This window comes from Microbacterium sp. ZW3a (genome assembly GCF_057167165.1).
In genome coordinates this window covers 1-111,998 of the sequence record NZ_CM169903.1, presented here as the reverse complement: position 1 = coordinate 111,998, position 111,998 = coordinate 1, and the positions used below count along the sequence as shown (strand labels likewise).

Genomic DNA, 111,998 nt, shown 5'->3' with positions numbered 1-111,998 from the left:
ATGGCGAGGAAGATCTCCTCGAGGGTGGGCTGCTTCTCGACGTACTCGATCGTCGCGGGCGGGAACAGGGCGCGAAGCTCGGCGAGGGTGCCCTCGGCGATGATCCGCCCGCCGTGCAGGATCGCGATGCGGTCGGCGAGGTGCTCGGCCTCATCGAGGTACTGCGTGGTCAGCAGCACGGTCGTGCCCGAGGCGGCCAGCGACCGCACGGCATCCCACACCTCGATGCGCGCCTGCGGGTCGAGCCCGGTGGTCGGCTCGTCGAGGAAGACCACCGCCGGATCGCCCACGAGGCTCATCGCGATGTCGAGGCGTCGGCGCATGCCACCCGAATAGGTGGATGCCGCCCGGCGGCCGGCATCCACGAGGGAAAAACGCGCGAGCAGGTCGTCGGCCACCCCGCCCGGGTCGGGCACGTGACGGAGCCGGGCGATGAGGACGAGGTTCTCGCGCCCCGTCAGCACCTCGTCGACGGCGGCGAACTGCCCCGTGAGGCTGATGGACGCGCGCACCCGCGCCCCCTGGGAGGCGACGTCGGCGCCGTTCACGACCGCCGTGCCACCGTCGGCGCGCAGGAGGGTCGACAGGATGCGGATGACAGTGGTCTTCCCGGCACCGTTGGAGCCGAGCAGAGCAACGATGGTGCCGCGCTCGACGTCGAGGTCGACGCCGGTGAGCACGGGGACGTCGCCGTAGGACTTCGTGAGGCCCCGCACGCGGATCGCGGGGCCGGTATCGATGATGGACATGCACTTTCCTCTCGTGGGATGCCGGCCGGAGGGCGCACGAGACCATCGCCTCCGGCCAGCCGGGTCCGGAGGGCGTGTGCGAGTGGGGGTCAGCGCTGGGTGCGGGCCGCCTCGTCGATCGCGCGGGCGAGACGGGCGCGTTCGCGGCCGATCCAGCTGCCGTCGCCGTAGTTGGCCATGAACTCCTCGGCGAACGCCGACGGGTCCTCGCCGGTCAGATCCCGCAACGGCGTGCCGGCCGCCGCGGCCTGCTCGAGCAGGTCGGCGAGGTCGGTCACCATGCGAATGAGGGCGTCAGGGTCGCTCGTCGGCCCGAGGTTGAGCACGTACCGCTCGAGGGCTCGACCCGCCTGCCGGTAGGGCGCGGGGAGGGCGTCGAGGCGACGGCGATACTCGCGCCACTGCTTCTTGGCGCTCAGGTCGCCGATGATCTTCTCGTACCAGGCCATGTCAGTTCCCTTCGTCGCGGAGGTGCTCGAGCCGGTCGGCGAGCAGACTCCAGGTGGTCCAGAATTCGGCGAGCTGCGCCCGCCCGGTGTCGTTGAGCGTGAAGACCTTGCGCGGCGGCCCCTTCTCGGATGCCACCTTCTCGACGTCGACGAGACCCCGCTGCTCGATGCGCACGAGGATCGCGTAGATCGTCCCCTCGGCGAGGTCGGCGAACCCGCGATCGCGCAGGTCGGCGGTGATCTCGTACCCGTAGGCGGGCCGGTGTGCCAGCACCGCGAGAACGACGCCCTCCAGCACACCCTTGAGCATCTCGGTGTCGTGCCTGCCCATGCGCTACTCCTCAACGTTGACTACCGCTACAAAGTAACACTGAGTACTGGTACTTAGCAAGAGCGAATACCGACCGCGTAAGCGAGGCGTATGCGTCCGTCGGTGGGCCGTAGGGAAACCGTAAGGACGGCGGGATGCCCCCGCGCACGGGAGTTGCATCGACACACGTGCCGCCCCGCGGTTCCCGCGCACCGCGCGGTCCTCCTGACCCTGGAGTCATCGTGCTCGATGTCGTCGCCCTCGCCGCGATCCTGGCGCTCTTTGCGCTGGTCGCCCTCGTCGCCCGGGGGGTCGAGAAGCTGGGCCCGCAGCCCGGCGCTCCCGCCCCGCACCCCAGGTCGCCGACTCCGGCTACCTGAGGCTGTACATGTCGCAACTGCGCAAGAAGCTCGAGGCCGAGCCCTCCGCGCCCGCGCATCTGCTCACCGAGCAGGGCATGGGGTACCGGCTGGTGCTGTAGGCCCGCGCGGGGGTGGGCCGGCGGGGTGCGGCCGGCAGCGGCGGGGTCGGTGGGCGGCCGACCCGCGGCCGGGGCCGGGTCGCGGCCGGGTCGCGGCCGGGGCCGGGGTCGCCGGCGGGGTCGCGACCGGAGCCGAACTCCTGAGATAACGCGCCTTCGTGGTTCTCCGCGCCGCCGTGAAGCGCCGAAGGCACAGAAACTCAGGAGTTTGGGCTGGCCCTCCGCCGCCCGGGGCGGCCTCGGCGTGAGACCCGCGGCCGGGGCGGGCGGGTCGGCGGCGCAGCGCCGCCGCCGCGCCCAGCCGCGCGCCACGCCGTAGCCTGGAGGGGTGACACTCCCCTTCGACGTGGCCGCGGTGCGGGCCGAGTTCCCGATCCTCGGCACCGAGGTCGACGGCCGCCCCCTCGTCTACCTCGATTCCGCCGCAACGAGCCAGAAGCCGCGCGCGGTACTCGATGCCGAGCGCGACTTCCTCGAGCACGCGAACGCGGCGGTGCACCGCGGCGCGCACTTCCTCGCGGCCGAGGCGACCGAGCTGTTCGAAGACGCCCGCGCCACGGTCGCCGGGTTCGTCGGTGGCGAGCCGGAGCAACTCGTCTGGACGAGCGGCGCCACGGCCGGCCTCAATCTCGTCGCCGGCTCGCTCGGCTACGCGGGGCGTCTCCGCGAGGGCGACGAGATCGTCGTGACCGAGGCCGAGCACCACGCCAACCTCCTCCCGTGGCAGGAGCTGGCGGCCCGGACCGGCGCCCGCCTCCGGCACATCCCCGTCCACGACGACGGCACGCTCGACATGGACACCGCCGCGACCCTCGTCGGCGAGCGCACGCGGGTCCTCGCCTTTCCTCACGTCTCGAATGTGCTCGGCATCGTGAACCCCGTCGCCGAGCTCGTCGCTCTGGCCCGCAGCGTCGGCGCGCTGACGGTGCTCGACGCCTGCCAATCGGCGCCGCACCTGCGCCTCGACCTCCCCTCCCTCGGCGTAGATCTCGCAGCGTTCTCGGGGCACAAGATCTTCGGCCCCTACGGCGTCGGAGGACTCTGGGGCCGCAACGAAGTGCTCGGCGCCCTCCCGCCATTCACCACCGGCGGCTCCATGATCACGACGGTCACGCTCGACACGGCCGAGTACCTCCCGCCGCCGCAGCGCTTCGAGGCCGGCACGCAGCCGGTGTCACAGGCCGTGGCCCTCGCCGCGGCGGTGCGCTGGCTCGGTGACCTCGACCTCGACGCCGCGCACGCGCACGAGGCCGCCCTCGAGCGGCGCATGCGCGAGGGGCTGCGTTCGATCGATGGCATCCGTCTACTCGGAGACACGGATGCCGCCGACCGCGTCGCCCTGCAGGCCTTCGAGGTTGCGGGGGTCCATGCGCACGACGTGGGGCAGTTCCTCGATTCCCGCGGGGTCGCCGCGCGGGTCGGGCACCACTGCGCTCAGCCGCTGCACCGCCGCTTCGGCATGACCGCGTCGGTGCGCGCGAGTGCCGCGATCCACACCACGGAGGCCGAGATCGACACCTTCCTCAACGCCGTCTCGGGCGTGCGGGCGTTCTTCGGAGTCAGCGCGTGAGCGGGCTCGAGTCGCTCTACCAGGAGCTCATCCTCGACCATTCCAAGAACCGCCGCGGTTTCGGACTGGCCGACCCCGGCGCGCACAGCGCCACGGTGCACCAGCGCAACCCGATCTGCGGCGATGAGGTCACCCTGCGCGTTGACGTCGACGGCGACCGGGTGGCATCCGTCAGCTGGGAGGGCGCGGGCTGCTCGATCTCGCAGGCCTCGGCCTCGATGCTCGTCGCGCTGCTGCGCGAAGACGGCGGAGACGACGGGATGCCGAAGGCCGACGCCGAAGCCCTGATCGCGAAGTTCCGCGAGGCCCTGCGCTCGCGCGGACAGATCCCCCTCGACGAGGAGACGTTCGCCGACGCCGCCGCGCTGTCCGGCGTCTCGAAGTACACCGCGCGCGTGAAGTGCGCGATGCTCGCGTGGGTCGCGCTCGAAGAGGGGCTGCGCCAGGCCTGACACCGACCCGGTGCGCCGCTAGTCTGCGGTCAGACGCAGGAGAGGACGGATGCCATGGCCACCACGGGAGCGGGATTCAGCGACGAAGAGCGCGCGGCGATGAAGCAGCGCGCCGAAGAGCTGAAGGCCATGAAGGGGCTCAAGGGCCTGGCGAAGCTCGTGAAAGAGAATGAGGCGTGCCTCGAGGCCATCGAGAAGCTCGAGGGCACCGACCGGGCCATCGCCGAGCGCGTGCACGTGATCGTGCTCGAAGAGGCTCCGCACCTGAGTCCCAAGACCTTCTACGGCTTCCCGGCCTACGCGAAGGACGGCAAGGTCGTGGTGTTCTTCCAGCCCGCGTCGAAGTTCGCGACCCGCTACGGCACGGTGAGCTTCGACGAGACCGCGCAGCTCGACAACGGCCCGATGTGGCCGGTGTCGTACGCGGTGCTCGAGGTGACGCCCGAGGTCGAGCAGAAACTGCGCGCGCTCGTGCGCCGGGCCGCGCCGGCGGCCTGACGGCCCCCCGGCCCGTCGCCTGTTCGCCCGGAAGGTGCAGAGCGTACGCGCCGCGCCGGCCGTCCGCACCCATCTTGACGCCCCTCCATCGGCGGGTTTGGGTGAAGGCATCCGTCGTGTCGTGTCGCCGCAGGGCCGCGCGCTGCGTCGGATGGGTCAGCTGACCCTGCCTGCAGGAAACGAGCGGCCGGCGATCGGCCGGAGAGGACGAAGATGTCTGGGAACAAGGCAGTCGCGTACATGGAACCCGGGGTCGTCGAGGTCATCGACACCCCCTACCCCGAGTTCGAGCTCAAGGACGGGCCGGGCGTCAACCCGGCGAACGTCGGCAGGAAGGTGCCGCACGGCGCGATCCTGCGGACGGTCTCGACGAACATCTGCGGATCCGACCAGCACATGGTCCGCGGGCGCACCACGGCCCCGGCCGGACTCGTTCTCGGCCACGAGATCACCGGCGAGGTCATCGAGGTCGGCCCCGACGTCGAGTTCGTGAAGGTCGGCGACATCGTCTCGGTGCCGTTCAACATCGCGTGCGGCCGCTGCCGCAACTGCAAGGAGGGCAAGACCGGCATCTGCCTGAACGTCAACCCCGAACGCCCGGGCAGCGCCTACGGGTACGTCGACATGGGCGGCTGGGTCGGGGGTCAAGCCGAGTACGTCCTCGTGCCGTACGCGGACTGGAACCTGCTGGTCTTCCCGGATCGCGAGCAGGCGCTGGAGAAGATCCTCGACCTGACGATGCTGTCCGACATCTTCCCCACCGGCTTCCACGGCGCGTACACGGCCGGGGTCCGCCCGGGCTCGACGGTATACATCGCCGGCGCCGGCCCGGTCGGTATCGCCGCGGCCGTCGGCGCACAGTTGCTGGGCGCCGCCGCCGTGCTCGTCGGCGACCTCAACGCGGAGCGTCTCGAACAGGTCCGCTCCCTCGGATTCGAGAGCGTCGACGTCTCGAAGGGCGACCCGGGCGAGCAGATCGAGCAGATCCTCGGGGTTCCCGAAGTGGATGCCGCGGTCGACGCGGTCGGCTTCGAGGCACGCGGCCACGGTGCCGATGCCGGACACGAAGCACCCGCGACGGTGCTCAACTCGCTGTTCCAGGTGACCGCGGCCGGCGGCGCGGTCGGCATCCCGGGTCTGTACGTGACGGGCGACCCGGGCGGAGTCGACGAGGCCGCGAAGGTCGGATCGCTGTCGCTGCGACTGGGTCTGGGCTGGGCCAAGTCGCTGTCGTTCACCACGGGCCAGTGCCCGGTGATGAAGTACAACCGGCAGTTGATGCAGGCGATCCTGCACGACAAGGTGCAGATCGCGAAGGCCGTCAACGCGACGCCGATCGGGCTCGACGAGGCTCCGCAGGGCTACGCCGACTTCGACAAGGGCGCCCCGCGCAAGTACGTGCTGAACCCGAACGGCTACATCCACACGTGAGCCGCGACCGGGGGCGGCGGGCCGGATCGTTCGGCCCGCCGCCCTCGGCGTTCAGCCCAGGAGCACCCGCTCCATGCGGCGGAAGCTCTCCTCCATGCCGTCGGCCATGCCGGTGGCGAGCACGGCGTCGCGGGTGGCGGCATCCGGATATTCGATCAGGACTGTGACCAGCGTCGCGCCGTCTTCCTCGTAGAGGGAAAGGTCGTTGGTGGTGGTCGGCAGGTCGGTGTCGGTCATGTGCTCGGTCTGCACCATGCGGCGTGTCGCGTCGATGAGCAGGGTTTCGCCGTCGAAGCCGAAGCCCTCCCCCTCGGTGCCGGGCTCGGGCTCCCACGCGATGCGGTAGGCGCCGCCGACCGAGAGATCCACCTCGCACACCGACATGCGCCACCCGTCGGGTCCGAGCATCCACTGGCGCATGAGCTCGGGCTCGCTGTGCGCGCGCCACACAAGATCGCGCGGACCGTCGATGAGCCGCGTGATCCGCACGTGCTGATCGCTCAGGATCTCCACGCGCGTGCCCTGGCCCTGCGCGTACTCGCGGAGGTCGTGCAGCACGGTGTCGAGCTGGTTCATCGCGAGGGTCGAGCCCTCGACGACACCCATTGCCACGACCTGCTCGAGCGCCTCGGCCGAGGCGAAGCGCGACACGCTCGTGAGACGCGAGCCCTCGGGCGTCGCCTCGAACGTCAGCGCCATGCGCATCGCCGGCATCGTCTCGAGCGGTTCGCCGTCGTCGTCGGCGAACGAATCGATGACCTCGTATCCGCGCGGCGGATCGATCGAGAGGAATTCCCAGGTGCCGTTCGCGCTCTCGCCGGTCGGCGACGTCATGCGGTACGTCGCGCGACCGCCGGGGGCGAAGTCGAACTGGTCGAAGGTCGACGGCCACCCGGGAGGGCCCCACACCCGCTCGAGCTGGCGCGGATCGGTGAACACCGACCACAGCCGCTCGGGGCCGACCGGGAAGTCGGCGACGAGGGTCATGGTGAGCGACTCGGTGTCGGTCTCGACGGATGTGACGGGCATGAGGGACTCCTTCGTCTTTCAGTTCTCGGTCGTGGTCGAAGGGTGGATGCCGGATGCCGAGGCATCGGGGTCTTCGGCGAGGAGCGCGTCGAGGCGGTCGATGCGTCCGCGCCAGAGGTCTTCGTACGAGCGCAGGAGGTCTTGCACCCGCGCGAGGGCGGCGGGGTCTGCGCGCACGAGCCGCTCGCGCCCCTCGGCGCGCTTCCGCACAAGACCCGCTTGGACAAGCACCCCGACGTGCTTGGAGACCGCGGCGAACGACATCGCGTAGCCCGCGGCGAGCGCCGACACCGATTGCTCGGCGACGAGCGTGCGCCGCACAATGTCGCGGCGCGTCGCATCGGCGAGCGCGTGGAAGACGCGGTCGATGTCGGCGTCGGTGGGGGCGGGTTGTTCAACCATTTGGTTGGACGTTAGCAGTGACCGCGGGCGCGGGCAATGCCTTTCCCATCGGGTGCTCGACGGGTTTCCACAGCCCCTCTGCGACGACCGCGATGCGCTACTCTGTAACGAGATCGGTGACACCCGAGTCGCGGTAACGAGATCGGCGACACCCTTTGGAAGTACGGTACGAAGACAACAAGCTCGAGAAGCTCTGCACGGACGAGCGCGAGATGCGGCGGAAGCGCGCGGACATCGCCGACAAGCTCCGACTCCGCCTCAAGGCACTCGAGGCGGCGGAGACCGTCGACGAACTCCCCGAAAGCGACCCTCTGGGGCGTTGGCATCCACTCAGCGCGAACCGAACTGGCCAATGGGCGGGCAAGCTCAGCCCGAACTACCGGCTGCTCGTCAGACCCGAAGGTTCTGACGACGGAACGTCAGCCGGGATCGTCACCGTGATCGAGATCTCCAACCACTACGGACACTGAGAGAGGAAAGGCGATGACCGCGACGAACTACGCCGTCGCTCCAGGCGAGTACCTCGAGGAGTGGATCGAAGAGCAGGGCCTGTCGCAGCAGCGCGTCGCAGAATTGCTCGGCAGCAGCCGGAAGCAGGTCAACGAGATCGTGAATGGCCGCGCGCCCATCACGAGCGACACCGCCATGCGTCTCGAACGCGTGGTAGGAATCCCGGCGGGTACCTGGCTCAAGTATGAGGCGCTCTACAGGGCGGATCGGGCTCGTATCGCTGACGAGGAGAACCTCGCGACCCACGCGGATGAGATTGAGCCACCCGCGGTGGCCTACCTTCGAAGCCTCGGTGCGACCGATGCAACGAAGCGCTCCCCCGGCAAGTTGGTTTCAGACTTCCTTGCCTTTCACAGGTGCGGAACCTGGGAGGCCTACGAGCACCTGCATGAGACTGCTTCACGAGGCGACTATGCCCTCGCCGCGCTGAAGGACTCTGGCGCGACAGTCCCCCGCACGTTGCTCACCATCTGGCTGCGCTCAGCGGAATTGAGCGAGCGCTTCGAACGTGGTCGAAGCTTCGAGTACGACCCGGAGCGTCTCCGGACGGCACTTCCCGGTCTCCGCGTCCGGGCAGCGACGCCAGATTCGACCATGCTTCGCGACATCGCCAACATGCTCGCCGATGTCGGCGTGGTGTTCATGGTCGTCGAGCCCCCCAAGAAGTTCCCGCTGCTGGGCATGACGAGGTGGATCGACAAGCGAGTTCCGGTCATTCAGCAAACCGGGCGCTGGGGCAAGGACGGGTTCGTCATCTGGACTCTCTTTCACGAGTTGGGCCACGTTCTCAACGATCCCCGCGGCGAGATGCACGTGGAATACCGCACCGAGAAGAAGCGCAACAGCGCTGCAGAAACCGCAGCCAACGCGTTCGCAATGGAACTCCTCTTCGGGCCAGACGGCTTGGCACCTTTCCGCGGACTCTCGCGAGATCGTGAGATCGCGCAAAAGGCGCAGGAGGTCGGAGTGGCACCCGGGGTTGCCGTGCTCCAAATGCACCGCCGGCGTCTCCTCGACCACAGCTACGGGAACAAGCTCTGCGTCGACCTGGCGGGTACGTTCATCGAGTAAGTCGACCCCTCGCGGTAGCGGTACTCAATTGCTCGGCTGTGACCACCGATTGTTGTTGCACCCCGTCCGAAATCCATTCACCCGCATCCACATCCCTCCCGCGGGCATAGGCTCGAAGAACAAGGACGGACCGTCCGAGAAGATCTCCCGGCACCGTGCCCGCCCGGGAAGAAGCCCACAATGGCTCAGTACGACGTCTCGAACCGCTCGGCGATCGTCACCGGAGGTGGCAGCGGAATCGGCCGCTCGACCGCCCTTCTCCTGGCTCAGAACGGCGCCGCCGTGGTCGTGAACGACCTCAACGCCGACAACGCGAACGCGGTCGTCGACGAGATCCGCGCCGCCGGCGGCACCGCCGAGGCCTCCGTCGGCGACGCCACCGACAGCGACTGGATCGCCTCGTCGATCGAGCTCGCCAACACCCTCGCCCCGCTGCGCATCGGCGTCAACAACGCCGGCATCGGTGGCGCGGCCGCTCCGACCGCGGAGTACGACGATGAGGCCTGGGACAAGGTCATCGCGATCAACCTGAACGCCGTGTTCCGCAACATGAAGGTGCAGATCCCCTCGATCCTCGCCAACGGCGGCGGCTCCGTCGTGAACATCGCGTCGATCCTCGGCAGCGTCGGTTTCGCCACGTCGCCCGCGTACGTCGCCGCCAAGCACGCCGTCGTCGGCATGACCAAGACGGCCGCGCTGGAGTACTCGGCGCACGGCGTTCGCGTGAACTCCGTGGGCCCCGGCTTCATCGACACCCCGCTGCTCAGCGCGCTCGACGACGACACCACGGCGTTCCTCGTGGGCAAGCACCCCATCGGACGCCTGGGGCAGCCCGAGGAGGTCGCGCACCTCATCGCGTTCCTTGCCAGCGACGCCGCGAGCTTCGTCACCGGCAGCTACCACCTCGTCGACGGCGGCTACACCGCCGCCTGACCCGGCATGCCGCGCGCGGCCTCGAGTTCCGACCGGCCGCGCGCGGCGCCGTCGGGGCGCCACCGACAACGGTGGCCCCGCCTGTCAGCACGCGCATCCTCCCCGCCCCGGCCCAGAACCTGTCAGGATCGACTCATGCCCGCCGACGACGACCTCCCCGACTCGCTCGAGCCGGGGATGCGCGTGCCGCCGCGGCCCGGACCCCCTGCTCCCCCCACGCCGAAGGGCGACCTGAGGGTGGCATCCGTCATCGCCCTGGTGACGGGCAGCATCGTCGTCGCCTGGCACATCTTCCTGGTGTCGGTCAGCGCGGTCGCCGACCTCGAACAACTGGGGTGGTTCCAGCTCGGCATCTGGGCGCTCGCGCTGGTGTCGTTCGTCACCGGCATCCTCAGCCTCAATGCCCGCATGGCACGTGAGCTCGCCGCGGCCGGCTTCATCGCGGGCGTCGCCGCGTTCCTGCTCTCGATCACGATCGGCCTGTTCGGCGCGTCGGACTTCGTGGGCTGAACCGCGGGCGCCACGCGGCCCACGGGCCACGGCATCCGCTCACCCGGTCCAGGGCGGCCCGACGTACCGGGCCGCCGGACGAATGATCTTCGGGTCGCGCGCCTGCTCGAGCACGTGCGCCGTCCACCCCACGGTGCGCGCGAGCGCGAACGTGGGCGTGAACATCTCGCGCGGAATACCGCACTCCTCCATCACCACGGCGGCGTAGAACTCGACGTTGGCGCGCAGCGGACGGTCGGGCTTGTGCGCGGCGAGCAGGCGCTCGGCCACCCCCTGGAACGCCAGCGCCTGCTCCACGCGCGGCCCACCGAACCCCTCGGCGACCTCTCGGAGCAGTTCCGACCGTGGGTCTGCGGTGCGGTAGACGGCGTGCCCGAACCCCATGAGTCGGCGGCCCGCGGCAAGCTCCGCGCGAATCCACGCCTCGGGGTCGTCACCCGCGCGCTCCATGCTCTCGAGCGCTCGCGCGGGAGCACCCCCGTGCAGCGGACCCGACAGCGCACCGGCGGCTCCCCCGAGACACGCGGCCATGTCGGCACCGGTCGACGCGATCACGCGCGCGGTGAACGTCGAGGCGTTGAAGCCGTGGTCCATCGCCGCGACGAGGTACGCCGTCAGCGCGCGCACGTGCGCCGCATCGGGCTCGGCACCCGTGACCGCGGCCAGATAGTCGGCGACCACGCCCCGCCCCGTCGAGGCTTCCGCGCGACCGCGGCGAACCCCGGCGAGCACACGTGGCGTCACCGCGGCGAACGCGATCGCCTCGCCCCGGCGCGCATCCTCGTCGAGGTCGTACAGCGGACGGGATCGGCGGGCGGATGCCACCAGCGGCCACGCCGCGCGCAGCCCGACGAGCGGGTCGTCGGTGTGTGCCGCGACGGCATCGACGATCGGGGCGACGACGGGATCGGCCGCGGCGGCGGCGATCTTCCCGGCGAAGTCCGCCCGCTGAGCGTCGTCGGGCAGGTCGCCGACGACGAGCAGATGCCACACGTCTTCGAAGGTGTGCTCGCGCGCGAGTTCGACGGCCGAGCGGCCGCGGTAGTGGTAGACGCCGGCGACGCCGTCCACGTCGCCGAGGGCGGTTTCGGCGGCCACGACCCCGTTGAGTCCCCGGGGCACATCGATCAGCTGGCTCATGCGCCCCAGTGTGCGAACATGACTCTCACACCGTCAACGTTGATCGGATCAATATGGACGCGCTCCCCCGCCTCACTGCGGCCCAGGCCGCCGCGCGCCTGGGCGTCAAGCCGGCGACCCTGTACGCGTACGTCTCGCGCGGGATGCTCCACCGTGCGCGCAACGCGCACGGGTCGACGTTCGACGCGCTCGAGATCGAGGCCTTCGCCGTGTCGCGCCGTCGCGCGGCAGCCCGCCCGCCCGCGCATCCGACCACGGGGATGCCCCTCATGGTGGTGCGCACCGACATCGCCGACATCGAAGACGGCGAGCTCCTCTACCGCGGGCGCCGCGCGCGCGATCTGATCGACCGCCCGTTCGCCGAGGTCGTCGCGTGGCTGTGGGACGCGCCGCAGCAGAAGGCTCCGGATGCCGCGATCTCGGCGGCATCCACTCTGGTCGACGCTCTCGGCCCGGGCGCCGGAGCGCTCGATCGGATCCGTGCGGCCGTGGTCGGGTTCGGCGCCGCCGACCCGCTGCGCCACGACGCGGGTTCCGCCACGCTCCACCGCATCGGCTGGACCCTGCTGACCGGGATCCCCCGCGCCCTCGGCGGCCCCGACGATGACGACCTCGCGCGATCACTCGCCGGGGCGTGGGGTGCCCCGGATCCGGCGACCGTCCGCGCCGTCAACGCTGCCCTCGTGCTCCTCATCGACCACGATCTCGCTGTTTCGACCTTCGCGGCCCGGGTCGCCGCGTCGGCCCGCGCCGACGGGTACGCCGCGGTATCCGCCGCCCTCGGCGCCGCGGATTCACCGCTGCATATCGGTGCGGCGACGCGCACGGCCCGCCTACTGGCTCGCGTCTCCGAGGGCGCCGAGCCGGAGCGCGCCCTCGCCGAGGCCGTGCACGACGGGCGCGGGCTTCCGGGGTTCGGGCACCCGCTGTACGACGGCACCGACGATCGCGCCGACGCGCTGCTCCCCCTGATCGCGGATCTTCCGCACGGCGACCGGGCCCGGGATGCCACGACCGCCCTCATCGATCTCGTCGCCGCCCGCTCGGGGCTCCGGCCGAACGTCGATCTCGCCCTCGCCGCGATCACGGTGGCGGCGGGATTCCCCGCCGACGCGGCGAGCGCGATCTTCGTGCACGGGCGCCTCGCCGGCTGGATTTCCCACATCGCCGCCGAGTACGGCGAGCCGGCGATGCGCCTGCGCCCGCGCGGGGAGTACGTCGGGCCCTGACCTCAGCCCCGGCTCGTCTCCCACCCGCGGGCCATCTCCACGACCGCGGCCACCGCGGCCTCGGTGTCGGCGGGGGTCCCGCCCGCGCGGCCGGCGACCAGCCCCGCGACGAAAGCGCTGAGCGGGGCGGCGGGGCGGGCGACGCCGTTCGCGACGTCGCGGGCGAGGTCGAGGATCAGCGCGATGGGGATGTCGCTCTCGGCCAGGCCGAACCGCTCGGCGAGCGTGGCGCTCCAGTCGTTGAGCGCCTCCGGGGGCAGGGTGCGGGATTCGGTCACGGTTCCTCCTCGGGCTCGCGCGCGGCCGATCCCCCGGCCGCGGTCAGATCGTCCCACGTGTCGATGTCGCCCGACACCCCCGCCGGCGCCTCGACCACCGTGATCCGCAGCCCGCCGAGGAGCGTCCGCATCGCGGCATCCCGCCCCTGATCGGGCAGAACGGATGCCGCCTCGCGCAACGCCGCAACACGGTACCGGCCCGTGAGCCACTGGGGTCTGCCGCCCTCGCCCAGGCACACGCCGTCGGAGTCGGGGGCGATCGGGGGGAGCGCGGCGACCGCTCCGGCCGGGGAAACGAGGTCGCACGCGAGCAGCAGCACCTCGTCGGCGCGGACGGCGGCGAGCGCGGCGACCACTGCCGCGACCGGTCCGCCGAAGGGCGGATCCTCGCGCACCCACTCCACGTCGAGCGCGGGGTCGAGCACGGGCGCGGCGACGACGATCCGCTCCGCCCCGCCGGCCCGCGCGGCGGCGATCGCGGCCGCGAGCAGTGTCGTCCCGCCGAGGCGGAACAGCGGCTTCGCGGCCCCGTCCACCCGGGAGCCGCGGCCACCGGCGAGGAGGATCGCCTCGACGCTCACAGCAGCAGCACCTCGACGGTGTCGCCCGCCTCCAGGTCGCGCTCGCCCGGCGGGATCACGGCGTAGGCCGTGGCATCCCCCAGCCCCCGCGTCGATCCGCGCGTGCCCGGGACGGGCGGCACCGCGCGCCACCGGGCCGGGTCGGTGCGGTCGAGGCGCACGGGCACGTACTGCGCGCGGTCGAGGCGCACGCGCCAGCCCTGGGCGAGCGCCACGCGCACGGTGGGGCGGCCGAGGTCGGCATCGCCCTCGAGCGCGCGCAGCGCCGGCCGCACGAAGACCTCGAACGAGACCGCCGCGCTCACGGGGTTGCCGGGGAGGCCGAACACGAGCGTGCCCGCCGGCGTCCGTCCGAAGCCCTGCGGCCGCGCCGGCTGCATGCGCACCTGCGTAAACGTCAGCAGGTCGCCGAGGGTGTTCTTCACCACCTCGTACGCTCCCGCGCTCACCCCGCCCGAGAACACCACGACGTCGGCGCCGAGCCGCTCGGCCTCGGCGATCGCGCGGCGCGGGCCGTCGCCGTCGTCACCGACGCTCGTGCGCAGCACCACCTTGGCACCGGCCTCTTCGGCGAGGCCCGCGAGCAGCAGGCTGTTGGACTCCGGAATCTGCCCGCGCCGCAGCGGCTTGCCCGGCGCGACCAGCTCCGACCCCGTCGACACCACGGCCACCCGCGGCGCCCGCGCCACCCGCACCGACGGCACCCCGGATGCCGCGATCGCGGCGATCCGCGCGGCCGTGAGCCGCAGCCCCGCGGCGACGACCGTCTGCCCGGCCCGCGTGTCCGACCCGCGACGGCGCACGTGCGCGCCGGGGCCGCGCGGGGCGCGGAGCACCTCGGTCGACGACAGCGACCCGGCGAGCCCGTCGCGGGTGTCTTCGAAGGGCACGATCGCCGTGGCATCCGTCGGCACGGGGGCGCCCGTCATGATCCGCGCGGCCTCGCCCGGGCCGAGGGGCGGATTCGCGTCAATCCCGGCCGGGAGGTCGGCGACCACGCGCAGGTCGGCGGGCGCCGTGGCGACATCGGCGAACCGCACTGCGAAGCCGTCCATCGCCGAGTTGTCGAAGCCCGGCACGTCGACCGCGGCGATCACCGGATGCCGCAGCACCCGGCCCCGAGCACGATCGAGGGGGCGCTCCTCGGCGTCGAGGGGCGCCACGACCGAAAGGATCGCGGCCAGGTGCGCCGAGACCTCGATCACGGCGCTCCGACCGTGGGCATGTCGAGGCGCATGCTGTCAGCGTAGGCGCGGGCCGTGGCATCCGGTGTGTTGTCGCGGGGCGGGGGCGCCGGTTGCTCCCGCGGGTGCGGCGGCGCTCGCGCGGTGCGGGTGCCCGCGCGCGGGTGGGGCCGCGCGCGTGACGACCGGAGGACCTGGCCCGCACGGAGGACCCGCACGCGCCACCCGTCCTCCCCCGACCCCACACCCTCCCGCCGACCCCGGCACACCTTGCCCCCAGCCGACCGACCCGGACCCCATGGGCCGGCGCCGCGCGGGTGACGACCGGAGGGCCTGGGCCGCACGGAGGACCCACACCCGCCACCCATCCTCCCCCGACCCCACACCCTCCCGCCGACCCCGGCGCCGGCCCCTCCCGCGACCCCGGCCCCTCCGCAGCCCCTCCGCAGCCCCTCCCGCAGCGCCCCCCCGACCCCAGCCCCCCGCCCCCGAGTACCGTGGCCCGCATGACCGACCTGACCTACGCCGAGATCGGCGCAACGGCGGGTCCGCTCCCCGCCGGGTACCACCACGTCCGCGCCGAGCGGGTGATCGGGCACGGTCGCGCCGTGTTCGCGCAGGCCGCCGACGCGCTGCTGTCCGGCGACGTGCAGCGCCGTGCCGGAGCGCGGGTGCACCTCTCCGAGACACCGCTGCGCGCGGGAACCCGGTTCGATATGCGGCTGGGGCCGTTCGGCATCCCGTGTCTGGTGGTGTGGGCGGCGCGCGACGACGATCACGCCGGTTTCGCGTACGGCTCGCTGCCCGGGCACCCCGAGTGCGGCGAGGAGCGCTTCGCGCTGACCCTGGACCCGTCGGGCGAGGTGACCTTCGCGATCACCGCGTTCTCGCGGCCGGGCCGCTGGTTCACGCGCCTCGCGGGCCCCGTGAACCGGCTCGTGCAGAGACGCATGACCCAGCGCTACCTCGACACCCTGCTGCCGGGCCGCGTGCGCTGACCCGGGCGTACGCTCGACGCATGTCCCCCACTTCGCGCCGGCGGTTCTGACGTGGGCCGCCTCACGACCTCTCGCCGGGTCACCCGCATCACCCTCGACGGCGTGAACCGGGTGCGACCGGATGCCATCGCCGTCGAGGAGCCGCTCGAGATCCGCGTCGCCGGCTCGCCGCTCGCCGTGACGATGCGCACCCCGGGACACGACGTCGAGCTCGCGGCCGGATTCCTGGTGTCGGAGGGCGTGATCCACCGCGGCGACCAGTTCGCGCGGGCCATCCACTGCGGCGGCCCCGGCACGGGCGGCGCCGACGGCAACACCTACAACGTCCTCGATCTCACGCTGGCGCCCGGGGTGGCGCTCCCCTCCCCCGACATCACGCGCAACTTTTACACGACGAGCTCGTGCGGTTTGTGCGGAACGGCCTCCATCGAGGCGGTGGAGAAGGTGTCGTCGTACGACGTGGCGACGGATGGCATCCAGATTTCCGCCGCGGATCTCGCGGCGCTCCCCGATCGCCTCCGCGAGGGGCAGAAGGTGTTCGACAAGACCGGGGGTCTGCACGGCGCCGCCCTGGTCGACGTGGCCACCGGCGAGCTGCTCGTCGTGCGCGAAGACGTCGGTCGACACAACGCCGTCGACAAGGTCGTGGGCTGGGCCGTGCTCAACGACCGCCTGCCGCTGCGCGGAACCGTGCTGCAGGTCTCGGGCCGCGTGAGCTTCGAGCTGGTGCAGAAGGCGGTGATGGCCGGCATCCCGATCCTCTCGGCCGTCTCGGCCCCGTCGTCGCTCGCGGTCGAGCTCGCCGAGCGGGCCGGACTCACCGTGGCCGGGTTCGTCCGAGGCGGCAGCATGAACCTCTACACACGTGCCGACCGCGTCGCCGCGCCGTCCACAACCCCCTCCCTCGAGGAGGCGTCGGGCGTACGCTGACCCGAGGGCGCTCGGAGTATGGATGCCATCGACTCGGCGCCGAGATCATCGGAGGGTGAGCATGGGTGACGCGTTCGGGCTGATGAAAGACGCACCGCGCCAGGGGGGCCTCGGTCCCGCCGTCTCGGGCGACTGGTCGAGCACCGGCGCGTACGCGCACCCCGCCGCGGGGTGGGGCGCCGCGCTCACGGTCGGCAAGGTGCTGCTCGAGCAGCGTCAGCCCATCGCCGGCACCAAGGCGATGTTCACGATGAACCACCCGAAGAGCGGCTTCGACTGCCCCGGGTGCGCGTGGCCCGACGACAAGGGCGTCACCCTCGACATCTGCGAGAACGGCATCAAGCACGTCACGTGGGAGATGACGCACAAGCGCGTGGGCAAGGAGTTCTTCGCCGAACACTCCGTCGCAGAGCTCGCGGAGTGGACCGACTTCGCCCTCGAGGATGCCGGACGCCTGGTGGGCCCGATGGCGTACGACGCCGCGACCGACCACTACGTGCCGATCTCGTGGAACGACGCGTTCCGCCTCATCGGGGAGCACCTCCAGGGCTTGGACAGCCCCGATCAGGCGGCGTTCTACACCTCCGGGCGCCTGAGCAACGAGGCCTCGTTCCTGTACCAGCTGTTTGCGCGCGAGCTCGGCACGAACAACCTCCCCGACTGTTCGAACATGTGCCACGAGGGCTCGGGCCGGGGCCTCACGGCATCCCTCGCCACTCCCAAGGGAACCGCCGACCTCGAGGACTGGCAGAACTGCGACGCGCTGTTCGTCCTGGGGGTCAACGCGGCCTCGAACGCCCCCCGCATGCTCACGAGCCTCGCCGAGGCCGTCGAGCGCGGAGCCCAGGTCGTGCACGTGAACCCGCTCCGCGAGGTCGCGGCCACCCGCACGATCGTGCCGCACGAGATCCTCGATATGGCGACCTTCACCGACCACCCCACGAGCACCATGAACCTGCAGGTGCGGCCCGGGGGCGACCTCGCTCTCGTGCGCGGCATGGCCAAGGTCGTGTTCGAGGCCGCCGAGACCGACCCCTCGGTGCTCGACCGCGCGTTCGTCGACGGCTACACGCACGGGTTCGACGAGTACCGCGCGCTCGTCGAGGCCACCGCGTGGGACGACCTCGTCACCCAGTCGGGCCTCGCCGAGACCGAGATCCGCGCCGCCGCCGACGTCTACCTCGCCGCCGACCGCACCGTGATCAGCTGGTGCCTCGGGGTCAGCCAGCACGAGCACGGCGTCGACACCGTGCGCGAGATCGTCAACCTCCTGCTCCTGCGCGGCAACGTCGGGCGCCTGGGCACCGGCCCCTCGCCCGTGCGCGGCCACAGCAACGTGCAGGGCAACCGCACGTGCGGCATCAACCACAAGCCGACGGAACAGTGGCTGGCGAAGCTCGACGAGGTGTGCGGCATCCATTCGCCCCGCGATCCCGGACTCGACACCGTGCACACGGTCGCGGCCCTGCACCGCGGCGACCTGAAGGTCTTCGTCGGCATGGGCGGCAACTTCGTGCGGGCCGCTCCCGACACCGCGCTCACCGCCGAGGGCATGAGCCGCTGCGAGCTGACCGTGCACGTCAGCACGAAGCTCAACCGCAGCCACCTCACCCACGGCAAAGCGGCGCTGATCCTCCCCTGCCTCGGACGCACCGAGCGCGACGAGCAAGAGGCGGGCCCGCAGTCGATCTCGACCGAGGATGCCATGAGCTCCGTCATGCTCTCGCTCGGGTCGCGCAAGCCCGCGTCGCCGCACCTGCTCAGCGAGCCCGCGATCATCGCGCGCATGGCCCGTGCGACGATGCCGGATTCGAAGACGCCGTGGGAGTGGTACGTCGCCGACTACGACCGCATCCGCGACACCATGTCCAAGGTGCTGCCCGGCTTCGAGGGCTTCAACGAGCTCGTGCGCCAGCACTGGGGCTTCCGCATCCCGCAGCCCGCCCGCGAGCGCGACTTCCGCACGCCCTCGGGCAAGGCCGAGTTCTCGCTCGCCGAGCTCCCCGACGTCATTCCCGCCGACTCCGACGTGCTGGTGCTCCAGACCATGCGCTCGCACGACCAGTGGAACACCACGATCTACTCGGCCGACGACCGGTACCGGGGAGTGCGGAACATCCGCGAGCTCATCTTCCTGAACCGCAAAGACATGAAGGACCGCGGCATCGCCGAGGGCGACCTCGTCGACATCGTGGCGACGTCCCGCGACGGTTCGGTGCGCAGCGTCACGGCGTTCCGCGCGTTGGAGTACGACACCCCGCGCGGCAGCGCCGCCGGCTACTTCCCCGAGCTGAACGTGCTCCTCGGCCCAGACGACTACAGCCGCCAGAGCGACCAGCCGCTGATGAAGAGCCTGCGCGTGCGGGTGGCGAAGACCGCCTAGCGGCCGCAGCACAACCTCAGCGATTCGCACAACGTCAGCCCGATGCGACCCGGCGCGGCTGAGGTTGTGCACATCACTGAGGTTGCGGCCCCGGGGCCAGGCCACGCGGCAGACCGGGATCACGCGCCCAACTAGACTGATCCCGTTCCGGCCCCCGCGATTCTTGGAGCTCAGCCGCGTGACCCACTCACCCGAATCCGCCGCACCCGCCCACCGCACGGCCCTGGCCGACACGGTCGAGAACGCGATCGCGACCCCCGAGAAAGACCAGCCGTACGGCGCCCTCGGCCTCAAAGACGACGAGTACGCCCAGATCCGCGAGATCCTCGGCCGCCGCCCCACGAGCGGCGAGCTGGCGATGTACTCGGTCATGTGGAGCGAGCACTGCTCCTACAAGTCGAGCAAGATCTACCTCCGTCAGTTCGGCCAGAAGGTCAGCGACGAGATGAAGACCCGCCTCATGGTCGGCATGGGCCAGAACGCCGGCGTCGTCGACGTGGGCGACGGCTGGGCGGTCACCTTCAAGGTCGAGTCGCACAACCACCCCAGCTACATCGAGCCGTTCCAGGGCGCCGCGACCGGTGTCGGCGGCATCGTGCGCGACATCATCTCGATGGGCGCGCGCCCCGTCGCTGTTATGGACCAGCTCCGCTTCGGCGCCATCGACCACCCCGACACCCCGCGCGTCGTGCACGGCGTGACCAGCGGCATCTCGTTCTACGGCAACTGCCTGGGCCTGCCGAACATCGGCGGCGAGACGGTGTTCGACGCCGTCTACCAGGGCAACCCGCTCGTCAACGCCCTCGCGGTCGGCGTCCTCCGCCACGAAGACCTCAAGCTCGCCAACGCCTCGGGCGCCGGCAACAAGGTCGTGCTGTTCGGTGCCCGCACGGGCGGCGACGGCATCGGCGGCGCCAGCATCCTGGCATCCGACACCTTCGCCGACGGCGGACCCACCAAGCGCCCCGCGGTGCAGGTGGGCGACCCGTTCGCCGAGAAGGTGCTCATCGAGTGCTGCCTCGAGCTCTACCGCGACGACCTCGTCGAGGCCATTCAAGACCTCGGGGCCGCGGGCATCTCGTGCGCCACGAGCGAGCTGGCGGCCAACGGCAACAGCGGCATGAAGGTCGAGCTGTCGAAGGTGCTGCTGCGCGACCCGTCGCTCACGCCCGAAGAGATCCTCATGTCGGAGTCGCAGGAGCGCATGATGGCGATCGTCGCGCCCGAGAAGCTCGACGCGTTCCTCGCCGTCGTCGGCAAGTGGGACGTCGAGACGAGCGTGCTCGGCGAGGTCACCGGCGACGGCCGCCTCGTCATCGACTGGTACGGCGAGCGCATCGTCGACGTCGACCCCTCGACCGTCGCCGTCGACGGCCCCGTGTACGAGCGTCCCGTCGCCTACCCGACCTGGATCGACGCGCTGCAGGCCGACTCGGCCGCGACCCTCGACCGGGCGACGGATGCCGAGACCCTCCGCGCGCAGTTCACGACCCTCGTCGCGAGCCCTAACCTCGCCGACACCTCGTGGATCACGAACCAGTACGACTACTACGTGCTCGGCAACACGGCCCTGAGCTTCCCCGACGACGCCGGCATGATCCGTGTCGACGAAGAGACCGGCCTCGGCTTCGCGATCGCCACCGACTGCAACGGCCGCTACTGCCAGCTCGACCCGTACACCGGCGCGAAGCTCGCCCTCGCCGAGGCGTACCGCAACGTCGCCGTCACCGGCGCCGTCCCCACGGCGGTCACCGACTGCCTGAACTTCGGCAGCCCCGAGAACCCCGAGGTCATGTGGCAGTTCAGCCAGGCCGTCGAGGGTCTGAGCGATGGATGCCTCGAACTCGGCATCCCGGTCACGGGCGGCAACGTCTCGTTCTACAACCAGACCGGTGACCAGCCGATCCACCCGACCCCGGTCGTGGGCGTGCTGGGCATCATCGACGACGTCGCGACGCGCATTCCGAGCGGGTGGCAGGATGCCGGTGAGAACCTGTACCTGCTGGGCGTCACCGCCGACGAGCTCGACGGCTCGCAGTGGGCGGGGACCATCCACGGCCACCTCGGCGGCCTCCCGCCGAAGGTCGACCTCGCGCAGGAGTGCAAGCTCGCCGAGCTCCTGCAGGCCGCGGGATCCCAGTCCCTCGTCTCGAGCGCGCACGACCTGTCGTCGGGCGGTCTGGCGCAGGCCCTTGCCGAGGGCGTCATGCGCTTCGGCGTCGGCGCCCGGGTCTGGATCACCGAGCTCATGGAGCGTGACGGCGTGGATGCCACCGCCGCCCTGTTCAGCGAGTCCACCGGTCGCGTGCTCGTGAGCGTGCCGCGCGAGGAAGACGTGAAGTTCCGGGGCCTCTGCGACGGTCGCGGCTACCCGGTGCTGCGCATCGGCGTGACCGACGTCGAGCCGGGTGTCGAGGCGACGCTCGAGATCCAGGACGTCTTCACCGTGCCGGTGTCCGAGCTGCGCCGCCTGTCGACCGAGACGCTCCCGGCCGTCTTCGGACCCACCGTCGCGGAGCCCGTGGCCTGACGCCGGGCCCGGGCCTTCGGGCCCGTCCGGCGCCGCACGAACCGACCCGAGAGGACACGCGCGATGAGCGACGACGACGACATGACCGCGTTCAACGACACGCGCCAGCGCCGCGTGAAGATCACGGCCTGGGTCGTGATCGCCGCGCTCGTCCTCACCGGCGGCGGCGCGACGGTGCTCACGCTGATCTTCGGCTGAGACCGTCCCGCCGGCGCGGCCGGACGCGCCTCAGAGCAGCGCCGCGAAGCGCTCCGTCCGCTCGACGGGACCGATGACGATGAGCAGGTCGCCCTCGGACACGACGGACGAGCCCCCGGCGGGGCGCCACTCGCCGTCGGCTCCCTTGATCTTCACGACGGTCACGCCGTGGCGACGGCGCACGGCCGCCTGCTCGAGCGTCATCCCGACCATCTCCTGCGGAGCGACCGTCTTCGCCACCACGAGGTCTTTGTCGAACTCGACGTAGTCGAGCATGGAGCCGCGGACGAGGTGGGCGACCCGTCGCCCCATGTCGGCCTCCGGGAAGATGACGTGCTCGATCCCGAGCTGCTCGAGGATGAGCCCGTGCTGGTCGCTGATCGCCTTCGCCCAGATCGACCGCGCGCCCATGCGCTTCAGCAGCGACGTCGTCAGGATGCTGGCCTGGATGTCGGAGCCGATGCCGACGACGACGCGATCGAAATCGGTGACGCCGAGCTGTTCGAGAGCGACCTGCTTCGTGGAGTCCGCGCGCACGACGTGGGTGAGCACGCCGTTGAGCGACTGCACGATGTCTTCGTCGGTGTCGATGCCGAGCACCTCGGTGCCCGAGCGTGCGAGCTCGGTCGCCAGGGCGCCGCCGAAGCGTCCCAGTCCGATGACGGCGACCGCCGAGGCGTCCCGGCTGCGACGCCGGGTGAACAGGTGAGTCGGATTAGCCAATGATCGGACGCTCCTTCGGCAGTTCGTACATGCGCTTCTCTCTCGATAGTGCCAAGGCGGCACCGAGCAGGACAGGGCCGAGTCGGCCGATGAACATCAGGACGATGAGGATGAGCTGCGCGGCGGGGGGAAGACTCGCGGTGATGCCGGTCGAGAGCCCCACGGTCGAGAAGGCCGAGATGACCTCGAACAGCACGCGATCGACGCTGAAGGGGCTCATCAGCATGATCGCGAGCGTCGCGCTCACGACCAGCGCGACCGCCAGCAGCGCGACCGTCAGCGCCTCGCGGTGCGTCGAGCGGGGCAGACGCTTGCCGAACATGTTGACCGCGGTGTCGCCGCGCAACTCGGCCACGATGATGAAGAACAGCACGGCGAACGTCGTGATCTTCACGCCACCCGCGGTTCCGGCCGGACCACCACCGATGAACATCAGGATGTCGGTGAGGAACCAGCTCTCCTCGTGCATCTGCGCGATGTCGATCGTGTTGAAGCCGGCGGTACGCGGCATCACCGACATCGTGAACCCGGCGAGCATCTTCCCCCCGGGATCCAGGGGTCCGAGGGTTGCGGGGTTCGACCATTCCAGGGCGGTGAGCGCGACAGCCCCCGCGACCAGGAGCACACACGTGCCGATCACGACCGTGATCGTGTTCAGCGTCCACCGCCGCGGGAACATGATCTTCCGGCGCAGCTCCATGATCACCGGAAAGCCGAGGCCTCCGAAGATGACCGCCGCGCAGATCGGCAGGCAGATCCAGGGGTCGGCGACGAAGGACATGAGGTTGTTGCTGAAGAGCGCGAACCCGGCGTTGTTGAACGACGAGACCGCGTGAAAGAGCCCGAGCCACAGCGCCCGGCCGAACGTCTCGTCGTACCCCAGCCAGAAGCGCGCGGTGAGGAGCACGGCCACGATCGCCTCGCTGCACACCGTGATGACGGCGACGCCGGTCAGCACCCGGCGCACGTCGCCCACGGCGACCGTGTGCGTCTCGCTCACCGCGGTGAGTCGGGTGCGCAGGCCCAGACGTCGTGCCACGAGCAGACCGAGCAGCGTGGCGAAAGACATCACGCCGAAACCGCCCGTCTGGATCAGCAGCAGGATGACGACCTGCCCGAACGGCGACCAGAAGACGGGGGTGTCCACGACGATGTGGCCCGTGACGCTCAGCGCGCTCGTGGCGGTGAACAGTGCCTCGAGCGGCGTCGCCGCGCGCTCCTGCGCCGCCATCGGGAGACACAGCAGCACCGTGCCCACGAAGAGCACGGAGCCGAAGGCCAGCGCGATGGCCTGACCCGGGGTGAAACGGAGACCACGACGCGCGTGGTCGCCCCCGCGAACCGAGGAATGCCGGTGTTTCACTGGGCAACGATCTCACACGCGCGGCGCGATGGTGACAGCGGCGCCGGGCCGGACACCCTGCGCCGCGTCGGTGGCCGGACGTAGCATGGGGGTGTGGAACCGCTGGTGGTGTTGCTCACCGAGTGGTGGTGGATCGGGCCCGCTGCGGCCGGTGCCGGCACACTCGGGTGGATCGGCGTGCGCCGCTCCCGTCATCGCGCACTGCCCGCCGGCGCGACGACCAGCGATCGCGCGGCGCGCGCCTGGGCGTCACGGCCGCTCAGCAAGAACGCCGCGCGCCGACTCGAACTCGACGCCGCGCTCCTCGACCTCCAGAGCGCACGGCACACCGTTACGCGCGGCCGCGCCGAGGTCAAGGTCGCCGATGCCGAGGTGGTGCGCGCCCAGGCCGAGCGGGCGGCATCCCGGGCCTCGTCCGACACGGTCGCGGCCGCCCGCGCGCGCCTGACCGCGGCCCAACGCGATCTCCGCGCCGCCGCGGCCGAGGTGCGCGCCCGTCGCGCCGGAGTGAAGGCCGCGAAGGCGATGCTCCCCGCGATCCGCGCGGGGAGTGCTCCGCTGCCGGTGGCGCGCCTGTTCGCCGAGCACGACGCCGTGCTGGTGCGGTGGATGGCGTACGAGACCGACCCCGCCCTCGCGATCGACTTCCCCGTAATGAGCGACCCGCGGTCGCCGCTCCTCGCCGAGTTCCTGCGCGCGCAGGAGCGCGCCCAGTGGCTGCGTCCGGCCGCGGTGGATTCGCGTCTCGAGCCCGCCGACTTCCTCGCTTACCGCGACGCCGTGCGGCACCTGACCCACGCGTTCGACCGTGCCGAACGCGCCGCGCGCCGCGGCGGACAGGAGACGCCCGACGTCAGCGACACCGATGCCTGGAGCCGGGTGGCATCCGATCTCGCCGAAACCGCGCAGCGGGCCCTGGCCCGGTCGATGGAGTCGATGGGGCGCGCGGCCGCGCGGTCGTGGAGCGAGCGCACCGCCAAGCGGGCGCGCAAGAACGACCCCGACGCGTAGCCTGGCTCTGTGAACGAGGTCCTGCAGTTCGCCGAGAGCTATTGGTGGCTCGTCTTCCCCCTGTTCGGCATGACGATGGGCGCCATCGGCACCATCAGCAAGCAGCGCGAACTCTCGGCCCGCCGCCGGCACCGCGAGCAGCTCGAGCTCATGCGCGCGCAGAACGGCGGGATCACGGCATCCTCTCCCGCCCCGGTCGCCGCGCCCGAAGCGACGCCCGCGATCGACGGCCTCGCGCGCGTGCAGGAGCGGCACGACGACGTCACCCACCGCTGGCTCGACTACGAACTCGACGTGTCGAAGCTCATCTCGTACCCCGCGATGAGCGACGGACGCCAGCCGCTCACCGCCGCATTCCTGCGCGCGAAGAAGGTCGCCGACAATCTGCGCCCGGGCTCGGGCGAGAAAGTCGCACCCGACCAGCTCGCCGAGTACCGCAACGCCGTCACCGACTACGAGGTCGCGTTCGAGCTCGCCGAACGCGACGCGCGTCGAGTGAAGGCCGCGGCGTTCACTCCCGAGGAGCGCAAACGCCTCGACACCGCGCAACAGCTGCTCGGCGTCGCCGTCGACCAGGCGGCCACGCCGAACGAGCGGCAGGTCGCCTACCGTCGCGTGCGGCAAGAGCTCGACGGACTCATCTGGCTCAGCGACGAAGCCGTCGACGAGCTCGAGAAGAAGGTGGCGCTGGAGCTGCCGCGATCGGCCTCCGGAACCCCACCCGAGCCCGCGGCCTGAGCAGAGAATCTCCCCGTGACCCTCGCACGCCACGCCCCCACCCTCTCCGGCCGCGCCGTCATCGAACAGCGGTGGAACCGCGCCGTGTTCGTGCACTGGCGCGTCGATCCCGCCGACGTCGCGCCCCTCCTTCCGCCCGGCACGCGTCCCGATGTGCACGACGGCTCGGCGTGGGTGGGGCTCGTCCCGTTCGTGCTGAGCGACTTCCGCTTCCTGCCGCTGCCGCCCGTGCCGTTCGTCGGAACCTTCACCGAGATCAACGTCCGCACGTACGCCGTCGACGCGGAGGGGCGCCGCGGCGTGGTCTTCCGCACGCTCGAGGCCGAGCACCTCGCCCCGGTCCTGGCCGCCCGCGCGCTCTTCGGCCTCCCCTACCGCTGGGCCCGCGCGGGGGTGCGCACGGAGGGGTCTCGCATCGAGTTCCGATCGCGACGCCACGGTGGCCGGCATCCGGGAACCCGTCTGCGCGCCCGCCTCGGCGACGAGCCGGTCGACACCGAGCTCTCGCGGTTCCTCACCGCCCGCTGGGGCTTCCACGAGCGCCACCTCGGGCGCACGATCTGGGCCGCGAACACGCACGAGCCCTGGCCGCTCGTGACGGCCGAGCTGGAGGTGCTCGACGACGAGCTCGTCGCCGACGCCGGATTCCCGCAGCTCACCGGGCGCACGCCCGACTCGGTGCTGGCCATGCCCGCCGGGCACCCGGGCTTCCTCACGCGCTTCACTCCCGCGCGGGGAATCGCGAAGGCCCCCTCCGCCTGACCGATCGTCAGGGGGAAGGGGCCTCGCGGTGAGCGTCAGCGCTGCGTCGAGAACGCCTCGGGGTTCTCCTCGAGCCATGCGGTCACGGCCTCGGCCTCACGGCCCTCGCCGTACTCGTTGACCACGAGGTCTTCGAGCGAGCCGTACTGCGCGTCGTCGAGCTGGATCCCGGCGATGAGCTCAGCGGCATCCGGGTACTGCTCGGCGAAGCCGCTGGTCCCCAGGAAGTGCAGAGCCTCGGGCTCGCCCATCAGGCCCTGGGGGTCTTCGAGGTCCTTGACGTCGTAGGCGTCGTTGGCCCAGAAGGGACGCCACAGCGTCACGACGATGTCGTCCTGCGCCGCGATGGCGTTGTCGAGCTCGGTGAGCATCGCCGCGGTCGAGGAGGTGACGAGTTCGTACTCGCCGTCGAGACCGTAGCCGGGGAGCATGCTCTCCTGCGTCTGCTTGGTCAGACCCGCGCCCGGCTCGATGCCGTAGATGCGGCCGTCGAAGCGGGCGGCGTTGTCCTTCAGCTGCTCGATCGAGTCGATGTCGACGTAGCTGGGCACCGCGATCGTGAGCTTGGCGTTGTCGTAGTACGCGCCGAGGTCCTCGATCGAGTCGCCGAACTCCTCCATGTACGAGGCGTGGGTGAGCTCAGGCCAGGCCGAGGGGTAGACGTCGACGTCGCCCTGCGCGAGACCGGTGTAGAGCGGGCCGGCCTCGGTGAGGGTCTGCATCTCGACCGTGTAGCCGAGCTTCTCGAGCTGGTTCTCGAGCAGGTAGGCGGTGCTGAGGCCGTCGGTCCACGAGGGCAGGAAGCCGAGCGTGATCGTGCCCTTGTCGCCCGATCCGGCGTCGCCGCCCTCGGCCTGGTTGCCGCTGGCGCATCCGGCGAGCGCGAGTGCGCTGACGGCGCCGAGCGCGAGGGTGGTGGTGAGGTGTCGCTTGTTCATGTGAATGCTCTCTTTCCAGTTCCGTATGTCGTTTCTGTGACGCGTGAGGGGTCAGTTTCTGTCGCTTCGAGCGCTCTGAAGCGACACATTTTGACCCCTCACGCGCGCGGAGGACGGGCTATGCGCCCGTCGAGATCGGGGCACGTCGCGGGGATGCCGCCGCGGGTTCGGCCTCGGTGGTGGCACCCGGGATCGCCGTGGCCGTGGCCGACCGCTCCGCCCGGCGCCGAGCGAGCATCCCCCGCAGCGACGAGGGGTGCTCGGCGGGGCTGCCCAGGGCCGCGGTGAGGCGGTCGAGGTAGACGGCGAGGATGACGACACTGAGTCCGGCCTCGACGCCCTTGGGCAGGTTGACGGTCGAGATGGCCTCCACGACCTCCTTGCCCAGCCCATCGGCGCCCACGATGCCGGCGACGACCGCCATCGACAGCGCGAGCATGATGACCTGGTTGATGCCCGCCATGATCGTGGGCATCGCGAGGGGCAACTGGATGCCACGGAGGATCTGCCCCGGCGTCGCGCCGAACGCGTGGCCGGCCTCGACCGTCTCGGAGTCGACGCCACGGATGCCGAGCTCGGTCAGACGCACGCCGGGCGGCAGCGCGAAGATGACCGTCGAGACGACACCGGGCACGACACCGATGCTGAAGAACGTGATCGCCGGGATCAGGTAGACGAAGGCAGGCATCGTCTGCATGAAGTCGAGGACAGGCTTGAGGATCGCGCGCACGGTGGCGTTGCGCGCCGACCAGATGCCCAGCGGAACGGAGATCGCCACCGCGACGACCGCCGCCACGAGCACGAGCGCGAGGGTCTGCATGGCGCTGACCCACTGCCCCATGCCGAGGATCAGGGTGAACCCGACCACGGTGCCGATCGCGAGCTTCCACGAGCGCAGCACCCACGCCAGGAGCGCCGCGAGGACGATCACCACGACGATCGGGGCGCTCAGCAGCACGTCGCTGAGGCCGTCGACGAGGAAACGGACGGTCACGGCGATGATGTCGAGCAGGCCCGAGAGATTGTCGCGGATCCAGTCCACGCCGGAGTCGACCCACGAGCCGATCGGAATGCGGAAACCATCCATCAGCGCACCTCCTCGGTTCCGGATGCCACGGCTTCGCCGGCGAGCACCGCATCGATCTCCGCGGACGGCACGGGCTGCGGGAGCACGGTGATCTCCTCGGTGGCGGTGGAGCCGGGGCCGAGCGCGGCGAGCAGGGTCACGCGCGGAATGACGCCGCTCAGGCGCCCGTCCGCGTCGACCACGGCCAACGGGAGAGGGGACTCGAGAGCGGGAACGAACAGGTTCATGAGCACCTCGTCCTCGCGGACGCTGTGCGGGACGGGCTTGAGCTTGTTCAGCAGGGAGGTCTCGCCCGCGCGCACGAGCTTCACGGCGTCGCGGTCGGTGACCATCCCGAGGAGTCGACGGTCGCGGTCAGTGACGTAGACGGCCGACATGTAGGCATCGCGCATCTGTCGCAGAGCCGTGCGCGGTCCCGCCGCGGCATCCACCCGGGGGCGGGGGCGCTCCATGACGTTGGACGCGGTGAGCACGCGAGCGCGGTCCACGTCCTGCACGAATTGCTCGACGTAGTCGTTGGCGGGGTCGGTGAGGATGTCTTCGGGCGTGCCGATCTGAACGATCCGGCCGTCGCGCATGACCGCGATGCGATCACCGAGGAGCATCGCCTCGTTGAGGTCGTGGGTGATGAAGACGATCGTCTTCTTCAGCGTCCGCTGCAGCTCGAGCAGCTGCTCCTGCATCTCGCGACGGATGAGCGGGTCGAGCGCGCTGAACGCCTCGTCCATGAGCAGGATGTCGGTGTCGGCGGCGAGCGCGCGGGCGATGCCGACGCGTTGCTGCATTCCGCCCGAGAGCGCGGAGGGGAGCTTGTCGCCCCAGCCGTCGAGCCCGACGAGCGTGAGGATCTCCTCGGCCTTGGCCAGGCGCTCGGTCTTGCCGACGCCGCGGATCTCGAGGGGGTACGCCACGTTGGCGGCCACCGTGCGGTGCGGCAGAAGGGCGAAGTGCTGGAACACCATGGCGATGCGCTCGCGTCGGAGGGCACGCAGACGCGCGGTTCCCACTCCGGTGAGCGCGTCGCCCTGTACCTCGACGGTGCCGGCGGTGGCGTCGTGCAGGCCGTTGAGCATGCGGATGATGGTGGACTTACCGGAGCCGGAAAGGCCCATGATGACGAAGATCTCGCCGGGTTCGACGTCGAAGCTCGCGTCGATGACGGCCGCGGTCCCGGCGTCGCCGAGCTCGTCGCGTCGGGCTCCGGCGCGGAGCTTTTCGACCGCGGTCTGAGGGGCGCGGCCGAAGACCTTGAAGAGGTTCCTCGCCGCGATGGCATGCGGGTGGGTCACTGTGTGCACCTGGGCGGCCTCGGGTGGCCGCATCGGTCACGCCCGGGTGGCAGCCGTCCTGCGCCCGTCGGGGGCGAGCGCGTCGGCGCAGGATTCGGTTCCGGCGCCCGGGCCGCCGACCGTACGCTCGTCGCGTCAGCTCCCCCGAGCCGACACCGACGACCGCGGACTGGTCGGGTGGGCGGCCCAAAACGGGCCTCCACCAACCTTTCACGGTGATGGATCGGCTGGCAAATCACGTCGCCGCTTGCGATTCACGGCGGACCGTGGCACGCGCGCGCACATGGCGAACACCGTCCCGAGTCGACCTCGCGCGCGTGCGCCGATGTCAGCCCGGGCGTGTCGGGTCAGTCGGCCAGTGGCTGCGCCGCGGCCGACCGGTGGTGGCGAATCACCTCGGCGACGACGAAGTTGAACCACTTCTCGGCGAACTCCGGATCGAGGTCGGCCTCGGCGGCCAGACGCTTCAACCGGGCGATCTGCTGCTCTTCGCGAGAGGGGTCGGATGCCGGCATCCCGTGCTGCGCTTTGAGGACGCCCACCTGCTTCGTGCAGCGGAAACGCTCGGCGAGCAGGAAGATCAGGGCAGCGTCGATGTTGTCGATACTGCCTCGCAGGCCCTGCAGGATCGTCGTGGGGTCAGCGTCGGTCATTGGTCCTCCCGGGTCCTGACCCTATCGCGCGCCCACACGTGCGCGAGGGCACGCCCTACAGTGTGACCATGAGCCGTTCCACGCGCCCCGACCCCGCCGCCGAAGGCGCCAACGCCGGCGAGGTCACCTCGCGCGACCGACCCGTGTGGTCGGCGATCGCCCGCCCCTATGCGGCCGGGTTCTTCCTCACCCTCGGCGGCCTCACGGCGCTCCTGCTGGGCCTGGCGCTGTCGAACCTGTCGACAGTGCTCATCTACATCGCGATCGCGCTGTTCGTCGCCCTAGCGCTCGATCCGCTGGTGCGGATTCTCGTGCGCCGCGGGGTGTCGCGCGCGTGGGCGATCCTCATCGTCTTCGGTGGGCTGGCCGTCATCCTCGTGGCTGCCCTGTTGCTGCTCATCCCGCCCGTCGTGCGTCAGGTCGAGCAGTTCGTCACCGACATCCCGAACTTCGTCAACGACGTGATCGCCAGCGACGCCGTGCACTGGGTCCAGGACAACTTCGGCGACAGTCTCGGCGACATTCTGCGCGAGGTACAGGCCTTCTTCACCAACCCGGCGAACCTCAGCGCCATCGGCGGAGGGCTCCTGCAGGTCGGCGTCAATCTCGCCACCGGCATCTCGGGCGCGATCATCGTGCTCGTGCTGAGCCTGTACTTCTTGGCATCCCTGCCGTCGATGAAGAACTCGCTCGTGCGCCTGACCCCGGCACGCAGCCGCGAGACGGTGGCGCAGATGACCGGCCAGATCACCGAGTCGGTCGGTGGCTACCTCGCCGGCATGGTGATTCTGGCGCTGTTCAACTCGGTGTTCGCGTTCATCCTGCTCACGATCATCGGTCAGCCGTTCGCGGCGCTCCTGGCCGCCCTCGCGTTCGGCATCACGCTCATTCCGCTCGTGGGATCGGTGCTCTTCTGGGGCACGGCGACCGTGCTCACGCTCCTCGTCGATCCCGTCTCGGGCCTCATCTTCGGTGGCGTCTATCTGGTGTACATGCAGATCGAGGCATACGTTCTCACCCCGCGCGTGATGAACCGCACGATCTCGGTGCCCGGGTCGCTCGTGGTCATCGGCGCCCTCGTCGGGGGCACGCTCCTGGGCCTTCTCGGGGCGCTCGTCGCGATCCCGGTCACGGCCTCGGTGCTGCTGATCATCAAGCAGATCATCATCCCGCAGCAGGATGCCAAGAAGTAGGGGCCGGCTCGCGCGGAGGCGTCGCTGACCGGGCGCGTCCGCGCGGCTGAACGGCGTCGTTCGCTCAGCGCAGCGGCAGAAGGCGCGTCGGCGAGGGCGACGCCGTGCGGTGCCTCACGCGGCCGGGCACCCCGGTGCGCGGGTCGAGTGGCAGCGAGACGATCTCGTCGGCGAGCTGCCCCGCGACGAGCAGCGTGTCATTGACGACGACGTGGTGGCGCGGCCAGTGCGTGCCCGCGTCGGCGAGGGCGGTGAACTGCAGCGCCTCGCCCGCTCCGCGTACGGCGAGCACGCCGATCGTGTCACTCCCGCGGACGCCGGCGTACAGCGTGGCGCCGTCGCGGCTCGCGCACAGCTCGGCGGCGGTGTCGCCGTCGAGCGTTCCCGCGAGGGGCTGACCCGAGACGAGGCGCCAGTGGCCGGCGGCATCCGGGGCGAGCACGAACACCTCGCGGCTGAGTTCGGTCACGACGTAGAGGTGCCCGGAGGGATGCCACAGGCCGTGGCGCGGGCCACTGCCCTTCGGCAGAGCGACCTCCTGCCGAAGGCGTAGCCCCGCGGAAGTGGGTTCCCACAGGCGCACGAGGTCGAGGCCCATGTCGGTGGTGGCGAACGCTCCGCCGGGCAGGAAGATCGTCTCGTGCGCGCGGGAGACGCGCGCACCGGCGGCGGCCTCCTCGGACTCGGCGTCGGTCTCGGGCACCGCGTCGTAGGCGGGGATGAGGTGCCCGAACTCCTCGCCCGCCACCTCACGCAGAGCGCGCACGGCCGCGGCGAGATCAGGCACGGCGGCCCCGGACACGGCGGCGCCGGTCTCGACGAACGGCACGTCGGGGGCGGAGGCGTACGGGTCGGCGGCCGCGGGCGCGATCACCGGCGACGACGGTCGGCCCGAGGCATCCAGGGCGATGCGTACGACGCGCCCGTCACCCCAGCAGCTGGCGACGAGGAACGACGCGTCGGGCGCGACGGCGACGTGGCAGACGGCCGCACCGGCCGGGATCGGCGCACCGATCCGCGCGAGGCTCGTCTCACCCGTGCGACGGTAAGCCTGGACGGTGCCGTCGGACTCCAGCGCGGCGTACAGGATGTCGTGTCGCGGGTGCGCGGCGATCCATGACGGCGAGCCGGGGGCCGCAACGGCCGTGCCGACCATGCCGAGAGGACCGGACGCCCACACCGAGTCGGCGTCGCCCGCTTGCAGGATGCCGATGCCCTCGGCCGAGCCCGCGTCGGAGGCGTAGGCGCCGACCCAGAACCGCATATCAGTCGATGAGGTCGTGGCGGACGATGACCTGGTCGCGCGCCGGGCCCACACCGATGACCGAGATGCGCGTGCCGCTCATCTCTTCGAGCGCGAGCACGTAGTCGCGCGCGGTCTGCGGCAGGTCGTCGAACGTGCGCGCGGTCGAAATGTCTTCGCTCCACCCCGGGAGGTACTCGTAGATCGGCTTCGCGTGGTGGAAGTCGGTCTGGTTGACCGGGAGGTCGTCGTACCGCTCACCGTCGACGTCGTAGGCGACGCACACCGGGATCTGCTCGAGGCCGCCGAGGATGTCGAGCTTGGTCAGCACGAGGTCGGTGATGCCGTTGATGCGCGTGGCGTACCGGGTGATCGGGGCGTCGTACCAGCCGACGCGGCGGGGCCGCCCGGTGGTCGTGCCGAACTCGAAGCCGCGCGAGCGCAGCCAGTCGCCGCTCTCGTCGAACAGCTCGGTGGGGAAGGGCCCCGAGCCGACGCGGGTCGTGTACGCCTTGACGATGCCGACGATGCGGTCGAGGCGGTTCGGGCCGACGCCCGAGCCCGTCGCGGCGCCTCCGGCCGTGGCCGACGACGACGTCACGAACGGGTAGGTGCCGTGGTCGACGTCGAGCATGGTGGCCTGGCCACCCTCGAAGACGACGACGTCGCCGCGGTCGAGCGCGTCGTTGAGCAGCAGGGAGATGTCTTTGACCATGGGGCGGACGCGCTCGGCGTACGAGAGCAGGTCTTCCACGATCTCGTCGACCGTGATCGCACGGCGGTTGAAGACCTTCACCAGCAGGTGGTTCTTCTGGTCGAGGGCGCCCTCGACCTTCTGCCGGAGGATGTTCTCGTCGAACAGGTCTTGCACGCGGATACCGACACGGTTGATCTTGTCGGCGTACGCGGGGCCGATGCCGCGACCGGTCGTGCCGATCATGCGCTTGCCGAGGAAGCGCTCGGTCACCTTGTCGAGCGTGCGGTGGTACTGCGTGATGATGTGCGCGTTGGCGCTGATCTTGAGGCGGCTGGTGTCGAGGCCACGGGCGTTGAGCGCCTCGAGCTCGTTGAAGAGCACCTCGAGATCGACCACGACACCGTTGCCGATCACCGGGGTGACGCCGGGCGAGAGGATGCCGCTGGGCAGCAGGTGCAGCGCGTACTTCTCGTTGCCGATGACGACGGTGTGGCCGGCGTTGTTGCCGCCGTTGAACTTGACGACCCAGTCGGTGCGCTCACCGAGCAGGTCGGTGGCCTTGCCCTTGCCTTCGTCGCCCCATTGGACGCCGACGATCACGATTCCGGGCATGTGCGCTCCTCGCGTGTTATCCGGCGGTACACCCCATCCTATCGAGCAGCCCCGACCCTCCCCTCCGCAACTGTCCACAGGCCCGTCCAGCGCTTACGCGCAATCACTAACCTGACCCCATGCTCCGTTCCCCCGCCTGGGCCACCGGCTGGACCGCTCTGCGTCTGGCGATGGCCGCGCTCATCACCGCCGCGCTCATCGCCCAGTTCATCTCCACCGTTTCCGGTGCCGCCGCCGACGGCCGTGACGTACCGACGACGATCGCGAACTTCTTCAGCTACTTCACGATCCTCTCCAACACCGCCTCGGCCGCCGTTCTGGCCGTCGCGGCGCTGTGGTTCCTCCGGCGCGGTCGGAAGATCGCGCCCGAGCCACCGGTGGTCGCGGTGGTGCTGGCCTGGGTCACGACGTACATGGTCATCACGGGCGTGGTCTACAACACCCTGCTCCGCGCGATCTCGGTCGGACCCGACACCGTGGGCTGGTCCAACGAGGTCATGCACGTGTGGGCCCCCCTGTTCCTGCTCATCGACCTCTTCGTGGCGCCGTGTCGCCGCCGCCTGCCGTGGGGCGCCGCCGCGGGGGCCGCGATCTTCCCGCTGGTGTGGGTCGCGTACACGCTCGTACGGGCCCCCCTCGTGACCAACCCCACGAACGGGCTGCCGTACTGGTACCCGTACCCCTTCCTCGACCCGAACGGCGCCGGGTGGGGCAGCGTCGCCGGTTACATCGTCGGCATCGCGATCGGGATCATCGTCGTCGCCGTGGGGGCGGTCGCGGTCGGCCGAGCCCGCGGCATCCGCTCGGCCTGACCGCGCGGGGGCGGCGGGCGTCGTACTCTAGGGCGCGTGCGTACGCGTCTGATCTCGGCGACTCTCGCCGCCGCCGCCCTTCTCGTCCTCACCGGTTGCGCCGGAGGCTCGGGAGGCGAAGCCGAACCCTCGACACCGACGTCGGCGAGCGCCGACGGCTGCGCCTATCCGGCCGCCGGTCAGGCCGAGCGGTCCGTCTCACCGCCCACCGCCGGCGAGGAGCCCACGGGCGACGTCTCCGCCGTGCTGCAGACGTCGGCGGGAGACATCCCCCTGACCCTCACGGCGGACCGCACCCCGTGCACCGTCGGGAGCTTCGTGTCGCTCGCCGAGCAGCAGTACTTCGACGACACCCCCTGCCACCGCCTCACCACGCAGGGCATCTTCGTGCTGCAGTGCGGTGACCCCAGTGGCACCGGCACGGGCGGCCCCGGCTACCGCTTCGGCGACGAGCTCGACGGCAGCGAGACCTACCCCGCCGGCACGGTCGCCATGGCCAACGCCGGACCGGGGACGAACGGGTCGCAGTTCTTCCTCGTGTACGAAGACACCGAGCTGCCGCCGAACTACACGGTCTTCGGCAGCCTCGCCCCGGAGGGACTCGAGGTGGTCCGGACGATCGCGGCCGACGGCACCGCGACGGGCGGCGGCGACGGCGCTCCGGCGACCCCCGTCACGATCACCGGCGTCACGATCGGCTGACCCCGCTCACGGCGTAGGGGCGCGGCATCCGTCCCCCATAGAATCGACGGCATGTCCAAGGTCCTCCAGTCCCTTCCCGTCGGCGAGCGCGTCGGCATCGCCTTCTCGGGTGGTCTCGACACCTCCGTGGCTGTCGCGTGGATGCGCGACAAGGGCGCCGTGCCCTGCACCTACACCGGCGACCTCGGGCAGTACGACGAAGACGACATCGCCTCGATCCCGGGCCGGGCGACGCAGTACGGTGCCGAGATCTCGCGCCTGGTCGACTGCAAGACCGCCCTGGTCGAAGAGGGCTTCGTCGCCCTCGCCTGCGGCGCATTCCACATCCGCTCGGGCGGACGCACCTACTTCAACACCACGCCGCTGGGTCGCGCTGTGACCGGCACCCTGCTCGTGCGCGCCATGAAAGAAGACGGCGTCGACATCTGGGGCGACGGCTCCACCTACAAGGGCAACGACATCGAGCGGTTCTACCGCTACGGGCTGCTGGCCAACCCCGCACTGCGCATCTACAAGCCGTGGCTCGACGCGGACTTCGTCACCGAGCTCGGCGGGCGCAAAGAGATGAGCGAGTGGCTCGTCGCGCACGACTTCCCCTACCGCGACAGCGCAGAGAAGGCCTACTCGACGGATGCCAACATCTGGGGCGCCACCCACGAGGCGAAGACGCTCGAGCACCTCGACGTCTCACTCGAGACGGTGGAGCCCATCATGGGCGTCCGGTTCTGGGACCCCGAGGTCGAGATCGAGACCGAAGACGTCACGGTCGTGTTCGAAGCCGGTCGCCCCGTCGCCATCAACGGCACGCGCTTCGACGACCCGGTGGCCCTCGTCCGCGAGGCCAACGCGATCGGCGGCCGCCACGGCCTGGGCATGAGCGACCAGATCGAGAACCGCATCATCGAGGCCAAGTCGCGCGGCATCTACGAGGCGCCCGGTATGGCGCTGCTGTTCATCACGTACGAGCGCCTGGTCAACAGCATCCTGAACGAAGACACCCTCGCCACCTACCACGAGCAGGGCCGCCGCCTGGGCCGCCTCATGTACGAGGGACGCTGGCTCGAGCCGCAGTCGCTCATGCTCCGCGAGTCGATCCAGAAGTGGGTCGGGTCGACCATCACGGGCTCGGTCACCCTGCGCCTGCGCCGCGGCGAGGACTACACGATCCTCGACACCGTGGCATCCGGTATGTCGTACTCGCCCGAGAAGCTCTCGATGGAGCGCGTCGGCGACGCCGCGTTCGGCCCCGTCGACCGCATCGGCCAGCTCACCATGCGCAACCTCGACATCGCCGACTCGCGCGCGCGTCTCGAGCAGTACGCGGCCCTCGGCCTCATCGGCGGCCCCACCGGCGAGCTCGTCGGCGACGTCACCGCCGGCGGCGCGCGCGAGATCATTGAGCCGGCCACCCCGCTCGACGCGGCCGGCGAGCGCCTGGCCGGCGCGACGGATGCCGCGGGCGAGTCCGCGGCGTTCGAGTCCGGCACCGACTGACCTCGCTTGGGAGAGGACGGTCGGCGGTCCGGCGCCGCGCCCCCGCGGAGGCGGGGCGTCACGATACTCCTGATCGCCCGGTCGCGCGTGCCCGTGCGACGACCGCGTCACGGCGTTTAGGGTGGCACGCATGCCGAATCCGCCTGAGCCCGACGACGCGGAGAAGCCCTCGTCCCCCACGCAGTTGCGCGCGCAGACCTGGCGCTATGCGCTCCGGCGCACCGTGAGTGGCTTCATCGACGACGCCGGCGTCGATGCCGCCGCGTCGTTGACGTTCTTCAGCGTCCTCGCGATCTTTCCCGCGGGCCTGGCAGTCATGGCAGTCGTGGGCGTGATCGGCGACAGCGCGGAGGTGCGCCAACGCCTGCTGTCGATCTTCGATTCCGTCGCCCCGCAGGCCGTCACGGAGACGGCAGAGACCATTCTCACGAGCGTCTCCGGTTCCTCCGGCGTCGACATCACCCTGTTCGTGAGCGTTGCGGTGGCCCTGTGGTCGGCGTCGATCTATGTCAGCGCCTTCGGCCGACGCGTCAATCGCATCTACGGTGTCGACGAAGGGCGCCCGTACTGGAAGCGCAAGCCGCTCCAGCTCGCGCTGACCGTCGTGCTGCTCGTGGCGGTCATGGTCATGATCGGCGTGGTGATGCTGTCGACCCCCGTGCTGCGCGCCATCGGCTCTTTCGTCGGCTTCGGCGACGCGGCGATCGAGGTGTGGAGCATCGCCCGATGGGGGGTCTTCGCGGTCGCGGCGGTGTCGGTGATCGCGGTGCTCTACAAGGGCACGGGCAACGTCCGTCTGCCGCGGTTCCGCTGGCTGGGGCTGGGCGCGCTGCTGGCACTGCTCGTGATGGGTGCCGCGTCGGCCGGATTCGCTTTCTACGTCGCGAATTTCGCTCGCTACAACGCGACCTTCGGCGCCTTCGCGGGCGTCACGATCTTCCTGATCTGGCTGTTCCTGGTCAACATCGCGCTCCTGATCGGCGCGGAATTCAACGCGCAGGTGGAGCGGGGGCGGGAGTTGCAGGCCGGAATCCCTGCCGAAGAGCACCTGCAGCTGCCGTTGCGCGACACCTCGGGTATCGAGCGCCGCGAGCGCGCCGCGCGCATCACCCTCGAGCGGGGCATCCTGCTTCGCCAGGGCCAGCAGCTTCCCCCGCGGCCAGACTCACCGCTCACGCGCGGCCGGGCGTGGGTACGTCGCGTGTGGGCGCGGGTCCGAGGCGGATCGGAATAACTTGCACACCGTAGTGCATTTTCGTACTACGATCGACGTTCGTGAGCAGCCCCCTCCGTCGCCGTGACGCCAGAGAGAACCGCGCCGGCATCGTCGATGCCGCCACCGCGGCCATCGGCCACGACCCCCACGCCTCGATCACGACGATCGCGCGCCGCGCGGGCCTGTCACGCCGGGCCCTCTACGGTCACTTCGATGACCGAAACGCGATCGTGCGCGAAGTGATCGCCGCGGGCGCCGCTCGATTCAACGCGATCGCCGATCGCATCGACGACGCCGACTCCCGGGTTGCGCTCGCGCGCCTCACCTCCGACCTCTGGGACGAAGCCGCGCACGTGCAGGCCGCCGCTGCCCTCGCCCTCGACGACACGCACCTGGCCGACACCTCGGCAGCCCTCGCCCCCCTGCGCCGACGCATCGACGCGATCGTCCGCCGCGGGCAGGAGGCGGGCGAGCTGCGGACCGACCTTCCCGCCCCCACGCTCGCGCGCCTGCTCGAAGAGACCGGGCGCACCGTGGTCGCCCGCGTCGACGCCGAATCGGCGACCGCGCGCGCGATCGCCGTGAAATCGGTGCTCGGCATCGCCGGGCTGTCGTGGACCGAGGCGCGCGACCTGCTGGCCCAGCACCCCGACCTGGAGGCGCAATGAGAATCGTGCTCGACGCGGTCGCGAAGGGGCGCGCGCAGCGCGCGTTGCCCACGACCTCGACGTCGTTCGAGACCGGGCGGGCGACCCTCGTCGTCGCCGAGACGGAGCAGCGTCCCACGGTGCTGGGGCTCGTGGCATCCGGTCGCATGAAGATCGACAGCGGCACCGTGACGATCGACGGACGCACGGATGCCGGAGCGATCCGCCGTCGCGTCGCCCTCGTTGACGCTCCCCTCGTGTCGGAGCCCGAACCCAACGTGACCGTGACCGGCGTCGTCGCCGAAGAGCTGATGTTCGCCGGCCACCCGCCGACCCCGTTCGCCGCGGGGCGGTGGCTCGAGGGCATCGGGCTCGAGTCGCTGGCATCCCTGCCGATCGGCAACGTCGAACCCGCGCAGCGCGTGCGACTGCTGCTCGAACTCGCCGCCCTGCGCGCCGGGGTCGAGGGGCTCGTGCTCGTCGCGCCCGACCGCCACGGTGGCGAGCCGCACGGCTGGTGGCGCATCGCGCAGGAGTTCGCGGAGCGCGGGTACGCGGTGCTCGTCGTCGCCGGGCGGGCGTCGCAGACCGCCGTCGCCGCGCTCGACGAGAACGCGCGCATCGACCAGAACGTTCGCCCGCACGAGAGCGCCCCCGGAGACGAGAGCGCGCACGAAGACGAGAGCGCCCCCGAGGCCGAGAGCGCCCCCGTCTCGAGCGACCGCGAGGAGGACGCCCGGTGAAGATCCCCCAGATGATCGCGGCGGAGCTGCGCCGCCTGACCTCCACCCGCATGGCGGTACTCGCCCTCGTCGCGCTGCTGGCCGTGCCGATCCTGTACGGCGGGCTCTACCTGTGGGCGAACCAAGACCCGTACGGCAACCTCACGAGCGTCCCCGTCGCTCTCGTCGTCGAGGATCAGGGCGCCGAGGTGAACGGGCAGCAGCGGAACCTCGGCGACGAGGCGGCCGACCAGCTGCTCGAGAGCGACACGTTCGAGTGGCACCGGGTCTCGGCCGGCGACGCAGCGACGGGTCTCGAGCGCGGCGATTTCGACTTCACCGTCACCCTCCCCGCCGACTTCACCGATGCGGTCGCCTCCCTCTCGAGCGACTCCCCGCGTCAGGCCGACATCGAGCTCCGCACCAACGACGCCAACAACTACCTCGCCTCCACGATCGGCACCCAGGCCGTCGCCCGCATCCAGGCCTCGGTGGCGCAGAAAGTGGTCGACGAGGCCGGACTCAGCCTGCTCGACGCCCTGCACACGATTCGCGTGAGCCTCGTGGATGCCACGAGCGGAGCGACGCAACTCGTCGACGGCCTCGGCACCGCGAAGTCCGGCTCGGCACAGTTGGCCTCCGGCTCCACACAGCTCGCCGATGGCACGGCGCAGCTGTCGACCGGCGCCGCGCAGCTGCGTGACGGCACCGCCCAGCTGCGCGACGGTGCGGCACAGGTCGCCGACGGCGCGCAGCAGGTCGCGGGCGGCGTCGATCGCGTGGACGCTGCCGCCCGGCAGGTGGGGGCGGTCGCCGCGGATGCCGCATCGCTGCTGCCGCAGGCGCGCTCCGACATCGCGCAGGCCCTGGCCGACGCGGGTCTCGACCCGCAGCAGATCGACGAGGTCCTCGCCCGCCTCGACCCCGTGGGGCAGCGCATCGCGACCGCGAACGCCCGCGTGCAAGACACCGTGGACCAGATCAACCGCCTCGACGACGGCGCCCGTCGGGTCGCCGACGGCAGCGCCGCCCTGTCCACGGGCGCGTCGACGGCTGCCGACGGCGCCGCCGCCCTCGCCGACGGCGCCGCCACCGCCGCCACCGGTGCCGCACAGCTCCGCGACGGAGCCGCCCAGCTCGACGGCGGCCTCGCGCAACTCTCCGGCGGCGCCACCCAACTGCGCGACGGCCTGGCGTCGGGGGTCCAGCAGATTCCCGACTCCGACGAGGCCACCCGCCACGCGCAGGCCTCGACGATCTCCGACCCCGTGAGCGTGGGGTCGAGCTCGGTCACGCGGGCGCAGAACTACGGCGCGGGTCTCGCCCCGTTCTTCGCGGCCCTGGCCGGCTGGATCGGCATCTACGCGCTCTTCCTCATCGTCAAGCCCGTCTCCCACCGTGCGGTCACGGCGCTGCGCTCGCCTGTCCGGGTCGCCCTCGCGGGGTGGCTCACCCCCGCCGGCCTCGGTGCCGTGCAGATGGTGGGGCTGTTCACGGTGCTCGCCGTCGCGCTGCAGTTCTCGTTCGCGAATCCGTTGGCGGCCCTCGGCATCCTGCTCTTCGCCTCGGCGACGTACGCGGCGATCGTGCTCGCACTGAACGTGTGGCTCGGCTCGGTCGGGCAGTTCCTCGGCCTCGTGCTGATGGTGCTGCAGCTGGTCACCGCCGGTGGCACGTTCCCCTGGCAGACGCTCCCCGCCCCGCTCGCAGCTCTGCACCACGTGCTGCCCATGGGGTACGTCGTGGATGCCATGCGCCAGGTGATGTACGGGGGCGACATCGGCCGCGTGGGTCCCGATCTGCTGGTGCTCGCGGCGTGGCTCGTGGGCGGTGTTCTCCTGGCCGCGCTGGGCGTGACCCGCATGACGCACCACCGAACGCTCCGCGACCTGCAGCCGAGCCTCATCGGCTGAGCGACGGCGCGCGGGCGGCCCCGCCGCGTCGTAAAGTCGGTGCAGACGACCGCGAGGGGATGCCATGACCGCCCGCAACACCCGGCTGATGCACTGCACTCCCGACGACCTGTTCGCGGTTCTCGCGGACGGATGGCTCTACCCGGTGTGGGTGGTCGGGGCCGCGCGCATGCGGGGCGTCGATCCGGAGTGGCCGCAGGAGGGCGCCCGCCTTCACCACTCTCTGGGGGTGTGGCCGGTGATGGTGCACGACACCACCGAGATGGTCGAGTGGGATCCCCCGCGCCGGGTGCGGCTGCGACCCAAGGCCGGGCCGCTGGGTCGCGGTGTCATCCGGATCGACGTGCGCCCGCACGGTGACGGCATCGCGGTCACGATCGCGGAGGAGGCGGTCTCCGGGGTGCCGGCGGCCCTGCCGGCCGTCGTGTGGTCTCCGGTGCTCCGCCTGCGCAATCACGAGTGCCTGAACCGGCTGGCGTTCCTCGCCGAGGGCCGGCGGGCCGAGCGCGAGGCGGGCGAGCTGGAGGCCCGCACGCACACCCCCGACCCGGCCGAGGGCGAGGCCTCACCGCAAGCCGAGGAAGACACCGCCGACGCCGAGGTGTGAGGGCGCGGAACCGCGCACGCGCGGGGGCCCTCTGCCCCTATAGTTGACAAAAGACAACTTCTTTTCGGTGCCGATGACACCCGTCCTCCCGGCCCCGATCGCGCACGCCCCTGGCGTGGCACCCCTTCCCGGCCCCTCCCGCCTTGATGAGGAAACGTGACTGCTGCTGCCGTGTCGACCCCGACCGTCCGAAACACCCCGGTGATGAGCCATCGTGAGATCTTGCTCGTCATCTTCGGGCTCATGGCGGGCATGTTCCTGTCCGCGCTCGACCAGACCATCGTCGGCACCGCGATTCGCACCATCGGCGACGACCTCAACGGCCTCAGCCAGCAGGCGTGGGTCACCACGGCGTACCTGATCGTGTCGACGATCGCGACGCCGATCTACGGCAAGCTCTCCGACATCTTCGGCCGGCGGCCGCTGTTCCTCATCGCCATCGTCATCTTCATCCTCGGCTCGATCGCGGCGAGCTTCTCGAGCTCGATGGTCGAGCTCGCCGCCTTCCGCGCGATCCAGGGCCTGGGCGCCGGCGGACTGATGTCGATGCCACTGGCGATCATGGGCGACATCCTCGCCCCTCGCGAGCGCGCGAAGTACCAGGGGTACTTCCTCGCCGTCTTCGGCGTCTCGTCCGTCATCGGCCCCCTCGTCGGCGGCCTGTTCGCCGGGGCGAACGAGATCCTCTTCATCGCCGGCTGGCGATGGGTGTTCCTCATCAACGTGCCGATCGGCCTCGTCGCCCTCGCCATCGTCCTGCGCTTCCTGCACATCCCACGCCACCCCCGCGGCGCGGTGCGCATCGACTGGTTCGGCGCCGCGGCGGTCATCATCGCGCTCGTGCCGCTGCTCCTCGTGGCGGAGCAGGGCCGCGAGTGGGGCTGGACCTCCCCCATCGCCCTCGCCTGCTACACCGTCGGGGGTCTCGGCATCCTGGCCTTCATCCTCATCGAGCGCACGATGAAGGACGACGCGCTCATCCCGCTGAAGCTGTTCCGCTCGTCGACGTTCTCGATGGCCACCGTGATCGGAATCTTCGTCGGGTTCGCCATGTTCGGCGCGATGCTCACCCTGCCGCTGTACCTGCAGCTGGTGCTGGGGTCCAGTCCGACCGAGAGCGGATTCCAGCTGCTGCCGATGATCCTGGGGCTCATGATCTCGTCGATTGTGAGCGGCCAGATCATCTCCCGCACGGGGCACTATCGGATCTTCCCCACCATCGGGACGTTCTGCATGGCGCTCGGCTTCTTCACACTGACGCTCGTGCGCTACGACACCTCGTACTGGCAGATCGCCGGCTCGATGCTGCTCATCGGGCTCGGTCTGGGCCAGCTGATGCAGACCCTCACCATCGCGTCGCAGAACTCGGTCGGACCACGGGACATCGGCGTCGCGACCTCGGCATCCACTTTCTTCCGTCAGATCGGCGGCACCCTCGGCACCGCCGTGCTGCTGTCGCTGCTGTTCTCGCTGGTGCCCGTCAACCTGCAGGCGAACTTCCGCGACCAGGCAACGCTCACCGCGGCTCTGGACGCCGCCCTCGATCCCACCGTCGCCTCCGCGCCGGCGAACCAGGGCATCATGCAGAAGGTCTACGACCCGTTCGTGCAGACGGTGTCCGAGGGCGCTCTCACGGGGGCGCAGAACGGTATCGAGCAGGCCAAGACGGCGGCCGCAAACGCTGTCGCGCAGCAGGTCGCGGCCGGCACGATCCCCGCCGGTGCGCAGGAGCAGGCCACCGCAGCCGCGCAGGCCCAGGCGATCGCCCAGGTCGGCGCCGCGATCGAACAGCAACTCCCGGTCGCGCGCGTCGCCGCCGACGGCACCGTGACGCTGGACTTCACGGATGCCACCGCGCGCGGGGTCTTCGTCGACCAGGCCGTGTCGCAGATCATCGACGGAATGTCGGGATCGTCCGAGTCGTCGTTCGACAACAGCACGATGGACGACACGTCGTTCCTCAACGGCGCGGACCCGCGACTGACCAAGCCGCTGCTGGTGTCGTTCAACGAGTCGACCATCAGCGTCTACTGGGTCGGGATGGCCGTCTCCCTGATCGCCTTCGTGCTCACCCTCTTCTTCCGCACGCCGCCGCTGCGCCAGAAGTCGGCGCTGCAGGAGGCACACGACGCCGAGCGGGAGCCCGAACCCATCGCGCTCGGCTGACGCGCACGGCGGGTTCGCCCGACCCCATCGCGCTCCGCTGGCCCGCACGGCGGGTTCGCCCGACCCCGATAAACGCTCTCCGCGGCGAGAAATGCGCCGACACCGCGTGTCTCGCCGCGGATCGCGTTTATCGCGCGACAAGCCGGGGCAGACGCCTCAGTTCTCGGGGCGGGAGGGCGCGGCGATCGAGCCGCCCTCCTCGGTGCGGTGCTGCAGTTGGTCGACATATAGCCCCGCCTCGTCCATCGTGCGGTTGCGGTACGCGGCCCGGCCCACCATGTGCGCCGCGAGCGGAGCGGTGGCGAACTGGATCAGGACGATCGGGATGCCGAAAGCCAGCGCCTCCCAGGTGCGCAGCGACAGCACGATGGCGGTGACGATGAGCAAAACACCCAGCACCTGCGGTTTGGTCGAGGCGTGCAAGCGAGTGGGCACGTCGGCCCAGCGGACCAGACCGATCGCGGCGGTCAGACACAGCACGGCGCCGATCAGCGCGAGCACCAGCGCGACGATGTCGAGCACGGATTCCAGGGTCACCGGGGGTTCTCCTTCCGCGCGACGAACCGCGCCACGGCGATCGACCCGAACACCCCGACCGCGGCGATGATGAGCATCGTCGGCAGCGAGCGGGTGTGGTGGTTGATGACCATGTCGGCCCCGAGGATGCACAGCACCTCGGTGAGCAGCACGTCGGCCGCGACCGCGCGGTCGAGGATCGACGGGCCGATGGCCAGGCGGATGAGCGCCAGCACCGCGGCGGCGGCGAAGACGATCAGGATGATGACGACGAGGGCGGTCATATCGGGGTCCGTCCGTCGCGGGGCGAGGCCGCCCCCTCGTGGGTGCGAGGATCCGCCTCGGCGATCTGGCGGCGGAGGTCGTCGAGATGCTCGCGCGATCCCACCGCGCGCGTAATACGCGCCTCCCACCCGAGCACGACGCGCCGGTGGTGGTCGACGTCCCGGTCGTCGCGGATGCCGATCGTGTGGAGGAAGAGGATGCGACCTTCGCGGTCGACGTCGATGATGAGCGAACCCGGGATGAGCGAGGCCGTCACCGCGGTGTGAGCCATGATGACGTCGTCGTCGACCCGCAGCGGCACCGCGATGATCGCCGCTCCCGGCGGTCGTCGCACATCCAGCACCTGCCACGCCACGATGAGCGAGCCGCGAACCACTGCGCCGAGGAAGGTGACGACGAACACGAGGCCGTACCAGAGGTTCAAGCGTCCCGAGAGATCGACCGGGGGAAGCCGGAACACGCGCGTGACGAAGACGGCGGCCACCAACCCAGTCAAGAAGGCGAGCCAGGTGAGTTGCCCCCACAGCAGCATCCACAGCGCGATCAGGATCGCGAGGAACGGAAGCTGCTGCAGGTAGTACCCGAACTGCATCCGGCGACTGGGGCTCATCGCTGCTCCACCTCCTCGGTGATCTGCGTCAGCGTGATGCCCTCCGTGATGCGCTCACCGGCACGCAGGCAGACGTCGAGCAGCGGACCCGCGAACACCGTCAGCGCCACGGTGACCGCGACCATGCCCATCGTCGCCGCCGTCATGATGCGCGGGATCGTCCGGCGCTGGGTCGAAATGGATGCCGCCGGCGCGTTGCCCAGGTACGCGATGCGCTCCGAGGTCTCGGCGGAGTCGTTCTCTTCGCGCCAGAACGACAGGTTCCACGCGCGCATGAGGGCGTACAGCGTGAGGATCGATGTGGCGATGCCGCCGACGATGAGCACCATCATCACGGGGGTACCCACCTGCGCCGCGGCGTCGAACAGCGCGTACTTGCCGATGAAGCCCGAGAACGGCGGCAATCCGCCGAGGTTGATCGCCGGAATGAAGTACAGCACCGCCAGCAGGGGGGCCGCTCGCATGAGGCCCTTGACCTTGAGAATCGACGTGCTGCCGGCCCGGCGTTCGATGAGGCCCACAGCCAGGAAAAGGGTCGTCTGCACGATGATGTGGTGGACGATGTAGTAGATCGTCGCGCCAACGGCCAGCGGGGTGTTGATCGCCAGGCCGAAGATCATGTAGCCGATGTGGCTGACGAGCGTGAACGACAGGATGCGCTTGAGCTCGGCCTGCGCCACCGCCCCCAGGATGCCGACGATCATCGTCGCGAGAGCGACCATCATCAGCAGGAAGTTCAGGTCGTTGTCGACGAACAGCTGGGTCTCGGTGCGGATGATCGCGTAGACGCCCACCTTGGTGAGCAGCCCCGCGAACACCGCCGTCACGGGAGCGGGGGCCGTGGGGTAGGAGTCGGGCAGCCAGAACGAGAGCGGGAACACGGCCGCCTTGATCGCGAACGCGAGCAGCAGCATGAGGTGCAGGATCGTCTGAATGTCCTGCGGGAGCAGCGCCATGCGTTCGCTGATCTGCACCATGTTGACGGTGCCGAGCGCGCCGTAGACCATCGCGATGGCGGAGAGGAACAGGATCGACGACACCAGCGACACGACGATGTAGACGACGCCGGTGCGAATGCGCGACTCCGTGCTGCCGAGGGTGATGAGAACGTACGAGGCGACGAGCAGGATCTCGAAGCCCACGTAGAGGTTGAACAGGTCGCCGGCGATGAAGGCGTTGAAGATGCCCGCGCCGAGGATGAGATACGCCGGGTAGAAGATCGACACGGGGGTGTCGACGTCGTTGTCGGCCGCCCCCTGTCCGATCGAGAAGAGCAGAACGGCGAGCAGAACGATGCTCGTCACCATCACCAGCAGCGCGGCCAGCACATCGACATACAGCACGATGCCGAGGGGAATCGGCCACCCCGCGATTGCGACGGCGATCGGGCCCTGGGTATCGACCACCACCAGCAGGATCGCGCCGAGCACCATCACGGTGGCCAGCGACACCACGGATACAACGACCTGCGTCTTCTTCCGGCGGCCGAAGACGAGGTTGATGGCGGCCCCGATGAGGGGGATGCCGACGAGCAGGGGGACCAGGGCGCTCAGGAGCGATCACCGTCCTCGGGGTCTCGGGGATCGCTCTCGGGGTCGTGGACGTCGTCCTGCGCGGGGGGCGCGGCGTGGTCGGGGCGCGACCGGCGCACGGCGACCCGATCGACCGGCGCGTCGTCGACCAGCGTCGACAGGTCGCCCTGGTGCAGCACGCGCAGGGGCGAAGCGACGTCTCCGACGAAGTCGGTCGTGACGTCGTCGTCGTCGGAGCGGGACTCCTCGTCGATGGCGTCTTCGGGTTCGAACGCGGTGCGCTCGCGGATCGCGAGGTCTTCGGCGTCGTCGATCACGGTGTCGGCCTGACCGAGCTGCCATGAGCGATAGATCAGCGCGAGAAGGAACGCCGAGATACCGAAGGTGATGACGATGGCCGTCAGCATCAGAGCCTGCGGCAGTGCGTCGGCCATGTCGGCGGGGTCGGTCTCTCCGCCGTCGTAGAACGGCGCGAGGGCAGGGCGCCCCATCACGATGAGCAGCAGCAGGTTGGCCGCGTTGCCCAGCAGGAGGAACCCGATGAGCACGCGGGTGAGGCTGCGCTCGAGCATGGCGTAGACACCGCACGCGAAGAGCACCGCCATGACGACGACGAGCACGAGGGAAATGGTCATTGCACCGTCACCGTCCCCGTGTCGACGGAGTCCTTGGACTGTCGGTCGACCTCTGCCCCCAGGCTGCGGAGCACATCGAGCACGAGGCCGATCACCACGAGGTAGACGCCCACGTCGAAGATCGTGCTGGTCACGAACTCCCAGTGCCCGATCAGCGGCAGTTCGCCCTCGAACGTGAAGCTCTGGAGCGGAGCGAAGCCGAGGAACAGCGGCACGATCGCGCAGAGCACCGCGATCGCCATTCCGGCGCCCAGCAGTCGGCCGGCGTCGGTGGGTGCGGCGGCTCCGAGCTCCCAGCGCCCGCCGGCGATGTACCGCATCACCAGGCCCATTCCGGCGACCAGACCGCCGGCGAAGCCCCCACCGGGAAGGTTGTGTCCGGCGAAGAGCAGGTAGAGCGAGACGATCATGATCGCGTGGAAGAGCACCCGGATGATGATCTCCATCAGGATCGAGCGGTTCTCGGGCTGCACCTTGGCGCCCGAGACGAGCCACGCCCGCGGCGCATCGCCCTCGCCCGCGCGCTGCGCGCGCACGCCACTGTCGGTCTCGATCAGCGGGCGCCGACGAGCGAGCCCCACGCGACTCCGCGCGGTGCCCGATTGGCGCGCCAGGTTGTCACTGCGGTCGGTGATGAAGACGAGGGATGCCACGCCCGTGGCCGCCAGGATGAGCACCGACAGCTCGCCCATCGTGTCCCACCCGCGCAGGTCGACCAGCGCCACATTGACGACGTTGCGCCCGTGGCCGATCTCGTACGACAGCGGCGGCCACTGGAGCGAGATCGGGAGGTCTTGCCGGGCGCCGGTGGCGACCACGGCGACGAGCGCCATGGTGAGTCCGACACCCACACCCAGCGCCGCGCGGGCGAGGGGGGCGACGGAGGCATTGTGTTCGCCCATGCGGGCGGGAAGCCGACGCAGGACGAGTGCGAAGACGACGAGCGTGACGGTCTCGATGAGCACCTGTGTCAGAGCGAGGTCGGGGGCGCCGCCCGTCCCGAACAGCACGACCATGCCCAGACCCGTCACCGAGACCAGGGCAACGCCCGTGAAGCGCTTTCGCGCGCGCACGGCGAGAATGCCGGCGGCGATCATGATCGGGGCCGCAATGAGCTGGGAGGGCGACTGCCACGCGTCGAGTTCGGCACGCCACTCGTCGGAGGCCACGAGCGCCGTGCCCTCGGCCACCACGAGCACGACGAAGATCGTGCCGACGTAGAAGGGCAGTGATCCGCGCTGGAAGCGCGCCGTGGTCCATTCCGAGGCGCGGTCGATCCCGCGCAGCGTGGCGTTGTAGACGTCGTTGGCCGTGAAAGGCAGCACGCGGCCGCGTCGATGCAGCTGCGTGCGCCGGACGAGCCAGAAGATAACGGCGCCCAGGGCCAGGGTGCCGAGCGAGAGGAAGAGCGCGGGCTCGAGACCGTGCCACAGCGCGAGGTGGTACGGGTATTCGGGTGCCGGAACGCCCGCGGTCGCCTCGGGGAGCTCGTCGGCGTAGGGCGTGAGCCACCCGTCGACGACGGGCGCGAGGAAGCCGAGCGCGAGCGAGGCTGCGGCCAGCAGCACCGGGGAGGCGAGGAAGCCGATCGGCGGGTCGGGCCACTCGGTCGGCTCGGCCCCGCGCTTGGTCCAGAACGCACCCCAGAGAAAACGGATGCCATAGGCCGCCGTGAGCGCCGATCCGGCGACGACTCCCACCAGCGCGACGATCCCCCACACCGCTCCGCCCGTGGCCTCGTGCCAGAGGGCCGTGAGCGCCGTCTCTTTCGCCACGAACCCCAGCGTCGGGATCACCCCGGCCATGGACGCGATGACGATGAAGGTGGCCGTGGCCATCACCGGAGCCTGGCGCCCGAGCCCCGACAGCTCGCCGACATCGCGGGTGGACAGCTGACGGTCGATGACGCCGACGACGAGGAACAGGCACGACTTGAACAGCGCGTGGCTGAGCAGGAGGGCGACGCCGGCGAGGGCGGCATCCCGTGTTCCGTAGCCGAGCATCACGATGAGGAATCCGAGCTGGCTGACGGTCCCGAAGGCGAGGACGCGCTTGAGGTCACGCTCGCGCAGGGCCTGGAAGCCGCCGAGCAGCATCGTGAACACACCCAGGGTGATGAGCGTGGGCCGCCAGAGAGGCGTGTCGGCGAACCCGGGGGCGAGCCGAGCGACGAGGTAGATGCCCGCCTTGACCATCGCCGCGGCGTGCAGGTACGCACTGACCGGGGTAGGTGCCGCCATGGCGCCGGGGAGCCAGAAGTGGAACGGGAAGATCGCGGACTTGCTGAGCGCCCCGACGAGCAGGAGGAGGACGGCGATATCGACGACCGGCCCGACCGGGGGGTCGGCGAGGATCGCGGACAGGCTCGTCGTGTCGGCCTGCACGACGATCAGCACGACGCCGATGAGCATCACGAGGCCGCCGAGCGTGGTCACCAGCAGCGCCTGGAGGGCAGCACGACGGCTGGCCGCGCGGCCGTGGTAGTAGCCGATGAGCAGATACGACAGCACGCTCGTGACTTCCCACAGCATGATCAGCACGACGATGTCGTCGGTGAGCACGAGGCCGTACATCGCCCCGGCGAACGCCAGAAGCACCGCCGAGAACTGCCCGACGCCCTCGGTCTTGCCGCGGAAGTACCAGCGGCAGTAGAGCATGACGAGAGCGCCGACCCCGGTGACGACCAGCGTCAGGAGCCAGCCCAGCGCATCCATGCGCATCGAGAGCGAGATGCCGAGGCCGGGGATCCAGGAGTATTCCTCGAACGGAATGTCACCGGCGAAGACGGCGGGCGCCTGCACGATCGCGAACGCGAACGCGAGCGCCGGGAGGACGGCCGCAACGTAGAACGCTCGGGGGCCGATGCGCGCCACCAACAGGGGCAGCAGCAGCGGGACGAGGGCGAAGGCGCCGAGGAATGCCAGCAGAGTAGGCCTCCTCGGGGTCGACGGGCAAAAAAGCCCGGGCTCTCGGGGTGTTGGCTTCTATTCTACCGGGAGCATCCGTCGAACCGGGCCTCGGATCTCATGTGGTACGCGGCGGTGCGGTCGTCGTCCCCGCACGGAAGGCGCACGTCAGATCGAGACCGGCCGGTGTCGCGCCCTCGATCATGGCGGCGACGGCCTCGCCCGCGGCGCGGCCCTTCGCGGTGGCCGGCTGCACGAGCGTGGTGAGAACGTGGGGGGCCAGACCATCGACGACCACGCCGTCGAAGCCCGTCACGCTCACGTCACGAGGGACCTGCAGTCCCGCTTCCTCGGCGGCGCGAATGACGCCGGCCGCGAGCAGGTCGGTCTGCGCGATCACCGCGGTCGGGCGGCGAGCGGGATCGGCGAAGATCGCTCGACCGGCGATCGCGCCCTCGTCGATCGAGCTGGTGGCGGCGGCGAAGGCCGGCGCGGCGGGAAAGACCTGACGCGCGCCGACGAGCCGGTCGGCGGTGACATCGGCGCTCACCACCGCATCAGCGGCGACCCACCCACGGCGCCGCTCGATGTCGACCGGGAGCGTGACGAGCACGACATCACGATGGCCGAGTTCGGCGACATACCGGGCGGCCTCGCGCTGGGCCTCGACATTGTCGAGCAGCACCCGCGGTACTCCTTCGCCCGCGTCCCCTTCGATGACGACGACCGGGATGCCGCGTGCGCGGACGATCTCAAGCGAATCGCGCATGCGCGGGCTGCAGCCCACCAACACGGCGGCATCGATCGGGGCGGTGTGCAGCGACGGTTCGCTCACCGTCTCGCCATCGTCGCGGAGGAGGAGCAGCGCGGCGCCGAGCCGGGAGACGCCGTCGGCCAGACCGTCCATCATGTGAGTGGTCACGGGATCGAGGAACGCCGTGCCGAGGTGCTGGTCGAAGACCACGCCGACGATGCCCGAACGGCCGCGGCGGAGCGACGCGGCCCGGGGGTCAGGCCCGGTGTAGCCGAGCTTCTCGGCCGCGGCGATCACGCGGGCGCGCGTCGCCTCGGACGTCGGGGTCTTCCCGCTGAAGACGACCGACGCCGTCGACGGCGAGACGCCCGCCTCTCGGGCGACGTCGCTGATGGTGGCGCGGCGCGTGCTCACCGCCCGATCGTACCTCCCGGGAGCCCCCGCGGTTCGAATCGATTCGAGTCCGGGTCGCCGTCATCGATACTCTGAGCGCATGGATCCCGTGCTCACCCGCTCCCGCCTCGTGCGCTGGTACGTCGCCATCTGCGCGATCTTCCTCGCGAGCGGCTTGAGCATCTCGACGTGGGCGTCGCGCGTCCCCGCGATCCGCGAGGCGCTCGGCATCGAGAACTCCGGCGTGGGGCTGCTGCTGCTCGGGATGGGAGTGGCATCCATTCTCGGGCTGTCGATCGCCCCGGCGGTCATGGCCCGGCTCGGCGCACGGCGGGGCATGTTCGCCGCCCTGATCTCGGTGGCCGTGGGTGTCACGATCATCGGTTTCGGCTCGGACGGCGTCTCGCTCTTCGGCGTGGTCCTCGTGGGCCTGGTGCTGTTCGGGTTCGGCAACGGCGCGGTCGATGTGATGATGAACGTCGAGGGCGCGGCGCTCGAGAAGGCCACCGGCCGCACCGTCATGCCCCTCCTGCACGCGTTCTTCAGCTTCGGCACCGTGATCGGCGCCGGGATCGGCTTCCTCGCGGTGAGGGGGGACGTCGCTGTCGTGACGCACGGCGTCATCATGGGCGTCGTCATCGCCGTGGTGGCCCTCGCGGCGATCGCGAACGTCCCCGCGCGCGAGGTCGCTCTGGATGCTCCCGCCGCCGAGCAGCGCGCGCACTGGCGCGAACGCCTGCACACTTCGCTCGCCGCCTGGCGGGAGCCGCGCACCTACACGCTGGGCGTCATCATGCTCGGCATGGCCTTCGCCGAGGGCAGCGCCAACGACTGGCTCCCGTCGGCCGTCGTCTTCGGGCACGGCGCTCCCGAGGAGGCCGGCCCCGCCGTGCTGGCCGTCTTCTCGATTGCCATGACCCTGGGCCGCCTCGTCGGGGGGCCCGTCGTCGACCGCTTCGGGCGTGTGTGGGTGCTGCGCGTCCTGGCGGTCACGGCCGCCGCGGGACTGTTGCTCTTCATCGTCGCCCCGTTCGGGCCGCTCGTGTACGCCGGCGCGGCCCTGTGGGGACTCGGCGCGTCGCTCGGATTCCCGATCGGCATGTCGGCCGCCGCCGACGACCCCGCGAAGGCGGCCTCGCGCGTCGCCGCGGCCGCCACCATCGGATACGTCGCCTTCCTGTGCGGGCCGCCCATCCTCGGATGGATCGGCGACCACATCGGCCTGCTGAACACCCTGCTCATCGTGGTCGGGTTGATCGTGGCATCCGGGCTCTTCTCGGGCGCGGCCAAGCCCCTCGTGGTCGCCGACGACGCGGAGGCTGAGCCCACCCGGCGCGCGTGACGCTGTCTCTTCAGCGCCCCGCTCGCGCGGGACGACGGCGGTGATGCCGCGGCAGCACGACCGCCGAGGCGAGAAAGAAGCAGATCGCGCCGATGAAGGTGCCGCCGTTGGCCAGGTTGGGGTCGGCCCAGGCTCCGTCCGCGAGGACGAAGGACGCCACCGCCGAGACGCCGAACGCGAGGCAGCCGATCATGTTGACCAGGCCCGACCACCAGTCGGCGCGACGCGGCTCCCACACCCGGCCGCGGTCACCCACGTAGGCCACCACGACGAACACCGCACTCACGAGGAACGCGAGCGAGCCGCCCGCGTCGGGAGTCCACACGAGTTGCTCTTCGCTGGCAACGGTCGTGGCGGTCAGCGCCGCGGTCGTACTGACGTTGAACAGGACGGTACCGACGCTCTGCGTGGCCGCGGCGAGCCACTCAGGACGCAGCATCCGGGCCGGGGGGTCATTCACCATCGTGGTGGCCTGGCCGCTCAGGATCAGCTGGAACAGACCCGCCGTGGTGAAGAACCAGGCGCCCACGAAACACAGCAGGTTCGCGGTCGTCGCGCTGCCGAGATTCCCGATGCTGAGTGCGCTCCCCCCGGCAAAGAGCGCCGATCCGATCATGAACAGCAAGCTCTGACGGGTGGGCGTGGGCACGAGAAACGGGATGCGCCGCGGGCCTACCGCGTTCTCGTTCCTGCCGGAGTTCATGGGCGCCTGTCTTCGGGGCGGGTCGGGATGCCACGCCGTGGGGCCCGGCGCGCGCGACGCGCGGGGGCTCAGTGCGCGAAGCCGGTCGCGGGCCGTTTGCGCGGGATCGGGGCGCTCAGGTCCTCGAGGAACGCCACCTCTTCGCGGATCGCGTCGAGGAGGAGCTCGGCCATGTCGTGGCTGAGGCCGAGGCGCACCACGATGCGCTGGACGACGAGATCCTGCATGTTCTCGGGCATCGGGTAGGCAGGCACGAGCCAGCCGCGCATGCGCAGACGGTCGGCGAGATCGAACAGGTCCCAATTGCGCTCACCCGCCGCCAGCTTCCACGCGAAGACGGGGATCGTGTCGCCGCGACTCACCAGGTCGAACGGCTCCATCTTCTCGATCTCCGAAGACAGATAGGTGGCGACGTCGATCGAGTTCTGCTGCACGATGCGGTAGCCCTCCCGACCGAGGCGCAGGAACTGGTAGTACTGCAGCAGCACCTGGGCGCCGGGGCGCGAGAAGTTCAGCGCGAGAGTGGGCATATCGCCGCCGAGATAGCTGACGTGGAAAATCAGGCTCTCGGGGCAGGCGGCCGTGTTGCGCCACACTACCCACCCCACCCCGGGATAGACGAGGCCGTACTTGTGACCCGAGGTGCTGATGGAGTTCACGCGCTCGACGCGGAAATCCCACACCAGATCGGGCTGACAGAACGGCGCCACCATCGCCCCCGAGGCGCCGTCGACGTGGATCTTGATGTCCCAGCCGTGCTCGGCCTGGATCTCGTCGAGCTTCGCGGCGATCTGCTCGACCGGCTCGTAGAGGCCGGTGTAGGTCTGACCGAGGATCGCGACGACGCCGATGGTGTTCTCGTCGACGTACTTCTCCAGCTCGAAGCCGTCGAGCACGAGGTGCTCCTCGGAGACGGGCACGTAGCGGGCCTCAACGTCCCAGTAGTTGCAGAACTTCTCCCACACCACCTGCACGCCCGCCGAGAGCACGAGGTTCGGCTGACCGGGCGGCTTGCCCTCGGCGGTGCGGCGCTCCTGCCAGAGGCGCTTCAGCGCGAGACCGCCGAGCATGCAGGCCTCGGAGGAGCCGATCGCCGACGTGCCGATGGTGTCGCCGGTGTCGGGCACGTTCCACAGATCGGCCAGGATCCGCCAGCAGCGATCCTCGATCGCCGCCGTGGCAGGGTACTCGTCCTTGTCGATCATGTTCTTGTCGGCGGCCTCGGCGTAGAGCCGCTTCGCGTTGTCATCCATCCACGTCGACACGAACGTGGCGAGGTTCAGGCGCGAGTTCCCGTCGAGCATGGCCTCGTCGTGCACCAGCTGATAGGCGGTGTCGCTCGACATCATGCTGTCGGGCATCTCGAAGCGCGGGAGCGTCGTGGCCTCGCCGGGCTGGGCGAAGACCGGGTTGATCAGGCGTTCGGTCGAGCTCGGCTTCTGCTGGGCATTGCGGAAGAGTTCGGACATGATCTCGCATCCTGTTCGTCGTTGTGGACGCTAGCAGGTGAGTGACGACCGACGACCTCGCATGAGGGCGCTTCTTGGGACAATGGAGACGTGCGCCTCGTCATTGCCCGCTGTTCGGTCGACTACTCCGGTCGGCTGAACACGCATCTCCCCCTCGCTACCCGTCTCGTCATGATCAAGGCCGACGGCACCGTCGCGTTCCATCGAGACGTCCAGCACGCACCGCTGAACTGGATGAGCCCGCCGTGCACGCTCACCGTCGAAGAGCCCGATGAGGATGCCGCGAGCGTCGGCGTCATCGAGCAGTGGCGGGTGACGCACAAGAAGTCCGGCGACGCGCTGGTCGTGAAGATCTACGAGGTGCTCCATGACAGCACCCACGAACTCGGCGTCGACCCCGGCCTCATCAAAGACGGCGTCGAAGCCGACCTGCAGCGGCTCCTCGCCGAGCAGGTCTCGGTCGTCGGCGACGGCCTCACGCTCGTCCGCCGCGAGTACCCCACCGCGATCGGCCCCGTCGACCTGCTCCTGCGTGACGACAACGGCGGCACGATCGCGATCGAGGTCAAGCGTCGCGGCGACATCGACGGCGTCGAACAGCTCACGCGCTACCTCGAGCTGCTCAACCGCGACCCGCTCCTGGCGCCGGTGACCGGAGTCTTCGCCGCCCAGGAGATCAAGCCCCAGGCCCGCGTGCTCGCGACCGATCGTGGCATCCGCTGTCTCACCCTCGACTACGACGGGATGAAGGGCACCGAGTCGGGCGCTCCGCGCCTGTTCTGACGCCTCGCCCCCGGAACCCCAGAGGCGGGCCGCCCCAGATACCCGGAGCGACCCGCCTCTCGGTCGACGTCGACTACTTCCGCGCGGGCGCGAGGATCGACAGCATTCCGCGTGCGCGCGACCGGCGCGCCATCCACACGAGCGCGGCGCCGATCACGATCGAGCCGAACGCGGCCACGCCCCAGGGGCTGACCTGGACGCCGGTGGAGGCGAGACCACCGTTCCCCCCACCGCCGGGGAGCGCCGCAGCCGGCGCGACGCTCGGCGTCGGCGACGCGGTCGGGTCGCCCGTCGGCGTGGGCTGGGGCGTGGGCTCGGTGCTCGGGCTGCCGACCCCCAGTCCGGCCAGCGAGACACTGTTGAGCGTTCCGTGCTCCGGGTCAGGCACCTTCGCGGAGTCCGGGTAGGTGTCGCCGATCATCTCCCACACGCCCCACGAGTGCTCGCCGCGGGGGTTGTAGACGTCGTCGCCGCCGAAGCCGCGGGGCGTGATCGTCGCGGTGACGAAGTCATCGCCGGGCTGGGACTGCGCGATCATCTGACCGAGCGGGTTCATGACGAACGCCCACCCGACGGCGGGCGACACCACCCACGTGCCCCCGGTCATCGCGTACATGCGCGCCGCGGATTCGGCGACGCGTCCGTCTTCCCAGAAGGAGACATCGGTGTTGTCGGTGGGGTTGTACGGCCACGCCAGAACGTGGACGTTCTCGCCCTTCGCGTGCATCGGGTAGGTCATCTGCGGGTGCAGGTGCTCCCAGCACTCCAGCATCCCGATCCGGCCGAGCGCGGTCTCGGTGACCTCGAGGTTGCCGTCCATCACGTCGTCGGAGAAGAAGCTGCGCTCACTGCCGGAGGGGCGGATCTTGCGGCGCGTCTCGAGCACGGCGCCGTCGGGGCCGATCAGCGCCTGGCCCATGTAGAGGTGGTCGCCCTCGCGCTCGGCGAAGCCCATCGAGAGGTAGACGTCGTGTTCGTCGGCGATGTCGAGCAGGCGCTCCCAGTTCGCGTCGCCCACCGTGAGGGCGTTGGCCGCGTAGTCGGGGAAGTTCGCCGCGGCCCACGTGGGATCGGAGTTGATCTGTCGTGGGAAGCCGGGCAGCCAGAGCTCACCGAACGTGACCAGCTCGGCGCCGGAGGCAGCGGCATCCGCGGTGAGTCGGTCGGCGAGGTCGAGGCTGGCGTCGAGATCGAACTCGACGGATGCCGCGCTGATCGCCGCGACCGTGTACGGCTCAGTGGTGGCGGGGACGGCCGCGTGGGCGACGCCGGCGCCCGCGAGTCCCAGCGCGACGCCGGTGACGGCACCGACGGTGAGTCCGCGGAGGAGTGTCGTTTTCATGCTGCTCATTTCTCGGGTATGGGGAGGGTCGTGATCGCCATTGACCGTCGACTCACGAGTCAAGGAAGCGGAAGCCCCCGCTGTCCTGGCGGACCGTGCGGAAAAAGTGGCACTTCGTGCATTTCGGGCACAAAATCGCCCCCGGAAATCGCGGGGAAACACGGCGGGCGTGATCAGGAAACACGGGCGCGGCACTCTCGGCGCATGCAGACAGTCACGGATGCCGCGGAATGGGAGAGCCTGGTCTCCCGCAGCTTCGTGCCCCTGCGCGTCCGGTCGATCGATCGGGACTTCGCCGGTTCGGTGCACTCCGTCCGCTGTGGTCCGCAGACCGTTGTGCACCGGGTGCGCTCCGCCGCCACTCACCTCGCGCGCGCGTCCATCGACGACGCGTCGCCGCCGGGCGTCCTCCTCTACGTGCAACGACGCGGGTACGGGCAGGTCGACCAGTTCGGCCGCTCGGCGCAGCACGGACCCGGCGACGCGGTCGCCTACCTGACCGATCGACCCTACGAACTGCGGTTTCCCAACCGGGGCGACGGTGTCGTCATCCACGTGCCCCTCGAACGTCTCACCCCGACCCGGGCGGACGTCGAGGCTCTGACCGCGCGCACACTGTCGGCACGAACAGGTATCCGAGCCCTTACCGCCTACACTCGCGAGATCCTCGACGGGCAGCCCGATGCGTCGGACCTGAACGACACCGTGGTCTACCTGGTGGATGCGATGTTCTCCGCGCTCCGCGATCATCACGTCGAGACCCCCGACGGAGCGATCCGCACGCGTTTCGAGCGATATGTGCACGCGCGCGCGGCCGACCCGAGACTCACCGCGGCGGTGGTGGCGCGAGCGTTGGCGGTGTCGCCGCGAAGGCTGTACGCCGCGTTCGAAGCCCACGACGACTCCCCCGCCGGGATCATCCGCCGCCGCCGCATCGCGATCGCCCGGGCGGCGCTCGCGACGAGCGACGACTCGGTGTCCGATATCGCGCTCCGCTCCGGCTTCTCCGACGTCAGCACGTTCCACCGCGCGTTCAAGGCCGACGCCGGCATCAGCCCGAGAACCTTCCGCACCGAGGCGATGGCACGCCGCGCTCACGAACTCCGCACGGCCCCACAAACGGCAACGGCCTGAGTCACGATGCGGCCGCGCGCAGACGCGCGCCGAACCGGCCGGTAGCGTGGAGCCCATGCCCGTGCGCTCCCCCTGGTCGTGCGTCCTCTGGGACGTCGACGGAACCCTTGTCGACGCGTCCGAGGGGATCCTCCGCCGCCTCACCATCACGCTCGAGCACTTCGGCCGCACACCGCCGACGCGCGGCGAGCTGTCGCACTGGATCGGCCCGCCGATGTTCGAGTCGTTCCAGGTCAACGTGGGCATGACGCCCGACGAGGCGACCGAGGCGGTCACCTTCTACCGCGGGCTCAACAAGAGCGAGGGCTACACCGTCAGCGCCCGTCTGTACCCGGGCGTCGGCGAGCTCGTGCACGATCTGCACGCCGCCGGCATCCCCCAGTCGACCGCGAGCTCGAAGCCCGAGGTGCAGGTTGTGGCCCTCATGGACCACTTCGGCCTCGCCCCCTCCCTCGAGGCCATCGTCGGCGCGTCGCCCGATGAGCGCACGCTCAGCGCGAAGTCCGACATCGTGCGCGAGGCGCTGCGCCGTCTCGACGCGCGCGGGTACGACACGTCGCGCCCCGTGCTGATCGGCGACCGCCACCACGACGTCGAGGGCGGTCAGGATGCCGGAGTCCCGGTGATCTTCGTCCGCTGGGGGTTCAGCTGGCCCCACGAGGCCGACGGTGCCCAGGCGGCCGTCGACGACATCGATCAGCTGCGCGCTCTCCTCCTGGTCGACGACGCCTCGACCCCGAACGAACAGCAGGCGGAGGGTTCCACGCCCGGTGTCTGACGTCGTCTGGGCGCTCCCGGCGTCGCTCGGCCTGCTGGCGGTCCTGCTGATCGCCGGTGTCGTCGCCCTGATCGTGCGCGCCCGACGTCGCTCTCCCCGGGCGATTGCTGCGGCGACCGAGGCGTGCGACGCGGCCGCGGCGGCGCTGGAGCGCCTCGACGACGACGCCACCGCTCTCGACGTCGCGTTCGAAGCCGCCGACGTGTTCACCGGCGACGACGCGCCCACCGACCTCCGGCGCGCGCGAGCCGCCGCCCTCCGCGGGCGCGATCGCGGCTTCGAAGAGGTCGCGGCGCTGCGGTCGTCGACGCGCCTGCCCGCCCAGCGCCGCGCCGACGGGGTGCGTCTCCGCGCGGATCTGGAACGCCGGATCGCGGCGACCGCGAGCACGCGGGAGAGCCTCACCGTGTGGGCGGGCACTCACCGCGGCGTGCCCGCGCGGATCTCTGCCGCCCGCGCCCGCCGCGCCGAGGTCGCTCGCACCTCCGGCGACCCCGCGCCGCTCGTGGCCGATCTCCGGGCGCGCTTCGACGGGAGCGAGTGGGCCGACGCCGAGCGGGCGGCTCGCGAAGCCGCGGTGGCACTGGCCGCTGCCGACCGCGCGCTCGACGCCGCCGAGAGGAACGCGATCGATCTCTCCTCGGCCGAGCAGCACCTGTTCGAGGCCACCGCCGCGATCCGCCGGGCCGGGCGTCTGCTGCGCGCCGTCGAAGATGCGCACCGAATCGTGTCGCAGGCGGCCGAGAACGCCCCGGGCGAGGTCACCACGGCCGAGAGTGAAATCGCCGCCGCGCGGGCGACCGCGGCAGCAGAACCCGGTGCCGTCTCACCCGATGCCCTCGAGCGGCTCAGCGCCACCGCCGACGAGGTGAGCACCGCCCGCGACGAGCTCGATCGGCGCCCGCGGGCCGCCATCGAGATCGTGGCCCGCGCGCGCGAGACGCGCGACGACGTGCTCGGAGACATCCCCAGTCCGCGACGCCGCCTTGAGGCGGCGCGGACGGCTCTGCCCGGCACGTTGGCCTGCGCGCGGGCGGCGCTCGCCTCGGCAGAGGCCTTCGCGGACGCCCCGCCGATCTCCGAGCGGCTGCGTCTGAACGAGGCACGTCGCGCGCTCGCGGACGCACGGGCGGCCCAGGATGCCGCGGAGGCTCTCGCCCATGCACGCACCGCGTGGCGCGCGGTCCCGCGTGAGGGGGCGCTCTCCCCCCGTGCTCTATCGTGAGCGGCATGGGGGAGAAACTCACCGTCCGCCGCGTCGTCACCGTCGCTCGCCGTCTCCCGACCACCGCCGCGCTCATCGTCATCCTGCTCGTCGTCGGCGTGGCATCCGGGGGCCTCTGGCAGTCCTTCGCCTCCTCACCGCTGCATCCGGTGGTGGCCTACGGGCTCCCCGCCCTGCAGGCCGGACGGTGGTGGACGCCGATCACCGGCACCTTCTTCGTCTCGGAGCCGTGGTTGTACCTGCCGATCCTCGTCGGATTGGTGGGGTTGGGCTTCCTCGAATTCCGCCGGGGATCACGGGTCGCCGCGGCGTACTTCGTGGGTGGACAGCTGTTCGCCGTGCTGGCCGCGTCGGCGTTGCTCTGGCTCGCCGCGCTCCCGCCGTGGGCCTGGGCGCAGCAGGAGGCGGCGGCGCTCGACGTCGGACCCTCGGCCGGCGTCGTGACGTGCCTGGCGGCGGCGATCTCGCTCCTCCCGTCTCCCTGGCGTCTGCGCGCCTGGACGGTGCTTGTCGCGGTCGTGTCGGTCACCTTCCTGTACTGGGGTTCGCTCAACGACCTGGAGCACGTCCTGGCAGTGGCGCTCGTGCTGACGGTAGACCGTTCCCTGCGCCCGCAGCGCGTATCGGTGCGCGAACAGCGCCTGATCGCCTTCGTCGTCGTCTGCGCGCTCGGCGCCATCGAGATCCTCACGTACCTGAGCCCGACCACCGGCCCGTTCGGAAACTCCTCCCCGACCTCGGGCTCGTGGATCGATGTGGCCGTGAACACGATCGTGGTGCTCGTGGTGGCGACCGGCATCCGACGTGGGCGTCGGTGGGCGTGGGTGCTGCTCGTCGTCTACGGTGCGCTCAACGTGCTCCTGCTGGTGCTCGCCGCCGGGCTGGCGGTGGCGCTGGGTCTCGGCGGCCTGGAGGGAGCCGTCGATGCCGACCTCTCGATCACCCTCGCCTCGTCGCTGACCTGGGTCGTGGCCCTGGTGTACCTGATCCTCGTGCGCGCGGCGTTCCGCGCGCGCCCGAAGGCCGCTCTCGGTGAGACGCCGGCGCCCAGCGTCGACGACGTCAAGACCGAGCTGCGGTCCACCGGCGGCGGCACCCTCTCGTGGATGACGACGTGGGAGGGCATGTCGTACGCGCGGTTCGGCCGCGGAATCGTCGCGTTCCAGCGGCGGTCCGGGGTGGCACTCGTGCTCGGCGACCCGCTCGGACCCGAGGAGACGCGACCCGACACCATCCGTTCGTTCATCGACCGCGCTGAGCTCGCGGGCCTGGCGCCGTGCTTCTTCAGCGCCGGCGAGAACACCCGCGCCGCGCTTCCCGAAGGGTGGCGCAGCATCGTCGTCGCCGACGACACCATCGTCGACCTGCCCGGCCTGCAGTTCACGGGCAAGGCCTGGGGGGCGGTGCGCACGTCGCTCAACCGCGCGGAGCGCGAGGGCATGACCTTCCGCCTGTCGCGGCTGGCCGACGAGCCGTGGGGCATCCGTCAGCAGCTGCGCGCGATCTCCGACAGCTGGGTCGGAGACAAGGGTCTCCCCGAGATGGGGTTCACCCTCGGCACGCTCGACGAGGCGAACGATCCCGAGGTGCGGGTCGCCATCGCCATCTCACCGGACGGCGACGTCGACGGGTTCTTGTCATGGCTCCCGATGTACGGAGAGGGGCACGTGCGCGGCTGGACGCTCGATCTCATGCGCCGTCGCGACGGAGGATTCGGACCGGTGATGGAGTACCTCATCGGCTCGTCGGCACGGCAGTTCTCGGACGAGGGCGCAGAAGTACTCTCGCTCTCCGGTGCGCCACTCGCGCACGAGTACCCCGCGGATGCCGGGGTGCTCGCCGATCTGCAGACCCGCATGGCCACCATGCTGGAGCCCGTCTACGGCTTCGCGTCGCTGCACCGGTTCAAGCAGAAGTTCCACCCGCGCTACGAGACGATGTACCTGCTCTACCGCGACGAGGCCGACCTCACCCGGATCGGGGCGGCACTGACCCGTGCTTTCCTCCCTCACGCGACCCTGCGGCAGTTCGCCGCGGCGGGACTCGACCTGGTGCGGCCGGAGCGCTGACCCGACCGGTTGTCGGGGCTGGTCGCGGCGAGGGGATCAGAGGGGCCGGATGTTCTCGGCCTGCAGCCCCTTGGGGCCCTGGGCGACCTCGAACTCGACGCGCTGGTTCTCCTCGAGCGAGCGGTATCCGCCCGACTGGATCGCGCTGTAGTGGGCGAAGACGTCCTGGCCGCCCTCATCGGGAGCGATGAAGCCGAATCCCTTCTCCGAGTTGAACCACTTGACCGTGCCCTGCGTGCTCATCGACATGCCGTTTTCTGCTCGCGTCGGCGCCGAGCGCGCCGATCAGTGCTCACGCTAACGGGTGGCACCCGAGGCGCGCACGGCCTCGTAATCCAAACGTTGCATGGACGCGGAGGGAGGTCGGCGGTGGTCCCCTTAAGCCCATACGACGCCCGGGCTGAGCAAAGCTCAAAGCCCGGGCGTCGACGGATCCCCCCGGATATGTCACGCAAGGCGTGACGGCGATCACTTTACAGCCGCACGTCCCCTTCGCGCGACACGAAACCTAGGAATTCTCCCCCTATGACATTTATCTGTGATATCCGCGCGACATAGACTCCGCGTCATGGAGGACCGGCGGCACCCTTTCGCCCTCGTCGACGAGGCCTACGCGGCCCTCGGCGAGGCGATCGTCGATGGGCGACTGCGCCCCGGAGACCGGCTGCGCGACGTCGAACTGGCAGCCCACATGGGCATTTCGCGCACTCCGGTGCGGGAAGCCCTTCAGCGGCTGCAGGCGATCCGGCTGGTGGAGATCTCCCCTCACCGGTACACCCGCGTGACCCGCCCCACCGACGACGAGATGTCGGACATGCGCGACTACGCGGTGCACATGATCGCCATGACGATGCATCTCACTCTGCCCCGGTGCTCCGACGAGGAGGTGAGCGAGGGCGTCCGCCGCTTCGACGCGCTGGCCGACGCCGCCCGCACCGGATCGTCGCCGGACTACGTCGACGCGGGCTTCGCGCTGCTGGCCCACTTCACCCACGCCTCGCAGAACATCGTGCTTCGCGAGACCCTCCAACAGACGGAATTCGTCGTGCGGCGGAACCTCCGCGGGTGGATGTGCGCGAGCGAGGGAACAGACGAGGAGTTGTTCCATGCGCTCGCGGCGGCGATCGGCGCGCGCGACACCGCCCGCTCGGCGCACCTGTGGCTGACGATGCACGGCCTCTACTGAGGCGGCCCGCCCGAGCGCAAGGCATCCTCCTTTCGCCGGGGCGAACGCTAGCGTGACGCCATGACCCGCATCGAGCTCCGCGATCTCCGTGACCAGGACCGGGATGCCGCCTACGCGGCGTTGCGTGAGAGCGCCTCGGCGTGGCCGCGGGCCGCCGTCGCCGACCGCGCCGCGTTCGACGCCTGGATCGACGCCGACACGACCGTCGCGCGCGCGATCGTCGCGGCGGACGCGGTGATCGGGGTCGCGGCGACCCTCGACATCGACGGCGACCGCGAGGCGCTGATCGCCGTGACACGCGACGCTCCCCGCGAGGCCGCCGGCGAGGCGCTGCGCCTGCTCACCGGGAGAGAACCGGAGCGCCCGCTGTACGCGTGCGTCGCCGCAGACGACGATCCCTCGCACGAGATGCTGGCCGGCCTGGGCTTCGTCGAGCATGCGCGCGACGGCGACGACCTCGTCTACGTGCTCCCGCCGACGCTGGAGTGAGCAGAGGCGCGCCTCAGCGCGGCGCGAGTACCGCGACGACCGGACGGTGATCACTGCCGGCGTCGTCGAAGTCCTCGCGCACCTCGAATCCGCGGACGACCCAGCCCGAGCCGACGAGCACGTGGTCGATGGGCGCGGCGAGCGCGGACGGCAGGCGCACCGGCCAGGTGCCCCGCGCGGCGGATCCCGCCTCTTCCGCGGCATCCCGGCATTCGCCGACCGCGAGGCTCCCCACCCCGAAGCCCGCGAGGTGATCGAGGGTGGCGTTCAGGTCTCCCGCGAGGATGACGTCTTCGCCGACGCACTGCCGGGTGACCCACTCGAGCCCGGAGCGCCACTCCTCGATGAGGAGCGGCAGCGGTGGGACGGGGTGGGCCGCGATGAGCGTTGGCCCCGACCCGTCGGCCGGTCGCCACACGCCGCTCGGCGCACCGGGCGTCGACCCGGCCGATTCGTCATGGACGTAGGGTCCGAGCGCGTCGGCGATGAGGATCGTGGTCGGGACCGGGGCGTCGCCGGCCGCGGCTTCGACGGTGTCCGCCGTCATCGCGATGCCGTCCCGGGCCAGGATGCCGACGACCTCCGCCGCCGCGAGCGCGTCGGTCTCGGGCAGGCTCACGACATCGGCGCCGCTCTCGCGCACGAGCCGGGCGATGCTCTGTGGTGACGCTCCCCCGCCGTAGGTGTTCCACACCGCGACGGTGACGTCGCCGTCCGGTACGGGGCCTCCTCCCCCGCCGCGGGCGAGAAGGACGAGACCGTTGCCGAGGGCAGCGAGCCCGAGAACGAGCGCGAGTCCCGCCGCGACCGCCACGCGTCGGCGCAGGAGTGCGACGACGCCGGCGACGACAGCCAGGACGGCCAAGCCCAGGGCCAGCGGTCCACGGAAGGCGATCAGCATCGCGATCCCCTGCGAGCGCTGGATGCCGAACAGTTGCGGCCACACCACGGGAACGGCCAGCACCACGCCGACGGCGAGCGTCACGTACAGGGCACGGCGGGAGGGGCGGGCGGGCGGCATGCCGACAGTCAAGCCGGTGCCGATGAGTTTTCGCCCAACGGCCTCACACATACCCTAGGGGGGTATGGTATCCGTGTGAACGGGTACGACGGCCACAAAGACGACCTGCAGAAGCGCTTGCGCCGGGTCGAGGGCCAGGTGCGCGGCATCGCGCGCATGGTCGACGAAGACAAGTACTGCATCGACATCCTCACGCAGGTGTCCGCGGCGACGAAGGCCCTCGAGACGGTGGCCTTGTCGCTGCTGTCCGACCACCTCAGCCACTGCGTCGCCCAGGCCAGTGCCGAGGGCGGCCAGGTCGCCGCCGACAAGATCCGCGAGGCCAACGACGCCATCGCCCGCCTCGTCCGCTCCTGACCCCCGAGGAGAACACCATGAACGATCGCATCGATCTCGGCCTGCGCGACGCCCGCTCCCCCCGGAGCGTCGAGGTCCCGGCATCCACCTCTGTCCCCGACGACGCCATCGCCCAGCAGGTCGGGGTGACCGGCATGACCTGCGCGCACTGCGCGAGCAGCGTCACCGAAGAGATCTCCGAGCTCGAGGGCGTGCACCGCGTGTCGGTCGAGCTGCACGTCGGCGAGGTCTCCCGCGTCACGATCCACAGCGCCGCCCCCCTCGACCCCGCGCGGGTGTGCGACGCCGTGGAGGAGGCCGGTTACTCCCTCGCCGACGTGCCCGCATGAGCGCCGTCGACGTCGAGCTCGACATCACCGGGATGACGTGCGCGTCGTGCGCCACCCGGATCGAACGCAAGCTCAACAAGCTCCCCGGCGTCGAAGCATCGGTGAACTACGCGACCGAGAAGGCTCGTGTGCGGGGTGCCGATCTCGACCCCGCCGCGCTCATCGCCACGGTCGAGGCGGCGGGCTACCGGGCTGAGTTGCCCGCGCCACCGGTGGTGGAGCCGGCCGAGGCCGACGACGCCGACCCCGAGACTGCCGCCCTGAAGCGCCGGCTCCTGATCAGCCTCGCGCTGGCCCTTCCCGTCGCCGTGCTGTCGATGGTGCCGCCGCTGCAGTTCGAGAACTGGCAGTGGTTGGCCCTCACCCTCACCGCGCCCGTCGCCGTGTGGGGCGCGTGGCCGTTCCACCGCGCGGCGGCGATCAACGCCCGCCACGGCGCGGTCACGATGGACACGCTCATCAGCCTCGGCGTGATCGCCGCGTTCGGATGGTCGCTCTACGCCCTGTTCTTCGGCGACGCCGGCATGCCGGGCATGACGATGACCTTCACCCTGTTCGGTACACCGGGGGCCGGGAGCCACGAGATCTACCTCGAGGTCGCGGCGCTCGTGACCGTGTTCCTCCTGGCCGGTCGGTACGCCGAGGCCCGGGCGCGCACCGCCTCCTCCGCGGCTCTGCGCGCGCTCGTGCAGCTGGGCGCCACGACGGCGACACGGCTCGACAACGGACGCGAGCGCACCGTCGCCGTGTCCGACCTCGTCGTGGGCGACGTCGTCGTCGTGCGGCCCGGCGAGAAGATCCCCTCCGACGGACTCGTCATCGCCGGCTCATCAGCGGTGGATGCCAGCATGCTCACCGGAGAGTCGATCCCGGTCGAGGTGGTCGAGGGCGACCGCGTCGTCGGGGCCACGATCACGGTGGCGGGGCGCCTCACCGTCCAGATCACGCGGATCGGGGCCGACACCGAACTCGCCCGCATGCGACGACTCGTCGAAGAAGCTCAGACCGGCAAAGCGCGGGTGCAGCGCCTCGCCGACCGCGTGTCGGCGGTCTTCGTGCCGATCGTGATCGTGCTCGCCGTCGCGGCGTTCGTCGGGTGGCTCGTCGCGGGCGCGTCCGTCGAGCTCGCCTTCACCGCCGCCGTCGCGACGCTCATCATCGCGTGCCCGTGCGCCCTGGGCCTGGCCACCCCGACGGCGCTCCTGGTCGGCACGGGGCGCGGCTCTCAGCTCGGCATCCTGATCCGCGGTCCGCAGGTCTTGGAGCAGACCCGCCGCGTCGACACGATCGTGCTCGACAAGACGGGCACGGTCACGACCGGCCGCATGACGGTCGTCGACGTCGTTCCGGCCGAGGGCGTGACGCGCGACGACCTGCTCGCCGCGGCCGGCGCGGTCGAGGCGGCGTCCGAGCACCCGGTCGCCCGCGCCGTCGTCGACGCCGCCGGCACCGTTGCCCCCGTCGAGGACTTCGCGTCGCACGCGGGGCAGGGCGTGCAGGGCGTCGTGGCGGGAGCCGCGGTCGTCGCCGGGCGGCTCTCGTGGCTGCGAGAGCAGTGGAGCGCCGGGCCCGCGGCATCCGTTCTGGCTCGACTCGACGAGCTTGCCGCACGGTCCACGGTCGTCGGGGTCGCGCGCGACGGGCGCTACCTCGGGGCGATCGCGGTCGCCGACAGCGTCAAGCCCACCAGCGCCGAGGCGGTCGCCCGCTTCCGTCACCTAGGGCTGCGGCCCGTGCTGCTCACCGGCGACAACGCCGCGACGGCGACTCGCGTGGCCGGCGAGGTCGGCATCGACGACGTTCGGGCGGAGGTGACCCCCGCGCAGAAGCTCGACGTCGTGCGCGACCTGCAGGCCGAGGGCCGGGTCGTCGCCATGGTCGGCGACGGCGTGAACGACGCCGCGGCCCTCACCGCCGCGGATCTCGGCATCGCCATGGGCGGCGGAACCGATGCCGCGATCGCGGCGAGCGACGTCACGGTCGTCTCGGGCGACCTGCTCGTCGTAGCCGATGCCGTGCTGCTCGCACGCCGCACGCTCGGCACCATCAAGGGCAACCTGTTCTGGGCGTTCGCGTACAACGTCGCCGCGATCCCGCTGGCGATGGCCGGCCTCCTCAACCCCCTGGTCGCGGCGGCGGCGATGGCCCTCTCTTCGGTGTTCGTCGTGACCAACAGTCTGCGCCTGCGCCGCTTCCGGGCCGAGACCGGCGCCCGCTGAGATCCGTAGAGAGAGGGATGCCATGACCTCGCACGATCACCACGAACACACCGCGGCGGCGGAGGCCCCCGAACACACCGAACCCACCGAGCACGCGAACCACGGCGGGCACGGAGGCCACGGCGACCACGTCGCCCGGTTCCGTCGGCTCTTCTGGATCATGCTCGTCGTCGCGGTGCCCGTCGTGGGCTTCTCCCCGATGTTCGCCGACCTGATCGGCTACACCCTCCCCTCGGGGGCCTGGGTGCCGTGGGTGTCCCCGCTCCTGGGCACGGTCATGTACGTGTGGGGCGGGGCGCCGTTCCTGACCGGAGCGGTGTCCGAGATCCGCGGCCGAGCCCCGGGAATGATGCTCCTCATCGCGCTCGCGATCACCGTCGCGTTCGTCGCCTCGTGGGGAGCCAGCCTCGGCCTCCTCGACCACGAACTCGACTTCTGGTGGGAGCTCGCCCTCCTCGTGGTCATCATGCTGCTCGGCCACTGGATCGAGATGCGCTCGCTCGCCCAGACCACCTCGGCGCTCGACTCTCTCTCGGCGCTTCTCCCCGACGAAGCCGAGCGGGTCGAGGGCGACACCACCGTCACCGTCGCCCCCGCCGACCTGCGCGTCGGCGACGTCGTCGTCGTGCGCCCGGGCGCCCGTGTTCCCGCGGACGGGCGCATCGTCGGGGGCTCGGCGCGCATGGACGAGTCGATGATCACGGGCGAGTCGCGCGCGGTCTCCCGCGGCGAGGGCGACACCGTCATCGCCGGGACCGTCGCGACTGATTCCGGCGTGCGCGTCGAGGTGACGGCGATCGGCGACGACACCACGCTGGCCGGCATCCGCACGCTCGTCGCCGAGGCGCAGAGCTCCTCCTCCCGTGCCCAGCGCCTCGCCGATCGCGCCGCGGCCTGGTTGTTCTGGTTCGCCCTGGGCTCGGCGGTTCTGACCGCCGCCGCCTGGACCCTGATCGGGATGCCGGATGCCGCCGTCGTCCGCACGATCACCGTGCTCGTCATCGCGTGCCCGCACGCCCTGGGTCTCGCGATCCCCCTCGTCGTCTCGATCGCGACCGAGCGCGCGGCGCGCGGCGGAGTCCTGGTGAAGGATCGCCTCGCGCTGGAGAGCATGCGGACGGTCGACACCGTGCTGTTCGACAAGACGGGGACGCTCACCCGGGGCGAGCCGGCGGTGACCGCGATCGAGGCGGCCCCCGGTGCCGATGCCGACACGGTGCTGGCCTGGGCCGCGGCCGCCGAGTCCGACTCCGAGCACCCGCTCGCGCGGGCGATCGTGCGCGCCGCCCGCGAGCGAGACCTCTCCGTCCCGGCATCCACGGATTTCTCGTCCTCCCCGGCGGTGGGGGTGCGGGCTGCCGTCGGCGAGAGGATCGTGCGGGTGGGCGGGCCCGCGATGCTCGAGGAAGAGGGCACCGCCGAGCTCCCGGTCGCCGAGGAGTGGCGGGCCGACGGATCGATCATCCTCCACGTGGTCGCGGGCGGCGAGACCGTGGGCGCGCTGCGGCTGGCCGACGAGATCCGGCCCGAGTCCGCCGTGGCCGTCCGCGCCCTCCTCGACCGCGGCATGGAGGTCGTGATGATCACCGGGGATGCCGAGGCCGTGGCGGGCGCGGTTGCTCGCGAGCTCGGCATCCAGAGGTATTTCGCCGGCGTCCGCCCGGAAGACAAGGCGTCGGCGGTGGCCGAGCTGCAGGGCGAGGGGCGCCGGGTCGCCATGGTCGGCGACGGCGTCAACGACGCGCCCGCTCTCGCGCGCGCCGACGTGGGCCTGGCGATCGGCGCGGGAACCGACGTCGCGATCGCCTCGGCCGGAGTGGTGCTGGCTAGCGACGATCCACGGTCGGTGCTGTCGGTGGTCGAGCTGTCACGCGCGAGCTACCGCAAGATGCGGCAGAACCTGTGGTGGGCGGCCGGGTACAACCTCCTCTCGGTGCCGCTGGCCGCCGGGGTGCTCGCGCCGATCGGGTTCGTGCTGCCGATGTCGGTCGGGGCGATCCTCATGTCGCTGTCGACGATCGTCGTCGCCCTGAACGCGCAGCTGCTACGCCGCCTCGACCTGCGCCCCGACACGGTCGCGCCACTGCGCTGACCGGCGCCGGTCACGGCGTGCGCAGATCGGCCTCCACAGTCGATCAATCCCAGGGTTGGTATCCATGTAGCCTCACGCCATGCTCACATCGCCACGAGTCCTGGGCGTGGGAATCGCGCGGCACGACGACTGATGCAGTACGCCTTCGTGGATGAGTCTGAACCGAACGGCACCGGGCACGGCGGCCCCTACATCATGGTCGCGTCGATGCCGCTCGTGGAGGACCTCGATGACCTTCGGCAGCGTCTCATGCGGCTCAAACCCCGGCGCCAGAAGAAGTTGCACTGGTACGAGTCAGTCGACTCCGTGCGCGCAGCGACCATCGAGCTGATCGCAGAAATGCCGTTCATCCACTGGGCCGTGGTCGTCGAGCCACCGGGCAGCGACTCCGCAGAACGCCGTCGACGCAGCTGCATGGAGCGACTGTTCCACGAGGTGGAGGGCCTCGAGGCCGTCGAGCAGGTTGTGATGGAATCTCGCGGTCAGGCCGACGATCAGCGAGACATGAAGATGGTTTCGAACCTCCGAACCCGGCGGGTGATCACGGGTTCAGTTCGGGTGAATCACCACCGAGGTATCGATGAGCCGCTCCTCTGGGTACCAGACGCTGTATGCGGAGCGATGAACGCCAGGCTCGCCGGCGATCCGCGGTGGAGCGACAGGCTCTCTCGCCAACTCTGGGTGTGCACCTGAGAAACGCGAAACCCGGGCCCCACAAACAGCAGGAAATCCCGGGCTCACTTCCCCTACCACCGCGATGGAGGAGCATCGCCACGATGGTACCAGCGGATTGTAAAAAAGTAAGTCACGCGCACCATGTGTCAATGGCCTCCCTCGATGGACCGCACCCGCTCAGTTCGAAGCTGCAGATCCGCCTGCCGGTCAAGATCGCTCGCGCTCTGTCCATCGAACCTGGCGACGAGTTCTTCTGGCGAGTCAGCGACGAGGTTCCGGGCATAATCCAACTGGTTCCCGCGGAGGTCGTGGAGCGTCGCTACGTCGTCGGTGAGACTTTGGAACGTCTTGATACTCCGAGCGCCTCCGAAGACCCTCTTCGCGAGATCGCCGACAGTTCAGAACCGGAGTCCTCGTCGCCTGAAGGCTGACCGGCGCCGGTCAGGGCGTGCGCAGATCGGCCTCGATGTCGCGGGCGGCGCCGAGCAGGGCGGGGATCAGCCGCTCCGCGACCTCGACCTCGGGGTAGCGCCCGCTCGTCATCGACAGGTTGATCGCGGCGACGACCTCACCGCCGCGGGATCGGACGGGTGCCGCGAGCGACTGCAGGCCCGGCTCTAGCTCCCCGTCGACGCGCGCCCAGCCCTGTTCTCGCACGCGGTCGAGTTCGCGGCGCACGGCATCGGGGTCGGTGAGCGTGCGGGGGGTGAGGGGCTCCAGCGGCGCCTCGCCGAGTACCTCGTCGCGCGTCCGATCGGATGCCGCGGCCAGCAGCACGCGGCCCATGCTCGTGGCCGCGGCGGGGAACCGCGTGCCGACCGTGATGCCGACCGACATGATGCGGCGGACCGGCACGCGCGCGACGTAGACGACGTCGGCGCCGTCGAGGACCGCGGCCGAGGCGCTCTCGCCGACCGACCGAGAGAGCGCCTCGAGATGCGGTTGCGCCACCTCGGGCAGCGACAGCGACGACAGGTAGCTGTAGCCGAGCTCGAGCACGCGCGGGGTTAGAGCGAACGACCGGCCGTCGTTGCGCACATAGCCGAGGGTCTGCAGCGTACGCAGGAACCGTCCGGCGGCGGCGCGCGTCACGTCGGCGCGACGCGCGACCTCGCTGAGGGTGAGCTCGGGATTCTCGGCGTCGAAAGCACGGATGACCGCGAGTCCGCGCACGAAGGCCTGGACGATGTCGCCCGGGCCGTCGGTGTCGGGGAGGGGATCGGCGTCGGTCACCGGCTCACCCTATCCATCCCGGCGCGCCCGGGAGTCACCGCTCCAGCACGACGGCGAGGCCCTGCCCGACCCCGATGCAGATCGCGACGACCGCCACACCGGAGCCGCGGCGGGCCAGCTCATGTGCGGCGCGGCCGATGATGCGGCCGCCCGACGCGCCGAGCGGGTGCCCGATCGCGAGCGCCCCGCCGTGCACGTTGAGCTTCTCGGGGTCGAGCTCCGGCCAACCGGCGAGGCACGCGAGCGACTGCGACGCGAAGGCTTCGTTGAGCTCGACGACGTCGACGTCGGCCCACGTCTTCCCCGCCCGCGCGAGCGCCGTGTTCGCCGCCTCGATCGGCGCGATCGGGAACACGTCGGGGTCGACGCCGTGCGCGGCCCGGCCGGCGATGCGCGCGAGAGGCTCGGCATCCAGTGCCCCTTCGGCGCCGATGAGCACGGCCGAAGCTCCGTCGTTGATCGGCGAGGAGTTGCCTGCCGTGACGCTCCCCTGCCCGTCCGCGGCGAACAGCGCCTTCAGCCCCGCGAGCTTCTCGACCGAGGTGTCGTCCCGGATGCCTTCGTCGCGGCTCAGCGCGACGCCGGGCACCGGCACGATCTCGCGGTCGAAGACGCCCGCCGACCAGGCGGATGCCGCGCGCTGATGCGACCGCACGGCGAAGGCATCCTGAGCCTCCCGCGTGATCCCCCACTCGCGCGCGATCTTCTCGGCGGACTCGCCGTTGGAGATCGTCCAGTGTGTCGGCAGGGCCGGGTTGGTCATGCGCCACCCGATCGCGGTGTTCCACATCGTCGCGTTGCCCACCGCCGGGAACGGCTTCGCGGCCTTCTCGACGACGTAGGGAGCGCGGCTCATCGACTCGACGCCGCCGGCGAGCACGATTCCGGCATCGCCCGCCTCGATCGCCCGGGAGGCCTGAATGACCGCCTCGAGCGAGGAGGCGCAGAGGCGGTTGACGGTCGTGCCGGTGACCGAGGTGGGGAATCCCGCCAACAGCGCACCGAAGCGCGCGACGTTGCGGTTGTCCTCCCCCGCCTGGTTGGCGTCACCGAAGATCACGTCGTCGATGCGGGCCGGGTCGATCCCGGCGCGCTCGACGGTGGCCGCCATGACCACCGCGGCCAGGTCGTCGGGGCGCACCGACGAGAGGGCTCCCCCGGCACGACCGAACGGCGTGCGGACGGCGTCGTAGACGTAGCTGGCGGTCATGTCAGTCTCCTGCGGCGATGAGGTCGAGTCCGAGGAGGGCCTCGACCTCGGCGTGGGTGTTGTCGCCGAACAGCTCGCGCACGCGGAAGCCGTCGGGGGTGACGTCGAAGACGCCGTGATCGGTGTAGACCCGCGAGACGCAGCCGACCCCGGTGAGGGGGTACGTGCACGCGGCGACGAGCTTCGGGGCACCCTGCTTGGTGAGGAGGTCGGTCATGACGTAGACGTCTTTCGCCCCGATCGCGAGGTCCATCGCCCCGCCCACCGCCGGGATCGCGCCCGGCTCCCCGGTGGACCAGTTCGCGAGGTCTCCCCCGGCCGACACCTGGAACGCCCCCAGCACGCACACGTCGAGGTGTCCGCCACGCATCATCGCGAACGAGTCGGCGTGGTGGAAGAACGCGGCCCCGGCGAGCGCGGTGACCGGCTGTTTGCCGGCGTTGATGAGGTCGGGGTCGACGCGGTCGGCCACGGGCGCGGGCCCCATGCCCAGCATGCCGTTCTCGGTGTGCAACACGATCTCGAGGCCCTCGGGAAGGAAGTCGGCCACGAGGGTCGGGGCTCCGATGCCGAGGTTGACGACCGCCCCCTCGGGGATGTCGGATGCCACGCGCGCGGCGAGCGCGGTCCGTGAGACGCGGGTGGTCACGATGCCGCTCCGTTCCGGGCGAGCGGGCGCCCCTCGATGTCGACGCCCCCGACGAAGGCGCCCTCGTTCAGCCAGGGGCGCTCCCCCACCGCGACGACGCGATCGACATAGAGCCCGGGCGTGATGACCGACTCGGGGTCGAGGTCGCCGAGGCTCACGATCTCGTCGGCCTGCACCACGGTGGTCGTGGCGGCGGCGGCCATGATCGGCCCGAAGTTGCGGGCGGTCTCGCGGTAGACGAGGTTGCCCCATCTGTCGGCGCGGCGGGCACTGATCAGCGCGACGTCGGCGTGGATCGGGTACTCGAGCACGTAATCCCGGTCGCCGATACGGCGGGTCTCCTTGCCCTCGGCGAGGAGGGTGCCGTAGCCGGTGGGAGTGAAGAACCCCCCGATTCCCGCCCCGGCCGCGCGGATTCGCTCGGCGAGGTTGCCCTGCGGCACGAGCTCCAGCTCGATCCTCCCCGCGCGGTACAGCTCGTCGAACACCCACGAGTCGCTCTGCCGCGGGAACGAGCAGATCATCTTGCGCACCTGCCCGGCCTTCAGCAGGGCCGCCAGCCCGGTGTCGCCGTTACCGGCGTTGTTGTTGACCACCGTGAGGTCACGCGCGCCGTGGGCGATGAGCGCGTCGATGAGCTCCACCGGCTGCCCCGCGCGCCCGAATCCGCCGATCATCACGGTCGCACCGTCCGCGATGCCGGCCACGGCCGCCGCGACGTCGGGCACGGTCTTGTCGATCATGGTTCCTCTGTTCGTTCTGCGAACGTGTGTTCGCAGAGCGAAGATACTCCGCCCTGCGGCCCGGCGCCAGTGGCATCCCCCCCTCCCCCTGTTCTCGGTGCGGCCTTGTCCCTCTCCGGCGTCCGTGTTCGGATGGAGCGATGGGGTGGTTCGTTCTCGTCGGAGTCGGTGCGGTGCTGTGGTGGTGGTCGATCGCGCAGGCCCTGCGGCCCTACCCGGGCGAACGGATGCCACTGTGGACGAACCCGCAGAAGGTCCCCGGCAGCGCCGTTCTCCTCCGTGCCGTGGGTGCCGGGTGCGCTTCCTTGGGGATGGCGATGTCCGCTTCCGCCCTCGCGTCCGAGCCGTGGGTGGCGGGCGTGATCACGGGGACCACCCTGGCTGCACTCCTCTTGGTGCCGTACGTGGCTGCCGTCGCCGTGCACAACCACGGACTACCCGCGCGCGAGTGACCACGTCGGGGCCCGGTCGTCCATTCGGATGAGATTCGTCGACGACTTCGCCGCGCCGGAACGTGCCGCAGGGGGCCGAATCCCGCGAGAACGAGCAGGTTTCCGCCTGGTACGACGCGAAAGCGCCGACGAGCCGCCCGGACCGGCGGGATAGCTTCTGGGCACCGGGATCGTCCGCGCGAGTGTCGATGGTCTCGACGCACTCGGTGTCCGTTCGGGTCGGACGCCGACGCTGGGCGGGGGCCGGAATTGGGGGCGGCCCCCGCCCACTCTTTTCGCGCGGTGGGGCATACCGATGCGGGCGCGGGGTGCAAAGACCCCACGCCCGCACACGTCAGGCGATCACCGATCAGCAGAGGCCGGTCGACGTGCTGCTGTAGCAGATCGACGTGCTCCAAGAGCTGGCGAAGACCTCGCTGCGCTCGGTCTCACCGCGCTCGAGCGTCTGCAAGGAGAGCAGGTATCCCATTCGTGTCACCTCCCCCCGGACCTCGTGCCCGGAATCGGGCAGCGTCGACCGGGGGGAGGTCGAGGAACGGCAACGAACGGCGTCGACCGTCGCGGAGGCTCGCGAGAGTCCAAAGCACGCCCGCGGATCCGGTGGCCAGGTCGCACGAGAGGCGCAGCAGCGCGCGACCCGGGTAGCCGACACCGTGGGGGCGGGGAATCGCGTGCAGGGCCAGAAGGCGAGAGTGGCGCCGCAGTGCAGCCGTCTGGTCCGCGGAGTCCGTTCCCGCTCCGGCGAGGAAGAGCATCAGGCCGCTCCGCCCCTGGAACAGTCCGGACTCGAGCACGAATTCGGGGTGCGCGGCGAGGTCGAGGGCCGCGAACTTCGTCGCCAGCTCGGTAGACGGGTCTCTTTCCCTCAGGGCGGCGAGCGCGTGGGCCACGCCGACGGACCCCGAACCCAGATAGGGCAGGAACCGCCATCCTTCATTCATCTGCAGCGAACCGTCGGCGGTCGGCACGCACCGGTCGAGGTCGGAACGGATCGCCGCCTCCGCCAGCGCGAGAAGGTCGGCCTCGCCCCCGCGGTCGAAGAGCGACAGTGCCAAGAGCGCGACGCCGCTCGGACCCCGCAGCAGCCCGCCGGCGCCGGTCGCCACGGGAGCGGACGAGCGTTCGCGCCACCCACCCGCGCGCTCGGCCACCTCGTCGAAGATGCGCCGCGCCTCTCCGATGAGCTCCGGATGCCGATCCGCGAGGCGGAGCAGACCGAGCGCGGTTCCCGCTGGGCCCCCGTAGAGACCGGGCGCCTCCCAGCGCACCGGGGCATCGAGGCAGCGTTCGAGCGCGTCGTCCGCCGCCTCGTGGCATCCGAGCATCTCCCAGGAGGCCGCGGCGCCCGCCAGACCGTCCATGAGCCCCGACTGCGGCGGCGCAGACCGCACCGCGTCCTCACACCAGGCCACGAGCCGCTCCGGCAGGTTTCCCGTCGCGGCGTGCAGGGCGAGGAGAGGCCCGAGCCCTCCGTGAGCGAGGGCGTAGGGCGGTTCGTCGAACTGCGCGGGGTCCCCCGGCCACAGCCGATCCTCCCGGTCGGGGGTGGCATCCGCGAGGAGCTGGCGCGAGAGGTCCTCGACGAGGGTGTCGAGCGGCTCGCCGGCACGGTCCGGGTCGGCGACCGTCGTACGAGGGGGGCCATCCAGGCGGAACCGCTCGGTGACCCACGCGCGCACCTCCGCCTCCTTCGCCGGGTGCAGATCGAGCAAGGGGGTCATCGGTGCGAACAGGAACAGCTGGATGCGTCCCACCGCGAACAGGTCGGCCGCCGCTCCGCCGCGCGCGTCGGCCGAGACGAAGTCGGGTGCGACGAAGCCCGGCGCGCCGATCGCCACCGGCGCATTCTCGGTGACGGGTCGAGCCATCTCGAAGTCGATGAGGGTGATCCCGCCGTCGTCGTCGACGAGGAAGTTGCCGGGGTGCACGTCGCCGTGCGCGAAGCCGGCCGCGTGCACGCCCTCGATGATGTCCTGCACGCGATCTCCGACCTGCTGCGCCCACTCCCGGTACGCGTCGACATCGGACTCGTCGACGACGGCTGACACGAGCGGATGGCGAGCGACGACCGCCTGATGCAGGGGCACCCCCCGCGCGCGCTCGAGCACGAGGTAGCGGTGGCCGAGGGCACCGAAGTCTCGGATCAGCGAAACCGTTCCGCGGCCGGGCAACTGCCGGAGGATGCGGGCCTCGTGCTCCGCGCGCTCCACGGCGGTGAGGCCGTCCGGGGTCACGCCCGCGTACGGCCGCGCCTCTTTCACCACGACGTCGCGCCCGGCATCGGTCGCGGTGTACACCCCGCCCGCGTTGGAGTGGTGCAGCACGCCCGTGACCTGAGGGAACCCGTCCGGTGGGCGCAGTTCGCGCAGCTCGTCGACCAGCTCCCGGAGGAACGGCGGGATGCCGACCCAGGCGGGCGGCTCGAACCCGGGGCGGCGGAGGTCGGCGACGAGGTGGCCGTCGGGATGCCGGATCGCCGGTGTCTGCACGCCGTCGATCTCTACGAACATCCGGTGGAATCCGCCGTAGCGCACGAAGACCGGGCCCTCGTGCCAGCGGAGATCGGAGAGGATGTGCGGACCGTCCTGGTCGGCGGTGAGACGGCCGAGATCGAGCAGGGCACGGTGGAGCTGCGGGATGGTGACCGGGTAGATCGTGAGGAACTTCCCCGACCCCTCCCGTCCGGCATCCTTCGCGTTCGAGGCGGCGAGCACGCTCGCGCGGGAGAGGTGCTTGAACGCCAGGCCCTCTCGGAGGCAGTAGGCGGACACGATCCGGAGCAGGGACTCCGCGGCATCCGGAGTGGTGCTCAGATGCACCTTCCACCCCTGCTCGGGCAGGACCGTCGCGGGCGCCTCGAAGTAGCTCCAGATACCGTCGTCGACGTGCCGCCACGCGGGATCGGCGTCCACGACGAAGGGGCGGTCAGCGGGCAACGGGGGGCGCACGCGGGGGTGATCGTAAAAGGTCGGGTCCGCGCGGGCGAACACCGGATAGATCGCGTCCATGCCCCCCGCCCCAGAGCCTCTGTACGCCGTAGGTACGCGGCGTGAAGCCATGGTGTATGCGGGCGTATGCACCGCGTCCGACGGCACGGGAGGTCGAGGACGCCCTCGCGCGCTCGCGCCCTCTGGGTATTCGGCCGATCAAACGGTCAATCGTCGAGTTCGCACGCGGGGAGCCCACGAACGACGAGAACTCGAGAAAGGGGCGTCAAAATCGTCCATTCGGATGAGGGAGCAGCTCCGCTCGCACCCGCACACCCCACAGCGCGAGCTGCGTGCGGTCGGCGGCCCCCACCTTCCGCATCGACGACTGGATGTGCGTGCGCACCGTATTCACCGACACGACGAGATGCGCGGCGATCTGCTCGTTCGAGGTGATTCCTTCGCTGAGAAGCTGCACCACGCGGACCTCCGACGGGCTGAGGGATGCCACTTTCGTGCGGTCCTCCTCGGTGAGGCGACGCTGAGCGATGTCGTGGAGGACGGAGCGGGTCACGCGTGACGACATGAGCGCATCCCCACGGTGGGCGGCGCGGATGGCGTCGACGAGCTGGCCGCTGTCGTGGGTCTTCAAGAGATACCCCGAGGCGCCGTTGCCGAGTGCACTCATGACCAGGTGATCCTCGCCATGACTGGTCAGGGCGATCACGCGCGTGGCCCCACTCGACTCCTCCACGACGGCACGCGTGGCGTCGATACCGTTCATCTCCGGCATCTCCAGGTCCATGAGAACGACGTCGGCCCGCTCGGACAGCGCCCCGGCGACGGCGTCACGACCCGTGGCGGCTTCGCCGACGACGACGATGCCGTCCGCGTGCTCCAGGCGCAGCCGGACGCCGCGACGGTAGGTGCGGTTGTCGTCGGCGATGAGCACCCGGATCGGGTCGCTGTCAGTCACGGGCTTCCTCCGTCGTCCTCGGAAGGGGGATCTCCACCTCCAAACGCCATCCCCCCGCATCATCGGAGGCAGCACGGAGCGAGCCGTCGACGAGGGTGAGCTTCTGGCGCAGGGTATCCAACCCCCAGCCCAGTCCGAGACCGTTCTCGTCGGCCCGGGGCCGCCGCGGCGTGCCGTTGACGACCGTCGCGGTCAGCAGCCCCGGGTCCACGTCCACGTGCACACGGACGGCGGCTCCCGAGGCGTGCTTCGCGGCGTTGGACAACGCCTCCTGAACGGCGCGATACGCCGTCGTCGAGACGACGACGGGCGCCAGTTCGACATCGCCCTTCGCCTCGAGTGCCACATCCATGCCCCGCGCTCGCCAGAAACTCACGAGGTCGGCGAGGCTGCGGAGATCCGGGGTCGGAGTATGCGCTGTGGCGTCGACGGCGCGTAGATCTCCGAGGGCGCCGTAGAGGCTGGCGGCGGCGTAGCGCCCTTCGGCGCGAACCTCGTCGATCAGCTGCAGGGCCTGCTGCGGGTGTGCGGGGGCGAGCTCCACCGACGCGTCGCACAGCGACACCAGGCCCGCCAGGTGCTGGCCGGCGACGTCGTGCAGTTCCTGCGCGATCCGCCCGCGCTCGGCGTTGCGGGAGGCCTCGATCTCTTCGGCCTGTCGCATCTCGACCTCGCGTGCATGCTGACGCGCCTGCGCCGCCCGCCGATCCAGCACCGCCCAGAGCATCCCGAGCGTCGCACCGGCGAACGAGAGGGATGCCAATGACACGCCCTCCGTGAGGAGGAAGCCCGCGATCGCTTCCGGTGGGGCGCCCACACTCGCCGCCCACGCGCCGAGCGCGGCGAACGCGGCGACAACTCCGGCCGCCGCCCACGCGGCGGCCACGGGGATCGCCCGGGCACTGCCGAGCGCGAACATCGCGATCGCGACCACGAGTTGCATGGGGGTCGCCCAGGTGGGGACACCGAGCACGACCGCGACCAGGAGGTAGGAGCCGACCGCGCCGAGCATCGCCAGCTCGGGCCGCGAAGCCAGCTGCGACACGCACACGGCCTGCGCAAAGCAGACGACCGCGGCGAGTGCGATGACCACCTGCGGTGCGAGGCTATGGGCCCACTCCCCCGTCCCGCTCGTGATGGCGAGCACCGGGTCGCTGCAGACCTGCACCACGGTGGCGAGAAACACCACGGCGATGAACACGGGCGAGCGCAGCGTGCGGACCACCGGATTCCTAGCGCGCTGCGGCACTCGCTCTTCGAGGGCTTCCGCCCCGTCGAACGGGGACTCCAGACCCGTTGTCTGCGTGGACATCAGACACGCAACTCAAGAGGGGCGACGGCCGAGCGCGACGGGGTTTCCATAAGGGGCATTCTCCTGTGCGGATGGTCCGAACGGTGCAGGAGGGCCCCGGACTGCGGTGAAGCGACCTTCGCCAGGCGTGCGGCGAGACAGCCCTACCGCTCCCGCAGACAAGGACGAAGGCCCCGGGATGAACCCGGGCCCTTCGTCGTTAAGGCCGACTATCGGCGCAAACGGACGGCGACGAGATCGGTCCTGCGCTTGGGCTCGTGTTCGCGGCCGGTTTCGAGCTCGCGCCAGGCGTGCGACGCACGGTCCTGGGGCGAAAGGCGCCGGACTAGTCCGCCGGGCGCTCTGGCGTGAACGGTGCTCCTGCCTCGGGCGTAGTCCTGCTCACCTACCGTTGGGTTCCCGGTGACGCGCGGGCTGCGCGGGCATACTCGGAGCCCGTCGCGGACGACCTGACCGAGTATCCAAAACTCGCACCTCTACCCACCCGCGGACGCATTCATGGTTCGCTCACCTCCCAAATCGACGTCATTCACGCCCCGAACACGGTGGAAGCGTTGTGCGCCATCGCGCAGCACGTCGGCGAAATCCGTAGATAGGACCTCAGTTGTCGTCGCGTGCTTCGAGCGCGCTGAGCTTGCCTGTCCTCAGACGCCCGGTACGACGCCGCAGCACATCGGCGAGGTCAAGGTCGAGTGCGACGGCGAGGGCCGCGACGGTGAAGACGCCCGGGTTCGCACTGCGGCCTTCCTCGATCTTCTGGATGGTCGAGGCGTTTACCGAGGCGCGGGCCGCTAGCTCAGCTCGCGACAATTTTGCCTTGACGCGCGCGGACCTTAACGCCTCGCATAGTTCCGTCGAGCGATGCAGATTCAGCATCTCTTCACGACGTAGACGGCCAGACACGACGTCCACTTTACTACTTTTTTCTCAGGCAAGGATTGAAAGGTGTTAGACTCCCACCATGGCTGGACGTCACCTGCGGGATCTCATCTCCGCCTACGGAGAGCGGGACGATTTGAAGTTCCGCCGCGCAGCCCAGGCGATAATCCAGGAGGAAGAGGCCAAGCGGCACAACGTGCTCGCTCGGGAGCTTCGAGGAATTCTCGCCGCCAACAGCGCTTTCGCCGCCAACGAGCAGCCCGAACTCCCCGCGGTGCCTGTGGACCGCGATTCCTCGCTGCCCCTGGCCTACACAAGCCGGCCGGACGCTCTGCTGTCCGACCTCGTTCTCGCCGACGGGCCGGCGAGCTCTCTGCGGGCCCTGCTCAACGAGGTGCGCCACTGGTCCACGCTCGACGCCACGGGCTTGCCGCGCCGCAACCGACTACTTCTTTCCGGCCCGCCGGGGTGCGGCAAGACCAGCACTGTCGAGGCTCTTGCCGGTGAGCTCGGACGGCCGCTCGTCACCGCGCGCGTGGAGGGTCTGATCTCTAGCTATCTCGGTGAGACTGCTGCGAACCTCAACAACCTCTTCGAGTTCGCGAGTTCCGGGTCTTATGTTCTGTTCCTCGACGAGTTCGACAGCCTGGGTAAGCGCCGCGACGACCCCAGCGACCACGGCGAGTTACGCCGAGTGGTGAACGCGGTCCTTCAGCAGATCGACCGATACAGCGGGCCGTCCCTCATCGTCGCGGCAACGAACCACTCGGGTGTCCTTGACTCCGCACTGTGGCGTCGATTTGACGCCATCGTCGAGCTTCCCCTGCCCGGTCAGCCAGAGATCGTCGAGCTGCTCAGTCGCCTCCTCCCAGAGCTCCCACCCGAGCAGCAGTGGTCGCTCTCTCGCGAACTCGAAGGGCGCCCGCACGCAGCCGTCGAGTACTTCGCGCACTGGGTACGCAGGGCGGCTGTCCTAGATGACGTAAGCGAACCCGCCTCGAACCACTACGACACGGCACTCTCCGAGACGCTCGCCCGACCCTGGATGTAGAACGGCGTCCGCCCGATGCCCTAGCATCGGCGCGTGGCCGACCATCTTCCGCTTCCCGCCCCGCTGACACTCACCGGTAACAAGCGACGCGACAACTTCCCGCAGGAGCCTGAGGGCTACGTGTTCAACGCGCGCGGGCAGGCTACGAACCTCCGGGGGATCCTCGAGGGCCTCGAATCGCAGGCACCCGGGTTGTTCGGTTCGGTCTCCGACGCCGTTTCCGAGGATGAGGACGGCATCGATGCCAGTGAACTCGGGCGCGTGGTGTTGAAGATCACCGGGAAGATGCCTTTCGGCAGTGCTGGGCTCGGCAGCTGGGAGCACAAGATGCTCCAGCTCGGCTTCAGCCACGACAAGGCGTTCTTTGCGCTCAGCGACGCGGACTCACGAGCTTTCCTCAAGACGATGGTCGACGAGTACGACGCCGACCCGGACGGCTACGCCACCGACACGAAGAGCTGGCTCGCCGCGCTCAACAACGTCGCCAACGTCGAGCTGTACGGCCGCGAAGACCGCCTCGCGCCGGACCTCACCCTCCCCGCGCGGGAGGAACTCACAACGGTCGACATCAGCATCTGGCCGACGTCGCTCGCCACGCGGGGAGCTGAACGTTTGGCAAAGGAGCGACTCGAGGAGGTCGCCGCACTGATCGCCAACAGCAACGACACCCGCGCCCGCGTACTCATCGCTGACGGGGACGACCCAGACCGCATCTTCATCCGGGCCAACGTGGATGCATCGCTGCTGGACGCGCTCTTGGATCACCCGCTGGTCGAGCGGGTGCGTGGACCGATCAGCGTAGAGATTAGAGCGGAGGACATCAGTGAGGCACCTCGACCGGCTGCTCCTGTCGTCGCCGAAGGCGAGCCCATCGGCATCATCGATGACCTGGTTGTGGACGCAAACCCGTGGATGAAGGGCCTCGTCAAGAAGCGGCGCGACTTCCCGAACTCCGCAGTTTTCGGCAACGCAACCACTCACGGCACACAGGTCGCCGCCATCGCGGCGTGGGGACGGATCGCGGACCTCCTGCAAGGACCCGTCGGACGCGCGCCGCACCCGATCTACGCCGCCCGCGTCGCACATGCGAACGCTGACAGAAACGCGGAGATCGTGGGAGAACCTGCCGAGCAGGTTGGCGCCGCCATGCGCTGGCTGCACGAGGAGGGCGTGCGCGTTGTGGTCTTCGCTTTCGCGCAGGACTATCCCGATAATGGCGCCCTACCAGCAGACCTTTCCGCGGTCATCGACGCCGTGGCCCGCGAACTGGACCTCGTGGTCGTCGTCAGCGCCGGGAACCTGCGAAGCCTCCCCGCCGGCTCCCACTGGAAGACCGACTACCCGGCATATCTCGCAGAGGAGTACGCCCGCGTCGCGGCCCCTGGCACCGCCGCTCTTGCTGTCACGGTGGGGTCAGTCGCGCATTCGAGCACGCCCGACACGACGCGCTTCCCGCAGGCCGTCCCCATCACGAAGAGCGGTCAGGCGGCCCCCTTCTCGAGGACCGGCCCGACGGGCTCCGGCAGACAGAAGCCGGAGTTCTCCGGGCACGGCGGGAGTTGGGCGTGGGATCACGCCACGAATGACACCCTCCGAAACGACTTCAACGTGGCCACGCTTTCGCTCACTCCTGCCCCTGGCGGGCGGCTCTTCTCAGCCGTGGCGGGTACGAGCTTCGCTGCGCCGCATGTCGCACACGAGGTTGCCGAGATCGCAACGCGCTACCCGACGGCCAGCGCAAACCGACTTCGTGCGCTGACCGCACTGTCCGCGCAGCCGTCGAAGCCTGGCGCCGTGCAGCACGGCGCCTACGGTGTGCCCAGGGCCGAGAACGTGCTCGAAAGCGGCGGGAACAGGGTGATCCTTTGGCACGAAGGATCGATACCGGGAAGCACTTATCAGGTGGTCGAACTGCCGGTTCCCGACGAGTTCACCAGTGGGAGCTGGGATCGCGAGCTTCGAGTCGCTTTGGCGTTCAATCCGAGCGTGCGGCGCAGCCGCCGTGACTACACGGCGTGCCGCCTGAAGGTGTCGTTCGTCCGCAACAAGACTCTGGACGAGATCGCCGAGATCTACCGTCAGCAGCCGACCATGGAGGATCGACGTAACGGCGCTGCAGGCTTCGCGCTTCCCGGCGGACACGACCGCCCCCAGATGCAGCCGGGCACGAGCGCCGTCAAGCTCGACACGGTGATCTGTCGTACGTTCCGCACCAACGGCAGCGCGGACGCGTGGAACGTCGACGACCAGAACTACTTCCTCGTCATCGAGCACAGCTACAGCCCCTGGACGGAAGGCCAGAAGCGACAGAACCCCGCGCAAGACTACGCCCTCGCAGTAGAGTTCCTCGCCCACGGCCAACCACAACTCGACCTGCACGCCCTCACCGAAGCCCGGCTTACCGCCAGCGCGCGCACGAGAGCACGCGGACGCTCATGACACACAAGCCCACCGCCTGGGGAGCCGACCCCAACGTTCCCTTTGACCACTCGCACTACAACGCGATTGTCATCACACCGCTGTCACGGCACCGGCTGCAGTTCACCGGGAAATGCCCATACTGCAGCGGCGACGTGAAGTACGCCGCCAACCTCAAACTCGCCGCAGTTGAACCGGACGCCGTGGTTGCTCAAGGCGCTGGCGATGTACTCGTGGACATCGAGTGCACGTGTCCGGAAGCCCATGCAGGTCGCCCGCCCGGACGGACCGGGTGCGGTCAGACCTGGGGCATCACCGTGGAGATGGTGGCATGACGACCTTCATCTTGAAATCGATGCGACCGCTGACAGCCTCAGAGCTCGAGGCGCGCGAGCGTTTAAAAGAGATGACGGCGAACCAGCTACCGGCCGTGCGGCGGTCAGCCGAGAGATGGCGGACCGGAGCAGGCCTCTCTGGCGGGGCTGTCGCCGTGGCGAGCCTGCTGACGGCGCCGGACGTCTTGTCTGCGGCCAGTCAGCTTCAACGTGAGCAGGGCCTCACCGTGTTGACCATCACGGTCGTGCTCGCGTTGGCTGCAATCGGGTGTGGGCTGCGCGCCTCCGTCGGGTGGCCAGCGATGAAGAGCATCGCCAGCGCAAGAGCCCTCCAGGACTGGGAGCAGCGCGAGGTGAACGTCAGCATCTGGTGCCTGCGGATCTCGATGGCACTTACGGTTGCCACCCTCGCGGCGGCAGCGCTTGCAGGCGCGGTGATGATGTTCGGCCTGGATCTCGGCACCTTTCAGCTGGTGAGACCTGCGCTGGCGGCGACACCCATCTTGCTGCCGTGACGACATCCACGTAGTCGCCGGGCCGATGTCACCGCTCGGGGAAGACCCCGCAGTTCGCCAGCGCTCGTGGTTTTCGTCAACCGCGAGGCCAAAGCTACGGAGGCGGCCGATGAGTTGACGGCGGCTTTCGATGTCGTTGGAGAGCCTTCTCCTGGTTGAGCGCCATCGCCCATCCGGCCTCGAAGATGACGTTCTGCCGTGCCTGCCCGGCCTCTGCGGCCTCGCTGCCCTCATCGCGGACCGGCTGGTAGAACTCGTGTTTCACGCACCCGAGGTCGTCCGGGGTCATCAAGAGGAGCACCGCGTCGGCCAGGTTGATGCCCGCTCTGGCGATGTCGAGGGTGTGGGGCCTTCCTCCACCGGCCTCGCGCGATGCGTCGTTCCAGGTGAAGATGCGCAGGTCGAGGACCAGCTAGAAGGCAGCAGTGCTTGGTACGCTGGCCCGTCCCGCCCGTGCCCAACGAAGACGTACCTCTTCGCCGGGCGTGGTGGCGATTGCGTGGTGCCGTCATGCCCGGACGAGCGAACCTATGCTCGGGCCGCGAGGGCGGCTGGGTCCCGGGGGCGCCCTCGCGGCTCCCGGTCGTAGTTGCTGAAGAAGTCGAACGGCTCTTCTGCCCCTGGCCGAAGAGCGGGCGGCATCCCCGAGGCGCGGGAGGTGATGTACGACACCGTCTTCGTGAAATCGTCGCCGTCACCCCTGCCCACCAGCTACTGAACGAGGTAGCTGGCCTTGCGCATCTTGTTCACGGCGAGGACGTCCGACTCCGGTGCGACCTCGTAACTGACATAGAGGCTGTCGATGAGAGCGTGTATGGCTTCCCACTCTGGCACGCCGTCGACTCCTGGGTTGGGCCGCTGAACCGTGCCTTGCGACTACGGCTTCGTGTCGACGGGCAGTCCTGCGCCGATCACGTAGAAGGACATGTCTTCTGTCCGGCGCGGTTTTGAGTGGTCAGTAGCGCAGAGAGGAGCTCGTCGTCGACGTCATGCATCTCGTCGATGAAGATCCCGATGGCCGAGCTGGACTCGCGCAGTGCATCGCCAGAGTCTTCGATGACCTCTTCGAGGTCGATCTCCATAACGCGTGACTCCACCCTCCCGCTCGCAGGTTCGCGAGCGGTTTCGATGGACACCACTCCTAGCGACAGCGAGAAACCCGTCAATTTCCCGAGCGCACTTCGTACTGCGTCGGTAAGACTACCCATTCTCGAAGCGCTCGGAGGCCACATTGAGCTTCTGGGCGACCCGTTGCCGGATGGCTTGCGGACCGGCGTCCGAGATCTGGGCCTCCACGTCGATGCACAGCCATCCGGCCCGCTCAGCCTGATCCGCATGGCGTTCAGAAGAACGATCTTGCCGACACCACGGTAGCCGTAGAGCACGAGGCTCGGACCGCTCCGGCGTGCGCGCGACAAGCAGGTCGAAGGCCGATACCTCATCGTCACGCCCGGCCAGCCGAGGGGCCGCAGCTCGAGCCCGGGGTGAACGGGTTCAGTTCGGGATGGGCAACACAGAGCGTAGGAGAGGCCACCGACGGGTCGAGCGCCCGGCAACGAAGAAGCCGGTTAGAAAATAGTTCTGACCGGCCACTTCAATTTGTGAACATCTCCGCTCGTATTCATCAATACGGCCATCTGTGCGCGAGGGGGGACTTGAACCCCCACGCCCTTGCGGGCACTGGCACCTGAAGCCAGCGCGTCTACCTATTCCGCCACTCGCGCGTGTCTCGGCGTCCGCGGACGCACTCAACTTCCCGAGAATATCACGCCCATGAGCCACCCACGAAACGCGCGTTCCACACCGCATCCATGTGGTGTCCAGGCGTCCTGACTACGATGTGGCTACTGGTCTGCCTGCCTGAAGGAGTCTCGTGGGACTACTCGACAGTTTCGAGAAGGGTCTCGAACGCGCCGTCAACGGTGCGTTCGCGAAGACCTTCCGCAGTGGCATCCAGCCCGTGGAGATCGCCTCGGCGCTGCGCAGTGAGCTCGACAAGAAGGCCGTGGTGGTCACGCGAGACCGCATCCTCACCCCCAACCGGTTCGCCGTGCGCCTCTCTCCCGCCGACGACGAGAAGATGAGCGCCCTCGGGTCGACCCTCGTCTCCGAGCTCGACACCCTGGTCAAGAAGCACGCGCGCACGCAGGGGTACTCCTTCGCCGGTCCCGTGACGATCTCGATCGAGCGCGATGAATCGCTCTCCACGGGAACACTGCGCGTGGACTCGCAGACGAGCGAAGGCCAGGTGTCGTGGCAGGGGGTCGTCGATATCGACGGCACCCGGCATCCGCTGGTCACGGCACGCACGGTCATCGGCCGGGGCAGCGACGCCGACATCACCCTCGCCGACGCCGGCACCAGCCGGAAGCACGTCGAGATCCTGTGGGACGGCGAGCGCGCCATGGTGCGCGACCTCGGCTCCACCAACGGCACCACTCTCAACGGTCGGAAGGTCTCGGAGGCGGCGCTCCCGCCGAACTCGACCATCTCGATCGGCCGCACCACGATCGTGTTCCGTGTGGTCGCGCAGGCGCAGGCTCCGCGGCGTGCGGCTCCGTCCGACGCGACGCACCTCTTCGACGTCCGTGAGCGAGGACCCCTGTCATGAGTCCGCTGACTCTTCTTCTCCTGCAGAGCGGGTTCCTGATCCTGCTGTGGTTCTTCGTCTTCGGCGTCGTGTACTCGCTGCGCGCCGACCTCTTCGGCGTCAAGGTGCGCAAGCTCCCCGAGCCCGCGGCATCCGCCCCGTCCGGACCCGCGCCGGCGGCCTCACCTGATGCGGTCACGACGCAGGTGAAGCGCCCCGCACCGCCCGCGCCGGCGCCGACCGGTGGCCTGGCAACCACGGCCACGGTCTCGCGCATCGTGATCACCAGCGGGCCCAAGGCCGGGCTCGAGCTGCCGCTCGGCACCGAACCGCTCACGATCGGCCGCTCCAGCGAGTCTGGCCTCGTCATTCGCGACGACTACACCTCCAGCCACCACGCGCGCCTCGTGCTCTGGGGCGAGCAGTGGATGCTGCAAGACCTCGACTCCACCAACGGCACGTCGCATGACGGCGCACGGGTCGCCTCGCCGGTCCAAGTGAAGGTCGGTGCCCCCATCAAGGTGGGCGCGACGACCTTCGAGTTGAGGAAGTAACCCTCCTCCATGGTCTTCCAGGGCTCGAGCGCGGCCATCTCCCACACGGGCAAGGTGCGCTCCAACAATCAGGATTCCGGCTACGCCGGGTCCAACCTTTTCGTGGTCGCCGACGGCATGGGCGGTCACGCCGGAGGTGACGTCGCCTCGAGCCTGGCGATCGCACGGCTGACCGAACTCGACCGCCCGTTCTCGAACCCGAACGAGGCCGAGCACGCTCTGCGCGACGCTCTCGCCGACACCGCCACCGAGCTCATCGACACCGTCGCCCGCCGCCCCGAACTGGCCGGCATGGGAACCACGGTCAGCGCCGTGATCATGGTCGACGATTACGCCGTGATCGGGCACATCGGCGACTCGCGTGTGTACCTCTACCGCGACGACACGCTCACCCAGATCACCACCGACCACACCTTCGTGCAGCGCCTGGTCGACTCCGGGCGCATCACCCCCGAGGAGGCGCGCTACCACCCGCGCCGGTCGGTGCTCATGCGCGTGCTCGGCGACATGGACCCCGACCCCGAGGTCGACACGTTCATCATGCCGACGCAGGACGGCGACCGCTGGCTGCTGTGCTCCGACGGCCTCTCGGGGGTCGTCGACGACACCCACACCACCCGCGCACTCGCGCTCGGGATGCCGCCCGCCCGCACCGCCGATGCGTTGCTGAAGCAGGCGCTCGACGGGGGTGCGCCCGACAACGTCACCGTCGTGATCGTCGACGTCGGCGGGCAGCACCCGGTCTTCATCGGCACCCCGACGATCGTCGGTTCGGCCTCGAACCCCAGCGGCATCGTCGTGCCCGCGGCCCGGCCGGGGCGCTCGACTTGGCTGCACACGGCCCGTCAGGCCGCCAACGAGCCGACCCACTTCGAACCCGCCGCCGAGTTCCTCGAGGAGCTCATCGAAGAAGACCGCCGACGTGCCCGTCGCCGCCGTCTCGGCTGGCTCGCCGCGCTGATCCTCGTGCTCGCGGGCATCGGCCTCAGCCTGTTCGCGGGGTACAACTGGACGCAGACGCGGTACTACGTCGGCGCCGACGACAACTCGGTCGTGATCTACCGCGGCATCCCGCAGTCCATCGGACCCATTTCCCTGTCGTCGGAATACGAAGACACCAACATCGTGCTCGCCGACCTGTCGGACTTCGACCGCCAGACCGTCGAAGCCACCATCACGGCCCGCTCGCTCAGCGATGCCGAACTCATCGTGGATCGCCTGCGTCCCGCCCCGGAGGTCACCGGATGACCGACCAGAAGCTCACCCGATCCGACGCCGTGTCCACCGACACGGCCGTCATGCGGGCCCTGAAGAAGATCCGGGTCCCCGCCACCCAGCGCAATCGCGAACTCGGCCTCCTCGTCTTCGCGATCGTGGTCTACGGTTCCGCCCTCACGCTCGTGCAGCTCGGGGTGAGCGGCACCATCGAGTCGGGTTACCTGATCCTCGCGGCCGTGCCCGCCGTCCTCGCCCTGGTGCTGCACGTGGTGCTGCGTCTCACCGCGCGCGACGCCGACCCGTTCGTGCTGCCGATCGCCACCGTCCTGACGGGGCTCGGTATCGCGATGATCTACCGCATCGACCTGGCGGTGGGTCTGGAGGGGTGGGATGCCACCTCGATCCGGCAGATCGCCTGGGCGGCGATCGCTCTCGTCGCGGCACTGCTCGTGGTGGTCTTCGTGCGCAACTACCGCGTGCTGTTCCGCTACACCTACCTGTCGGGCCTCATCGGCATCCTGCTGCTGCTGCTTCCGTTCGTGCCGGGTCTGGGCACCGAGCAGAACGCCGACGTCTGGGTGTCGCTCGGCTTCGTGTCGTTCCAGCCGGGGGAGCTCGCAAAGATCGCGCTGGCGATCTTCTTCGCCGGCTACCTCGTGCGCACCCGCGAGAGTCTCACCTCCACGGGCACGCGCTTCCTGTTCATGACCTGGCCGCGCGCGCGCGAACTCGGCCCGCTCCTGATCATCTGGGCCGTCTCGCTCGGCATCATCGTGCTGCAGCGCGACCTCGGCACGGGCCTGCTCATCTTCGGCATGTTCGTGGCCATGCTCTACGTCGCCACCGGCAAGACCAGCTGGGTCCTCATCGGCGTCGTGCTCGCCGCGACCGGGGCGTTCCTGGCATCCCGTGTTCTCCCCTACGTCTACGGCCGGTTCGCCAACTGGCTGGATGCCTTCAACCCCGAGGTCATCGACCGCGACGGGGGCAGCTACCAGCTCACGCAGGGCATTTTCGGCCTCGCGCACGGCGGCCTCTTCGGCACGGGGCTGGGCCAGGGTCGTCCGTACATCACCCCGCTGTCGCAGAGCGACTACATCCTGCCGAGCCTCGGTGAAGAGCTCGGCCTCGTGGGAGTGTTCGCGATCCTCTCCCTCTACATGGTGTTCGCCAGCCGTGGCATTCGCATCGGGCTCGCCGGTCAAGACGACTTCGGCAAGCTGCTCGCCACCGGCTTCTCGTTCACCATCGCGCTGCAGGTGTTCATCATGGTCGGCGGCGTCACGCGCGTGATCCCGCTCACGGGTCTCACGACCCCCTTCCTCGCCGCGGGCGGATCCTCGCTCGTGGCCAACTGGATCATCGTGGCGTTCCTCCTGCGCATTTCGGATGCCGTGCGCAGCCGTCCCCGGGTGGTGATCGGCTGATGACCACGCCTACGCCGATTCACACCCCCGCACCGGAGGAGGCACCGTGACCAAAGAACTCCGACGCCTCAGCGTCGTCATGTTGGCGATGTTCCTCGCCCTGTTCGTCTCGACCAGCGTCATCCAGGTCGCCCAGGCCGAGAACCTCGCCAATACCCCCGGCAACCGCCGTGCCCTGTACGACTCGTACCAGGTGCAGCGTGGCTCGATCATCGCCAGCGGTACCGCGATCGCCTCGTCCGTCCCCTCCGACGACGTGTACAGCTGGCAGCGCGAATACCTGGATGCCGACCTCTGGGCGCCCGTGACCGGGTACATGAACCCGGTGCTCGACGCGAAGACCCGGATCGAGGCGTCGGAGAACAGCGTCCTCAGCGGCGCCGACGACAACCAGTTCTTCTCGCGGTTCGACCGCGCGATCACCGGCCAGGTGCCGCGTGGATCGAACGTCGAGCTGTCGCTCGACGCCGACGTGCAGCGGGCGGCCTGGGATGCGCTCGGCAACCAGCAGGGCGCGGTCGTGGCCATCGAGCCCTCCACGGGCCGCATCCTGGCCATGGTGTCCAAGCCCAGCTTCGACACGAACGGGCTGGCGTCGCACGACCCCGATGCCGTCAACGCGACCTACGAGCAATTGGCCGCCGACCCCGCCCAGCCGCTGATCAACCGCGCCATCGAAGGCGACCTCAACCCGCCCGGGTCGACGTTCAAGCTGGTGGTGGCCTCGGCGGCGCTGGCATCCGGTCGGTACACCCCCGACTCGTCGTTCCCGAACCTGTCGTCGTACACCCTGCCGCAGTCGTCGAGCGTGGTCAGCAACGCCGGGAGCGGTACGTGCGGCGGCGGCGACACCGTCACGATCGCGACCGCGCTGCGGCTCAGCTGCAACATCCCCTTCGCCGAGCTCGCCGTCGAGCTGGGCGACGAAGCGATCCGCGCCGAAGCCGAGAAGTACGGCTTCAACACGTCGTTCTCGATGCCGCTGACCTCGACCCCGTCGACGTACCCCGCGACCCTCGACGCCCCGCAGACCGCCCTCAGCGGCTTCGGGCAGGGCCAGGTGCGCGCGACTCCGCTGCAGATGGCCATGGTGTCGGCGGGAATCGCCAACGACGGAGTCGTGATGAACCCACGCATGGTCGACCGGGTGATTACGCCCGACCTCTCCGTCAAGGACGAGGGCTCGAACAGTGAGTTCGGCCGCGCACTGGAGGCGAATCTCGCCGCCCAGATGGTCACGATGATGACGGCGAACGTCCAGGAGGGCGCGGCGTCGAATGCAAGAATAGACGGGGTTCAGGTGGCGGGTAAGACCGGCACCGCAGAGAACGATTCCCGTCCCTACACTCTCTGGTTCACCGGTTTCGCCCCGGCGGACGACCCGAAGGTCGCCGTCGCTGTGGTAGTCGAAAACGGCGGAGGCCAGGGTCAGAACGGGAGCGGCAACGAGATCGCCGCCCCGATAGCGAAGAAGGTCATGGAGGCGGTGCTGAGCAAATGAGACCGACGCAGGGAGTGACCTTCGGAGGACGCTACGAGCTTGATTCGCGAATCGCGATCGGCGGCATGGGTGAGGTCTGGGAAGCGACCGACCACGTCATCGGACGAACGGTCGCGATCAAGATCCTCAAAGACGAGTACATGGGTGACCCCGGGTTCCTCGAGCGCTTCCGCGCTGAGGCCCGGCACGCCGCGCTCGTCAACCATGAGGGCATCGCGAGCGTGTTCGATTACGGCGAGGAAGACGGCAGCGCCTTCCTGGTGATGGAACTCGTTCCGGGCGAGGCCCTGTCGACGATCCTCGAGCGCGAGGGCTCACTGTCGACCGACAAGACCCTCGACATCGTCGCTCAGACCGCCGCGGCGCTCCAGGCTGCACACGCGGCCGGCCTCGTGCACCGCGACATCAAGCCGGGCAACCTGCTCATCACGCCCGACGGCCGCGTGAAGATCACCGACTTCGGCATCGCGCGCATCGCCGACCAGGTACCGCTGACCGCGACCGGTCAGGTCATGGGAACCGTGCAGTACCTGTCGCCCGAGCAGGCGTCGGGGCACCCGGCCTCCCCCGCCACCGACATCTACTCGCTCGGCATCGTCGCGTACGAGTCCCTCGCGGGCAAGCGTCCGTTCACGGGCGAGTCTCAGGTCGCGATCGCGATGGCGCAGATCAACGAGCAGCCCGCGCCGCTCCCGCCGACGGTCGCCGTCCCGGTACAGAACCTCGTCATGGCGATGATCGCCAAGAAGACCGAGGATCGCCCGGCCTCCGCGGCCGCCGTGTCTCGCGCCGCCACCGCCCTGCGTCGCGGTGACCTCACCGCCGCAGCCGCCGCCGTCCCCGCGATCGCCGCGGGCGTCGCCGTGGCCGACGAGGCCACGCAGCTGCTGACGGCGGGCCAGACGTCCGCCACCACACGCCTCATGCCCGCGTCGGGAGCGTCCCTGCTCACCGAGGAGCACACCGAGGAAGACGTCCAGCCCCAGAAGAAGAAGCGCAGTCCCTGGACGTGGCCGCTGGTCGCGCTCATCGCGCTGCTGGTGCTCGTGCTGGGCGGCACGCTCTTCGCGATGCTCAGCAACCAGGGTCAGCCCGAGCCCGCGCCCACGAGCGCCACTCCGTCGACTCCGTCGACTCCGAGCGCGCCGCCCACGCCGACGCCGACGCCCACTTCCCAGCTGATCGACGTGAACTCGCTCGGTCTGGCCGGCAAGACGTGCGCGGCCGCCAGTGACATCCTCGCGGCGAACGACCTCGGGGCCCAGTGCGAGACGGGCAATGCGGCGACGAGCCCCGACCAGGTCGGGCTCGTCGACACCGTGAACCCGACCGGACGCGTCCCCGCCGGCACGATCATCGTGCTGCGCGTGTTCGGCGAAGAGACGCCCCTCCCCACGCCCAGTACGCCGACCCTCCCCGGGTCGTCGGTGACCGCCGGGAGCAACATCCAGGTGTCGTGGCAGCAGTACACCTGCCCCTCCGGGACGGGCAACGTCGCGTCGTACAACCTCACCGCGACCAATGGCACCTTCGCCGAGAGCGGCCAGTCCACGGCATCCTTCGCCCCCGATGCCCGGAACGGGCAGCTGCAGGTCAGCAACTCGCCGGGTCAGACCCTCCGTGTGACGTACACGGTGAGCTGCTCGGGTACCGACCGCACGGCGGGTCCCTCGGGCGAGGCCTCGGCCTCGATCAGCGGCGGGAACACCCCCACCCCCGAACCAACCGGAAACGGGAGCGGCAACGGCAACGGCTGAGCCCTTTTGACCGCACCACCGATCCACGCCAGGAGTTTTTACCGTGACCACTGAGACGCGCGTCCTCTCGGGACGCTACCGTGTCGACGACCTCATCGGTCGCGGCGGTATGGCCAGCGTCTACCGCGGCTACGACCAGACTCTCGGGCGCACGGTCGCGATCAAGATCCTGAAGGCCGAGCTGGCCGGCGACGCGGCGTTCCGCACCCGGTTCCGGCTCGAGGCGCAGGCGGCTTCCCGGATGGCGCACCCCACGATCGTCCGGGTGTTCGACGCGGGCGAAGACATCGAGGTCGGTGTCGACGGGCACGAACGCCCCGTTCCGTACATCGTCATGGAGTTGGTGCACGGAAAGCTCCTGAAAGACATCATCGCCTCAGGCCCCGTGCCCATCGACGATGCGCTCCGCTACATCGACGGCATCCTGGAAGCCCTCGAGTACTCGCACCGTGCGGGGGTCGTGCACCGCGACATCAAGCCCGGCAACGTCATGATCACCGAAGCCGGTCGCGTCAAGGTGATGGACTTCGGTATCGCACGCGCGGTGTCGGACTCGTCTTCGACGGTCGCCGAGACGACCGCGATCGTGGGGACCGCGGCCTACTTCTCGCCCGAGCAGGCCAAGGGCGAGTCCGTCGATGCGCGTGCCGACCTCTACTCCACAGGTGTGGTGCTCTACGAGCTGCTCACCGGCCGCCCCCCGTTCCGGGGCGACACCCCGGTCGCGGTTGCGTATCAGCACGTCAGCGAGGCGCCCCTTCCGCCGAGCGAGTTCAACGAGGCGGTGCCGCGCGCACTCGACGCGGTCGTGCTCCGCGCCCTCGCGAAGGATCCGTTCCAGCGCCCGCAGGACGCGGCCGGCTTCCGCGAAGACCTCGACGCCACCGTCGAGGGCAAAGAGCCCACGAAGCGCCAGATGTCGGCGCTGTCGAACGAGCTCTACGGCCCCAATCCCCGGCAGGCGGCCGAGACCGCCCGGTCGCTGCGCCAGCTCAGCACCGACACGACCATGCGCCGCACGCAGCCCGGTCCGCCCGTGGCGTGGATCTGGGCGGGCGTGGCGATCCTGGCCGTCCTCCTGGTCTCGGTGCTCTTCTGGGTCGTGCAGATCCAGCCGTCCAACGACGTCCCCACCGCCGGCCGAACGATTCCCGACGTCATCGACATGCCGTACGACAATGCGGTCGAGGCACTCGAGAACGAGGACCTCTTCGCCAAACGCGTCGAAGAGTCCAGCGAGACGATCGCCGAGGGCCACGTCGTGCGCACGACGCCCGGCGCCGACACATCTGTTGCCGCGGGACAAGAGGTCACCGTGTTCGTCTCGACCGGTGCCAACACGGCCACGGTCCCCACGCTCGAGGGCATCAGCGAGAGCGAGGCGCGAGGCGCGCTCGAGAGAGAGGGTCTCTCGCTCGGTCTGGTGCAACGCAAGCCTGACCCCGCACTCGCTGCGGGAGTCGTGATGTCGGCGAGCGTGGCATCCGGGACCGAGGTCGCCAAGGGCACGACCGTGAACCTCGTCGTCGCCAGCGGAACGGTCGAACTCGTCGACTACACGGGCTACCCCGTCGACATCGCCCAGCGCGAACTCGAGTCCGAAGCACTGCAACTGACGGTGCGCACCCAGGAAGATTCGGCGTGCCCCGCGACCGGCACTCCTCAGGTGCAGGCGCAGTCGCTCGCCCCGGGCGAAGTCCCCATCCACAGTGAGATCACGCTGACCTACTGCTCGGGCTCCTGAGTCCGGCGGGGGTGCAAGCGGCCTCCCGCGGCCGCAGCACCGGGGAGGCCGGCATCCTCCAGCCAGGTGCCCAGCAGAGTGTGACCTCCCTCGGTGAGCACACTCTCGGGATGGAACTGCACGCCGACGAGCGGTGCCGTGCGATGTGCCAGCCCCATGATGACCCCGGACTCGCTGCGCGCGGTCACGACCAGATCGTCGGGGATCGTCGCGGGATCAACCGCGAGCGAGTGGTACCGCGTCGCCGTGAAACCGTCGGGCAACCCCGCGAACACGCCACGCCCGTCGTGGTGGATACGACTGGTGATCCCGTGCAGGAGCTCGGGTGCACGCGAGACACGGGCCCCGAAGGCCACCGCGAGGGCCTGGTGACCGAGACAGACCCCGAGCAACGGGATACCACGCGCCTGCGCCTCACGCACGACCACGATCGATGCGCCGGCGTCGGTCGGGTGGCCCGGCCCGGGCGAGACCAGGACGGCGTCCGCGCCCTCGACGAGGTCGGCAGCCGGTGCGGCGTCGGCGGACCGCAGGGTCACGGCAGCGCCGAGGTCACTGACATACCCCGCGAGGGTGTGGACGAAGCTGTCGCGGTTGTCGACGACGACAACGCGGAAGCTCACTCGACCGTGACCTCTTGGGGATAAACCATGTCGCTCACCCACGGGAAGACGAAGAAGAACAGTCCATAGAGGACGGCGGCGGCGAGAACCAGAACGATCAGCAGACGCACCCACCAGGGGCCGGGGAGCACACGCCAGAGGGCACCGTACATCAGGCAGCTCCCGTGGTCAGCGACGCGGGCGGACCGTCCGCCCGCGGGGTGAACGATTCGAACATGCCGTAGGCAATGGCCCGCTCAGAGAAGCCGTAGCGCGGGCTGCACGTCGTCATGGTGATGATCTTGTCGGTCGCCTGCACTTCGGTGACCTGCGGAACCGGGAGGAGTACCCCCACGCCGTCGGGCTGGACGTACTCGAGGTTGCGGAACCGGTACGTGTACCAGCCGTCCGGGGTCTCGACGACGACGGCGTCGCCGATCCGCAGCGAGGGGAGATCCGCGAACGGGGCCCCGTGGCTGCCGCGGTGTCCGGCGATCGCGAAGTTGCCGGCCTCCCCTGGCATCGCCGTGTCGGGGTAGTGACCGATGCCGATGGGATCCAGCGTCACCGAAGCACTCACTCCGCCCGCGACCTTGAACTGGTAGTCGGGCCCGAGACGGGGGATACGCAGAACTCCGAAGACCTCGCCGTTTCCGGGCTGCGGGAGCGCGGGCGGTTCGATCGAGGCCGGGTCCGACGAATCCCGGCCGGGCTCGGGGGTCACCGGCGCTTCCGCCCATTCCTGGGTGAGGGAGTCGGCCTCGCTCTTGAACTGCGCTCCGATGATCGCGTCGCCGATCCAGAGTTGCCACGCGACGAAGAGGAGCACGAGGACACCGGCGGTCAGCAACAGGTCGCCGAGCACGCCGAGAACAGACACCCGGCGCCGGGGTGTCGCACGACGACGGGCGGCACGGCGCGTGGAGGGTTCCTCGACGGTGGACACCAGGCGATTCTAGTTCCGTGCGTCGACAGGACCGCCTTATAGACTGGGCCGCATGGCACGTACTGGCAACGGCGAAGACCCGATCGCTGAGCGCAATGAGGGTGTAACCACGCCGAATCCGGTGTGGTTCCTGCCGATCATGATCGGCCTCATGGTCATCGGGTTGGTGTGGGTCCTCGTCTTTTACCTCAGCAGCTCGCAGTTCCCCATCCCCGGTATCGGGGCGTGGAACCTGGTCATCGGCTTCGGGATCGCCTTCGTCGGCTTCCTGATGACCACGCGCTGGCGCTGACACCCACTCGACTTACACCTGTGTAATTCATCCCCACCTGTGGATGAGCCTGTGGATAACTGTCAGTAGTAGACCAGCGGCGGGATCGCCAGAAGCCCAAATAGCACCACCGTGAGGGTGACGAGGAGCGCGATCTGCACCGATCGCTGGCGGAGAGCACGCGTGCGCGAGTAAATCAGGCCGATGGCGGCACCGACGACGAGTCCGCCGAGGTGTGCCTGCCACGAGACACCGACGTTGTTCAGCGCGCCGACGAAGTCGCCCGTGCCCAGCGACGAGATGAACGCGACGACGAACGGCCAGACGAAGTTGATGCCGATCAGGATCGCGATGACGCGGATGTCGGCGCCGATGTGCCGCCCGATGACCAGCAGAGCGCCGAAGAGAGCGAAGATCGCGCCGGACGCTCCGACGACGACGGTCGTCGGAGCCAGGAGCGCGACGGCCACCGAGCCGCCGAGCGCGCCCAGCACGTAGAGCAGAACGAAGCGCCAGCGCCCGAGCAGCGGCTCGAGGTTCCGCCCGATGAACCACAGCGCGAGCATGTTCAACCCGACGTGGAAAAAGCCCGAGTGCACGAGCGCCGCGGTGAACAGGCGCCACGGCTCGATGGCCCCGAACTGGGGAACCAGGTAGGGCGGATAGAACGCCAGCGCATTGGTCAGGATGCCACCGACTCCGGGGATGAGTCCGATGATGTACGCGAGGCCGGTGATGGCGATGATCGCCAGCGTCGCGCGCGGGCGTCCCTCGGCGACGACCGCCGCCGGACGGGACGCGCGCCACCGGCGCTGCGCCTTCTTTTGCGCGGGCGTCACGGACGCGCGCTGCTGCGCCATGCACTCCGGGCAGATGACGCCGACGGCGGCGGGGGTCCGGCACTCCGAGCACACCGTACGCAAACACCGCTGGCAGAGCACGAAGCTCTGCCGATCGGGATGCCGGTAGCAGAAGTTGTCGCTATTGCGACGGAACTCTTCGGTCGTGGACACCCGCCGCCGTCCGGATAGTCAGACGGAGACGACGTCGACCGACTCGAGCACGACCGGCTCGATCGGCTTGTCGCCTGCGGCGGTGGGCACCTTGCTGATCGCGTCGACGACCTTCTTGGAGTCGTCGTCGGCAACCTCGCCGAAGATCGTGTGCTTGCCCTGAAGCCACGGGGTGGGGTCGGTGGTGATGAAGAACTGCGAACCGTTCGTGCCCTCGGGCTGTCCGGTGATCGCGTTGCGACGAAGACCGGCGTTCGCCATCGCGAGCTTGTACGGCTGCGAGAAGTCGAGTTCGGGGTGGATCTCGTCGTTGAACGTGTACCCGGGACCGCCGATGCCCTGACCGAGCGGGTCTCCGCCCTGGATCATGAAGCCGGGGATGATGCGGTGGAACACGATGTTCGAGTAGAGCGGACCCTCACCCTTGGCGCCGGTGGCCGGGTTGGTCCATTCCTGGGAGCCGTCGGCGAGGCCGACGAAGTTGCGGACGGTTCGGGGCGCGTGGTCGCCGAACAGGTTGACGACGATGTCGCCGTGGTTGGTGTGCAGGGTCGCAACGGCGGAGTGGGAAGCCATGGGTACATTCTCTCAGAGTTATCTGCAAGGGTCGGCGGTCCGGGAGCGCCCTTCTGGCAAGATGAGGGGCGTACATCCCATCGACAGGGAGGATGAAGCCGTGGGCCTCAGCCGCAAGAGCAAGAAGGAACTGCGAAAGCTCCAGAAGCACGCCGCCAAGGTGTGGGAGTCGCAGCAGGTTCTGCTGAGCGAGAGCGGAGAGGTGGCTCGCGAAGCGGGTCGCCAGCTCGGTCGCTTCAGCCGTGAAGACCTCGTTCCCGCCGTGCACGACGGCTACGACAAGTACGCCGCGCCGTACGTCGACAAGAGTGTCACCTACGCCAACCGCTTCCTGAGCGGCAAGGTCATCCCGGCGGCCGGTGCCGTCGTGGGCGGGGCCATGTCGGTGTGGGACGCCGCGGGCGACACCCGCGACCGCCTGGCCAAGGGCCGCGGCTTCGAGCTCGACACTCACAAGTACGCCAAGCGTGCCGAGAAGTACGGCAAGAAGGCCACCAAGAAGCTCTCGGCGAAGCTGCCCCAGCAGAACAACGGCATGGGCGCCGGTGGCGTCATCGCCATCATCCTCGGTGTCGTCGCCGCGGCCGGAGTCGCGTACGCCGCCTGGCAGACGCTGCGCGCCGACGACGAGCTGTGGGTGGCCGACGACCCGCTCCGCGCTCCCGACGCGTGAGCGATCCCACCATCAGAGTCAGAGAGGCCGCGCGTGAGCGCGGCCTCTCTGTCGATGTGCGCGAGCGGCCCGCCGCGGCCTCGCTCGACGAAGCCGCCGAGCTTCTCGGCATCCCACCCGAGGCCATCGTGAAAACGCTCGTGGTCAAGCGATCCGATGACACCTTTCTGTTCGCCCTCGTCCCCGGCGACCGGGTGATCTCGTGGCCCAAGCTTCGGGCTGTCGTGGGCGTGAACAAGCTCCGTCTGCCCGAGCCCGAGCTGGCCCTCGCCGCCACCGGGTATGAGCGCGGCACGATCGTCCCCCTCGGGAGCACGACCGACTGGCCCGTGTACGCCGACGAGAGCATCGTGGGACGCCGGATCGCCATGGGCGCCGGGGCGCACGGCTACAGCCTCTTCGTCGACGCCGACGATCTGATCCGCGCCTACGACGCGACGGTCGCCGACATCACGTCGACGCGCGACTGACACCGGATCGCGGCCGCGTCAGGCCCGCCATCGAGAAGGCGATGTCGACGAGCTGCACGCGGCGCAACCGACGCGCCGCCGAGAGGGTGAACCACTCGGCTCGGTCGGTCGATCCGTCGGCCTCGTTGCGCAGTCGTCCGCCCACGACGTGTGCGCGATAGACGATGCGCAGCGCGTGCAGCGGTTGCGGGGCATCCGCCGCCAGGCGGGCCTCCGCCGGAATCACGCGGGAATGGATGCCGAGCAGCTCGTCGATCACGACGCGGTACCCCGTCTCTTCCCGCACCTCGCGGCGCGCTGCACGTTCCGGATCTTCCCCCGGCTCGAGACCGCCACCGGGGAGCGTCCACGCCGCTCGACGGCCCTCGACCCAGTGCGCGAGCAAGACGCGAGCGTCGCCGTCGGTGATGACGGCGTAAGCGGCGACTCGCATATCCATGGCGATCACCCTAGTAGCGAGCGTCGCCGGCATCGGAACGGAAAAGAAAAGAGCCGGCCGGAGCCGACTCTTTCGTGATGTGGAGCCTAGGAGATTCGAACTCCTGACATCCTGCTTGCAAAGCAGGCGCTCTACCAGCTGAGCTAAGGCCCCGAAGGGGAACGGGGTGGGGCTACCAGGACTTGAACCTGGGACCTCTTCATTATCAGTGAAGCGCTCTAACCGCCTGAGCTATAGCCCCGTCTCGCTGACGTAACGTCGTCAACCTCGAAGACTTTACCTGAATCTCGAGGTTTTTCCGAATCGGCGTCAGTTGGAGGTGAAGCCCACGAGCAGACCACCCGTGACCTTGACCGCGAGGTTGTAGATGCCGGCCACCACGGCGCCCATCACCGTCACCACGACGAGGTTCAGGATCGCCACGATCGCCGCGAACGCCATCACCTGGGGCAGGGCCACATACTGCGAGAGCGTGGCGCTGCCGTCGGTGAAGCTCGCGAAGAACTCGTCGGCCTTGCCGATGAGCCCGGTGGCACTGACGACCAGGTAGACCAGGAAGTACGACACAACGGTGACCACGGCGATGGCCACGGCCGCCAGGAACGAAAGCTTCACGGCCGACCAGAAGTCGATGTAGACCAAGCGCAGGCGCACCTGCTTGGCCGGGGACTTCTGCGTCGACTTCTTGGCGAGCTTGTCGGCTACCGTGCTCATGCGTCCGTACTTTCCTCAGGGGTCTCGGAAGAGGAGGCGTTCTCGGCTGCGAGGGATGCAGCGGGATCGGTGGTCGTCTCCGTCGTCTCGGCGAGGTTCCGCTCGCTGTTTCTCGCGATCGCGATGATCCTGTCATCGCCTCCGGCGCGAGCGAACACGACACCCATCGTGTCGCGTCCCTTGGCAGGCACCTCGGCCACGGAGGAGCGTACCACCTTGCCGCTGGCAAGAACCACAAGGACCTCGTCACCCTCGGAGACCATCATTCCACCCGCGAGAACACCGCGATCGTCGGTCAGACGAGCCACCTTGATGCCCAGGCCACCGCGGTTCTGCATGCGGTATTCGGTGACGGCCGTGCGCTTGGCGTAGCCTCCCTCGGTGACGACGAAGACGAACTCGTCGTCTCGGGCGACGGATGCCGAGAGCAGACTGTCGCCGGCACGGAAGTCCATGCCCTTCACACCCGAGGTCGACCGGCCCATCGGACGCAGGGCACTGTCGGTGGCGGAGAAGCGCAGCGACATCCCCAGTCGGCTGATGAGGAGGATGTCATCGCCCTGGTCGACCAGGAGCGCGCTGACCAGCTCGTCGGAGGCGCCCTGCTCGGTCTCGTCGCCGTCGTCGGACGCCTGACCGCGGAGCTTGATCGCGATCACCCCGCCCTGACGGTTGGTGTCGTATTCGGTGAGGCGCGTCTTCTTGACCAGTCCCGCACGAGTGGCCAACACGAGGTAGGTCGCGACGGTGTAATCACGGATATCGAGAATCTGGGCGATCTCTTCGTCGGGCTGGAGCGCCAGGAGGTTCGCGACGTGCTGGCCCTTGGCATCCCGGCCCGCCTCGGGCACCTCGTACGCCTTCGAGCGGTAGACCCGACCCTTGTTCGTGAAGAACAGCAGCCAGTGGTGGGTCGTGGTGACGAAGAAGTGCTCGACCACGTCGTCGGCACGCAGTTGCGCGCCCTTCACGCCCTTGCCACCGCGATGCTGCGAGCGGTAGTTGTCGCTGCGCGTGCGCTTGATGTAGCCGTCGCGGGTGACCGTGACGACCATCTCTTCCTCGGCGATGAGATCTTCGACCGACACGTCGCCGTCGTAACCGTGCAGGATCTCGGTACGACGGTCGTCGCCGAAGCGGTCGACGATCGCGGTGAGCTCGTCGCGGATGATCGTCCGCTGGCGGGCGGGGGTGGCGAGGATGTCGTTGTAGTCGGCGATGCGCGCCTCGAGCTCCAGCGCCTCGTCGACGATCTTCTGGCGCTCGAGGGCAGCCAGTCGACGCAGCTGCATGTCGAGGATGGCCTGCGCCTGGATGTCGTCGATGTCGAGGAGCGTCTGCAGGCCCTCATTGGCATCCTGAGCCGTCGGCGAACGGCGGATGAGCGCGATGACCTCGTCGAGCGCGTCGAGCGCCTTCAGGTAGCCGCGCAGGATGTGCATGCGCTCTTCGGCCTTGCGCAGGCGATAGCGCGTGCGACGGACGATGACCTCGACCTGGTGGTCGATCCACAGGCTGATGAAGCCGTCGAGCGACAGGGTGCGCGGCACGCCGTCGACGATCGCCAGCATGTTGGCGCCGAAATTGTCTTGCAGCTGGGTGTGCTTGTACAGGTTGTTCAGCACGACCTTGGCGACCGCGTCGCGCTTGAGCACGATGACCAGTCGCTGGCCGGTACGGCCCGAGGTCTCGTCGCGGATATCGGCGATTCCGGTGATCTTGCCCTCGCGCGCGAGGTCGCCGATCTTCACCGCAACGTTGTCGGGGTTGACCTGGTACGGCAGCTCGGTGATGACCAGGCACGTGCGGCCCTGGATCTCTTCGATGTTGACGACCGCGCGCATCGTGATCGACCCGCGACCGGTGCGGTACGCCTCTTTGATGCCCCGGGTGCCGAGAATCTGCGCGGCAGTGGGGAAGTCGGGGCCGGGAATGCGCGCCATGAGCGCGTCGAGCAGCTCTTCGCGAGTGGCCTCGGGGTGCTCGAGGGCCCACAGCGCACCCGCCGAGACCTCACGGAGGTTGTGCGGGGGAATGTTGGTCGCCATACCGACCGCGATGCCGACCGACCCGTTGACGAGGAGGTTCGGGAAGCGCGACGGCAGGACCGTGGGCTCCTGCGTCTGCCCGTCGTAGTTGTCCTCGAAGTCGACGGTCTCTTCCTCGATGTCGCGCACCATCTCGAGCGCGAGGGGAGCCATCTTCGTCTCGGTGTACCGCGGGGCGGCCGCGCCCTGGTTACCGGGCGAGCCGAAGTTTCCCTGGCCGAGCGCGAGCGGGTAGCGCAGCGACCACGGCTGCACCAGGCGCACGAGCGCATCGTAGATCGGAGCGTCACCGTGCGGGTGGTAGTGCCCCATGACCTCGCCCACGACACGGGCGCACTTCGAGAACGACTTGTCGGGGCGGAAACCGCCGTCGTACATGCCGTAGATCACGCGGCGGTGCACGGGTTTCAGGCCGTCGCGCACGTCGGGCAGAGCACGCCCGACGATCACGCTCATCGCATAGTCGAGGTAGCTCCGCTGCATCTCGAGCTGAAGATCGACCTGGTCGATCCGGCCGTGGTTGTGAGCGGACTCGTCGCGGGCGTCTTCGGGCTCAGGGGTGGTGTCGTCAGCCATGGATTCTCAGTTTCGTATCGGAGTCGACGAGATCAGATGTCGAGGAAGCGGACGTCTTTGGCGTTGCGCTGGATGAAGCTGCGTCGCGACTCGACGTCTTCTCCCATGAGCACCGAGAAGATCTCGTCGGCCGCGGCGGCGTCGTCGATCGTCACCTGCTTGAGCGTGCGCGTCTGGGGGTCCATCGTGGTCTCCCAGAGCTCGTGGTCGTTCATCTCACCGAGACCCTTATAACGCTGGATGCCGTTGTCTTTGGGAATACGGCGACCGGCGGCCTGCCCCTCGACCAGCATCGCGTCGCGCTCACGGTCGCTGAAGGCGTACTCGTGCGGGTGGTTGGACCACTTCAGGCGATACAGCGGCGGCTGTGCGAGGTAGACGTAGCCGGACTCGATGAGACCGCGCATATAGCGGAACAGCAGGGTCAGCAGCAGTGTGGTGATGTGCTGGCCGTCGACATCGGCATCCGCCATCAGCACGATCTTGTGGTACCGAGCCTTGGCCATGTCGAAGTCCTCGCCGATGCCCGTACCGAAGGCCTGGATCATCGCCTGGACTTCCTTGTTGCCGAGGGCGCGGTCCAGCCGCGCGCGCTCGACGTTGAGGATCTTGCCGCGCAGAGCGAGAATCGCCTGCGTGTGCGGGTCGCGCCCCTGCACCGCCGACCCGCCGGCCGAGTCACCCTCGACGAGGAAGATCTCGCTGATCGAGGGGTCTTTCGAGGTGCAGTCCTTGAGCTTGTCGGGCATGGCTGCCGACTCGAACACGCTCTTGCGGCGCGCGGTTTCGCGAGCTTTACGAGCGGCGAGGCGGGCCGTGGCGGCATCGATGGCCTTGCGGATGATGTTCTTCGCCTGGCCGGGGTTGCGGTCGAACCAGTCGCCGAGCTTGTCGCCGACGACCTTCTGCACGAACGCGCGGGCCTCGGTGTTGCCGAGCTTGGTCTTGGTCTGACCCTCGAACTGCGGCTCGGACAGCTTCACCGAGATGACGGCCGTGAGACCCTCACGGATGTCGTCACCGGTGAGGTTGTCGTCTTTCTCTTTGAGGAGGTTGTTCGCGCGCGCGTAGCGATTGACGAGCGTCGTCAGTGCCGCGCGGAACCCCTCTTCGTGGGTGCCACCCTCGTGCGTGTTGATCGTGTTCGCGTACGTGAAGACGTTCTCGGTGTATGCGGTCGTCCACTGCATCGCCAGCTCGAGCGCGATCTTGCGGTCGTTGTCTTCTGACTCGACCTCGATGATCTCGTCATTGACGACGTCGGCTTTGCGGACGCGGTTGAGGTGCTCGACGTAGTCGACGAGACCGCGCTCGTAGAGGAAGCTGTCGTGCCGGCCCTGGGTGACCTCTTCGCCGGGCTCTCCCTCGGTCACGACCGACTGCGGGCGCTCGTCACGGAGAGTGAGGCGCAGTCCCTTGTTGAGGAACGCCATCTGCTGGAAGCGTGTCCGCAGCGTGTCGTAGTCGAAGTCGACGGTGTCGAAGATCGTGGCATCCGGCCAGAACGTGATCGTCGTTCCGGTTTCGTCGCTCGCTTCGCCCTGCGCGAGCGGAGCGAGAGGGACACCGCCGTCGCGGAAGGACTGGCGCCACACGTGGCCTTGACGCCTGACCTCCACCTCGAGGCGCGTGGAGAGCGCGTTGACCACCGAAGACCCGACGCCGTGCAGACCGCCCGATACGGCGTACCCGCCGCCACCGAACTTTCCTCCGGCGTGCAGCACGGTGAGCACGACCTCGACGGTCGACTTGCCCTCGGTGCGGTGCATGTCGACGGGGATGCCACGACCGTTGTCGATCACGCGGACAGCACCGTCGGAGAGGATCGTGACGTCGATGGTGTCGCAATACCCGGCGAGGGCCTCGTCGACGGAGTTGTCGACGATCTCTTGCACGAGGTGGTGCAGACCCCGCTCACCGGTCGAACCGATGTACATACCCGGGCGCTTACGGACGGCCTCGAGACCCTCGAGCACCTGGATGGCGTCGGCCCCGTACTCGTTGCGAACCTTCGTGCTGGTCTTTTCGGGATCCTCGGGAACGCTGTCGGGGTTTTCGGACGTCATGACTTCGCGAGCTCCAGATCGATTCGTCGGAACCTCCATCTTATCGCGCGAGGCTTCGTAAATCGGTGTGTACGCCCCTAGGAGGGGAGAAATCGCCTCAATCCAACACCGACCATGCCCTAGCCGTAGGTATCGCGCGGGCCGCGGCCTGGAACGGCTCTCGTCCCCCATTTCCAAGAGGGGACGTCCGGCCCGATGAAGCGAATGCTCTCGACCCCCGCCTCGGGGAACCGTCGGACGATCTCCGAGAGGATGTGCGCGCGCATGAGCTGAAGCTGCTTGGCCCACGCGGTGGAGTCGGCTTGCACGGTCAGCATGCCGGCATCCAGGGCCACCGGACGCGTGTGCGCAGCCGTATCGGCGCCGGCCACGTCGTGCCACGTACGCACGAGATCTTCGCGCGCGAGCTGCGGCTCCCACCCGGCGGACTGCGTCAGTGCCGAGAGAACGTCGCCGAGTCCGCGTGGGTCGCGACCGGGGGTGAAGGGGGCGTTCTCGCCGTCGTCAGCGCGACGCCGACGCTTCTTCTTACGGTACGGCGAGGGCTCCAGCCCGCGCAGGCGCAGGTAGGTGGCCATGGTCTCGGGGAGATCGGCGTCGTCAGCCATCGGAGCCCTCGATACGACCGGCCTCGACACGAACGACGTGCGCGCGCAGGCCGTCGGGCACGTCTTCTTCGACCGCCGAGGTGACGATGACCTGCTCGTATCCGGCGACGAGTTCGGCCAGACGGGTGCGGCGCCCGGCATCGAGCTCGGCGAACACGTCGTCGAGAATGAGCACCGGATCGCCCAGCCGCGACTCGGCACGCAGCAGCTGAGCGGATGCCAGCCGCAGGGCCAGAGCCACCGACCAGGACTCCCCGTGCGAGGCGTACCCCTTGACCGGCAATCCGCGCACCTCGAGCACGAGATCGTCGCGGTGGGGACCCACGAGAGTGAGCCCGCGCTCGAGTTCGGCGGGTCGCCGCGCCGCGAGCGCGGCGCGGAACTGCTCGGCCAGCGGCCCACTCGCGCCCGTCGCCGCGCGCTCGTCGCCCTCTTCGGGATCGCCGCCGCCGACCGACAGCGCCCAGCTCAAGCGCGGATCGTGGTCGGCGCCCGCGATCGCGGTGTACGCCTCGGAGACGGGAGTCGACAGATCGGATGCCAGCGCCAGCCGCGCCTCGATCACTTCGGTGCCGAGGGCGACGAGCTTGTCGTCCCACACGTCGAGGGTGCCGAGGGCGTCGCCACGCACCCCGCGGGCGCGAGCGGATTTGAGCAACGCGGTGCGCTGACGCAGCACCCGGTCGTAGTCGGCAAGCACGCCCGACATGCGCGGCGACCGCTGCACGATGAGCTGGTCGGCAAAGCGTCGGCGCGACGACGGGTCACCCCGGACGATCTGCAGGTCTTCGGGGGCGAACAACACCACCTGCGCGTAGCGCGGCAGCTCGGCGGTGCGCACGTTGACTCCGTTGACACGGGCCTTGTTCGAGCCTTGCCGGTTCAGCTGGAGCTCGAGCAACACGCTGCGGTCACCGTGAGCGAGACGGGCACGAACGATCGCGGCATCCGCCCCGTCGCGCACCATCGGCGCATCGCTGGACACGCGGTGCGAGCCGAGCGTCGCGAGATAGGCGACGGCTTCGACCAGATTGGTCTTGCCCTGCCCGTTCCGACCGACGAAGAGATTGGCGCCGGCGGACAGCGCGACATCGGCGCCCGCGTAATTGCGGAAGTCCGTCAGTTCGAGCTGCTCCACGATCACCGGGTCAGACTACCCGCCGGCTCCGACACCGGCAGGTCGGCGAGCATCTCAGCGCAGAAGCAGATTGGGCTGCAGCAGGTACTTGAACGACCCCTCGCCGCCCTTGTCGACCGAGGTCTGCGGCGTGATGAGCACCGGGCTGAGCTTATTGGCGTTGTCGCTCGAGGTGAAGGTGATGCGCGTGAACTCGCTGCGAACCGCGCCGAGCGATTCGAGCAGGTACTGCGGGTTCAGGCCGAGCGTGACGTCGTCGCCGAGGAGGGTGGCATCCACCGATTCGGTCGCGCGCGCCTGCTCGGTACCCGAGGCATCCATCGACACCCCGTCGGCACCGAACGTGAAGCGCAGCGGCGCGGAACGGTCGAGCACCAGGGCGACACGTCGCACCGCCTCGGCGAGTTCGGCGGTGTTGACCACGGAGTGGTGCTCGGTCTGCTCGGGGAACAGTCGACGCACGGGCGGGAAGTTGCCCTTGATCAGGAGCGAGGTGACGGTCTTGTTCCCCGCGGTGAACGCGATGATCTCGCGGTCGCCCGAGCCCGAGAAGGCGATCGAGATGTCTCCGCCGTGCGCGAAGGTCTTTCCGACTTCCTGCAGGGTGCGCGCCGGCACGAGCGCGGAAGTGGGCTCGTCGGATGCCGCGGCACCACCGTCCCAGGGAATCTCGCGGAGGGCGACGCGGTAGCGGTCGGTGGCGACGAGGCTGAGGCGCGTGCCCGTGACCTCGAGCTGCACACCGGTGAGAACGGGGGTGACGTCGTCGCGCGACGCGGCGAAAGCCACCTGGGCGATGGCTGTGGCGAACTCGTCAGCGGGGACCAGACCGGACTCTCCGGTGACCTCGGGAATCGCGGGGTACTCCTGCACCGGCATGGAGGCGAGGGTGAAGCGCGCCGATCCGCACGTGAGGAGGATGCCGCCGTCGTCGTCGACCACGATCTGGATGGGGGCGTTGGGAAGCCGGCTGGCGATGTCGGAGAGCAGACGGCCGTGGACGAGGATCGTGCCGGGCTCGTCGACCGTGGCTTCGATCGTCGTGCGCGCGGAGGCTTCGTAGTCGAAGGCCGCGAGGGTCAGACCCTGCTCGCCCGCCTCGATGAGCACACCGGCGAGGATCGGCTGCGGATTGCGCTGTGGCAGGAGCTTGACCACGAACGAAACGGCTTCGCTGAAGACATCGCGGTTGACGTGAAACTTCACGGGCGCTCCCTTGACGGCGGTATGGCTTACCCATGCTAGCCCCCGCATGCATCGCGACACGTCGAGCGCTCGCCCGCATCCCAAGGTCATCGAATCTCTGTTAACTCGAGAAGAAGTCTTCATCTTGTTAACCGCTGTGGGAACTGTGGATAACTCTCGCGATGCGTGTTAACAGAAGGGAACTACACGCGTGTGATCTGTGGAGGCGGTGCGGAGAGCCTGGGCAGTTAACAGGTCGCGTGGGTCGGTGCTCCTTCGGTTCCTCCACAGGGTGACGCGTGTCGTTCACAAGTCATCCGCAGCGAATCGGAGTTATCCACAGGTTTTCCACATGTGTAGAACCCCTCGAGAAAGGTCATGTGGATGCCCGTCTACGGCGCGTCGGCGGTAGAAAACGACCGAGGGGTTCGCCCACGGATGTGGACGAACCCCTCGGCTCAGGCGGGCGCTCAGCGCATGCGCCCCAACTGCGTGGTGATCTCGGAGACCTGGTTGTAGATGGAGCGGCGCTCCTTCATGAGGTCGCTGATCTTCTTGTAGGCGTACATGACCGTCGTGTGATCGCGGTTGCCGAAGAGCTGGCCGATCTTGGGCAACGAGAGGCTCGTGCGCTCGCGACAGAGGTACATCGCGATCTGCCGCGCCGTTGCCACGGCCTGGGAGCGGCTCGAGCCGTAGAGGTCGTCGACGGAGAGCTTGAAGTACTGCGCGGTGGCGGTGATGATGTCGGTCGGCGAGACCACGTTGGCGTCGTCCTGGTCGATGATGTCGCGCAAGACGGTCTGCGCCAGCGACATGTCGAGGGTCGAGCGGTTGAGGCTGGCGAACGCCGACACACGGATGAGCGCGCCCTCGAGTTCGCGGATGTTCGAGGAGACGACCGTGGCGATGTACTCGAGCACGTCGTCGGGGATGAGCAGTCGCTCGCTCTGCGCCTTCTTGCGAAGGATCGCGATGCGGGTTTCGAGGTCTGGCGCCTGCACGTCGGTGATGAGACCCCACTCGAAGCGACTGCGCATACGGTCTTCGAACCCGGTGAGCTGCTTCGGCGGCAAGTCGCTCGTGATCACGACCTGCTTGTCGTGGTCATGGAGCGTGTTGAACGTATGGAAGAAGGCTTCCTGGGTCTCGGCTCGGCCCTGGAGGAACTGGATGTCGTCGATCAGCAGGATGTCGACGTCGCGGTAGCGCGCCTGGAAGGCGGACCCGCGGTTGTTCGCGATCGAGTTGATGAAGTCGTTCGTGAACTCTTCGCTCGAGACATAGCGGACCCGGATGCCGGCGTACATGCTCGCGGCGTAGTCGCCGATCGCGTGGAGGAGGTGTGTCTTGCCGAGGCCCGAGTCGCCGTAGATGAAGAGCGGGTTGTACGCCTTGGCGGGAGCTTCGGCCACGGCGACCGCGGCAGCGTGGGCGAAGCGGTTGGACTGTCCGATGACGAAGTTGTCGAAGGTGTACTTCGGGTTCAATCGGGTGTCGTTCCGGGAGGCCGGCACGATCGGGTCAGGCGCGTGTTCGGGCATCGCCGAGTGGGTCGCGTTCGACCCCGGGACCGTCTCGGGAGCGCGGTGCTCGTCGTTCGACGATGTGGTGCGGTGCGATTCGATCAGGTCGGGGTTCACGACCACGCGGAAGTTGCTCACTTCGGGGTCGATGCCCTGTACCTGCGTGAGCGCCTCGAGGATCGGCGCGCGCATGCGCTTGTTCATCTGCGCGGCGGTCAGATCGTTCGGAACATCGAGGTACAGCGTCCCGCCCATGACACCCTGCGGCACGGCGAGGTTGAGGAACCCGTGCAGCTGCGGGGTGACGCGGTCGTCGGTGAGGAGGTGGTCGAGCACGGCGGACCAGACGGGGACATCCGGAACCTCGTGCAATGACAT

General features: G+C 69.6%; 110 protein-coding genes, 3 tRNA genes and 1 pseudogene (1 of these 114 running past the window's edge). 58 read left to right on the top strand and 56 right to left on the bottom strand.

Annotation, left to right across the window (positions count from 1 at the left end; translation table 11 throughout):
• The 3 genes from ACU6WY_RS00570 to ACU6WY_RS00560 all read right to left on the bottom strand — a co-directional run.
• Positions 1-749 carry the 5' portion of an ABC transporter ATP-binding protein gene (locus ACU6WY_RS00570; RefSeq protein ID WP_483820548.1) on the bottom strand. The gene continues 40 nt to the left of window position 1, outside the view, so only the first 749 of its 789 coding nucleotides appear in the window; it begins with the start codon at positions 747-749; its stop codon lies beyond the left edge, outside the window.
• Positions 750-838: 89 nt separating this feature from the next.
• Positions 839-1,198: a DUF1048 domain-containing protein gene (locus tag ACU6WY_RS00565; RefSeq protein ID WP_483820547.1), complete on the bottom strand. Its 360-nt coding sequence runs from the start codon at positions 1,196-1,198 to the stop codon at positions 839-841.
• Position 1,199: 1 nt separating this feature from the next.
• Complete coding sequence (locus ACU6WY_RS00560; RefSeq protein WP_483820546.1) at positions 1,200-1,529, bottom strand: PadR family transcriptional regulator; 330 nt, start codon at positions 1,527-1,529, stop codon at positions 1,200-1,202.
• Between the two features lie 221 nt (positions 1,530-1,750).
• On the opposite strand from ACU6WY_RS00560, the gene ACU6WY_RS00555 reads away from it, so the two are divergent.
• The 6 genes and pseudogenes from ACU6WY_RS00555 (at position 1,751) to fdhA (ending at position 5,940) form a co-directional block, all read left to right on the top strand.
• Complete coding sequence (locus ACU6WY_RS00555) at positions 1,751-1,888, top strand: hypothetical protein (protein ID WP_483820545.1); 138 nt, start codon at positions 1,751-1,753, stop codon at positions 1,886-1,888.
• Positions 1,864-1,989: pseudogene (locus ACU6WY_RS00550) on the top strand (winged helix-turn-helix domain-containing protein); the annotation flags it as partial. The gene ACU6WY_RS00555 and the pseudogene ACU6WY_RS00550, both read left to right, overlap by 25 nt.
• A 328-nt stretch (positions 1,990-2,317) precedes the next feature.
• Positions 2,318-3,559, top strand: a complete 1,242-nt coding sequence (locus ACU6WY_RS00545; protein ID WP_483820544.1) for an aminotransferase class V-fold PLP-dependent enzyme — start codon at positions 2,318-2,320, stop codon at positions 3,557-3,559.
• Positions 3,556-4,011: a Fe-S cluster assembly sulfur transfer protein SufU gene (sufU, locus tag ACU6WY_RS00540; RefSeq protein WP_483820543.1), complete on the top strand. Its 456-nt coding sequence runs from the start codon at positions 3,556-3,558 to the stop codon at positions 4,009-4,011. The genes ACU6WY_RS00545 and sufU overlap by 4 nt, the downstream gene beginning before the upstream one ends.
• Before the next feature lie 54 nt (positions 4,012-4,065).
• Complete coding sequence (locus ACU6WY_RS00535; protein WP_483820542.1) at positions 4,066-4,509, top strand: hypothetical protein; 444 nt, start codon at positions 4,066-4,068, stop codon at positions 4,507-4,509.
• Positions 4,510-4,722: 213 nt separating this feature from the next.
• Entirely contained in the window at positions 4,723-5,940 is a 1,218-nt protein-coding gene (gene fdhA, locus ACU6WY_RS00530) for a formaldehyde dehydrogenase, glutathione-independent (protein WP_483820541.1), read from the top strand.
• 51 nt (positions 5,941-5,991) lie between these two features.
• On the opposite strand, the gene ACU6WY_RS00525 is transcribed toward fdhA, so the two are convergent.
• A complete protein-coding gene (locus tag ACU6WY_RS00525) occupies positions 5,992-6,969 on the bottom strand; it encodes an SRPBCC family protein (RefSeq protein ID WP_483820540.1) in 978 nt (325 codons plus the stop codon).
• A gap of 18 nt (positions 6,970-6,987) precedes the next feature.
• Positions 6,988-7,371 carry an ArsR/SmtB family transcription factor gene (locus ACU6WY_RS00520; RefSeq protein WP_483820539.1) on the bottom strand — a complete coding sequence of 128 codons (384 nt, stop codon included), beginning with the start codon at positions 7,369-7,371 and terminating at the stop codon, positions 6,988-6,990.
• A gap of 155 nt (positions 7,372-7,526) precedes the next feature.
• Between ACU6WY_RS00520 and ACU6WY_RS00515 the strand changes: the two genes are divergently transcribed.
• The 4 genes from ACU6WY_RS00515 to ACU6WY_RS00500 all read left to right on the top strand — a co-directional run bounded on the left by ACU6WY_RS00515 (position 7,527) and on the right by ACU6WY_RS00500 (position 10,395).
• Complete coding sequence (locus ACU6WY_RS00515) at positions 7,527-7,841, top strand: type II toxin-antitoxin system RelE/ParE family toxin (protein WP_483820538.1); 315 nt, start codon at positions 7,527-7,529, stop codon at positions 7,839-7,841.
• Positions 7,842-7,854: 13 nt separating this feature from the next.
• Positions 7,855-8,952, top strand: coding sequence for a HigA family addiction module antitoxin (locus tag ACU6WY_RS00510; RefSeq protein WP_483820537.1), 1,098 nt, complete (start codon positions 7,855-7,857; stop codon positions 8,950-8,952).
• Positions 8,953-9,132: 180 nt separating this feature from the next.
• On the top strand, positions 9,133-9,885 hold the full coding sequence (locus ACU6WY_RS00505; RefSeq protein WP_483820536.1) for an SDR family NAD(P)-dependent oxidoreductase: 753 nt from the start codon (positions 9,133-9,135) through the stop codon (positions 9,883-9,885).
• A 135-nt stretch (positions 9,886-10,020) separates the two neighbouring features.
• The gene (locus ACU6WY_RS00500) at positions 10,021-10,395 is read left to right on the top strand and encodes a hypothetical protein (RefSeq protein WP_483820535.1); all 375 of its coding nucleotides are present in this window, start codon (positions 10,021-10,023) and stop codon (positions 10,393-10,395) included.
• A 39-nt stretch (positions 10,396-10,434) separates the two neighbouring features.
• Here the strand turns inward: ACU6WY_RS00500 and ACU6WY_RS00495 are convergent, their stop codons facing one another.
• A complete protein-coding gene (locus tag ACU6WY_RS00495; RefSeq protein ID WP_483820534.1) occupies positions 10,435-11,535 on the bottom strand; it encodes a citrate/2-methylcitrate synthase in 1,101 nt (366 codons plus the stop codon).
• A gap of 53 nt (positions 11,536-11,588) precedes the next feature.
• Between ACU6WY_RS00495 and ACU6WY_RS00490 the strand changes: the two genes are divergently transcribed.
• Positions 11,589-12,764, top strand: coding sequence for a citrate synthase (locus ACU6WY_RS00490; RefSeq protein ID WP_483820533.1), 1,176 nt, complete (start codon positions 11,589-11,591; stop codon positions 12,762-12,764).
• 2 nt (positions 12,765-12,766) lie between these two features.
• Here the strand turns inward: ACU6WY_RS00490 and ACU6WY_RS00485 are convergent, their stop codons facing one another.
• Genes ACU6WY_RS00485 through ACU6WY_RS00475 form a run of 3 tightly spaced genes read right to left on the bottom strand, consistent with a single transcriptional unit; the run spans position 12,767 to position 14,828 of the window.
• Positions 12,767-13,042, bottom strand: a complete 276-nt coding sequence (locus ACU6WY_RS00485) for a DUF6457 domain-containing protein (protein ID WP_483820532.1) — start codon at positions 13,040-13,042, stop codon at positions 12,767-12,769.
• Positions 13,039-13,623 carry a molybdenum cofactor guanylyltransferase gene (gene mobA / locus ACU6WY_RS00480; protein WP_483820531.1) on the bottom strand — a complete coding sequence of 195 codons (585 nt, stop codon included), beginning with the start codon at positions 13,621-13,623 and terminating at the stop codon, positions 13,039-13,041. Before mobA ends, ACU6WY_RS00485 begins: the two co-directional genes overlap by 4 nt.
• On the bottom strand, positions 13,620-14,828 hold the full coding sequence (locus tag ACU6WY_RS00475) for a molybdopterin molybdotransferase MoeA (protein WP_483820530.1): 1,209 nt from the start codon (positions 14,826-14,828) through the stop codon (positions 13,620-13,622). The genes mobA and ACU6WY_RS00475 overlap by 4 nt, the downstream gene beginning before the upstream one ends.
• 485 nt (positions 14,829-15,313) lie before the next feature.
• Between ACU6WY_RS00475 and ACU6WY_RS00470 the strand changes: the two genes are divergently transcribed.
• The 5 genes from ACU6WY_RS00470 to ACU6WY_RS00450 all read left to right on the top strand — a co-directional run bounded on the left by ACU6WY_RS00470 (position 15,314) and on the right by ACU6WY_RS00450 (position 21,846).
• Positions 15,314-15,805 carry a DUF1990 family protein gene (locus ACU6WY_RS00470; protein ID WP_483820529.1) on the top strand — a complete coding sequence of 164 codons (492 nt, stop codon included), beginning with the start codon at positions 15,314-15,316 and terminating at the stop codon, positions 15,803-15,805.
• A gap of 51 nt (positions 15,806-15,856) precedes the next feature.
• The gene (fdhD, locus tag ACU6WY_RS00465; protein ID WP_483820528.1) at positions 15,857-16,735 is read left to right on the top strand and encodes a formate dehydrogenase accessory sulfurtransferase FdhD; all 879 of its coding nucleotides are present in this window, start codon (positions 15,857-15,859) and stop codon (positions 16,733-16,735) included.
• Positions 16,736-16,796: 61 nt separating this feature from the next.
• Positions 16,797-19,118 (top strand): FdhF/YdeP family oxidoreductase, encoded by a 2,322-nt coding sequence (locus tag ACU6WY_RS00460; protein WP_483820527.1) that lies wholly within the window; start codon positions 16,797-16,799, stop codon positions 19,116-19,118.
• A gap of 178 nt (positions 19,119-19,296) precedes the next feature.
• The gene (gene purL / locus ACU6WY_RS00455) at positions 19,297-21,648 is read left to right on the top strand and encodes a phosphoribosylformylglycinamidine synthase subunit PurL (protein WP_483820526.1); all 2,352 of its coding nucleotides are present in this window, start codon (positions 19,297-19,299) and stop codon (positions 21,646-21,648) included.
• 63 nt (positions 21,649-21,711) lie between these two features.
• On the top strand, positions 21,712-21,846 hold the full coding sequence (locus ACU6WY_RS00450) for a hypothetical protein (RefSeq protein WP_483820525.1): 135 nt from the start codon (positions 21,712-21,714) through the stop codon (positions 21,844-21,846).
• A gap of 30 nt (positions 21,847-21,876) precedes the next feature.
• On the opposite strand, the gene ACU6WY_RS00445 is transcribed toward ACU6WY_RS00450, so the two are convergent.
• Entirely contained in the window at positions 21,877-22,569 is a 693-nt protein-coding gene (locus ACU6WY_RS00445; protein WP_483820524.1) for a potassium channel family protein, read from the bottom strand.
• Positions 22,562-23,932, bottom strand: coding sequence for a TrkH family potassium uptake protein (locus ACU6WY_RS00440; RefSeq protein WP_483820523.1), 1,371 nt, complete (start codon positions 23,930-23,932; stop codon positions 22,562-22,564). The genes ACU6WY_RS00445 and ACU6WY_RS00440 overlap by 8 nt, the downstream gene beginning before the upstream one ends.
• Positions 23,933-24,025: 93 nt before the next feature.
• Here ACU6WY_RS00440 and ACU6WY_RS00435 point away from each other — a divergent pair, with 93 nt between their 5' ends.
• From ACU6WY_RS00435 to ACU6WY_RS00425, 3 genes are read left to right on the top strand one after another with little or no spacing between them, the layout of a single operon-like run.
• Positions 24,026-24,943 carry a hypothetical protein gene (locus ACU6WY_RS00435; RefSeq protein WP_483820522.1) on the top strand — a complete coding sequence of 306 codons (918 nt, stop codon included), beginning with the start codon at positions 24,026-24,028 and terminating at the stop codon, positions 24,941-24,943.
• A 9-nt stretch (positions 24,944-24,952) separates the two neighbouring features.
• Positions 24,953-25,681, top strand: a complete 729-nt coding sequence (locus ACU6WY_RS00430; protein WP_483820521.1) for a hypothetical protein — start codon at positions 24,953-24,955, stop codon at positions 25,679-25,681.
• 15 nt (positions 25,682-25,696) lie between these two features.
• Positions 25,697-26,443 carry a YqjF family protein gene (locus ACU6WY_RS00425; RefSeq protein WP_483820520.1) on the top strand — a complete coding sequence of 249 codons (747 nt, stop codon included), beginning with the start codon at positions 25,697-25,699 and terminating at the stop codon, positions 26,441-26,443.
• Positions 26,444-26,478: 35 nt separating this feature from the next.
• Here ACU6WY_RS00425 and ACU6WY_RS00420 read toward each other — a convergent pair whose 3' ends face one another.
• The 4 genes from ACU6WY_RS00420 to ACU6WY_RS00405 all read right to left on the bottom strand — a co-directional run bounded on the left by ACU6WY_RS00420 (position 26,479) and on the right by ACU6WY_RS00405 (position 30,410).
• Complete coding sequence (locus ACU6WY_RS00420) at positions 26,479-27,381, bottom strand: glycine betaine ABC transporter substrate-binding protein (RefSeq protein ID WP_483820519.1); 903 nt, start codon at positions 27,379-27,381, stop codon at positions 26,479-26,481.
• Positions 27,382-27,499: 118 nt separating this feature from the next.
• Complete coding sequence (locus ACU6WY_RS00415; RefSeq protein ID WP_483820518.1) at positions 27,500-28,468, bottom strand: ABC transporter permease; 969 nt, start codon at positions 28,466-28,468, stop codon at positions 27,500-27,502.
• Complete coding sequence (locus tag ACU6WY_RS00410; protein WP_483820517.1) at positions 28,468-29,790, bottom strand: quaternary amine ABC transporter ATP-binding protein; 1,323 nt, start codon at positions 29,788-29,790, stop codon at positions 28,468-28,470. Before ACU6WY_RS00410 ends, ACU6WY_RS00415 begins: the two co-directional genes overlap by 1 nt.
• Positions 29,791-30,104: 314 nt before the next feature.
• Positions 30,105-30,410, bottom strand: a complete 306-nt coding sequence (locus ACU6WY_RS00405) for a chorismate mutase (RefSeq protein ID WP_483820516.1) — start codon at positions 30,408-30,410, stop codon at positions 30,105-30,107.
• A 68-nt stretch (positions 30,411-30,478) separates the two neighbouring features.
• Here ACU6WY_RS00405 and ACU6WY_RS00400 point away from each other — a divergent pair, with 68 nt between their 5' ends.
• Positions 30,479-31,603 (top strand): AI-2E family transporter, encoded by a 1,125-nt coding sequence (locus ACU6WY_RS00400; RefSeq protein WP_483820515.1) that lies wholly within the window; start codon positions 30,479-30,481, stop codon positions 31,601-31,603.
• A gap of 64 nt (positions 31,604-31,667) precedes the next feature.
• Here the strand turns inward: ACU6WY_RS00400 and ACU6WY_RS00395 are convergent, their stop codons facing one another.
• Both ACU6WY_RS00395 and ACU6WY_RS00390 read right to left on the bottom strand, forming a co-directional pair.
• The gene (locus ACU6WY_RS00395; protein ID WP_483820514.1) at positions 31,668-32,867 is read right to left on the bottom strand and encodes a lactonase family protein; all 1,200 of its coding nucleotides are present in this window, start codon (positions 32,865-32,867) and stop codon (positions 31,668-31,670) included.
• Between the two features lies 1 nt (position 32,868).
• Positions 32,869-34,155 carry an adenylosuccinate synthase gene (locus ACU6WY_RS00390; RefSeq protein WP_483820513.1) on the bottom strand — a complete coding sequence of 429 codons (1,287 nt, stop codon included), beginning with the start codon at positions 34,153-34,155 and terminating at the stop codon, positions 32,869-32,871.
• Between the two features lie 119 nt (positions 34,156-34,274).
• Here ACU6WY_RS00390 and ACU6WY_RS00385 point away from each other — a divergent pair, with 119 nt between their 5' ends.
• The 9 genes from ACU6WY_RS00385 (at position 34,275) to ACU6WY_RS00345 (ending at position 44,434) form a co-directional block, all read left to right on the top strand.
• Positions 34,275-34,967 carry a Pr6Pr family membrane protein gene (locus ACU6WY_RS00385; protein WP_483820512.1) on the top strand — a complete coding sequence of 231 codons (693 nt, stop codon included), beginning with the start codon at positions 34,275-34,277 and terminating at the stop codon, positions 34,965-34,967.
• Positions 34,968-35,003: 36 nt separating this feature from the next.
• Entirely contained in the window at positions 35,004-35,669 is a 666-nt protein-coding gene (locus tag ACU6WY_RS00380) for a peptidylprolyl isomerase (RefSeq protein WP_483820511.1), read from the top strand.
• 51 nt (positions 35,670-35,720) lie between these two features.
• The gene (argG, locus tag ACU6WY_RS00375) at positions 35,721-37,163 is read left to right on the top strand and encodes an argininosuccinate synthase (protein ID WP_483820510.1); all 1,443 of its coding nucleotides are present in this window, start codon (positions 35,721-35,723) and stop codon (positions 37,161-37,163) included.
• Between the two features lie 130 nt (positions 37,164-37,293).
• Complete coding sequence (locus tag ACU6WY_RS00370; protein ID WP_483820509.1) at positions 37,294-38,397, top strand: YihY/virulence factor BrkB family protein; 1,104 nt, start codon at positions 37,294-37,296, stop codon at positions 38,395-38,397.
• Positions 38,398-38,438: 41 nt separating this feature from the next.
• Positions 38,439-39,047, top strand: coding sequence for a TetR/AcrR family transcriptional regulator (locus tag ACU6WY_RS00365; protein ID WP_483820508.1), 609 nt, complete (start codon positions 38,439-38,441; stop codon positions 39,045-39,047).
• A complete protein-coding gene (locus ACU6WY_RS00360; protein WP_483820507.1) occupies positions 39,044-39,769 on the top strand; it encodes a hypothetical protein in 726 nt (241 codons plus the stop codon). The genes ACU6WY_RS00365 and ACU6WY_RS00360 overlap by 4 nt, the downstream gene beginning before the upstream one ends.
• Positions 39,766-41,661 carry a YhgE/Pip family protein gene (locus ACU6WY_RS00355; protein ID WP_483820506.1) on the top strand — a complete coding sequence of 632 codons (1,896 nt, stop codon included), beginning with the start codon at positions 39,766-39,768 and terminating at the stop codon, positions 41,659-41,661. The genes ACU6WY_RS00360 and ACU6WY_RS00355 overlap by 4 nt, the downstream gene beginning before the upstream one ends.
• 64 nt (positions 41,662-41,725) lie before the next feature.
• Positions 41,726-42,268, top strand: coding sequence for an SRPBCC family protein (locus tag ACU6WY_RS00350; protein ID WP_483820505.1), 543 nt, complete (start codon positions 41,726-41,728; stop codon positions 42,266-42,268).
• Between the two features lie 204 nt (positions 42,269-42,472).
• Positions 42,473-44,434 (top strand): MDR family MFS transporter, encoded by a 1,962-nt coding sequence (locus ACU6WY_RS00345; protein ID WP_483821938.1) that lies wholly within the window; start codon positions 42,473-42,475, stop codon positions 44,432-44,434.
• 156 nt (positions 44,435-44,590) lie between these two features.
• On the opposite strand, the gene mnhG is transcribed toward ACU6WY_RS00345, so the two are convergent.
• The 7 genes from mnhG to ACU6WY_RS00310 form a co-directional block, all read right to left on the bottom strand.
• Positions 44,591-44,965, bottom strand: coding sequence for a monovalent cation/H(+) antiporter subunit G (gene mnhG / locus ACU6WY_RS00340; RefSeq protein WP_483821937.1), 375 nt, complete (start codon positions 44,963-44,965; stop codon positions 44,591-44,593).
• A gap of 2 nt (positions 44,966-44,967) precedes the next feature.
• Positions 44,968-45,234, bottom strand: a complete 267-nt coding sequence (locus ACU6WY_RS00335) for an MrpF/PhaF family protein (RefSeq protein ID WP_483820504.1) — start codon at positions 45,232-45,234, stop codon at positions 44,968-44,970.
• Positions 45,231-45,845, bottom strand: a complete 615-nt coding sequence (locus tag ACU6WY_RS00330) for a Na+/H+ antiporter subunit E (protein WP_483820503.1) — start codon at positions 45,843-45,845, stop codon at positions 45,231-45,233. Before ACU6WY_RS00330 ends, ACU6WY_RS00335 begins: the two co-directional genes overlap by 4 nt.
• On the bottom strand, positions 45,842-47,398 hold the full coding sequence (locus ACU6WY_RS00325; RefSeq protein WP_483821936.1) for a Na+/H+ antiporter subunit D: 1,557 nt from the start codon (positions 47,396-47,398) through the stop codon (positions 45,842-45,844). The genes ACU6WY_RS00330 and ACU6WY_RS00325 overlap by 4 nt, the downstream gene beginning before the upstream one ends.
• A complete protein-coding gene (locus ACU6WY_RS00320) occupies positions 47,395-48,012 on the bottom strand; it encodes a Na(+)/H(+) antiporter subunit C (protein WP_483820502.1) in 618 nt (205 codons plus the stop codon). Before ACU6WY_RS00320 ends, ACU6WY_RS00325 begins: the two co-directional genes overlap by 4 nt.
• A complete protein-coding gene (locus ACU6WY_RS00315; protein WP_483821935.1) occupies positions 48,009-50,939 on the bottom strand; it encodes a Na+/H+ antiporter subunit A in 2,931 nt (976 codons plus the stop codon). Before ACU6WY_RS00315 ends, ACU6WY_RS00320 begins: the two co-directional genes overlap by 4 nt.
• Before the next feature lie 97 nt (positions 50,940-51,036).
• Positions 51,037-52,086 carry a LacI family DNA-binding transcriptional regulator gene (locus ACU6WY_RS00310; protein ID WP_483820501.1) on the bottom strand — a complete coding sequence of 350 codons (1,050 nt, stop codon included), beginning with the start codon at positions 52,084-52,086 and terminating at the stop codon, positions 51,037-51,039.
• A 79-nt stretch (positions 52,087-52,165) separates the two neighbouring features.
• Between ACU6WY_RS00310 and ACU6WY_RS00305 the strand changes: the two genes are divergently transcribed.
• Complete coding sequence (locus ACU6WY_RS00305; protein WP_483820500.1) at positions 52,166-53,407, top strand: MFS transporter; 1,242 nt, start codon at positions 52,166-52,168, stop codon at positions 53,405-53,407.
• A gap of 10 nt (positions 53,408-53,417) precedes the next feature.
• On the opposite strand, the gene ACU6WY_RS00300 is transcribed toward ACU6WY_RS00305, so the two are convergent.
• Positions 53,418-54,110 carry a hypothetical protein gene (locus ACU6WY_RS00300; protein ID WP_483820499.1) on the bottom strand — a complete coding sequence of 231 codons (693 nt, stop codon included), beginning with the start codon at positions 54,108-54,110 and terminating at the stop codon, positions 53,418-53,420.
• Between the two features lie 68 nt (positions 54,111-54,178).
• Positions 54,179-55,579: a glutamate decarboxylase gene (gene gad / locus ACU6WY_RS00295; protein ID WP_483820498.1), complete on the bottom strand. Its 1,401-nt coding sequence runs from the start codon at positions 55,577-55,579 to the stop codon at positions 54,179-54,181.
• A gap of 90 nt (positions 55,580-55,669) precedes the next feature.
• Between gad and nucS the strand changes: the two genes are divergently transcribed.
• Entirely contained in the window at positions 55,670-56,362 is a 693-nt protein-coding gene (gene nucS, locus ACU6WY_RS00290; RefSeq protein WP_483820497.1) for an endonuclease NucS, read from the top strand.
• A gap of 73 nt (positions 56,363-56,435) precedes the next feature.
• Here the strand turns inward: nucS and ACU6WY_RS00285 are convergent, their stop codons facing one another.
• Entirely contained in the window at positions 56,436-57,704 is a 1,269-nt protein-coding gene (locus ACU6WY_RS00285) for a nitrilase-related carbon-nitrogen hydrolase (RefSeq protein ID WP_483820496.1), read from the bottom strand.
• Positions 57,705-57,908: 204 nt separating this feature from the next.
• Between ACU6WY_RS00285 and ACU6WY_RS00280 the strand changes: the two genes are divergently transcribed.
• The 4 genes from ACU6WY_RS00280 to ACU6WY_RS00265 are packed head-to-tail and all read left to right on the top strand — an operon-like array spanning position 57,909 to position 62,910.
• Positions 57,909-58,838 (top strand): helix-turn-helix domain-containing protein, encoded by a 930-nt coding sequence (locus ACU6WY_RS00280; protein ID WP_483820495.1) that lies wholly within the window; start codon positions 57,909-57,911, stop codon positions 58,836-58,838.
• Positions 58,839-58,893: 55 nt separating this feature from the next.
• Positions 58,894-59,616 (top strand): HAD hydrolase-like protein, encoded by a 723-nt coding sequence (locus tag ACU6WY_RS00275; protein WP_483820494.1) that lies wholly within the window; start codon positions 58,894-58,896, stop codon positions 59,614-59,616.
• Positions 59,609-60,841, top strand: coding sequence for a hypothetical protein (locus ACU6WY_RS00270; protein WP_483820493.1), 1,233 nt, complete (start codon positions 59,609-59,611; stop codon positions 60,839-60,841). The genes ACU6WY_RS00275 and ACU6WY_RS00270 overlap by 8 nt, the downstream gene beginning before the upstream one ends.
• Positions 60,842-60,846: 5 nt before the next feature.
• On the top strand, positions 60,847-62,910 hold the full coding sequence (locus tag ACU6WY_RS00265) for a bifunctional lysylphosphatidylglycerol flippase/synthetase MprF (protein ID WP_483820492.1): 2,064 nt from the start codon (positions 60,847-60,849) through the stop codon (positions 62,908-62,910).
• A gap of 36 nt (positions 62,911-62,946) precedes the next feature.
• Here ACU6WY_RS00265 and ACU6WY_RS00260 read toward each other — a convergent pair whose 3' ends face one another.
• The gene (locus tag ACU6WY_RS00260) at positions 62,947-63,153 is read right to left on the bottom strand and encodes a cold-shock protein (RefSeq protein ID WP_483821934.1); all 207 of its coding nucleotides are present in this window, start codon (positions 63,151-63,153) and stop codon (positions 62,947-62,949) included.
• 325 nt (positions 63,154-63,478) lie between these two features.
• Here ACU6WY_RS00260 and ACU6WY_RS00255 point away from each other — a divergent pair, with 325 nt between their 5' ends.
• Both ACU6WY_RS00255 and ACU6WY_RS00250 read left to right on the top strand, forming a co-directional pair.
• Positions 63,479-64,096 (top strand): GntR family transcriptional regulator, encoded by a 618-nt coding sequence (locus ACU6WY_RS00255; RefSeq protein WP_483820491.1) that lies wholly within the window; start codon positions 63,479-63,481, stop codon positions 64,094-64,096.
• Positions 64,097-64,156: 60 nt separating this feature from the next.
• Positions 64,157-64,585 (top strand): hypothetical protein, encoded by a 429-nt coding sequence (locus ACU6WY_RS00250; protein WP_483820490.1) that lies wholly within the window; start codon positions 64,157-64,159, stop codon positions 64,583-64,585.
• Positions 64,586-64,598: 13 nt separating this feature from the next.
• Here ACU6WY_RS00250 and ACU6WY_RS00245 read toward each other — a convergent pair whose 3' ends face one another.
• Positions 64,599-65,606, bottom strand: a complete 1,008-nt coding sequence (locus tag ACU6WY_RS00245; protein ID WP_483820489.1) for an endonuclease/exonuclease/phosphatase family protein — start codon at positions 65,604-65,606, stop codon at positions 64,599-64,601.
• A 75-nt stretch (positions 65,607-65,681) separates the two neighbouring features.
• On the opposite strand from ACU6WY_RS00245, the gene ACU6WY_RS00240 reads away from it, so the two are divergent.
• From ACU6WY_RS00240 to ACU6WY_RS00215, 6 genes are all read left to right on the top strand, one after another.
• Entirely contained in the window at positions 65,682-65,963 is a 282-nt protein-coding gene (locus tag ACU6WY_RS00240) for a metal-sensitive transcriptional regulator (protein ID WP_483820488.1), read from the top strand.
• A gap of 17 nt (positions 65,964-65,980) precedes the next feature.
• Entirely contained in the window at positions 65,981-66,292 is a 312-nt protein-coding gene (locus ACU6WY_RS00235; protein WP_483820487.1) for a heavy-metal-associated domain-containing protein, read from the top strand.
• Positions 66,289-68,511 (top strand): heavy metal translocating P-type ATPase, encoded by a 2,223-nt coding sequence (locus tag ACU6WY_RS00230; RefSeq protein WP_483820486.1) that lies wholly within the window; start codon positions 66,289-66,291, stop codon positions 68,509-68,511. The genes ACU6WY_RS00235 and ACU6WY_RS00230 overlap by 4 nt, the downstream gene beginning before the upstream one ends.
• Before the next feature lie 22 nt (positions 68,512-68,533).
• Complete coding sequence (locus tag ACU6WY_RS00225; protein WP_483820485.1) at positions 68,534-70,603, top strand: heavy metal translocating P-type ATPase; 2,070 nt, start codon at positions 68,534-68,536, stop codon at positions 70,601-70,603.
• Between the two features lie 132 nt (positions 70,604-70,735).
• A complete protein-coding gene (locus tag ACU6WY_RS00220) occupies positions 70,736-71,296 on the top strand; it encodes a hypothetical protein (RefSeq protein ID WP_483820484.1) in 561 nt (186 codons plus the stop codon).
• A gap of 131 nt (positions 71,297-71,427) precedes the next feature.
• Positions 71,428-71,709, top strand: a complete 282-nt coding sequence (locus tag ACU6WY_RS00215) for an AbrB/MazE/SpoVT family DNA-binding domain-containing protein (RefSeq protein WP_483820483.1) — start codon at positions 71,428-71,430, stop codon at positions 71,707-71,709.
• 10 nt (positions 71,710-71,719) lie between these two features.
• Here ACU6WY_RS00215 and ACU6WY_RS00210 read toward each other — a convergent pair whose 3' ends face one another.
• The 4 genes from ACU6WY_RS00210 to ACU6WY_RS00195 are packed head-to-tail and all read right to left on the bottom strand — an operon-like array spanning position 71,720 to position 75,113.
• Positions 71,720-72,511, bottom strand: coding sequence for an IclR family transcriptional regulator domain-containing protein (locus ACU6WY_RS00210; RefSeq protein WP_483820482.1), 792 nt, complete (start codon positions 72,509-72,511; stop codon positions 71,720-71,722).
• 34 nt (positions 72,512-72,545) lie between these two features.
• Positions 72,546-73,721, bottom strand: coding sequence for a thiolase family protein (locus tag ACU6WY_RS00205; RefSeq protein WP_483820481.1), 1,176 nt, complete (start codon positions 73,719-73,721; stop codon positions 72,546-72,548).
• 1 nt (position 73,722) lies between these two features.
• Positions 73,723-74,370 (bottom strand): 3-oxoacid CoA-transferase subunit B, encoded by a 648-nt coding sequence (locus ACU6WY_RS00200; RefSeq protein ID WP_483820480.1) that lies wholly within the window; start codon positions 74,368-74,370, stop codon positions 73,723-73,725.
• Positions 74,367-75,113 (bottom strand): 3-oxoacid CoA-transferase subunit A, encoded by a 747-nt coding sequence (locus tag ACU6WY_RS00195; RefSeq protein WP_483820479.1) that lies wholly within the window; start codon positions 75,111-75,113, stop codon positions 74,367-74,369. The genes ACU6WY_RS00200 and ACU6WY_RS00195 overlap by 4 nt, the downstream gene beginning before the upstream one ends.
• A 140-nt stretch (positions 75,114-75,253) precedes the next feature.
• Between ACU6WY_RS00195 and ACU6WY_RS00190 the strand changes: the two genes are divergently transcribed.
• Positions 75,254-75,565, top strand: coding sequence for a hypothetical protein (locus ACU6WY_RS00190; protein WP_483820478.1), 312 nt, complete (start codon positions 75,254-75,256; stop codon positions 75,563-75,565).
• Positions 75,566-75,993: 428 nt separating this feature from the next.
• On the opposite strand, the gene lanKC is transcribed toward ACU6WY_RS00190, so the two are convergent.
• The 4 genes from lanKC to ACU6WY_RS00170 form a co-directional block, all read right to left on the bottom strand.
• Positions 75,994-78,573 carry a class III lanthionine synthetase LanKC gene (gene lanKC / locus ACU6WY_RS00185; protein ID WP_483820477.1) on the bottom strand — a complete coding sequence of 860 codons (2,580 nt, stop codon included), beginning with the start codon at positions 78,571-78,573 and terminating at the stop codon, positions 75,994-75,996.
• A gap of 205 nt (positions 78,574-78,778) precedes the next feature.
• Positions 78,779-79,468, bottom strand: coding sequence for a response regulator (locus ACU6WY_RS00180; RefSeq protein WP_483820476.1), 690 nt, complete (start codon positions 79,466-79,468; stop codon positions 78,779-78,781).
• Positions 79,461-80,780 carry a sensor histidine kinase gene (locus tag ACU6WY_RS00175; RefSeq protein ID WP_483820475.1) on the bottom strand — a complete coding sequence of 440 codons (1,320 nt, stop codon included), beginning with the start codon at positions 80,778-80,780 and terminating at the stop codon, positions 79,461-79,463. Before ACU6WY_RS00175 ends, ACU6WY_RS00180 begins: the two co-directional genes overlap by 8 nt.
• 600 nt (positions 80,781-81,380) lie before the next feature.
• Positions 81,381-81,692 carry a helix-turn-helix domain-containing protein gene (locus ACU6WY_RS00170; protein ID WP_483820474.1) on the bottom strand — a complete coding sequence of 104 codons (312 nt, stop codon included), beginning with the start codon at positions 81,690-81,692 and terminating at the stop codon, positions 81,381-81,383.
• A gap of 49 nt (positions 81,693-81,741) precedes the next feature.
• On the opposite strand from ACU6WY_RS00170, the gene ACU6WY_RS00165 reads away from it, so the two are divergent.
• The 4 genes from ACU6WY_RS00165 to ACU6WY_RS00150 are packed head-to-tail and all read left to right on the top strand — an operon-like array spanning position 81,742 to position 85,978.
• Positions 81,742-82,710, top strand: a complete 969-nt coding sequence (locus tag ACU6WY_RS00165; protein WP_483820473.1) for an AAA family ATPase — start codon at positions 81,742-81,744, stop codon at positions 82,708-82,710.
• Positions 82,711-82,743: 33 nt separating this feature from the next.
• Positions 82,744-85,149: a S8 family serine peptidase gene (locus tag ACU6WY_RS00160; protein WP_483820472.1), complete on the top strand. Its 2,406-nt coding sequence runs from the start codon at positions 82,744-82,746 to the stop codon at positions 85,147-85,149.
• Positions 85,146-85,463 carry a hypothetical protein gene (locus tag ACU6WY_RS00155; protein WP_483820471.1) on the top strand — a complete coding sequence of 106 codons (318 nt, stop codon included), beginning with the start codon at positions 85,146-85,148 and terminating at the stop codon, positions 85,461-85,463. Before ACU6WY_RS00160 ends, ACU6WY_RS00155 begins: the two co-directional genes overlap by 4 nt.
• Positions 85,460-85,978, top strand: a complete 519-nt coding sequence (locus ACU6WY_RS00150) for a hypothetical protein (RefSeq protein WP_483820470.1) — start codon at positions 85,460-85,462, stop codon at positions 85,976-85,978. Before ACU6WY_RS00155 ends, ACU6WY_RS00150 begins: the two co-directional genes overlap by 4 nt.
• 94 nt (positions 85,979-86,072) lie before the next feature.
• Here ACU6WY_RS00150 and ACU6WY_RS00145 read toward each other — a convergent pair whose 3' ends face one another.
• The 4 genes from ACU6WY_RS00145 to ACU6WY_RS00130 form a co-directional block, all read right to left on the bottom strand.
• Entirely contained in the window at positions 86,073-86,372 is a 300-nt protein-coding gene (locus tag ACU6WY_RS00145) for a TIR domain-containing protein (RefSeq protein WP_483821933.1), read from the bottom strand.
• A gap of 317 nt (positions 86,373-86,689) precedes the next feature.
• Complete coding sequence (locus ACU6WY_RS00140) at positions 86,690-86,812, bottom strand: hypothetical protein (protein WP_483820469.1); 123 nt, start codon at positions 86,810-86,812, stop codon at positions 86,690-86,692.
• A 77-nt stretch (positions 86,813-86,889) separates the two neighbouring features.
• Complete coding sequence (locus tag ACU6WY_RS00135) at positions 86,890-87,075, bottom strand: hypothetical protein (RefSeq protein ID WP_483820468.1); 186 nt, start codon at positions 87,073-87,075, stop codon at positions 86,890-86,892.
• A 543-nt stretch (positions 87,076-87,618) separates the two neighbouring features.
• Positions 87,619-87,702, bottom strand: a tRNA-Leu gene (locus tag ACU6WY_RS00130).
• A gap of 149 nt (positions 87,703-87,851) precedes the next feature.
• Between ACU6WY_RS00130 and ACU6WY_RS00125 the strand changes: the two genes are divergently transcribed.
• From ACU6WY_RS00125 to pknB, 7 genes are read left to right on the top strand one after another with little or no spacing between them, the layout of a single operon-like run.
• On the top strand, positions 87,852-88,589 hold the full coding sequence (locus ACU6WY_RS00125) for an FhaA domain-containing protein (protein ID WP_483820467.1): 738 nt from the start codon (positions 87,852-87,854) through the stop codon (positions 88,587-88,589).
• On the top strand, positions 88,586-89,122 hold the full coding sequence (locus tag ACU6WY_RS00120) for an FHA domain-containing protein FhaB/FipA (RefSeq protein ID WP_483820466.1): 537 nt from the start codon (positions 88,586-88,588) through the stop codon (positions 89,120-89,122). Before ACU6WY_RS00125 ends, ACU6WY_RS00120 begins: the two co-directional genes overlap by 4 nt.
• A gap of 9 nt (positions 89,123-89,131) precedes the next feature.
• Positions 89,132-90,370, top strand: coding sequence for a PP2C family protein-serine/threonine phosphatase (locus ACU6WY_RS00115; RefSeq protein WP_483820465.1), 1,239 nt, complete (start codon positions 89,132-89,134; stop codon positions 90,368-90,370).
• The gene (locus tag ACU6WY_RS00110) at positions 90,367-91,767 is read left to right on the top strand and encodes an FtsW/RodA/SpoVE family cell cycle protein (protein ID WP_483820464.1); all 1,401 of its coding nucleotides are present in this window, start codon (positions 90,367-90,369) and stop codon (positions 91,765-91,767) included. The genes ACU6WY_RS00115 and ACU6WY_RS00110 overlap by 4 nt, the downstream gene beginning before the upstream one ends.
• Positions 91,768-91,813: 46 nt before the next feature.
• A complete protein-coding gene (locus ACU6WY_RS00105; RefSeq protein ID WP_483820463.1) occupies positions 91,814-93,268 on the top strand; it encodes a peptidoglycan D,D-transpeptidase FtsI family protein in 1,455 nt (484 codons plus the stop codon).
• Positions 93,265-95,025: a serine/threonine-protein kinase gene (locus tag ACU6WY_RS00100; RefSeq protein ID WP_483820462.1), complete on the top strand. Its 1,761-nt coding sequence runs from the start codon at positions 93,265-93,267 to the stop codon at positions 95,023-95,025. The genes ACU6WY_RS00105 and ACU6WY_RS00100 overlap by 4 nt, the downstream gene beginning before the upstream one ends.
• Positions 95,026-95,068: 43 nt before the next feature.
• A complete protein-coding gene (gene pknB / locus ACU6WY_RS00095; RefSeq protein WP_483820461.1) occupies positions 95,069-96,769 on the top strand; it encodes a Stk1 family PASTA domain-containing Ser/Thr kinase in 1,701 nt (566 codons plus the stop codon).
• Here pknB and ACU6WY_RS00090 read toward each other — a convergent pair.
• From ACU6WY_RS00090 to ACU6WY_RS00080, 3 genes are read right to left on the bottom strand one after another with little or no spacing between them, the layout of a single operon-like run.
• A complete protein-coding gene (locus ACU6WY_RS00090; protein ID WP_483820460.1) occupies positions 96,751-97,392 on the bottom strand; it encodes an anthranilate synthase component II in 642 nt (213 codons plus the stop codon). The genes pknB and ACU6WY_RS00090 overlap by 19 nt on opposite strands.
• A complete protein-coding gene (locus tag ACU6WY_RS00085; RefSeq protein WP_483820459.1) occupies positions 97,389-97,544 on the bottom strand; it encodes a hypothetical protein in 156 nt (51 codons plus the stop codon). The genes ACU6WY_RS00090 and ACU6WY_RS00085 overlap by 4 nt, the downstream gene beginning before the upstream one ends.
• The gene (locus ACU6WY_RS00080; RefSeq protein WP_483820458.1) at positions 97,544-98,317 is read right to left on the bottom strand and encodes a class E sortase; all 774 of its coding nucleotides are present in this window, start codon (positions 98,315-98,317) and stop codon (positions 97,544-97,546) included. Before ACU6WY_RS00080 ends, ACU6WY_RS00085 begins: the two co-directional genes overlap by 1 nt.
• A gap of 52 nt (positions 98,318-98,369) precedes the next feature.
• On the opposite strand from ACU6WY_RS00080, the gene ACU6WY_RS00075 reads away from it, so the two are divergent.
• Entirely contained in the window at positions 98,370-98,609 is a 240-nt protein-coding gene (locus ACU6WY_RS00075) for a cell division protein CrgA (protein ID WP_483820457.1), read from the top strand.
• Between the two features lie 62 nt (positions 98,610-98,671).
• On the opposite strand, the gene ACU6WY_RS00070 is transcribed toward ACU6WY_RS00075, so the two are convergent.
• Both ACU6WY_RS00070 and ACU6WY_RS00065 read right to left on the bottom strand, forming a co-directional pair.
• Positions 98,672-99,601, bottom strand: coding sequence for a rhomboid family intramembrane serine protease (locus ACU6WY_RS00070; RefSeq protein ID WP_483820456.1), 930 nt, complete (start codon positions 99,599-99,601; stop codon positions 98,672-98,674).
• 18 nt (positions 99,602-99,619) lie between these two features.
• A complete protein-coding gene (locus ACU6WY_RS00065; protein ID WP_483820455.1) occupies positions 99,620-100,177 on the bottom strand; it encodes a peptidylprolyl isomerase in 558 nt (185 codons plus the stop codon).
• A gap of 100 nt (positions 100,178-100,277) precedes the next feature.
• On the opposite strand from ACU6WY_RS00065, the gene ACU6WY_RS00060 reads away from it, so the two are divergent.
• Together ACU6WY_RS00060 and ACU6WY_RS00055 are read left to right on the top strand one after the other, a co-directional pair.
• Complete coding sequence (locus ACU6WY_RS00060) at positions 100,278-100,850, top strand: DNA helicase (RefSeq protein ID WP_483820454.1); 573 nt, start codon at positions 100,278-100,280, stop codon at positions 100,848-100,850.
• Positions 100,847-101,320 (top strand): aminoacyl-tRNA deacylase, encoded by a 474-nt coding sequence (locus ACU6WY_RS00055; protein ID WP_483820453.1) that lies wholly within the window; start codon positions 100,847-100,849, stop codon positions 101,318-101,320. The genes ACU6WY_RS00060 and ACU6WY_RS00055 overlap by 4 nt, the downstream gene beginning before the upstream one ends.
• On the opposite strand, the gene ACU6WY_RS00050 is transcribed toward ACU6WY_RS00055, so the two are convergent.
• From ACU6WY_RS00050 to dnaA, 10 genes are all read right to left on the bottom strand, one after another.
• The gene (locus ACU6WY_RS00050) at positions 101,301-101,759 is read right to left on the bottom strand and encodes an NUDIX hydrolase (protein WP_483820452.1); all 459 of its coding nucleotides are present in this window, start codon (positions 101,757-101,759) and stop codon (positions 101,301-101,303) included. The genes ACU6WY_RS00055 and ACU6WY_RS00050 overlap by 20 nt on opposite strands.
• Before the next feature lie 80 nt (positions 101,760-101,839).
• Positions 101,840-101,912 (bottom strand) — tRNA-Ala (locus ACU6WY_RS00045).
• A gap of 14 nt (positions 101,913-101,926) precedes the next feature.
• Positions 101,927-102,000, bottom strand: a tRNA-Ile gene (locus ACU6WY_RS00040).
• A 68-nt stretch (positions 102,001-102,068) separates the two neighbouring features.
• Positions 102,069-102,473 (bottom strand): DUF3566 domain-containing protein, encoded by a 405-nt coding sequence (locus tag ACU6WY_RS00035; protein ID WP_483820451.1) that lies wholly within the window; start codon positions 102,471-102,473, stop codon positions 102,069-102,071.
• Positions 102,470-105,097 (bottom strand): DNA gyrase subunit A, encoded by a 2,628-nt coding sequence (gyrA, locus tag ACU6WY_RS00030; RefSeq protein WP_483820450.1) that lies wholly within the window; start codon positions 105,095-105,097, stop codon positions 102,470-102,472. The genes ACU6WY_RS00035 and gyrA overlap by 4 nt, the downstream gene beginning before the upstream one ends.
• Before the next feature lie 32 nt (positions 105,098-105,129).
• Positions 105,130-107,163 carry a DNA topoisomerase (ATP-hydrolyzing) subunit B gene (gyrB, locus tag ACU6WY_RS00025; protein WP_483820449.1) on the bottom strand — a complete coding sequence of 678 codons (2,034 nt, stop codon included), beginning with the start codon at positions 107,161-107,163 and terminating at the stop codon, positions 105,130-105,132.
• Positions 107,164-107,282: 119 nt separating this feature from the next.
• Complete coding sequence (locus tag ACU6WY_RS00020; protein WP_483820448.1) at positions 107,283-107,771, bottom strand: DciA family protein; 489 nt, start codon at positions 107,769-107,771, stop codon at positions 107,283-107,285.
• A complete protein-coding gene (gene recF, locus ACU6WY_RS00015; RefSeq protein WP_483820447.1) occupies positions 107,764-108,915 on the bottom strand; it encodes a DNA replication/repair protein RecF in 1,152 nt (383 codons plus the stop codon). Before recF ends, ACU6WY_RS00020 begins: the two co-directional genes overlap by 8 nt.
• 48 nt (positions 108,916-108,963) lie before the next feature.
• Positions 108,964-110,115: a DNA polymerase III subunit beta gene (gene dnaN / locus ACU6WY_RS00010; protein ID WP_483820446.1), complete on the bottom strand. Its 1,152-nt coding sequence runs from the start codon at positions 110,113-110,115 to the stop codon at positions 108,964-108,966.
• Between the two features lie 449 nt (positions 110,116-110,564).
• On the bottom strand, positions 110,565-111,875 hold the full coding sequence (gene dnaA, locus ACU6WY_RS00005) for a chromosomal replication initiator protein DnaA (RefSeq protein WP_483821932.1): 1,311 nt from the start codon (positions 111,873-111,875) through the stop codon (positions 110,565-110,567).
• Between the last annotated feature and the right edge of the window lie 123 nt (positions 111,876-111,998).

What these genes read in the sequence shown, in the direction of transcription:
- ACU6WY_RS00565 (WP_483820547.1), bottom strand. Translation starts at nt 1,198, where the DNA reads ATGGCCTGGTACGAGAAGATCATCGGCGACCTGAGCGCCAAGAAGCAG.
- ACU6WY_RS00560 (WP_483820546.1), bottom strand. Translation starts at nt 1,529, where the DNA reads ATGGGCAGGCACGACACCGAGATGCTCAAGGGTGTGCTGGAGGGCGTC.
- ACU6WY_RS00535 (WP_483820542.1), top strand. Translation starts at nt 4,066, where the DNA reads ATGGCCACCACGGGAGCGGGATTCAGCGACGAAGAGCGCGCGGCGATG.
- fdhA (WP_483820541.1), top strand. Translation starts at nt 4,723, where the DNA reads ATGTCTGGGAACAAGGCAGTCGCGTACATGGAACCCGGGGTCGTCGAG.
- ACU6WY_RS00525 (WP_483820540.1), bottom strand. Translation starts at nt 6,969, where the DNA reads ATGCCCGTCACATCCGTCGAGACCGACACCGAGTCGCTCACCATGACC.
- ACU6WY_RS00520 (WP_483820539.1), bottom strand. Translation starts at nt 7,371, where the DNA reads ATGGTTGAACAACCCGCCCCCACCGACGCCGACATCGACCGCGTCTTC.
- ACU6WY_RS00510 (WP_483820537.1), top strand. Translation starts at nt 7,855, where the DNA reads ATGACCGCGACGAACTACGCCGTCGCTCCAGGCGAGTACCTCGAGGAG.
- ACU6WY_RS00505 (WP_483820536.1), top strand. Translation starts at nt 9,133, where the DNA reads ATGGCTCAGTACGACGTCTCGAACCGCTCGGCGATCGTCACCGGAGGT.
- ACU6WY_RS00500 (WP_483820535.1), top strand. Translation starts at nt 10,021, where the DNA reads ATGCCCGCCGACGACGACCTCCCCGACTCGCTCGAGCCGGGGATGCGC.
- ACU6WY_RS00495 (WP_483820534.1), bottom strand. Translation starts at nt 11,535, where the DNA reads ATGAGCCAGCTGATCGATGTGCCCCGGGGACTCAACGGGGTCGTGGCC.
- ACU6WY_RS00490 (WP_483820533.1), top strand. Translation starts at nt 11,589, where the DNA reads ATGGACGCGCTCCCCCGCCTCACTGCGGCCCAGGCCGCCGCGCGCCTG.
- ACU6WY_RS00470 (WP_483820529.1), top strand. Translation starts at nt 15,314, where the DNA reads ATGACCGACCTGACCTACGCCGAGATCGGCGCAACGGCGGGTCCGCTC.
- ACU6WY_RS00460 (WP_483820527.1), top strand. Translation starts at nt 16,797, where the DNA reads ATGGGTGACGCGTTCGGGCTGATGAAAGACGCACCGCGCCAGGGGGGC.
- ACU6WY_RS00450 (WP_483820525.1), top strand. Translation starts at nt 21,712, where the DNA reads ATGAGCGACGACGACGACATGACCGCGTTCAACGACACGCGCCAGCGC.
- ACU6WY_RS00420 (WP_483820519.1), bottom strand. Translation starts at nt 27,381, where the DNA reads ATGAACAAGCGACACCTCACCACCACCCTCGCGCTCGGCGCCGTCAGC.
- ACU6WY_RS00415 (WP_483820518.1), bottom strand. Translation starts at nt 28,468, where the DNA reads ATGGATGGTTTCCGCATTCCGATCGGCTCGTGGGTCGACTCCGGCGTG.
- ACU6WY_RS00410 (WP_483820517.1), bottom strand. Translation starts at nt 29,790, where the DNA reads ATGCGGCCACCCGAGGCCGCCCAGGTGCACACAGTGACCCACCCGCAT.
- ACU6WY_RS00405 (WP_483820516.1), bottom strand. Translation starts at nt 30,410, where the DNA reads ATGACCGACGCTGACCCCACGACGATCCTGCAGGGCCTGCGAGGCAGT.
- ACU6WY_RS00400 (WP_483820515.1), top strand. Translation starts at nt 30,479, where the DNA reads ATGAGCCGTTCCACGCGCCCCGACCCCGCCGCCGAAGGCGCCAACGCC.
- ACU6WY_RS00395 (WP_483820514.1), bottom strand. Translation starts at nt 32,867, where the DNA reads ATGCGGTTCTGGGTCGGCGCCTACGCCTCCGACGCGGGCTCGGCCGAG.
- ACU6WY_RS00390 (WP_483820513.1), bottom strand. Translation starts at nt 34,155, where the DNA reads ATGCCCGGAATCGTGATCGTCGGCGTCCAATGGGGCGACGAAGGCAAG.
- ACU6WY_RS00385 (WP_483820512.1), top strand. Translation starts at nt 34,275, where the DNA reads ATGCTCCGTTCCCCCGCCTGGGCCACCGGCTGGACCGCTCTGCGTCTG.
- argG (WP_483820510.1), top strand. Translation starts at nt 35,721, where the DNA reads ATGTCCAAGGTCCTCCAGTCCCTTCCCGTCGGCGAGCGCGTCGGCATC.
- ACU6WY_RS00370 (WP_483820509.1), top strand. Translation starts at nt 37,294, where the DNA reads ATGCCGAATCCGCCTGAGCCCGACGACGCGGAGAAGCCCTCGTCCCCC.
- ACU6WY_RS00360 (WP_483820507.1), top strand. Translation starts at nt 39,044, where the DNA reads ATGAGAATCGTGCTCGACGCGGTCGCGAAGGGGCGCGCGCAGCGCGCG.
- ACU6WY_RS00350 (WP_483820505.1), top strand. Translation starts at nt 41,726, where the DNA reads ATGACCGCCCGCAACACCCGGCTGATGCACTGCACTCCCGACGACCTG.
- ACU6WY_RS00345 (WP_483821938.1), top strand. Translation starts at nt 42,473, where the DNA reads ATGAGCCATCGTGAGATCTTGCTCGTCATCTTCGGGCTCATGGCGGGC.
- ACU6WY_RS00335 (WP_483820504.1), bottom strand. Translation starts at nt 45,234, where the DNA reads ATGACCGCCCTCGTCGTCATCATCCTGATCGTCTTCGCCGCCGCCGCG.
- ACU6WY_RS00330 (WP_483820503.1), bottom strand. Translation starts at nt 45,845, where the DNA reads ATGAGCCCCAGTCGCCGGATGCAGTTCGGGTACTACCTGCAGCAGCTT.
- ACU6WY_RS00320 (WP_483820502.1), bottom strand. Translation starts at nt 48,012, where the DNA reads ATGACCATTTCCCTCGTGCTCGTCGTCGTCATGGCGGTGCTCTTCGCG.
- ACU6WY_RS00305 (WP_483820500.1), top strand. Translation starts at nt 52,166, where the DNA reads ATGGATCCCGTGCTCACCCGCTCCCGCCTCGTGCGCTGGTACGTCGCC.
- ACU6WY_RS00300 (WP_483820499.1), bottom strand. Translation starts at nt 54,110, where the DNA reads ATGAACTCCGGCAGGAACGAGAACGCGGTAGGCCCGCGGCGCATCCCG.
- gad (WP_483820498.1), bottom strand. Translation starts at nt 55,579, where the DNA reads ATGTCCGAACTCTTCCGCAATGCCCAGCAGAAGCCGAGCTCGACCGAA.
- ACU6WY_RS00285 (WP_483820496.1), bottom strand. Translation starts at nt 57,704, where the DNA reads ATGAAAACGACACTCCTCCGCGGACTCACCGTCGGTGCCGTCACCGGC.
- ACU6WY_RS00280 (WP_483820495.1), top strand. Translation starts at nt 57,909, where the DNA reads ATGCAGACAGTCACGGATGCCGCGGAATGGGAGAGCCTGGTCTCCCGC.
- ACU6WY_RS00275 (WP_483820494.1), top strand. Translation starts at nt 58,894, where the DNA reads ATGCCCGTGCGCTCCCCCTGGTCGTGCGTCCTCTGGGACGTCGACGGA.
- ACU6WY_RS00265 (WP_483820492.1), top strand. Translation starts at nt 60,847, where the DNA reads ATGGGGGAGAAACTCACCGTCCGCCGCGTCGTCACCGTCGCTCGCCGT.
- ACU6WY_RS00260 (WP_483821934.1), bottom strand. Translation starts at nt 63,153, where the DNA reads ATGAGCACGCAGGGCACGGTCAAGTGGTTCAACTCGGAGAAGGGATTC.
- ACU6WY_RS00255 (WP_483820491.1), top strand. Translation starts at nt 63,479, where the DNA reads ATGGAGGACCGGCGGCACCCTTTCGCCCTCGTCGACGAGGCCTACGCG.
- ACU6WY_RS00250 (WP_483820490.1), top strand. Translation starts at nt 64,157, where the DNA reads ATGACCCGCATCGAGCTCCGCGATCTCCGTGACCAGGACCGGGATGCC.
- ACU6WY_RS00245 (WP_483820489.1), bottom strand. Translation starts at nt 65,606, where the DNA reads ATGCCGCCCGCCCGCCCCTCCCGCCGTGCCCTGTACGTGACGCTCGCC.
- ACU6WY_RS00235 (WP_483820487.1), top strand. Translation starts at nt 65,981, where the DNA reads ATGAACGATCGCATCGATCTCGGCCTGCGCGACGCCCGCTCCCCCCGG.
- ACU6WY_RS00230 (WP_483820486.1), top strand. Translation starts at nt 66,289, where the DNA reads ATGAGCGCCGTCGACGTCGAGCTCGACATCACCGGGATGACGTGCGCG.
- ACU6WY_RS00225 (WP_483820485.1), top strand. Translation starts at nt 68,534, where the DNA reads ATGACCTCGCACGATCACCACGAACACACCGCGGCGGCGGAGGCCCCC.
- ACU6WY_RS00220 (WP_483820484.1), top strand. Translation starts at nt 70,736, where the DNA reads ATGCAGTACGCCTTCGTGGATGAGTCTGAACCGAACGGCACCGGGCAC.
- ACU6WY_RS00215 (WP_483820483.1), top strand. Translation starts at nt 71,428, where the DNA reads ATGGCCTCCCTCGATGGACCGCACCCGCTCAGTTCGAAGCTGCAGATC.
- ACU6WY_RS00205 (WP_483820481.1), bottom strand. Translation starts at nt 73,721, where the DNA reads ATGACCGCCAGCTACGTCTACGACGCCGTCCGCACGCCGTTCGGTCGT.
- ACU6WY_RS00195 (WP_483820479.1), bottom strand. Translation starts at nt 75,113, where the DNA reads ATGATCGACAAGACCGTGCCCGACGTCGCGGCGGCCGTGGCCGGCATC.
- ACU6WY_RS00190 (WP_483820478.1), top strand. Translation starts at nt 75,254, where the DNA reads ATGGGGTGGTTCGTTCTCGTCGGAGTCGGTGCGGTGCTGTGGTGGTGG.
- lanKC (WP_483820477.1), bottom strand. Translation starts at nt 78,573, where the DNA reads ATGGACGCGATCTATCCGGTGTTCGCCCGCGCGGACCCGACCTTTTAC.
- ACU6WY_RS00175 (WP_483820475.1), bottom strand. Translation starts at nt 80,780, where the DNA reads ATGTCCACGCAGACAACGGGTCTGGAGTCCCCGTTCGACGGGGCGGAA.
- ACU6WY_RS00165 (WP_483820473.1), top strand. Translation starts at nt 81,742, where the DNA reads ATGGCTGGACGTCACCTGCGGGATCTCATCTCCGCCTACGGAGAGCGG.
- ACU6WY_RS00155 (WP_483820471.1), top strand. Translation starts at nt 85,146, where the DNA reads ATGACACACAAGCCCACCGCCTGGGGAGCCGACCCCAACGTTCCCTTT.
- ACU6WY_RS00150 (WP_483820470.1), top strand. Translation starts at nt 85,460, where the DNA reads ATGACGACCTTCATCTTGAAATCGATGCGACCGCTGACAGCCTCAGAG.
- ACU6WY_RS00120 (WP_483820466.1), top strand. Translation starts at nt 88,586, where the DNA reads ATGAGTCCGCTGACTCTTCTTCTCCTGCAGAGCGGGTTCCTGATCCTG.
- ACU6WY_RS00115 (WP_483820465.1), top strand. Translation starts at nt 89,132, where the DNA reads ATGGTCTTCCAGGGCTCGAGCGCGGCCATCTCCCACACGGGCAAGGTG.
- ACU6WY_RS00110 (WP_483820464.1), top strand. Translation starts at nt 90,367, where the DNA reads ATGACCGACCAGAAGCTCACCCGATCCGACGCCGTGTCCACCGACACG.
- ACU6WY_RS00100 (WP_483820462.1), top strand. Translation starts at nt 93,265, where the DNA reads ATGAGACCGACGCAGGGAGTGACCTTCGGAGGACGCTACGAGCTTGAT.
- ACU6WY_RS00085 (WP_483820459.1), bottom strand. Translation starts at nt 97,544, where the DNA reads ATGTACGGTGCCCTCTGGCGTGTGCTCCCCGGCCCCTGGTGGGTGCGT.
- ACU6WY_RS00075 (WP_483820457.1), top strand. Translation starts at nt 98,370, where the DNA reads ATGGCACGTACTGGCAACGGCGAAGACCCGATCGCTGAGCGCAATGAG.
- ACU6WY_RS00065 (WP_483820455.1), bottom strand. Translation starts at nt 100,177, where the DNA reads ATGGCTTCCCACTCCGCCGTTGCGACCCTGCACACCAACCACGGCGAC.
- ACU6WY_RS00050 (WP_483820452.1), bottom strand. Translation starts at nt 101,759, where the DNA reads ATGGATATGCGAGTCGCCGCTTACGCCGTCATCACCGACGGCGACGCT.
- ACU6WY_RS00035 (WP_483820451.1), bottom strand. Translation starts at nt 102,473, where the DNA reads ATGAGCACGGTAGCCGACAAGCTCGCCAAGAAGTCGACGCAGAAGTCC.
- gyrA (WP_483820450.1), bottom strand. Translation starts at nt 105,097, where the DNA reads ATGGCTGACGACACCACCCCTGAGCCCGAAGACGCCCGCGACGAGTCC.
- gyrB (WP_483820449.1), bottom strand. Translation starts at nt 107,163, where the DNA reads ATGACGTCCGAAAACCCCGACAGCGTTCCCGAGGATCCCGAAAAGACC.
- ACU6WY_RS00020 (WP_483820448.1), bottom strand. Translation starts at nt 107,771, where the DNA reads ATGGCTGACGACGCCGATCTCCCCGAGACCATGGCCACCTACCTGCGC.
- dnaA (WP_483821932.1), bottom strand. Translation starts at nt 111,875, where the DNA reads ATGGGCGGGACGCTGTACCTCGATGTTCCGAACGATCTGACCGCCGCG.